Origin of the sequence: Sphingobacterium siyangense (assembly GCF_023277505.1) — a bacterium.
GTDB lineage: Bacteria > Bacteroidota > Bacteroidia > Sphingobacteriales > Sphingobacteriaceae > Sphingobacterium > Sphingobacterium siyangense.
Window position 1 is genome coordinate 5,533,113 of sequence record NZ_CP080574.1, and the last position, 115,343, is coordinate 5,648,455.

Here is a 115,343-nt window from a genome sequence, read left to right on the forward strand (position 1 = left end):
ATAAGCCTTTAATTTACAAAGTAAAACATCACAAAAAAGTATCTTTTCACGATTTAGCATTGTCCTTTAAAAGATACAGTGATTGGCGTATTATTTCAATCTGATGGCGAGCTGCAAGGGGTTCGGTGTTTGATTTTACCGAGGAAAGTGCTTTGTCAAAAACGTCTTGGTTATCCCAAGCTGAAAACCCTCCGATATGTTGCTGCTGACTATCGCTCAAAGGATCACACAGCAAAATACAAGCTTGGTTTTCAGACGGATGCTTAAAAACATAAAAGTTTTATCATAAAGATTTTTTAATTCCAATTATAAGTTTTATTTTTGCAGACCTTCAAAAGGAAAAAAATAGGGTCGGATGGCCGAGTGGCTAGGCTGAGGTCTGCAAAACCTCCTACAGCGGTTCGAATCCGCTTCCGACCTCGTTTTATTTTAAACAATAAAAATATTATCAAAATGGGAGTTACACGTTTAAAAAGAAAAGATAGAAGAAATAAAACTGTTTCACGTGTTGAAGTTCAGTTTTTGAAATTAGGAACTAACGTAGAGTTAGGTTCTAGATCAAAAATGAAAGCTAGCAACCAAATCGTTAAAAACGATGCTATCTTAAATCAATTAGCTTCAGAAGCTAAATAGTAAGAAGAATTTAATAGCCTTTAAAGTACTACTTTAAAGGCTTTTTAATAGGTCCACCATTTGGTGGACTTTTTCTTTTGAGCTCATCCACTGTGCCTCATCCATTCCATTGACCTGACTCTGGTTAAACCTCATCTTCGACACATGCAATTCTTTCGCTGAGCTATGTATTGCAACTGCACCAGTTTGCGCTAAAATATGAACTATATTAGCTGCATCTACACCTGCACCAGGCATAATCACAATACGGCCATTTGCTTGTTGAACTAACTGTTTGAGTAGTGGAGCTCCAGCTAAAGCAGAATTTTGCAGACCAGATGTCAAAATACGATCTATCCCCAGTTCGATGACATCTTCTAATGCCTGAAAAGGATCTTCCACGCGATCAAAAGCACGATGAAAGGTAACATGCATGGGACGCGCAGCTTCCACCAATCGCAAAGTATTCACTTTATCCACCGTACCATCTGCGTTCAGCATACCTATTACAACACCATCTATCCCCAATTCCTTGCACAACTGAATATCTGCTATCATTTCTAAGATCTCGGTCTCTGTATAAAGAAAATCACCTCCACGCGGTCTGATAAGCACATGAATACCAATATTCACCAGTTCCCGCACTAACTGCAACTGACCAAACGAAGGTGTAGTCCCTCCATTTTCCAAATTTTGACAAAACTCTACCCGGGTCGCACCTCCTTGTTCGGCTTCAATTGCTGATGCTACGGAATTTGAACAGATTTCTAATTGGTAATTTCCAATTGCCTTTTCCTTCATTATATTATATCTTAAGCTATTTTTCGTTTACGCGAATAACGTAAAAAAAAAGGAAATAACCTACTCCCCTACTTATGGTCAAACTAGTATAAGCTTTAGAAAAGACTACAGTTAAAAAGATACTTTACCTTCATGGTAAATTTTGCTTCTAGACAAAGATCTACAACTTTAGCTTATAATGATGTACCTCTACTTTTTTCCACTTCCAATCTGGTCCTTTTGAGGTACTCATGCCACCTGACATCTCCCTTGAAGAAGGAGGGTCTAAGAAACGCTCCCGTTTAATATAAGTTGGCAATTGGAAGCCAGGCGATGTATTTAGCGTTTCAAAACATTCCCGCGCGAGTTTCATGATGTCATTCCGATTTTCTGCATTGCTTTCAATTCGACTTCCTATATAAGATGTCGGACCATACAATTGCTCATAAATAGCTGAATCTTCAAAAGGTTTGAATTTCAGACGCATCATTATTTGTACCAATAGAGCATACAGATCATTGTCCGTTGGCGCCAGAACCAACTTATCCAACACCTTTGGTATCAACTCCCACATCATCAATTCAACCGCTAAATCTTTGGTATTCTCACCAATGAAATCGAGTGTAGGCCACATCTGGTCCACATATCGTACAACAGAATCTCTACTTCCATGCAAAGCAACCAACTGTCTATTGCTCCAATATTCCAGCGGTATGTCCCCTCGATAATAGACTCCAAATATGTATTGACCTTTCAAGCGCCCCAAGGAACCACAATTTTGCATCTCAAACTCAGGTGCAAGCATACAGTAACTAAACATATCACGCGTATTTAGCGTTTTAAATGTTTGTACCGAAAGAGGATTCCATAAAGCAGGATAACGTTCCCTATCCAAACTATCTTCTCCTGATACCAATCTATACACGTAATAGTCTTTCAGTAATATTCGCAAGATTGCTTCACGACCACCAAGGGGATAATTTCTAGACTTAATCTTCCCCATTCTTCCGAGATACCTGGGCAACTGATCGTTTATAAATTTTGTAGAATCTTTCAGCTTATATTGGCCATGACACATGGGTAAGCTGCATACCAATAGCAATGCTAAAAAAAGGACATAGTACCTCCTCTTCTTAAAGAAATCAACAAAACTAGATGCTAACATAGTTAATACATTTTCAGTGCATTGGCTGCAATACAGCATATTAAATATACTTAAAATTAAATAGTATTAAATAAATTAGGTTTCAAAAAAAATCTACGATTTGAAAACGGGACCAAAAACCAAAAAAACTCAGTTCCGTTTTAAGCTCAGTCTCTTCTTTTATATACAAAAATCATAACCGAATTTTAGACATGTAAAACATTCGGCTGAACTATTTGTATATACCTTACATGCTTTTATTTAAATAACTAAAAACCAAGCGCATACATTTTTAAGTAAAATATCATGGCAATTATATCAAAAAACATGGAGACCCAAGAAAAGATCATCAGTACTTTTGAAGAGCTCCAAAAAGCTATATATGACCTGAAACATCAAATTGTTGAATTTGAATTGCTTTTTAATCAGGCTTGCAACAGACATATTGACTCCAATTTCCAAAAGGAATGGTTGCTGGACCGAATATCTTCACGTCATGATATGATTACACTTCGACATGATGCCATGCTGCTTATTCGAGACACTGTCTCTGCGTTCCGGGATTTCGACGGTTATTTTCTAGATCTCAAACAGCTACTCCAATCGATCGAGTTACTTATGCTCAACCATGCCGATGAGGAAGAGTATGAAATTGCAGCTATTATCAAAAAATGGTATGAAAAATTTGCCCAAGCGATTGATTTCGTTGGTGACTTAACCTATTAAGTCGCTGTTTTATTATACTTTTGCAGCATTGTAAAATATTGAGAAATGCACAAACCACCAGCTATCGTAGACTTACACACCGATACTTTCCTTGAAGATTGGGAAGATTATTCGCCAGAGGAGCTCTTACAAGAATCCATTGATTTTATGCGATCTAATCTAGATGCAGCTATTTATTGGGAAATGAACGAAATAAAGTTTATTCATGGCAAGGGAAAAGGAATGTTAAAAAAAATGGTTTTTGAAGAGTTGCAAGAGTACAAAGCTCACGGCTCCATTGAACGCTATTACACCTCCTACCAGAATGAAGATATTGTAGTCGTTGTCATAGGGATTTAAAAAGGCTACCTTTTCAGATAGCCTTTGTATCATGTTATGCTATTTAATAGCTGGAGTAATAATCACTTTTCGGAATTCCACGGGACCATGATCCCCTTGGAAATAAATTGGTCCCGGCTCTGCCTCTTTACTATCCAAAGCACCGCCCGTTATACCAGGGATTTCTTGGTTACTGATAACAGTCTTTCCGTTTGCCACAACCGTCACTAGACGTCCTACCAATGTAATATCATAGGTTTGCCATTCTCCGGCTCCTTTATTGACCATTTCATTTGCAGCTAAGAAGCCGTATACCCCTGCGAAAAGCACAGCATTAGGATGTGCATCCTTGGGGCTATCTTCTATCTGAACCTCATAACGGCCCCTTAAGTAGACACCACTATTACTTCCTGCTGGAATTTTAAATTCAACATGTAATTTAAAATCTTCAAATTTTTGCTCAGAGACCAAATTAGAACCAGATTGCGGGCTAGTCAAAATTCCGTTTTTCACCACCCACTGATTCGTTTTACCGGTAGCTTTCCATCCTGACAGATCCTTGCCGTTGAACAGCTGAATGGGCTTACCCCATTTTACTGCAGCTGTTCGCTTCAGCTCCGGAGCACGAACACCTTTAAAGCGATATGTTTTCCCATCAGGCTCTGTTATTGTCCCTTGCAATACACCGTTTACAATCTCTCCTTCAACACTTAGATTCATCTTTCCGCCTTCCCATTGAGGTGGGATGGCAAATCTAAACTTTCCTTTCTCATAAAACACCTGCGAAACTGGCCGAGCACTTCCGGAAGTACTCACATAATGACCGACTAAAGTTCTATAGCCCGACAATTTTACCTCCAACCAGGATGGTGCAGGGGTACCATTAATATCAACTTCGATGTCCCATCGACCAATCAGCTCTTTGCCTTCTACGTCTTGTTGATAATGACTGGATTCTCCGATTGAATGTTTAGCAAAGGTTACTTGCGGTAATGCACAAGAGGCCAAAATTCCTAAAAGAAATGCCGCTTTTCTGTTCATATTATTTATGTTTATATTCTAATTGACAATAAATTTCAAGCAATTTAACTGTTTAACAGCGGGTTTACAAGGATATAATGTTAAAAAATGCGAAGAATGCACCCGGCCGTAAGTTCGCCTTAATGCCCTGAAACAAAAAAAGCCCTAACTTTCGTTAGAGCTTTTCTCGTCGGGGTGGCAGGATTCGAACCTACGACCTCCACATCCCAAATGTGGCGCGATACCGGGCTACGCTACACCCCGAAAAGGTATCACCTTTGTTTTGTGTGGCACAAAAGTAAATTAAAAATATGTTTTTTTCAAAAATATTCTCTACATAACACCTAACAAGCTGACTTATTGTAAAATAATTTACAAAACATTTAAAACACATATCGATTTCGATCCAAAATAATTTTAAAAACCAGCATGACTGCCCTGAATAGCGAAGTTAACGCTTAGCTAGCTGAAATAGTGGGATTGGCAGGCCCTGACTGAGTCTCCTCCGGATCAAACTCAATAATATCCTAAGGCTGTAGGTTCGCCTTCTTGCCCCAAAACGAAAAAAGCCCTAACTTTCGTTAGAGCTTTTCTAGTCGGGGTGGCAGGATTCGAACCTACGACCTCCACATCCCAAATGTGGCGCGATACCGGGCTACGCTACACCCCGAAAAGGTATCACCTTTGTTTTGTGTGGCACAAATATACGCTTCTTACAAATTATTTGCAAATGAAAAACATAAAATAAAACTAACAAGTTGTTATATTGCGACATACTCTTTGCCCTGACGATACATAGCTCCCCTTTATACATCAAATCTAATGCTATTTCGAATATTTGTCACTTCGATCAAGCGCTCACCTGTCAATTAAAATCTTTTTGACCTCCCAACTGTAGCCTGTTCGAATATGAACATGAAGTGTTCGAATCCAAACACTTTAACCACAAAAAGAAAGAATACAATCTATTGACTAAAAACACTTTAGCCCTTTGGCCGCTTTTTTGAAATTGACTCATTGCACATTTTTTCAAAAATAGAAATCAACCTATCCTTCAACGGGATTGATTACCATAAGTTCAGAATGAACACTTATAACAAAAAGTATGATAAAGACCTATTTCCAAATCGCCTGGAGAAACCTTATTAAGAACAAGGTTTTTTCCTTTATCAATATCCTTGGCTTAACAATAGGCATCACCGTCTGCGCAATGATATTCCTGTTTATCGCCAATCAGTTTAGCTTTGACAAGTTTCACAGCCAAGGTGACCGGATCTATCGGGTCATGCGTGGCTTTGACAACACCAAAGACCGCGCTCCTTATTTATCTGCACCCTATGCCACCGCCTTAATAACCGATTATCCGGATGATATCAAAAAAGCTGTACGGGTAATGCCTGCCAATGGGTTATTCTCTTTTGGCAATATCGCATTCAATGAAAAGAAACTCTTTATTGCAGATGACGATTTCTTTGAACTATTTAGTTTTCCGCTCATCAAGGGAAATCCAATGACTGTTTTAAAAAATCCAACAAGTGTTGTATTAACGGAAAAAACTGCGAAAAAATATTTTGGAGATGAGAATCCCATCGGTAAAATACTACAGCTTGATAAAACGAAACAATTAACCGTTACCGGGATTGCAAAAGATCTTCCGGTCAATTCGCATCTGGAATTTGATCTTATCATTCCATTATCCAATTATATCAATACCGAACCGTTCAAAGCTTGGCAAAACAACAATTTATTCACTTACATCCTACTTGACGAACATAAAGATGTTAGGCAACTGGAAAAGCAATTTCCCGATTTCATGAATAGGCATATGAAAGCAGTTTCTACCAATATGGGTATCCATTTTGATCTTGCCCTTACACCGCTAAAAGATGTCTATCTTGAATCCCACAGCGCATTTGACAGCGCAAAACATGGTGACAAGAAAGTTATTTACATTTTTCTCTCCATCGCCATCCTTATATTGATTATCGCCTGCATCAATTTCATGAATCTCTCGACAATACGTGCAGTTGACCGATCAAAAGAAGTTGGTTTAAGAAAGGTACTTGGAGCACAACGTCTTCAATTAATGGGGCAGTTTATCGGAGAATCCATTTTATTAACCACCATATCCTGCATACTCGCCATATGTCTACTGCAACTACTCATGCCTGTATATAATCAACTATTGGGATACACCCTAACGGTCCCATGGAATTCATGGCCAATCTATATTTTTTTGATTGCAATTATTGTCATAGTAGGGCTATTAGCCGGAAGTTACCCTGCCTTATACCTTTCAACCTTCTCCCCTATACAGGCATTAAAAGGTAAATTGCGCTTGGGCAAGGGCGGCACACTGTTCCGACATACGCTGGTTGTGTTCCAATTCAGCATATCCATTTTACTTATCATCGGTACACTGATTATCTCCAAGCAGATGAAATATGTGAAAGAACTAGGACTCGGCTACGACAACCAACAGACTGTGGTTATTCCAATAGACAATGAAGAACTGTACAACAACCTTCGTACATTCAAAAACGAATTATCTGTGAGCAGTGATATTGCATCGGTCTCCTTTATGTCGGGTGAACCAGGAGGCTTCTTCGATAGCCATACGTTTGAAGTGGAGAGTAAAAATGGGGAGAAGTGGAGATCAAGGACGGAATTCACCGATTTCGACTATGTAAGCACGCTAAACCTCAAAATAATTGCAGGCCGAAACTTTTCAGCGCAATACCCCACCGACTCCACTAGCGCTGTATTAGTTAACCGTACTGCAACATCGATGCTCGGATTTACCCCCGAACAGGCCATTGGAAAATGGATAAAAAATACGATCCGCGATCAATCCCCCAGAAAAATCATTGGTGTAATAGATGATTTTAACTTCCTATCTCTAAAAGAAAACATGGATGCATTAGTTATTGCCCCTTCTGATGATCTAAGGGTAGCCCTCATTCGCTTAAACACAAAAGATTTCCCTGTAGCGCTAAAAACTATTAAAACTGCATTTGGGAAAGTAGCTCCTTTATACCCTTTTGAATACAGCTTTTTGGACCAGAAATTCGACACGCTATACAAAACCGATCTTAGGCAACAACGTATACTCAGTCTTTTTTCCGGATTAGCTATATTTATCGCTTGCCTGGGCCTATATGGTTTAGCCTCTTTTACGGCCGCCAAACGAAACAAAGAGATTGGAATCCGAAAAGTGCTGGGCGCTTCGGTATCGGGCGTTACTACTTTATTGTCCAGAGATTTTATAAAACCCGTATTAGTTGCCTTGATAATTGCCTCGCCGATTGCCTGGCTAGTGATGAACAAATGGTTGGAAGACTTTGCCTACCGCATCCAAATCCAATGGTGGATGTTTGTGCTCGCAGGACTGGTAACAATAGGTATCGCATTGATTACGGTAAGCTGGCAGGCCATTCGAGCAGCCGTAGCTAATCCTGTAAACAGCTTGCGGGACGAATAAAAGGAAGGAAACAAAAAAAGCTCTAACGTTCGTTAGAGCTTTTAAGTCGGGGTGGCAGGATTCGAACCTACGACCTCCACATCCCAAATGTGGCGCGATACCGGGCTACGCTACACCCCGAAAAGGTATCACCTTTGTTTTGTGTGGCACAAATATCGAATCATTTTTTGACTTTGTCAATACCCTGAAGAAAATTAATCACTAAATAGCTGATTGATTGCACAATATTTTTACACAAAGCACATATTCTATTGAATTTAGTAATTAAAAACCCTCTCCATATAGCCTACAAAGGAATATTCAAAATATCTTTAGATTATCCATTTCATTTTCATATCTTTGCATCCGATTTGAATATCAGTCAATAGTTTTTTAAAAAAGTATTTTTATATTCAGAAAATAAGTCGTAATATTGCATTCCGATTTTTACAGGATATAAATCGTTAATAATTACTCGAAATCATGGATTTAGTAAAATTTGTAGAAGAACAAGCGGTAGTAAAGAATGAAATTCCCGCTTTCAAAGCTGGAGATACCGTCAGCGTTCATTATAAAATTCGCGAAGGAAATAAAGAGCGTGTACAGGTGTACCAAGGTGTAGTAATTCAATTAAACAGCGAAGGTGCTAACGCTACTTTTACCGTTCGTAAAATCTCAAACGGTGTAGGTGTTGAACGTATTTTCCCTGTAAACTCACCAAACATTGAAAAAATTGAAGTAAACAGCTACGGTAAAGTTCGTCGCGCGAAATTATTCTATTTACGCGGCCTTACTGGTAAAGCTGCTCGTATTAAATCGAAAAGAATCTAATTACGACTATTACAGCATAAAAAAAGGCTCTGAATATATTCAAAGCCTTTTTTTATTGACTATATTGCCCTGGCTTCTCAAACGCAGACAGCACAACCAACTTCCTTCTGTAATAAATTTAGGACAATTAGATAATGTCCTTCAAAATTCCAACCCTCTTTTTGCCGCGCTAAAACATTTTACTTACTTTTAGCACCGTATCTGAAAGGTAGAATCGTAGATGATTACAATAGCAGAAAACAAACTGGTATTGTTTCATCCCAACTTGGCTACCGCTAAAAATCAAACTGTATCTTGATGAGAACTATAGCTTTTATCCTTACTTTTATCATCTATCCGACCTTTATTTTTGCACAACGAAATCTGAATGAATTTCTTCAGCTACAGTCGCGCCCTCAAACGTATTATGTACTTCCAGTAACAGATGCGATCACGATTGACGGAAAGGACAGTGAAGCTTCCTGGTCAAAAGCGATATGGACAGATTCTTTTAAGGATATTGAGGGATCAAATAAACCTGCCCCTACTTTTAAGACACAAGTCAAGATGCTTTGGGACAAAGAAAATCTTTACATTTTTGCTAAGCTTCAAGAACCCCATATCAAAGGATATTTAAGACAAAAAGATACAATCATCTATCATGACAATGATTTTGAGATCTTTCTCAAGCCAAATCTATTATCGCCAGAATATATAGAGATTGAAATAAACGCATTAAATACCGTAATGGATCTTTTGATGACTAAACCTTATCGCTTTGGCGGCAGGGCTAATCTAAATTGGGACACAAAAGATATGGAAAGTGCAGTCTATCATGCTGGGTCCATCAACAATCCTCAAGACAAGGATGAATTTTGGACTGTGGAAATGAAAATACCTGTAAAAAGTCTAAAATACTTTGGCGAAGGAAATCAGATTAAAGCAAATGAAACCTGGAAGATAAACTTCTCACGTGTTCAGTGGCATTATGACAACACCGAAACAACCTACAGCAAGAGAAAAGACAACACGGGTAAGACGCTCGCTGAAGAGAACTGGGTATGGTCTCCAATCGGCCTCGTTAATATGCATTACCCTGAGCGATGGGGACATATAAAATTTGTTAACGACACAGACCATCAACCTATCGATGAGCAATTCCTCGCACTCGAAAAAGTTACCTGGAATATCTTTTACCTGCAACAGATCTATAGAAAGGATAAAAAACGCTATGCAACGTCAATTCAGGAGCTAAGCAAATTATATCCTGAAATTATAAATGAGCACAAAAATTATGAGATTGTATTTTCAAACAGTAATAATTTCTATCGCATTGAAATCAAGTCAAAAGCACAGCCTACATTAAAGACAACAATAGATAGCCAAGGTAATATCTATTTTTAATTTAATTAATCGAGCCATCTTCAATTCTGATTTTGAATAAAAATTGCTATCTTTGTATCCCGTACATAGAGCAACTATTATTGGTCATTTTGACCACATAAAATTGAAAATCCTTTAATTGTTATGACTAAATATATTTTTGTTACGGGCGGCGTTACTTCGTCGTTGGGGAAAGGTATTATTGCTGCCTCCCTTGCTAAACTTCTCCAAGCGCGTGGCTATAAAGTTACCATTCAAAAATTCGACCCTTACATTAACATCGATCCAGGAACATTAAATCCATATGAACATGGAGAATGTTATGTTACAGAAGATGGCGCTGAAACAGACCTTGACTTAGGTCATTACGAGCGCTTCCTGAATGTCCCTACCTCACAAGCAAATAACGTCACGACAGGCCGCATCTATCAACACGTTATCCAACAAGAACGTGAAGGTGCATATTTAGGAAAAACCGTTCAAGTGATTCCCCATATCACCGATGAGATAAAACGCAGAATGCAACTGTTGGGTGAGTCCGGCAAATATGACATTATCATCACTGAATTGGGCGGAACTGTAGGCGATATTGAGTCCTTACCGTTTGTGGAGGCCGTAAGACAGCTTCGCTGGGAATTAGGAGCCAATAATTCACTGGTTATCCATTTGACTTTAGTCCCTTATTTGGCTGCTGCTGGTGAGCTTAAAACAAAACCTACCCAGCATTCCGTAAAAACATTATTGGAATATGGTGTACAACCTGATATTCTAGTATGTCGTACTGAACATAAATTATCGCAAGAAATCCGTAAAAAATTAGCGCAATTCTGTAATGTCAACATCAACGCCGTCGTAGAATCTATCGATGCGTCGACGATTTATGATGTCCCATTATTGATGTTGAAGGAGAATCTTGATAAAACAGCATTAACAAAGCTAAAACTTTCCAACAAAAATGAGCCTGATCTAGAAAACTGGAAAAACTTTTTAGGTAAGCTCAAAAACCCGACAAGTGAAGTTAATATTGCTTTGGTCGGAAAATATGTTGAGCTTCCAGATGCTTACAAGTCTATTATCGAAGGATTTATCCATGCGGGCGCAACAAACGAATGTAAAGTAAAAGTGAGCTATATTGCTGCTGAAAGTGTTACAAAAGAAAATGTTGCTGAAAAGCTGAAAGGTATGGATGGAGTTTTGGTTGCTCCGGGTTTCGGTGAACGCGGCTTGGATGGTAAGCTAAATGCTATTCAGTATGTTCGTGAAAATAATATTCCGTTCTTTGGTATCTGCTTAGGTATGCAATGTTCGGTTATCGAATTCGGAAGAAACGTATTGGGATTAAAAGATGCCAACAGTTTTGAAATGGATGCCAACACCAGCAATCCGGTCATCAATTTGATGGAAGAGCAAAAAAATATCACCAGTATGGGCGGTACAATGCGTTTAGGTGCTTACGACTGTGAAATTAAAAAAGGAACTAAGGCCTTTGCCATCTATGGTAAAACAAAAATTTCTGAAAGACACCGTCACCGTTATGAGTTTAACAATGACTATTTAAAACAATATGAAGCAGCTGGAATGATTGCTTCAGGATTCAATCCGGAGACTGGATTAGTTGAAATTGTCGAATTGAAAAACCATCCATTTTTCGTTGCCGGACAATTTCATCCAGAATTAAAGTCAACTGTTGCAAATCCTCACCCACTTTTTGTTAGCTTTGTAGCCGCTGCTTTGGCCAACAAAAAATCAAAGTAGTAATAGAAGGATACAATTAATTAAGTTTAATTATTAAAAATGGATAGAAATACCCTAATTGGTTTGGTCCTGATGTTTGCTATCATCACTGGTTCATTTTACCTGATGAAGCCTTCAGAATCGGAAATCAAACAAGAACAAGCGAGACAAGAGGCTAAAGCGCGCACAGAAAAAGGACTGCCTGCCGAAAGTGACTCTACCGCTAAAGCCAAAGCAGCACAAACAGCAGTGATTGCTGATTCGGCGGAATTGAAAAAGCCTTTTGGTGCGACAAAATTTGGAACGGAGAAAGTCATTACGATTGAAAACGAGAAAATCATTGCCAAAATCAGTACAAAAGGTGGTAAGGTTAAATCCGTAGAACTAAAAGGCGAAAAGAATTTCAATGGAAAACCTTTGATGCTTTTTGATGGTGAGGACAATAAGTTTGGTTTTCAATTTAACGCAGCTGGTCAAAACGTATCAACAAATGATTTATACTTCAATACAGAATCTTCGGATATCCAAGTTTCTGGTGAAGGTAAACAATCTGTAAAATTCCGACTAAATTACAGTGCCGAACAGTATATTGAATATGTGTACTCGATTGCTGGTAAAGGCTATAATGTTGGACTGGATATTAACACAAAAGGGATACAGAATTTAATTCCGCAGAGTCAAAAAACGTTGACCCTTAACTGGAACACCGCGTTGAGACAAAAAGAGCAAAACATAGAATCTGAAAGACAGAAATCTACACTGTATTATAAAGAAGATAATAAAGTAGATCATCTTTCAGAATCAAAAGATGCGGATGAAGCATTGGAGAAAAAAGTACAATGGATTGCATTCAAGCAGCATTACTTTTCTAATATCCTCAGCACTAAAGATGGCTTTGTCAATGCAAAAGTGGATGTAAAACATGCTTCAGAAACCGACATCGTCAAATTCTATAATACAAACGCAGAATTGGCATTTGATAATCATAAGGACAATAACTATTCCTTAAACTTCTTCTTTGGACCAAATCAATACAATGTATTGAAGGCCGAGGGTAATGACTACCAATCGATCATCAATATGGGTTGGGGCCCTATGCGTTGGATCAACCAATGGATTACAGTACCTGTATTTAACTTCCTGGATGGTTTCCATATGAGCTACGGTATCGTTATCCTTTTATTGACATTGATGTTGAAGCTGATTCTTTCACCAATGACCTACAAGTCTTATGTCTCTATGGCAAAAATGCGTGTATTAAAACCGCAGCTGGATGAGATCAAAGCAAAAGTGGGTGAAGATAATCAAATGTTGATGCAGCAGGAGCAAATGAAATTGTACAAACAGGTTGGTGTAAATCCACTTGGTGGATGTCTTCCGCTTGTCCTACAAATGCCATTTACAATTGCGTTCTTCTACTTCTTTCCAAATTTATTTGAATTGAGAGGACAAAGCTTCTTGTTTATGAAGGATATGTCAACCTATGATACACTGTTTACATTTGCACCTATTTTTGGATCATTCAACCACATCTCTTTGATGTGTATCTTGATGACATTGACAACATTGTTGACGACTTGGTATAACAACGCTACATCTGGTGCTACAGGACAAATGAAATACATGGGCTATATCATGCCTTTGATTTTCTTCTTTGTTTTGAATAGCTTCCCAGCAGGTTTGAACTACTACTATTTCTTAAGTGCATTATTTACGTTCTTGACTCAGTTGGTTATTCGCACCATGGTGAATGATGAGAAAATCTTAGCTAAATTGGAGGAAAATAAAAAGAATCCAAAAGCAGATAAAAAATCGAGCTTCCAAACGAAAATGGAAGAGATGATGCGCGCACAACAACAAGCACAACAAAATAAAAACAAATCGTAAGATTTATCATACTGATAAAGAAGGCTTCCAAATTGGAAGCCTTCTTTGTTTGTGAACTTTTGTAGCATTTCGTCAAACCAAACGTTAAAAAGGGTGTTAATAGGTTAAAATTTAGAATATGAACTTTAAAAACATCGCCATATTGGCCATCTTAATCGTTAGTCTTGGAAGTTGCTCTGTGATCAAGAAGAACGCGAATGAGCAGAACACAGACAGTAGCATGTCGTCAGTAATTGGAAAAAAATGGCAATTGATTGAAATCAATGGACAGCCTGTAGCGGATCAGATCAACGGCAAAATGCCTTACCTCCAGCTGGACGAAAAAAGTTACAGTGCAAGTGGCGGATGTAATGGCATCGGTGGAGAATTGACATTATCAAAAAATGGAAAGATTAAATTTGCTCAGGGCATGTCTACGATGATGGCCTGTCCGGATATGTCTATTGAACAAGCTTTATCCAAAAACCTGACTGCTGCAGATAATTATACGGTTAAGGATGGCATTCTTAGCCTGAACAAAGCTAAGATGGCTCCCCTGGCAAAATTTAAGTTAATTCAGAACAATAAACAAGAACTTAGTGGAACTTGGGAACTTGATTATATATCCGGCCCACGGATCGCTTTCGATGGTCTATATCCCAATCGTAAACCAACAATGACATTTGATGCTGCCAGTGGTAAAGTAAACGGAAATAGTAGCTGCAATAACTACAATACGACTTTTAAAACCAATGGAAATACCATTAATTTTGGCCCGATTATGTCAACTAAAATGGCCTGCGAAGGTAATGGTGAAGCAACTTTCTTTTCGACATTGGAAAAGGTAAACACCTATAGTGTAAGCGAGAATACCTTGACATTTATCATGGGAGATATTGCTATTATGCGATTTAAACGGAAATAGAAAATTGCTTTTTTGCTCCAACTGAAGTAAAAAGGGCATTGTTTAAAAAACAACGCCCTTTTTATGTATTAAGCGATATTTGGCAACAGGAAGTCAAAAACCAGCCGGATCTCGCCTAAACAAAGGCACTAAATCCAGTTATACTTCTACCAACTATGAGTGAATTGATTTCTTTTGTCCCCTCATAGGAATAAATTGCTTCGGCATCGGCCAAAAACCGTGCGACATTATACTCCAACAGAATACCGTTTCCACCCATGACCTCTCGAGCCTTGGAAACAATATCTCTCGTACGTAAAGAACAGAAGACTTTAGCCAGCGAGGCATGTTCATCTTTTAGTTCACCTTTATCCTGTAATTCAGATAATCTGAAGACAAGCGTTTGCATAGCTGTTAAATTGGACAACATTTCAACCAGGTGATTTTGAATAAGTTGAAAAGAAGCGATTGGTTTACCAAATTGCTTCCTTTTACGCGTATAATCCAAGGCATTTTCATAAGCACCCCGCGCACATCCTACGGCCATCCAAGCGACACCTGCTCGCGTCATCTGAAGAACCTTTCCTGTATCTTTAAAGGAATTCGCATTTTGCAGGCGATCACTTTCTGGAACGATACAATTCGCTAAAGTAATAAGGCCATTCTGCACAATGCGCAAAGCCATCTTATCTTTAATTTTTTCAACTGAAAAACCTGGATTATCCTTTCGTACAATAAACCCCTTAACTTCGCCATCATCAAGATCCCTTGCCCATACGATTGTGATATCGGAAAAGGTGGAATTCCCGATCCATTTTTTTTGACCATTTAAGACCCAACCTTCAGCTGTCTTCCTACAGGTCGTTGTCAATCCGCCTGCTGCTCCCGACCCTACTTCGGGCTCTGTTAAACCAAAAGCACCAATCACTTGCATCTGCTGCATTTTGGGCAGCCACTCTTGTTTTTGCTCTTCGGATCCGCAAATATAAATTGATCCCATGGCTAAACCACTCTGTACGCCAAAGAAAGTCGCTACAGAAGCATCTACCCGTGCTATCTCCGCCGCTATGATCCCTTCCATTAATGAACTTCCTCCCATACAACCATACCCATCGTAGGTATAGCCACAAATATTTAAAGCTGCTAGTTTCGGTACTATTTCAAAAGGGAACTCATCTCTTAACCAATATTTATTGACGATTGGCTTAACTTCGGTCTCCATAAACTCCCTTACCTTCAATTGCAATGCACGATCTGAATCGTTTAATTTGCTATCCATAGCATAGAAATCACCATTAATAGGCGGTAATTCCTTTTTTTCTTTTCCTGCACTTAGCATTTTCATTAAACCATGTAGCTGCTTATCATCCATTTTTGATACGGCATCCATGACTGCTCCCAAATCCACTTTCTTCGATATTTCTTCCAATTTGCCAAAGTCTATTGATTTTGCCAAATCCATTATATTCTTTACTTTATCAAACATAACTGCAATTTCTTTTTAAGTGTTTACTTCTTAAAATAAGAAAAATAATCCAAAATTGTTTGGAAATGACATGATACAAATTGACATGATGGAATTATCCGGTAAACAAACGAATGGACAATATCTTACCTTATATCGCCCAATCCCCTATCAATAAAATAGTGGAATCAGGAATGTTTTGAATAAAACATAGAATTATAAATAAATGAAAAACAATGTGTTAAAAATATTTTTAAAAAAACATCATTTTTTGGGTTACCTTTTTTGGTTACGTGTATTAAGAGATGAAAAAGAAAATTATTTCAATTTAAATTAGAAAATTAGAAAATGAAAAACGCATTAAAATTCGGTTTCTTAGGTTTAGCTTTAACTGTAGCTTTCGCATCTTGTAACAATTCAGAGAAAAAAGCTGAAGGTGCTGCAGATTCAGCTTCTGCTTTAGTTGATTCAGCTGCTAACACATTAGATTCAGCTGCTACTAAAGTTGATTCAGCTGCTGCTAAAGTTGATTCAGCTGCTGCTAAAGTTGATTCAGCTGCTACTAAATAATTCAGGACTGAATAAAGCTTTTGGAAGGCCTTTTTTACGAAAGGCCTTTCTTTTTTTAAAAAAAATAAATACAGGGGTTACCTTTTTGGTTTAATGGTATTAACTCCTAAATAACAAGATTTAAAAATATTTTAATTTTAATAAAATGAAAAACGCATTCAAATTCGGTTTCTTAGGTTTAGCTTTAACATTGGCTTTCGCATCATGTGGTGAAACAGCTAAAAAAACTGACGCTGCTACTGATTCAGCTAACGTTGCTTTAGATTCAGCTAACACGCAATTGGATTCAGCAAAAACTGCTGTAGATTCAGCTGCTGCTAAAGTTGATTCAACTAAAGCTGCTCACTAATTCTCTGAAAAAGAATTTACACCGTATAAAAAGCTTCCTTCAACAAGGAGGCTTTTTTTATATCTACACCAATTAAATTGCTAAGCTCCAAGCATTTTTTTACCTTTGCCAAAAATCATTCAATCTATGGCTTTATCATCTTTAACAGCAGTTACGCCTATTGACGGACGCTATTACAATAATACTAATGAACTTTCAGCATTTTTTTCCGAATTTGCTTTAATAAAATATCGTGTACGCGTAGAGGTCGAATATTTTATTGCATTAAGTGAATCCGGTATTGCTCAATTACAACAGTTTGACAAAACACTCAATGAAAAATTGCGGGATATCTACAGGAATTTTTCTGAAGAAGATGCCATTTGGATCAAAAACACAGAAAAAGTTACGAACCATGATGTTAAAGCAGTTGAATATTTTCTAAAAGATCAATTTGAAAAATTAGGATTACAGGACTACCTTGAATTCATCCATTTTGGTTTGACTTCACAAGATATCAATAACACAGCGATTCCACTTTCCTGGAAAGAAGCCATTAAAGAAAGTTATACACCGGCAATAGAAGAGTTGCTTCATGAGTTAAAATCATTAGCAACGTCATGGTCAGACATCCCGATGTTGGCACGTACCCATGGACAACCGGCATCTCCAACTCGTTTGGGTAAAGAGTTTTATGTTTTTATCGAACGCATAGAACGTCAATTGCAACTATTACATCAAGTACCGTATTCCGCTAAATTTGGTGGCGCAACTGGTAATTTTAATGCGCATCACGTTGCATATCCAGCGACAAATTGGATCAATTTTGGGAATAATTTTGTAAACAATATCTTGGGGTTAGACCGTTCACAAACGACCACACAGATTGAGCATTACGATAACTTTGCGGCGAGCTGTGATGCCTTAAAACGGATAAACAATATTGTCATCGATTTATGCCGTGACATTTGGACATATATTTCGATGGAATATTTTAAACAAAAAATCACTGCTGGTCAAATCGGTTCTTCGGCTATGCCACATAAAGTCAACCCGATTGACTTTGAAAATGCAGAAGGAAATTTAGGTATTGCAAATGCCATTTTTGAGCACCTTGCGGCTAAGTTACCAGTTTCCCGCCTTCAACGAGATTTAACAGATTCTACGGTATTACGTAATATTGGTGTTCCGTTTGCACATACCCTAATTGCTATTAAATCGACTTTGAGAGGGTTACGCAAATTGATTTTAAACGAACAGGCGTTGGCCAATGATCTTGAAAATAATTGGGCTGTTGTTGCGGAGGCACTACAAACTATATTGAGAAGGGAAGGCTATCCAAAGCCGTATGAAGCTTTAAAAGACCTAACACGTACCAACACACATGTTACAAAAGAAACGATAGCAACATTTGTTGATAATCTAAATGTATCAGCGGAAGTTAAAGAGGAACTGAAAGCGATCAGTCCTTCTAACTACACAGGTGTCACTTTATAAGCTTTTACTTATAGATGACCTTAACAAAGCTTCATTTGACCTATATTTGCTTGGAATAAAAATAGATACTACATGGCTACGATTAACGTATATACAGAGTCTACACCCAACCCTTCTACAATGAAGTTCTTGGTCAATAAATTGTTGATCAACGGTAGTGTGGATTTTCCAAATAAAGAAGCAGCACAAGATTCACCGTTTGCACTTGAATTATTCAAATTTAACTTTGTAAATGGGGTATTTTTTGCAAGTAACTTCGTGACCATTACCAAAACTGAAGATGCGGAATGGGAAGACATTGAAGCCTTGCTAAAAGACTTTGTAAAAGGTGCTGTAGAGTCTGAACTTGCTGTAAAAACGGTACACCACGATACAGAGGTTAATTTTGAAGGTACTGAAACTGAAGTGAAGATACAACAAGTATTACATGATTATGTAAGACCTGCTGTTGAACAAGATGGTGGAGCAATCCATTATAAATCCTTCAACGAAGGTATTGTGACAGTTGAACTAAAAGGTTCTTGCAGTGGTTGTCCATCTTCGACAATCACATTAAAAGCAGGAATTGAGGGATTGTTGAAACGCATGGTTCCAGAAGTGACTGAAGTTGTCGCTGAGGCCATGTAATCACAGCTATTCGATACAATAAAAAAAGGATTCAGTAATTAATTTTGCTGAATCCTTTTTTTATTCACTAGTCTTAAGAAGAAATAATCGCTATCCACCATCTGCTTGGTATAGCATTTTTTAACCTAATTGACTACTTCAAATGAATCTTTAAGCGGAAGATTAACAGAAGAATTACCGATAAATAGTTCAAATTTGCCGGGTTCAACTGTCCAGTTATTGTGCTGATCCAAAAGTTCCAGGTGGGCAGGTAAGATCGTAAACTGTAAGGTCTTCTTTTCCCCTGGATTAAGTTCAACTTTTTCGAATCCACGCAAATCCATCTCATATGTCGTTACCGAAGACAGCACGTCTTTGATATAAAGCTGAACAACTTCGGCGCCTTTCCTCTTCCCTATGTTTTCAATATCAACCGTAACTGTAAGGGAATCCGTTGGTCTGATCTGTTTCTTAGCGAGTTGTAAATTTGAAAAACTAAAATCTGTGTAGCTTAATCCATATCCAAAAGGGTATAAGAATCCAACAACCCGACTATTGCCCCACCCATTGGGTCCGACCCCAGGTTGCCCCGCCTGTGCAGCGGGCTTGGTCGGAAAATTCATTTCAACCTGTCCGACGGACTTCGGAAATGAAATGGGCAATTTTCCACTAGGGCTATACCCTCCAAACAGCATTTCGGCAAGAACATTTCCCGACTGATTGCTAAGAAACCAACTCTCCACAATTGCAGGTAGATATTTGTTTTCCCAATTGACAGTAAGTGGACGACCATTGACAAGTACCAGCACAATAGGTTTACCTGTTTCCTTCAATTTCATTAAATAGTCGCGTTGCTTGCCTGGCAAATTTAGATCTGATCGCGATCGACTTTCACCGACTTCCCGTTCCGACTCGCCCATTACCGCTATGATTAGGTCAGATTCTTTACCGAGACGAACACCTTCGGCCATCTTTTCCAGCTCCTCGCCGGACAAGTCTGTTGGAATAATCTCACTCTCAGGCCAGTTTTTATCCACGACATCTACCCCTTTTGCATAATCAACCCGAAGTGCCTTTGTTTTTCCATAGTTTATAATCCCATCTTTGATGGTGGTGATCGGATTATTGGAAGGTCCATAGCGACTTGTCGTATAATTTGTTGCTTCTGCCATTGGTCCCGTAACCAAAATTCGTTTGTATTTATTCACGTCTATTGGGAGAAGATTCTGTTCATTTTTCAACAGAACAATAGACTCCTTATTCATTTGAAGTGATACTTCTTCATCTGCGGGGGTATGCACCTTTTTATCGGCTATCGCTATATCTTCTCTCAATGGATGATCAAATAAACCCAGTTTAAATTTCACGGTCAGGACTTCGCGAACCCGCTGATCCAATATTTTGATATCCAGCCCTCCTTCTTCTATTAGTTCCATTAGTGGCGTTAGATATGTACTCGGTGGATCAAAATTTGTCCGCACATTCAAACCCGCCTCTAATGCCTGTTTAATAGCATCTTTATAGTTTGCAGCAACATGGTGTTTGTTGTAAATAAACTCTAGAGCCTCACTGTCGGACACCACATACCCTTCAAAACCATACTCTTTTCGGAGTAAGTCCTGTAAAAAATAGCTGCTGGCAGATACAGGCACGCCATCATAATCATTATAACTACTCATGACTCCCAAGGGTTTGGCTTCCTTTATGACCCTTTTAAATGGATAGAGGTGAAGCGAATGCATCTCACGAAAGCCAACATGAGGATCCGTACGTGCATTGCCATCTCTTCCCCCTTTGGGCACAGAATAGACCGCATAATGTTTCAATGTGGATGCGACTCCATTTTGTTGAATCCCTAAAACAACTTGTTTCCCCATTTCAGCAATATGAAACGGATCTTCGCCATAGGTTTCAACCACTCTTCCCCAGCGCGGATCTCTAGAAACATCAAGAATAGGCGTATAGACATTGGTATAGCCCAGATATTTGGCTTCCCTACCAATTATATCGCCAGCTTTACGTACCAGTGAAGTATTCCATGTACTTCCAATATTGATTGGTGCCGGCAGGGAAGTAGCGCGATCATGGTTGAGTCCATGAATCCCCTCATTGGTAAAATCAACGGGAATACCAAGTCGTGTGTTTTCCACAAACCATTTTTGAACATTATTTAAGGCTTGAGCATGGCGGCTGAAGGGATACGAAAATGAACTTTTTGCCGACTTATTATAAGCCAAGCTATTCAACATTTCGTCGATATTGGCCAAGCCGTGTTTCCAAATCTCTTTGTCCCAAGCGGCAGTGGGCTGCTCATCTTTCAAAACCCGCCCATAACCGTAGAGTGTAACCGTCTGATTGGCCTTTTCTTGAACAGTCATTTGACGCAACAGATCCTCCACGCGACTGGCTATTTTCTGTTTGGGGTCTTCATAAATATCCTTTTTCCCATTTTTGTTAAAATCGATCCAATCCTTATGGTAAATGTTGATGTGCTGGGCAGAAGAATGCAAATAAAGGGCTGAGAGCGCTGAAATAATAAGGCTGCTTTTGAGTTGATTAGGCATTATGCTGAAAATTGTTGGTTTTATAAAGTGAAGCAAGGTACAAAAAAAATAAAAATCCGCAGATCAAACACATCGTCGATCTGGGATAAGTCAATATAAATTCATTTTTTAACAAGCATCTAGCTTAAAAATAGTTAACTTTACGACCAATTGTGAAACCAACAAAAAAAATGAGTGCAGATATTAACAAACTAGAACAAATTGCATCACAGGTAAGACGTGATATCGTACGTATGGTACACGCTTGTCAATCAGGACACCCAGGTGGTTCGTTAGGTTGTACAGATTACTTTGTGGCGCTTTATTTCAATGCAATGAAACGCAATCCTTCCTTTGACATGGATGGAAAAGGAGAAGATTTATTCTTCCTGTCAAATGGACACATCTCTCCTGTATTTTACAGTACATTGGCGCATGCGGGATATTTTGAAGTGAGCGAATTAGCAACGTTCAGAAAAATCAATTCCAGACTTCAAGGTCACCCAACAACACACGAAGGCCTTCCGGGTATTCGTATTGCTTCGGGATCATTGGGCCAAGGATTATCTGTTGCAATTGGAGCCGCACAGGCAAAAAAATTGAATAAAGACAATAATCTAGTTTATGTTTTAATGGGTGATGGCGAATTGCAGGAGGGCCAAGTTTGGGAAGCTGCAATGTACGCACCACACAACAAAATCGACAATTTAATTGCTACTGTTGACTATAACAAAGCACAAATTGACGGATCTACAGATCAAGTATTATCTCTTGGTGATCTTCGTGCAAAATGGGAAGCATTTGGCTGGGATGTGATGGAAATTGCTAAAGGCAATGACATGAATGCTGTTGTTGCAGGTTTAGCAGAAGCTAAATCACGCACAGGAAAAGGTAAACCGGTTATTATTCTGATGCATACTGAAATGGGTAGCGGTGTTGATTTTATGATGGGTTCTCATAAATGGCATGGTGTTGCTCCAAATGACGAACAATTGGCGTCGGCGTTGAATCAGCTTACAGAAACTTTAGGAGATTACTAGCATGAAAAAATATACTTATACAGAGTCAAAAGATACACGCTCAGGATTTGGTGCGGGCTTACTAGAAGCAGGAAAGCAAGATGAGAATGTAGTTGCATTATGTGCTGATTTAATCGGTTCGTTAAAAATGAACGATTTTATCAAAGAATTTCCTGAGCGCTTTTTCCAAATCGGTATTGCGGAAGCAAACATGATGGGTATTGCTGCCGGACTTACGATCGGTGGTAAAATACCATTCACAGGTACATTCGCAAATTTCTCAACAGGCCGTGTTTATGATCAGATTCGCCAATCGATCGCATACTCGGACAAAAATGTAAAAATTGCGGCGTCACATGCTGGTCTAACCTTAGGTGAAGATGGTGCAACTCACCAAATCTTAGAAGATATCGGTTTGATGAAAATGTTGCCTGGAATGACAGTGATCAATCCTTGTGATTTCAATCAAACAAAAGCCGCTACGATTGCTGCAGCCAAATATGATGGACCGGTTTATTTGCGTTTTGGCCGTCCTGTAGTTCCTAACTTCACTCCTGCTGATCAGGAATTTGTGATTGGTAAGGCGGTATTATTAAATGAAGGAACGGATGTTACGATCATTGCTACAGGTCATCTGGTATGGGAAGCTATCCAAGCTGGTGAGCAATTAGCTGAGTTGGGCATCAACGCTGAGATTATCAATATCCATACAATCAAACCTTTGGATGAAGAAGCTATTTTAAAATCTGTTGCTAAAACCAAATGTGTCGTAACGGCGGAAGAGCATAATCGTCTTGGCGGTTTAGGTGATAGCGTTGCTCAGGTATTAACAAGAGAGTTGCCTACTCCACAAGAATACGTTGCTGTAAATGATAGTTTTGGAGAATCAGGTACTCCTGCTCAATTGATGGAAAAATACGGTCTGAATGCAGCGGCTATTGTTGCAGCGGCTCAAAAAGTAATCAAAAGAAAATAACAAAACTACACAAGTCAATATATGGATGACGCTTTAATTATAGCAAAATTCGCCGAAGAGAGTACGCGAGAAGAAGCTTTCCGTTTATTGTTGAAGAAATATCAACAGAAGATTTATTGGCATGTGCGAAGAATGGTCATCGATCATGACGATGCGGACGATGTTGTACAAGATATTTTTGTGAAAGTATGGAAGAACCTTGGGAACTTCCGGGAAGACTCACAGTTATACACGTGGCTTTATCGTATTGCAACAAATGAATGTATTACCTTCTTAAATAAGAAAAAGCAAAAGCAGAACGTGTCGTTGGATGACGACACGACTGCTTATCTGGCAGAAACGCTTGCTGATGGCAATTATTTCAATGGTGATAGAGCTCAAATGAAATTACAACAGGCTTTGTTGACCTTGCCAGAGAAGCAAAAATTGGTCTTCAATATGAAATATTTTGAAGACATGAAATATGAAGAGATTTCAGAAGTTCTCGGAACAAGTGTTGGAGCGCTTAAAGCCTCTTATCATTTGGCCGTCAAAAAAATAGAGGCATTTTTTAACAACAACGATTAAACCTTTTAGCGAAATTAGGTTCTAACAAATACTATGAAGGAAAATGGCACATATCATGATGGGCTGGAGCCTACAAATCTTCCAGCATCGTTGCGTGAAAATCCATTTGGCTTACCTGAAAATTATTTCAGTGATTTAGAATCAAAAATAATTACGCAAGTCAAATTGATTGAATGCAAGGAAGAATCCATCTTTGAGGTTCCAGAAGGATATTTTGATAGCCTATCTGAGGCCATTATGTGTAAAGTAGCAGAAGACAATTTAAAAAATCAAGTTGCTACTGACGGCTTTGAAATTCCTGAAAATTATGCTTCCGAACTATCTTCAACTATCCTCAACCGAATTTTAGAAGACAAATTAAAAGAAACGATTGCATCTGATGGCTTTACAATGCCTTCTGCTTATAATCAAACGCTTGAAGATTCCATCTTCGCCCGTTTAGCTGAACAGGAATTGAAGAAAACAGTTCCTACAGATGGTTTCTCTGTTCCGGTCGGCTATGAAGAAACAGTTGAATCGACTATTTTTGCTCGTATCGCTGAAGAAAAACTCAAAGAAACGGTTGTGACTGCAGGCTTTGATGTACCACAACATTATTTTGAGACTCTTTCCGAAAGTATTATTAATGCTGTGCAGGAGCCTGAAAAAGATCATACACCTATCCATCAAATAGGAAGACCGAAAAAATGGTATGCACGCTATGCTGTTGCAGCATCTTTTGCCGCCATGTTGAGCATAGGAGGATATTGGGGGTATCAGTATCAACAACAAAATGCAGCTCCCGTAGAAACAGTTGCAGAAGAGCAGTTGAGCCAACATTTGTCAGAAATTCCTAAGCAGGAAATTATTAATTACCTTGCGGCTTCAGCTTCTGGTGATGATATGATCTATATGTCCCAGTATACCGATGAAGCGAATCTCCCTACCAAGGGATTTGGGAGTAATATATCTAAACAAGAAATAGAAGATTATCTAAACTATACCTTATAATGATGTTCGATAAAAAATACATATGGATAACATTGTTCTTTAGTATATTTTCTATTGCCTTGGGCTTTGCACAAGACAAAAATCGATTTCAAGCTATAGAAAATGAAAAAATAGCTTACATTACTAAAGAACTAGATTTAACGCCAAGAGAGGCTCAGCAATTCTTTCCGCTCTATAATGAGTATAGCCAAACACTTTGGGATATCAGAAAAGAAAAATTGAATGGTGCTCCCAAAAATAGTTTTAGAGGTGGTTCCAGAGATGTCTTACAGTATGATGTTAAAGAAGTGGAGATCAAAAAAGAATACCGGGTCAAATTTGCCAAAGTTATTGGCAATGCGCGGGCATCGCAATTTTTTGAAGTAGAACAGGAATTCAGAGAACATCTATACAAATCCCTGCAGAATAGAAGAAAATAATCTCGAAAATAAAAAAGAAGTCTTGAAGACTTCTTTTTTATTTTCGGACATTTGTAAGATCATGTTAAGCAACAGAGAATTATTTTTAATGAATACTGCTCAAACATCTAGCTCACCTAGATTGGTTGAAGTAGTTAAGGCTGAAGGTGTCTACCTTTATGGCCCCAATGGAGAAGAATATATGGATTTGGTCTCCGGCTTCAATGTCAGCAATATAGGCCATCGTCATCCGAAGGTTTTAGAGGCTATAAAATCACAATTGGAGCAGTACTTACATGTCACCGTTTATGGTGAATTTGTGCAGGCGCCACAGGTGCAATTTGCTACAGAATTACTAGCAGAACTTCCCGCTAATTTTCAATCAGTCTACCTCACCAACAGTGGAACGGAAGCCGTAGAGGGATCTATGAAAATAGCAAAGAAATATACTGGTCGCAGGCAGATTATCGCTGCAAAAAAAGCGTACCACGGCAGCACACAAGGCGCGCTCAGTCTGATCGGAAACGATGAGTATCGCAAAGCGTATGCCCCCCTCCTTCCCGAAATAGATTTTATCGGGTTTAATGACATGGAAGATCTCACAAAGATTACGGAACAAACTGCTGCTGTCATCCTCGAAGCTATTCAGGGAGAAGCTGGTGTCCGAGTCCCGGATATCGCTTACATGCAAGCTGTTAGAAAACGCTGTAATGAAACAGGTACTTTACTGATCTTTGATGAAATTCAAACAGGTTTCGGTCGAACAGGCCGTCTTTTCGCCTTCGAACATTTTGCTATTGTTCCAGATATCCTGATGCTTGCCAAAGGCATCGGAGGCGGTATGCCCTTGGGTGCATTTGTTGCAGCCAAAGAAGTGATGGACGTTATTAAGGATAATCCCATGCTTGGGCACATCACAACTTTCGGGGGGCATCCTGTGAGTTGTGCCGCAGCGCGGGCTTCACTAGCTGTTATCAAGGAAGAAAAATTAGTCGAACAGGTTGAGCGAAAATCGCTTTTATTTAAAGAAAAACTCAGGCATCCTGCAATTAAAGAAATTCGAGGACTAGGCCTTATGATGTGTCTGCAACTGGCTTCTTTTGATCAAGTTTACAATGTGAGTAAGTATTGTGCTGAAAAAGGGGTTATGATCGATTGGTATCTGCATTGTGAAACGGCACTCCGTGTCGCCCCACCATTGACTATTACAAATCTAGAAATTGAAAAAGCTTGTAACATCATTATAAAAGGTTTGGAAAAGTATGCCTAAAGTATGTAACTTTAAACATAACAAAAACCTAATAATGAACACAAACCGCAGATCATTTATCAAAAAAAGCATTATTGGCACCGGTCTATTGACTGGCGCCGATTTACTGAGAAACGATGTATTCGCACACGAATCAACAGTCGGTTCCTCAAAAATCACTTTAAATAACGACGACATCATTTTATTTCAGGGCGATTCCATTACGGATGTGGGCCGAGATAGAAATAACAAAAATGCCAATGACACCGCAGCGCTGGGGCATGGTTATGCTTTATTGGCTGCCAGCCAACTCTTAAATAAATATCCAGCAAAGAGACTAAAGGTATATAATACAGGTATTAGCGGAAATCGTGTACCCGATCTTCAAAAGCGCTGGCAGGAGGATACTCTGGCAATTAACCCTACTGTATTGAGTATTTTGATTGGTGTGAACGATTTCTGGCGGACAATCGATCGAGGAGCACAGACTACGGTTGAAGAGTATAAATCCCAGTACAAACAGCTATTGCAGGAGACATTACAAAAGCTTCCAAATGTCAAATTGATTATTGGAGAGCCTTTTGCAGTAAAGGGTGTAGGTCACATTACTGAAGCTTGGTATCCAAAATTTTTGGCTTATCAAGAATCCGCTCGTGAGATCGCCAAAGAATTTGGAGCAATTCTTATCCCCTATCAAAAAATATTCGACAATGCTCAAAAGAACGCCCCTGGTGCCTATTGGGCTGCGGACGGCGTACATCCCACGCTTGCTGGGGCACAAATGATGGCCTCAGCCTGGATGGACTGCCTCAAGTAATAAAAGAAAAGAGCGGATACTTTATTGAAATCCGCTCTTTCTTTTTTAACATATGCCTATATGTTAAATCTAAATTTCTTTATAAGGTGTTTTTTGTAGATTGGGAAGAAAATAAGCCACAATACCGATCAATGGCAGATAGGAACATAAGTGATAAATAAACTCGATGGAAGTATGATCTGCCTGCCAGCCAAGTACAGCGGATCCAATCCCCCCCATTCCAAATGCAAAGCCGTAAAATAAACCTGAAACCATACCCAACTTTTTAGGCAATAGTTCTTGTGCATAAACAATAATTGCTGGAAAAGCTGATGATAAAATCAACCCAATAATCACGATTAATATCCCCGTCATCGTAAGTCCAACATAGGGTAATGCCAATGCAAATGGCGCAACGCCCAAGACGGAGAACCAGATGACATATTTGCGACCAAATCGATCGCCGAATGCTCCTCCAAGTAGGGTTCCCACCGCAACGGCTATCAGAAAATAAAATAGATAGACTTGTGCTTCCACTTCATTGATTCCGAATTTCTTGATTGTATAAAACTGGAAGTAGTTTGTGATACTTGCTATATAGAAGTATTTTGAAACAATCAGTAATAGGAGTATAATAACCGTCACGACGATTCTGCTATTGGGTAGATCAGGTACGCGTATTGTTCTCTTCGTTGATTTAGCGGAGCTTTGAAGCCTCTTTTTATACCAACTACCGATATAATAAGATATAAATTGGCCGAGAATGGTAAATAAGCACATCCAAGCGATCGCCTGTTGCCCTCTCGGTAAAACCAAAAAAGCGACAATGATTGGAGCCATTGCGGTCCCTGCATTGCCTCCGATCTGAAAAATAGATTGTGCCATACTTCTTCTTCCTCCCGACGCCATATAAGCTACACGAGAAGATTCAGGGTGAAAGATTGAAGATCCAATCCCGACCAGAAAAACAGAAAATAAGATCCATTCATAACTATGTGCTTTCGAAAACAAAAACATACCGAGAAGTGAAAAAGACATCCCTATAATCTGGGAGTACGGTACAGGATGTTTATCCGTAAATGAGCCTACAACAGGCTGGAATATTGAAGCTGCTATCTGATAAACCATTGTAATCATCCCAACCTGAGAAAAGCTTAGATGATGCTCTTCTTTGAGCAAGGGATAGGTTGCCGGTATCACTCCCTGAATCATATCGTTCAGAAGATGCACCATACTCACGGCAAACAAAATAGAAAAAATAGGTCTACCCGCCTTCTCTTGTATCATGACGTCTTTCAAAAATTAAAAAGGTTGATTTTAACAAACCAACCTAAACTACCTTCATATAATAATTACAATACGCGTACCAACAATCCTTTCAGATATTCACCTTCGGGGAACGAGGCCCGGACAGGATGGTCTTCAGGTTGATGAAATTGTCTGATAAACTGAATTTCCTTACCGGCATCCAGTGCAGCCCAAGCGAGCACTTGTTTGAACGTATCCATATCCATCGCACCTGAACAAGAAAATGTCGCTAATAAACCACCGCTATTTAACAACATCAATCCGCGGCGATTCAGGTCTTTATACGCCCTTGATGCTCTTTCCAATGCAGATCGAGAGGGTGCATATTTCGGTGGATCCAGGACAATCAGATCAAATTTTTCCCCTTCATCAATGAATTTACGCAATTGCTTGTTTACATCAGACAATATTGCTTTATGTCGACTAGGTTCAAAACCATTTTCAACAATATTCTTTTCCAGGGTTTCAATAGCCAGTGCAGAACTATCTACAGATATGACTTCTGCAGCGCCACTTTTCAAACTATTTAACGTAAAACCACCGGAATAGCAGAAACAATCTAGGACTCGTTTATTCAAAACGTAGTTGGCCGTTAGCTGGCGATTTTCACGTTGGTCGCAATAAAATCCCGATTTTTGCCCATCAATAATGTTAACCTTATAATGAATGCCATTTTCGATAACGTCGACAAATTCAGATGGAAGTTCTCCAAACAAAAGTCCATTGGTATCGGGTAATCCTTCATGTTCGCGGGATTTCAGATCACTGCGCTCATAAATTCCTTTGGGTTGCAGCAAAGCATTCAATTCATCTATAATAATGGATTTGACTTTTTCCACCCCAACTGAATGAATCTGAATGGATATAAAATCTGCGTATTTATCTGCAATAAGTCCAGGAAGAAAATCTGCTTCAGCAAAGATTAAACGAACTGTATTGGTAACGCCTTCTTGCAACAGATGCTGTCTTGCTGCAACAGCCTTCTGAACTCGGGCACGCCACCAATCTGCATCAATCTGTGCTTGAGGGTTCCACTCCAATAAACGAATGGCTACACGCGAGCTATTGTGAAATAGACCATAGGCAATAAATTCACGTTCAGCATTGTAAACGCCAACAACTTCGCCATCTTCAATTTTATCGGACAATGATTTAATTGCTCCAGAAAATACCCAAGGATGCAATTGCCAGGCAGCTTTATCCTTACCCTTATTCAAATAAACTGATTTCATTGTTGCAAAATTAACTTATTAATTCGACATCCTGATGAAACTTTCCGGATAAAACAATCTAACATCCTCAATACATTATATATTTCCCAAAAATCCTTTTAATCCAAAAAACTCAACTATTTCTGAATAAAAATAAAAGGGCTCCTAAGGAGCCCTCAACGTTTAGTTATGGTTGATTAAATATTTTTTGAAGGCTTCAAAATCAACTTTCAAAGATTCTGCTAATTTCTCTTTTCCTTGCAATGTTTCTGCGCCGACAGGCAAAACTATTTTTTCGAATACATCTGCGGCTATTGCATCCGGGAATTTGCAGGGATGTGCTGTCGATAAGAAAACTGAAGCATACGGACCGGGGTACTCATTTGCATAAGCACGAGCGCCAAGCCAGGCAATTGCTGTATGCGGACAGGCGATATAATCCGATTCTTCAAGTAATTTCTGCATTCCTTCTTTTGTTTCTTCATCTGTAAATGTATAAGAAGAAAGCATATTTTTTAATTCAGCCACATTTCCGCCAAAGAGATCCTGTATACGTACCCAGTTGCTTGGATTTCCCACATCCATGGCATTGCTTAGGGTTTGAACAGAAGGCAGTGGCTCATATTTACCTGAAGAAAGGAATCTAGGAACGGTATCATTGACGTTTGTTGCTGCTACAAAATGTTTCACTGGAAGTCCCATTTTATAAGCCAATAAACCAGCTCCAATATTACCAAAATTACCACTCGGCACTGTAAATACGACCTCATTGACTCCTTGTGACTTCAATTGTGCATACGCATAAAAATAATAAAATGTCTGTGGGATCAACCGTGCTATATTGATTGAATTAGCGGAAGTCAAACGCAATATAGCATTAAGTTCGGCATCACTAAAGGCTTGTTTTACCAATGCCTGACAATCGTCAAAGGTTCCTTCTACCTCAATAGCACGAATATTTTGTCCATTAGTGGTCAGTTGTAATTCCTGAACCTCCGAGACTTTACCTTTAGGATATAGTATCGTCACACGTGTTCCTTCTACTCCCAAAAAGCCCAAGGCAACAGCTCCACCGGTATCGCCTGATGTCGCAACAAGTACGTCCAGTAATTTATCGTCAGTCTTTGAAAAATAGCCCATGACCCTACTCATAAAGCGAGCCCCAAAATCCTTAAAGGCATAAGATGGCCCATGAAATAGTTCAAGCACAGCGGTGCTGTCGGTCAAGAATTTTACAGGAGCATCAAAATTGATGGCATCGTTCACAATCTGTTTTAAATCGTCTTTGGGAATATCATTTCCCAATAGTGTAGAAGCTACTTCAAAAGCAATCTCCTGCAAGGAATACTGTTGAATATTCTTAATAAACAGCGGATCCAATTGTGGTATCTCTTCAGGCATATACAATCCTTTGTCTGCAGGGAGAGAATTGAAGACCGCATCTTTGAAGGAGACTTCTAATGTTTTATTATTTGTACTATAAAATTTCATATGTAAATAATCTTTTTGTAAAGGCCGATAAAACATCCTGTTATTTTCATTCGTGTTGACTTTAGAATGTGGATATTTCATTTTATTATCTTTTCTGAGGCAATGATCAATTAACCTAAGATTTTATAAACCTCGTTTCTGTCCTTAAATAATTTTTAATCTAATATTCTGGGTCCTTCCACATTGACACGGGAAACATAGCCAAAACTATCAATTTCATTTTCTTTGAGATGAGTTTGTATTTTGTCGGCAATATCCTTTGCTATTTTTTCATCCCGTGTTATTGCAACGACGGAAGGTCCTGAGCCAGAAATACCAAAACTCAAGGCGCCATTTTTCAAGGCAATCTCTTTCATTTCATAAAACTGAGGAATTAAAATTGCACGGGTTGGTTCAATAAGAATATCTTTCATGCTTCGCGCAATAAGATCATAATCTTCCTTGAACAACGCGGCAACCAATCCCGCGATATTACCCCATTGTGTCACGGCGTCTTTTAACAGCACTTTATCTTTTATAAGTTGTCTTGCGTCACGTGTGGGAACATCGACCTGTGGAAAAACGACCGCTGCTACAAGCTCTTTTGGTGAAGGGATGGAAATAACATCCAAAGGTTCATTTCCCCGAATTAATGTTATGCCTCCATAAAGCGCCGGGGCAACATTATCGGCATGGCCCGTACCGCAAGCCAAACGCTCACCTTCAACACAAAATGGCAGTAATTCTTCTTTTGTCAAAGGGTTTCCAAGCATGGTATTGATGGCAAAAAGCCCAGCCACGGTACTTGCTGCACTGGAGCCAAGTCCCGATCCAATTGGCATATGTTTATGCAATTCAATTTCGACACCTACCTTTGAAGAGATATTCAAGGCTTGTAATAGATATTGAACACAGGCAGATACCGTATTCTTACCGGGATCGAGTGGTAGTCTTCCATCGTCGCCAGTTATTTCCCGAATCGTTACTCCAGGTTGTTGCGTGCGCCGCATAACCACCTCATCACCGGGTTCCTCGACAGCAAAACCCAATATATCAAAACCACAGATCATATTTGCGACAGTTGCAGGCGCAAAAACACGAACTTCCGACAGCATACTGTCTAAATTTATCACCTTATCCTTGAGATACTCCACATTTAAATTATTGGCCATCACGTAATTTTTATTTTCCTTGAATAGTTTTTATGCTCCAACATTTACCAAATCTGCAAATACACCGGCAGCTGTCACCTCAGCCCCCGCACCAGGACCTTTTACTACGAGGGGACGTTCTTTATAGCGCTCTGTTGTAAACGATATAATGTTATCGCTGCCTGATAAAGCATAAAAAGGATGGTTTTCATCAACAAACTGAATCGCAATGGATACTTTTCCATTTTCCAATTTCCCGATATAACGGATTACTTTATTTTCATTAGCAGCTTTCTTCTTCATTGCTTCGAAATATTCGTTTTCTTGCTGCAATTCTGTATAAAAAGAATCTACAGTATCTGCTTTCAAACATGCTGGAGGTAATATTGCGCCGAGGTCTACGTCTTCGGCCTCAACAGCATACCCGGCATCTCTTGCCAAGATGAGCATTTTACGCATAAAATCTATACCACCTAAATCATCTCTTGGATCTGGCTCGGTATATCCAAGCTCCTGAGCCTGTTTGACGACATCATAGAAAGAAGCATCTGCTTTAAAATTGTTAAAAATATAGGAGATTGTCCCTGAAAGAATAGCCTCTATCTTCACGATACGGTCACCACTCAACATCAAGTCTTTAAGCACCCTGACGATAGGCAATCCAGCACCTACATTTGTTTCATAAAAGAAATCTACACCGTGTCGATGAGCAGTATCACGGAGTGTTTTATATTGCTCGTATTTACCTGAATTCGCAATTTTATTGCAAGTGACGATCGAAATATTGGATTTAAAGATATCTTCGTAGTAGGTCGCCGGTAATTTGCTTGCAGTATTATCGATAAATACACAGTTCGGTAAATTCAGTGCCTTCATTCGATCAATAAACAATGCCAGGTCTGATTCAGTTCCATTTTTAGCAAGTTCATCGGACCAATTATTTAAATCAACACCTTCGGTATTAAAAAGCATTTTACGGCTATTGGAGATTCCAACAACCTTAATTTCAATATCATTTTTATCCAAAAGGAATTCATGCTGATTTTCCAATTGTTTAAATAAAGTTGCACCAATGTTACCGGTACCGATATTAAATACATGCAAAGTTTTCTTCAGCTCTGCGAAAAACGCGTCATGTACCGCATTAAGTGCCTTTGCTAAATCTTCCTTACCAATAATTACAGATATATTGTATTCAGATGAGCCCTGCGCAATAGCCCGGACGTTAATACCGTTCCGTCCTAGCGCTGCAAATAACCGACCGGACATACCGGGAGTTTTTTTCATATTTTCACCAACGATGGCTAATACAGACAGGTTTTCTTCAATCGCAGGAACGACCAGTTTATTCGCCTGGATTTCAAGCTCAAACTCCACTTCGATCAATTGTATAGCACGTTTGGCATCTGATGGATTGACAGCAAATGTAATGCTATGTTCGGAAGAAGACTGAGTGATTAGCACAACATTGATCTGCTCTCTAGCCAATAGCGTAAAAAGCCGTCCGCTAAAACCCGACTTACCGATCATCCCTGATCCACTCAGATTGATGACAGAAATATCGGAGATCGAAGAAATTCCCTTGATTGGCAGAGCGGTTTTTCCACTATCAAACTGAATCACAGTCCCTGAGAAATCAGGTTCAAAAGTATTTCGAATAACAATCGGTATTTTCTTTAAGAAAGCCGGAATCATCGTAGGAGGATAAATCACCTTAGCACCGAAGTAAGATAATTCCATTGCCTCTGTATATGATAATACAGGCAGGGAAAAAGCTTTCTTCACAATACGTGGGTCGGCGGTTAACATCCCATTCACATCTGTCCAAATTTCAATGGCTGTTGCGTCCAGTATTGAGCCGAAGATCGCTGCAGTATAATCTGATCCACCTCTTCCCAAGGTGGTAATACGCCCATTTTCATTACTTCCGATAAAACCTGTAACAAACAGCAGCTTATCACGATGCGTTATGTACAAGGATTTGACCAATTGCTCGGTTAGCATTTCATTTAAATGAGCATTACCGAAATTTGAATCTGTTTTCACATAATGGGATGCATCTACAAATAGAGATTCAGGAATATATTGTTCCATCACCTTAGATACCATATAATTTGAGCAACGCTCACCGTAACTAAGGATCAAATCTTTACTTTGATTGCTCAGCTCCTTTAGCGCAAAAATTCCTTGGAGGAGATCTTCTATCTCATTAAAAAACAACTTTAGCTTTGTAAATACAGGATTTTGATATTTCACAGCCAGAAGCTCTTTAACAACCGTAAAATGCTTATCTTCCAGGGACTTTAGGCCATCTGAAAAGGACTTTCCTTCTGCAGCGTCCTCAGCCAACTGGGTAAGCAAGTTCGTTACACCAGACATAGCTGATAACACAACCAATGGCTTTTCCTTTGCATCATAAGATTTTTTTACAATACTTAAGACCGCCTTTAGACTTTCTACCGTACCGACCGATGTGCCTCCAAATTTTAAAACTTTCATACTATTTTATACTGTTTGTTTAGATTGATGATTTTTGTGTTAAAAAAAGAAGCGCTTTCCTTTGTCGAGGAAAGCGCTTCTAAATATTGTGTCTACAATTATATACAACGAAACTACTTCCTCCTGAGTTTTATCCCGGTGGTAATAATAATCGATGTAATAATTGTATTTGTGTTCATTGCTATTGCTTATGTTTTGTAAATATAGAACAAATATTATCACTTTACCAAAGAAAATTAATATTTTTTTTAAGATTCACAATGGGAACCCAAATAGAGTGGTATTCTATCAGATAGACATTTTTTTTAAGTGTAGCAAACAATCTACTTTATGTAGCCGACGATTGACAGAACCATTAATTTTCAATAAGTCCAGGTGGGTCCGATAAAGATGTTAAAATTGTTAAAATTTCGTTAAATACCTTAAAATAAATTTGACCTTAAACTGATATTGTATTATATTCGCAACAGTGCTGTCCAAAATAGATGACAGTGTTGAATTTTTAAAAGTTAAATGTTGTACAAAAAAGCGATTTAATGAAAACAAAGAAATTTATAGCGTCAATGCTATTTATCGGCTTATGTCTAGTGTCGCAGGCACAAACCAACAGAAACTCCAAACCAGAATCAGATCCTGATAACCTAGCGAAAGAATACTTTTCACAAATTATGGGAGTTGCAGTCTCAGCAACAACAAATACCAAACTTTATCAATTTGTTTACGAATGGTTGGGTACTCCATACCGTCTAGGAGGAGATTCAAAAAGAGGCATTGATTGTTCTAAATTTTCTTATGAATTATACGACAAAGTATTTAATACTTCGTTAGGATATAATAGCAGAAATCAATATTCTCAAGTCAAAACTGTCGAAAAAAATGAGCTAAAAGCAGGTGATTTGGTATTCTTCAAAATTAGAAGTAAAAGTATCACCCATGTCGGTGTTTATATTGGCGACAATAAATTTGCACATGCCTCATCTAGCAAAGGAGTTATGATCAGCAATTTAGATGAACCATACTGGAGACGTTATTATTACAATGGCGGTCGCTTACCAGAAGATAATAGATCGCTTACTGCAGAAATATTAAAAGCAGAAAAAGATAATAAATTGAATTAATAAGATCGGTTCGATCTAGGAAAGTCCAAAGCGTTTAACTCGTTTTGGACTTTTTTTATACAATATAATATCCTATTTTTACCCTATAATCATTGGAATACTATTATGTCTTCAAAGAAAACGCTCATCTTAAATAAAGAACAAATAAAACAAAAATCTATTCGGATTGCCTATCAAATTTTGGAAGACAATTTTGAAGATGAAACACTTGTATTAGTAGGAATTGCCGACCGGGGTTATGTATTTGCGCAACGCCTTCAAGCAATTTTACAGGAGATTTCAACGAAAGAAATTCTGCTGATTAAAGTTACCATGAAGAAAACGAGTAGATCACTGAGTGCAAGCACAGACATACCTGTTGATATTGCAAAAGACAAGACCATCATCTTGGTTGATGATGTGTTGAATAGTGGTAGAGCCTTAGCTTATGGACTGGGTGTATTTTTGAACGTTCCACTGAAGAAAATGAGAACGGCTGTATTAATTGATAGAAGCCACCATAAGTTCCCTATATTTAGTGACTACTATGGCACGAAGCTTTCAACGATATTAAGAGAACATGTTACCGTTACTCTTGAAGAATTTGATAAAGAAGAAGATGCAGCATGGTTAATTTAAACCATGCTGTTATTTCTTTGAGACTTTCAATTTCATCCCCGGTTTTATCCGGCTTCCGTTTAAATCATTTTCACTTTTAAGTCGACCGACTGATGTACCATTTTTATCTGCGATATCAGATAAAGTATCGCCTTTCTTCACGACATAGTAAGCTGTACGTGTAGCGCTAGCGGCATGCTGTTGATTCTTCTTTGAAGATCTTTCTGTATTACGAGCTAATTTCGCGTTTACGAAATCATCCTCCTTTTTTATCAGTAAGTTTTGTCCAGGGACAATTTGATTGCCGCGCAGGTTATTCCACGATTTTATATCCTGTACTGTTACTTCAAACTTGTCAGCAATGGAAGCGAATGTCTCACCAACTTTCACTTTATATTTGCCATTTTGTAAAGGTTCACTCAAATTTTCCGTCTGACTAAGAGTTGCGGAAGATATTGGTGTGTTGAGAGCTGCATACAATTCTTCTGAGGCAATCTTTTTATCCAAGACAGGTAACACCAATCGCAATGGAGACTCTTCGGTACCATTTAATACATTTCTTTTAAAACTAGGATTCAATGCACGTAATGTCTCTTTTGAGACATGTAAAGCATCCGCTATTTGGTTCAATGAAATCCGTTTATTGATATCTAATGCTTGAGTTCTTAGTGAAAGTTCAGTATCCGCAGCATTGATATCATTTTCGTCCGCGTATTTCATCGCATATGTCATTGCGATGAACTTAGGGATATAGTTTTGGGTCTGTTGTGTTAGATATGGTGCGATATCCCAAAAAGTAGCATTCTCTTTTCCGGAACGTTGGATCGCACGGCTAACCGCTCCTTTACCACCATTATAGGATGCTATCGCTAATAGCCAATCGCCATATTCATCGTAAGCTTCTTTTAAGATTTTTGCGATGGCATAACTAGAAGCAATCGGATCCATACGTTGGTCGGTATAACTGTCCACTGTAAGATGATAAGTTTTGGCTTCATAATACATCAATTGCCATAAGCCTGTTGCTCCGGCACTGGAGATATCGCGTGGATTTAATGATGATTCGACTACACTTAGATATTTGAGTTCCCGTGGCACTCCAACTTCATCCATGATTTTATCAAACAATGGGAAATAGTATTGCCCTAGTCCCATCATCCTACACATATAAGGGTTATAATTATCCGACGTATATTTAGCAACCAGATCTTTCACTCGCGGTGAGTAGTCCAATGGAACCTCACGTTCTATTGCTTTCAGTTTCCGCACGAGCTGTATATCTTCATCTGTAATTTCAGCATCATGCTTCCCGTTATTTCCGGAAGATTTTATACTGTCAAGGTATTGGTAAATCTCTTGTTTTTCTTTTTCGATACTTTTTTGAAAGAAGGTATGGGCGGCTTCTTTCATGCCTTCTACAGCGCTTTCTTGGGCCATGAGTGGTAGTACATAGCATACCCCTCCTAGTATTGAAATTAACGTCTGTTTTCCGATCATAAATTTACTGTTAAATCCGAGTTTGATTCATCTGCTGAAAAATCAACAATAATCTAAACGTTTAGAAATGGATTTTAGTATAAAAATGGTTTTCGCCCTATTTAGCTGTAGGTCGAGTATAAAACAAAATACGATTTTGTTCCTCACAAAATCGTATCCATGCTATATGGGATCAAAACCTCCCTTATTTGTTATCTTCTATTTCAGATTTTTTTTCAGGTGAAGACTCATCTTTTTGGCCTTCTTTAAATTCCTTAACTCCTTTACCCAATCCGCGCATCAATTCAGGAATCTTCTTGCCACCAAATAATAGTAACAATATTACTACAATGACAATTAACTCTTGCCCCCCGATTCCCATGATTAATAATGATGTTGACATAACTATAATTTCTTGTTTTTCAATTCTTTTAAACTAAAACTTTTCTCTCTCTTTACAAATGTAATGATAATTATTAAATATAGTAATTATTTCTTATCTCGCCAACCATGACATCGGATTCAGCGGTGTTGTTCCTTGTAGCACAGAAAATTCTACCATCGGAACTCCCGTATCCGAGTCCACATCAGCCGTTCCTATAGTTTGGCCCGTGCTTACTTTTTGCCCTTTTGAAACACTTACACCAGCCAAATTCATATACACAGTAAAGTATTCACCGTGTTTAATCATGACAATACGCTGCCCCATCATCGATACTATACTCAAAACTTCTCCATTAAATACTGCTTTCACAGCCGAACCGCTTGATGTTTGTATTTTAACAGTTTCGTGATCCCAATTGACATTTCTACCGACACTTTCCGAACCAAACTCTTGCATAATCTTCGCATTAGAAACAGGCCAAGGTAAACTACCGCGATTAGATCTGAAGTCATTTGAAAGTTTGACTGCTTCCGGTGTGCTACGTAAGACTTCAGAATCTGATTTTCGAGTAGTATTACTGCCTTTCGTACTTGTATTGTTCTTACCTTTTGTAGTTGATGTAGACTCATTCGCTTTGCGGTTACGCTCAGCAGCCGCTTCTGCCGCACGACGTGCCGCCTCAGCCCGTCGACGTTCAGCCTCAATTTCTCTTCTAATGATCTCCTTAATGGCCGCATTAATACGACGCTCCTCTTTTTGCTTTTGGGTAATATCTTTCTTGACACCGCGCTCTGTAACAATCAATTCACTCAATTGTCCAGAATAAACAGATCGCTGTTGAGATATTGTTCTTTTCTCATTTTCCTGCTCTTTCATCAAGGCAACCTGTTTGTTTCGGTCCGCCTGCAATTGAGCTATTTTTTGTTCAATCTGTTTCTTGGTATTTTCGATATCAGCAGCTTTCAGCTTTCTAGAATCATTAAACTGTTGTAAGTACTTAACCCGTCGGAACCCCTGATTAAAATCCTTTGATGCAAAAATAAACATCAATTTATTATAGGCATTTCGGTTTCTGAACGCAAACATCACCATCTTTTCATAGTCACGTTTCATCTTCTCCAATTCAGCCTTCAACTTATTTACGGCAGCGGTATTGGCATTGATATGTTTGTTGATTACAGCGACTTCCGAAGTAATGGTATTTATCTTCTGCTCGCGCAAATTAATCTGCTTACTCAATGCTGTCACTTGTTGTTGGGTCAGTGATTTTTCCTTTGCAATCTCTTTGACCGTATTTTGTAATTCAGCAATTTCGCGGTTGAGTTTCTCACGCTGTTTTTCAAGTTCAGCCCTAGTCTGCGCCGATGAAATCCCAATCATGAATAGGAAAGCAGCTATACCAAGTATTGTCTTTTTAAAGTTCATTTACAGTACTATTTTTTTGTGTTTGCCATCTTTCTATCCTATCAATTCACCCTATACTTTAGCAAACTAATTGCGAAAGTAATAAATCTAAAGGAAATAGACAGCTTCTCATCGGATTACTTTATAACGTGACGATACTGAAAAAGGCATTTCGACCGGTTCATTAAAAGTCACTTTGTTAAAATTTATCTCTGTTTTTATCTCTTGACGACCATCAGAAATGATCATTTTTAAAAGCATCGGAAATTCCTGCCCAGAAGCCATGGCATATTCGCCGTAATTGGCTTCCAACAACTGTTTCTTTGAAAGTTGCGCTAATCTAAATTGATAAGGCCTATTGTTATTATTTAATTTATATAAAAAATCTAGTTCATTCAGTTTGCCATCTAACTGGACAGACATCGAATCCTGCTTAAAATTAACCTGATCAATATCGGACAATAGATTCACCGAAAGATTTGCAAGCAACAAATCTTGTAGGTTCCCGAAAGTTAAATCCGGGCTGGCAAAACGATATAGATAGTCAAATGGCTTAACCATATATTCGCTCTGAAATTTATTTAAGATTTGTACACTGTCTGGAGTTATCAATACCCGGGCAACTTCTATACCCAGTGTGGCAGAAATGGAAATCCAAATCCTTTTATCTTTCTCTATTCTAATAGTGGAAGTGACATCATAATTATCCTTCCCAAGATCGAGACGCATTTTTGCTTTTCCAGAAAAAGTAGAATAATTCAAATTAGTCAAAAAAAGATTACGTAAGCTATTTTTCTTTGCTTCCCTTGTATTATCTTTTATCGTCAACTCATTTTCAGCTTTCAGATCAGCACCTTTTAGTAGCTTCTTCTTAGAACTACAAGAAGAAAGCAGCAACACAACAGCACTAACCCAAACAATTTTATTCCACATAGCTTTTAGTCTCAATCTTCTTTTTCAATTTCAGCTTACTCTCCTCCGTATCAGTCCCCTTTTCTAAAGCCAGGTTCCACTGCTTAACGGCATCTGTTGTTTTCCCTAACTTACTAAGAATGTCGCCGTAATGCTCCAGCAATACAGACGTTTGCGGATTTGTATTTTTTAACGCTTTTTGAATCCACACCAGCGCATCATCATATTTTCCGTTTGCGAAAAGTACCCAAGCATAGGTATCTTCAAAAGTTCCATTATTGGGCTGCAATTTCGTCGCCATTGCTGCATACTTTGTAGCATCATCAAGTCGTTCTTTTCTTAACGACAAATAGTATGCTAAATTGTTCATGGCCGTCACATTTGTACTATCCAATCGAATAGCTTCGATATAAGCCGCATCAGAGGCTTTATACATCTTAAGTGAATTATAAATATCACCTAATCCGCCATAAATATTTGCCTGTAGAAAAGGTGATTCATCCTGTGCATTATTAAGTGCGGCTTCCATAAACTTCCGGCTATTCTCCATGTCTTTCTTCATCAAATAGGCCATGCTTGTAAAATAGAGTATGGTTGCATTATTGGCCACATAGTGTAGCGCCTCCCCACCATGTGCAATGGCTTGATCAAATTCGCCTTTGTCCATATCCAAACTCATCAGCATCCGCCAAGCATCAATTTGATAAGGGTTCATACTCACTGCAACTGCTAGCGAACTTTGAGCGGCTGACTTATCATCTCTCAACCATAACACTTGTCCCTTTGCCATATGGCTTTCGGCAATACGTGGATGAACTTCAACCAAGATATTGACCAGTTCCAAAAGTTGGTCTTTTGAATAGGGGCCTTTCGGATTCAACAAGGTCATTATAATCCGATTCTTATCTGCAAAGTCAACTTTCTTAGATTGAAATCCTTGTTTAAGTGCATCGAAAGATAATTTCATCTTTTTATCAAATCGATAGAGATCAGCCAAATCGAAATAAAGAAAATCCTCTTTTGTTGTCTGAATTCCTTTATTAATATAGTCCAATGCAAGCTTCGAGTTTTTGGAAAGATTATAAGCTTGTGCTAATTGACCATATACTTGAGCCAGCGAAGTTCCTTTGTCTGCCCAGGGTTTCAAAAGATCAATGACCGCTTTATAATTACCAGCATCATTTAACAAGACACTACCAACCATGTCCAATGTATCAGAAGCGACTGCAATCTCTTTGGTTTTATAGAAATACTCCAAAGCCACATCCTTGTATCCGCCATTGAAAAGGAGCATGATACGCTCCCGTTTTAGTGAGGCTGTATTATTGTCATCTTGATCTATCAACTTATCGAGATAGATTAAAGCACTATCCGCCTCGTTTTTACTTTTAAACGCATCTACGGCAAAACTTAGATATTCAGGCTTAGACTGAATATTCAACGCTTCTTTTATGGCTTCGATTGCTCCATCTTGATTTCTCATCTGTGCAAGAAGGATTGCCTTTGTAAAATAGATATCATCTGCTTGTGGGTAATCCGCGAGTATGGCGTCCAAAGAATCCATCCCTGGACCAATTTTCCCTTGCTTCAATATTTCCTGTACGTTTTTGAATCGTGCATCGTAAGGTTTAGGTTTTTTATCCGAAGATTGTGCCTTTAATGAACCCAGTGCTATTAGAAATACACCAATAAAACTTAAAAAAAATCGTTTATCTAAAAAATTCAATCTCATCTACTTCCGCTATAATAATTTAAAAATTCTTCCTGCAATATACTAACTAATGTAACAATATTCATTCGAGGAAGTTGTAAAAATATTGAGATTAGTGGGGCTCGTTTGAAATTCAACTCGTTTTCAACAAAATAAGCAAAATAGATTTTAAAATATAGAATAATAGATGTACCTTTGCAGACCCTTGAGATAAGGGAAGGAAAAATATTTTAATAAATTATTTAAACAAAAGCAAGTGAATACGTTAAGTTACAAAACTGTCTCTGCCAACAAGAACACCGTTAACAAAGAGTGGATCGTTGTTGACGCTGAAGGAGAGATTTTGGGGCGCTTGGCGAGCAACATCGCGAAAGTAATTCGTGGTAAGCATAAGCCTACATTCACCCCTCACGTAGACTGCGGAGATAACGTGATCGTTATCAATGCGGACAAAATCAAATTGACAGGAAACAAATTAGGCGACAAAGTTTACGTTCGCTACACTGGATACCCAGGTGGTCAACGCTTTGTTTCTCCAAAAGAGTTAATGGCTAAATTCCCTGAACGCATCATTGAAAAAGCTGTTCGTGGTATGCTTCCTAAAAACCGTTTAGGTCGTCAATTGTTTAAAAACCTTTACGTTTATGCTGGTACTGAGCACAAGCATGAAGCACAAAATCCAAAACCAGTTAAATTTTAAGGAGAATCGTCATGTCAACAACTAACACTTCAGGAAGAAGAAAAACTGCTGTTGCCCGCATTTACTTAACTGCTGGTAGCGGAAACATTATCATAAACGGTAAAGACTACAAAGAGTATTTCCCAACATTACCTTTGCAATACATCGCTACACAGTCATTGAACGTAGCTGGTGAATTAGCAAACTTTGATGTAAAAGTAAACGTTAACGGAGGTGGTGTTAAAGGTCAAGCAGAAGCTGTTCGCTTAGCGATCGCAAAAGCTTTGGTTGAACTTAACCCAGAAGTTAAACCTGCATTACGCGCTAAAGGTTTAGTAACACGTGATGACCGTATGGTTGAACGTAAGAAACCAGGACGTCGTAAAGCTCGTAGAAGATTCCAATTCAGTAAACGTTAATCAAAGGAGGATCAAAAAATGGCAAGAACTACTTATCAAGATTTATTGGATGCAGGTGTGCACTTTGGTCACCTTACACGTAAATGGGATCCGAAAATGGCTAAGTACATTTTCATGGAACGTAACGGTATCCACATCATTGACTTGAACAAAACTCTTACGAAATTAGAAGAAGCTGCTTCAGCTATCAAACAAATCGTAAAATCAGGTCGCAAAGTTTTATTCGTTGCAACGAAAAAACAAGCAAAAGAGATCATCGCACAACAAGCAAAAGAGGTTAATATGCCTTTTGTAACTGAGCGTTGGTTAGGTGGTATGCTTACAAACTTCGCTACAGTTCGTAAGTCTATCAAAAAAATGTCTAACATTGACAAAATGCAAAAAGATGGTACATACGATGTATTGTCTAAAAAAGAGAAGTTGATGATTCAACGTGAGCGTATCAAATTAGAAAACCTTTTAGGAGGTATCGCTGATTTGAACCGTTTACCAGCTGCTTTATTCATCATCGATGTGAAAAAAGAACACATCGCTGTTTCTGAAGCAATGAAATTGAACATCCCTACTTTTGCAATGGTAGATACAAACTCTGATCCTTCAAATATTGATTTCCCAATCCCAGCAAATGATGACGCTAGTAAATCTATTAGCTTAATCGCCGGTATCATTGGTCAAGCAATCCAAGAAGGTTTGGACGAGCGCAAACGCGACAAAGAAGAAGAAGCTGAAAAAGATGCTGCTGCTGCTAAAGCAAAAGCTGATAATGGTGAAGCTTCAGAAGCTAAACGTCCTCGCAAAGCGAAAGACGGAGAATAATATTTTTATTCCAAACCGGATGGCGTAGCGTTAGTTTCTGGAAAAGTTTACTTTTCTTGAACTAGCCTCTCTGTCCGGTTTTTTGGTTTAACAACACTTGTTTATCAAGGAATGTTAAACTTCATATTAGCTTAACATGTTTTAAGTTAATATTGTACAAATTTCAGTCGTAAATAATAATAAAAAGAAATAAACATGTCAGTACAAATTTCTGCATCAGATGTAAACAAATTGCGTCAACAAACTGGCGCTGGTATGATGGATTGTAAAAAAGCTTTGGTTGAGTCTAATGGTGACTTTGAAGCTGCTGTAGATTACTTGCGTAAAAAAGGCGCTAAAGTAGCTGCTAGCCGTCAAGATCGCGACTCTAACGAAGGTGTTATCATCGCTAAAGCGACTGCTGATGGTAAATCAGGTATCGTAGTTGAAGTTAACTGTGAAACTGACTTCGTAGCTAAAAACGCAGACTTCGTAGCTTTCGCTGAAAAAATTGCAGATCTTGCATTAAACAATAAACCTGCTTCTTTGGAAGAATTAAAAGGTTTGGAACTTGATGGCAAAAACATCGCTGATTCTTTAATCGAGCAAACTGGTGTAATTGGTGAGAAAATTGACGTTTCTAAATACGAAACTATCACTGCTGAAAAAGTTATTGCTTATATCCATGGGAACTACCGTCTAGGTGTATTAGTAGGTCTTTCTGCTGATGCAGCTGGCGCTGAAGAAGCTGGTAAAGATGTAGCAATGCAAATTGCTGCAATGAACCCAATTGCAATTGACAAAGATGGTGTTGATCAAAACACAATCGAGCGTGAAATTGCCATTGCTAAAGAACAAATCATCGCTGAAGGAAAACCAGCTGAAATGGCTGAGAAAATTGCGCAAGGTAAATTGAACAAATTCTTCAAAGATACAACTTTGTTAAATCAAGAATTCGTAAAAGATTCTTCTAAAAACATCGCTCAATTCTTAGATTCTGTTTCTAAAGGATTGACTGTAACTGCTTTCAAACGCGTACAATTAGGCGCATAAGCATACTTCCATTCCCATTCAGAATGGAAATTTTAAAGCAGGAGCTATTCGATGAATAGCTCCTGCTTTTGTTTATATCTCTACCTCCATTTATTCCTGAACTATTTTTATCCGCTCCACCGTAGCTTTTATTTTATCCCAAATTTGTGTAACTTAAGGATACATAAAAACTGGACAGCATATGGGCATGTTAAAGGAAAACGCGTTAAAAGGAAAACGAATTTTGATTACGGGTGGTGGTACAGGTCTAGGGAAAGCCATGACAGATTACTTTCTCGAGCTTGGCGCCTCTTGCCTGATCACAAGCCGCAAAGATGATGTTATACAACATACAGCAAACGAATTATCGGAAAAACATCAGGCAAAATGTCTTGCAGTAGCTGGAGACGTGCGAAATTATGAAAATGTCGAACGCGTCGTTTCCTATGGATATGAACATTTTGGGGGGATAGATATCCTCATAAACAATGCTGCTGGAAATTTTATCTCGCCTACCGAACGTTTAAGCCACCGAGCTTTCGAATCTGTTATTGGTATCGTGCTCCAAGGGAGTATAAACTATACCCTAGCGCTGGGCAAACGATGGATTGAGGCAAATGAACAGAATAAAGCTATACTCAGTATCGTAACAACTTATGCTTGGACGGGTTCGGGATATGTTGTTCCTTCTGCAACTGCTAAAGCCGGAGTTCTTGCGCTAACCAGATCTCTAGCTGTAGAATGGGGAAAAAAAGGAATAAGACTCAACGCTATAGCTCCTGGTCCATTCCAAACTTCGGGCGCCATGGAACGGTTACTCCCGGGCGAGTTAGGCGAACTCCTCTCACCTACCAAACGTATCCCCTTAGGCCGCTTGGGCAAACTGGAGGAATTAGCTAACCTCGCGGCCTATCTGGTATCCGATTATGCGAGTTATATCAACGGAGATGTTATCACGATAGATGGTGGCGAATGGCTTAAGGGGGCTGGAGAGTTCAATGGATTAGATATTATTCCTGAAGATCAATGGGATACTATTGAAAAAATGACCAGAAATGCAAAAAGCACTTGATAACCGTTTAAAACAACGAATGATTTATATTTTATTGTGAATACATAACTGTAATCCATGTAGATTTAAGCGAGGAAAAAGTAAAGTCTTTAATTCATTTTTCTTAGGTTTGTAGCGATTATTTTCCAATAGGGTCTGTACATATGATGAATTTATCTTTCGAATCTCAAAAAATCAAACACAAACAAAAATTAGAACTAAACAAAACAGGTTTTGATTTTGCGTTAGTTTATATATCCGAAGGCACACTCGTATCGAAAGGAAATAACTTAAAATTTTCAAAAGAGAATTTACTTTTTTTGAATAAAGATTTCGAAACACTTGAGACAAAAAAGGATACAACCGCATTTGTACTCTATTTCTCAAACTCCTATTTTAAAGACCTGCACTTTATACAACAAAATTTCAGACTTTCACACAATCCTATTGATATCTTCAACTCGAAGACTTTATTAAATAAAAGCCTATCGCTTAAAAAGGAAAATAAAAAACTAATCGAGCGGGTAATATCTCTGATTCAACAATATGAGTGTGAAGATACAGCAGAATCAATTTTTATATTCCACCAGATAATGTCCCTCTTCGCTTTAGTCGAAAATATATTGAAGGATCTGGAGCTACCTATTAACGAGTCATATGAAATGTCTCAAGAAATCGATCAATACATACAGCAAAATATTTATTTCCCGGATAAATTGCAAATCAGGTCAATCGCAGATCAGTTCCAAATTTCAGCAAATTATTTTGGGGCATTTTTTAAAAAAAGATATTCAAAAAGCTACAAAGTATATATAGATGATATTCGTATTAAACTAATTGAAGAGAGATTAGCATCCAACAGATACACAATGAAACAAATTGTAGAAGAATTAGGATTTAATGATGAAAGTCACCTAACCAATTTCTATAAGAAGAAAAGAAACATTACACCCAGCTCTTATAAAAGAACTAAAAATAGTGCTTAATTGTCAAGCTGGATTATACCATTAAGATCATGATTTAAGGAGCGTTGAATGGCCTCATCCAAAATAAGAATCTTTTTTCCTTGAAAGGTATCTGCATCATCACTTTCAAAATTTGAGGTACTGGAATTAAAAGAATCCAATTTCATCGGGAAATAAATTGGGTTCTCGTCTTCAGCTCGACCAATGGTCAATAAAATATTGTAGCCTTGTAGGCGTAAACTCTGTAAAGTCTGATAATTTAAACGCTTGAAGATCATAGTCCCTATTTTAAGATAGAACAAACATATAATTACATTGTTTTAATGCTTTAATCATTTTTTGTATTTTTATCTTTCAGAAGGATATTCGAACCCAGAATCTCTTAATACTTTTGGAATAATAGTTTTGCCGAATAAATTCAAAACTTTTTTTTTTGAGAACTGTTTTACAAATGAATAACATGAGTAGGATTATGTCAAAAAAAGAGCATAAAAATGGGAAAGTCGAAGAAGACTATTCCGATATGGATCAGGACCTTGCTTTCAATGAAGAGCTTGACAGTTATGAAATGGATGTCGATGATAATGACCCAGATTATGACCACCCCGCCGACTATGATACAGTAGCTGAGGGCTCAATTGATGATGATTCAACATACGATGATTCTAATCCATTTGTCGGAGATGAATATGCAACACAAGATGAGCTCGAAGAAGAAGATCTAGATAAAGCTAACATGCGAATTGAGACTTTTAAACATGAACGGCTATCCCCTTTGGACAAGAAATTAGCCGAGAACGAAGAAGATCTGAGAGATGATCTTGATGAAGAGGGATATCCCAAAAACAACAGGTAGTTTTTCCGAAAATAACATAGTTTTGAAGGGACCAAAAGGTCCCTTTTCTATTGATTAAAATAGAGATATTCTTCTCAAGAGTATTAAATATATACTTTTCAATTGGAAACTATAACTCCAATTTTTTATGTAAGTTTACTTTGAAGATTATAATCATATGGAAAGTATATTACCTCTCATCCGTATTGTTGACCTAAAAAAATCATACGGAGTAAAAGAAATATTGAAAGGAATCAACCTTGACATATTCCCAGGTCAAGTTATCGGGTATATTGGCCCAAATGGTGCTGGCAAATCCACTACCGTTAAAATATTAACAGGACTAATCGAAGATTTCACAGGCACTGTAGAAGTTAATGGCATCAATATTCAAGAAGATCCACTTGCAGTAAAAGCACTATTGGGATATGTTCCCGAGAACGCAGAATTATATGACGTCCTGACTCCCATGGAATACTTGGATTTTATAGGTAAACTCTATGGAATGGAAGATAATTTGATTTTAGAACGTTCCTTAAAACTGCTAACAGCCTTCGGTCTTGAATCTAATGCAAATAATAGGATGGATACCTTCTCCAAAGGAATGCGTCAAAAAGTACTTTTAATTTCAGGAATTATTCATAACCCACAAATCATCGTACTGGATGAACCATTGTCTGGACTCGATGCCAATGCTGTTATCTTTGTCAAAGAACTTATCTCATTACTTGCAAAAGAAGGGAAAACAATTTTCTATTGTTCACATATGATGGACGTTGTTGAAAAAGTATCTGATCGGATTTTACTGATAAATCAGGGCAGCATCATTGCGGATGGTACGATTGAGGAACTAAAAACAGATCCTAACGAATCATTGGAGCATATATTTGCTAAATTAACCAATACAGGCAACAGTGCATTAGACGCTTCCAATATCATTACAGCAATTCAATAACATGGAAAAATTTATCTTAAAATTTATCCTTCTTTTTCGTGGGGTTTGGAAAGGCTTGGGCATCAATTATGAACAGTTTAAGATCATCTTAGAAACCAAAGTAATCTTAGAGAACAGAAAGCCGATTAGCTTTAGGAAACGTAGCTCAGGGAAATCCTCTTCTTCGTCATCGATTTTACAATTCTTATTGTATCTCATCTTTGGCCTGATATTCATGGTAATTATTTTTTCTATTCCAGATAGGTACTTAGCCGTTTCGATTATGCTACTCAGTTTCATTAGCATGTTAAGCATTACGTTGGTATCCGATTTTTCTCCCATATTATTAGATACCCGGGATCAGTATATCATTATGCCTAGACCAGTTAATGACAAGACTTTAGCTATTTCCCGAATAACTTTTATTGCAATCAAGCTTTTTAATCAAGTAATTGCGTTGACCTTACCTGTGCTTATTTATGCATTATTCAATTGGGATATCGTCTCCGTCTTTCTTTTATGCCTGCAGCTTATACTAAGCACTTTAATCGCGCTGATATTTGTCAATGGATTTTATCTGATTAGCATCAAATATCTCCCCATCCAAAAGTTTAAAGATGTAATTACTTATATACAGATCGGTCTCTCACTGGTTCTTTTTCTATCCTATTATGTTGGCCCAAATTTGATCCAATCTATTGTGGAATCTCATTTAACGATGGAACAGCTCAGATTTCTTTGGATATTCCCAAGTACCTGGATTGCATCATTCCAACCATTACTTTTTGGTAACCACAATGTACATTTAGTCATCTTATCAACACTGGGAATACTAACTCCCTTTGCTGGTATCTACGCTTGTGCTAAGCTGTTTTCAAGTGGATTTAATACAAAAATAGCTGCACTAGCAAGTGCCGATAACCTCCCTAGTGAAACTTCACAATTAACCCGAGATAATCCCTCCAAATTACCGCTATATAAAAGGATCTCTTCGAGCGTTTGCTCATCCCCTGTTGAAGAGGCTGGATTTGGCATTGTATGGCTGATAAGTTCTAAAACGAGAGAATTTAAGCAACAGCTATACCCTTCGTTGGCTTATCTACCTATTTATTTTGTCTTTTTATTTCTACGTACAGGAGATGATCTCCCAATAGCTGGCAAAATCGCGAAACTTCGGGATTCGGGCTTGTATATCATTATGTTTTATCTTTCGTTATTGACCATATTAACCGTTTTCCAGCTTATCACGCAAAGTAATAAATATAAAGCGGCCTGGGTCTACCATGTGACGCCGATACAAAAACCGGGACAACTGATGACTGGAGTTCTCAAAGCATGTCTTATTAAATATGTTTTACCGTTCAACATACTGTTTCTTTCTATCTGTGTACCGCTATTTGGTCTCAGTTCTATTAATGATCTGCTATTATCTTCCGCGGTCGGCGGTATCGAAAGTATTCTGATTATGCTTTTTATTGTCAAAAACTATCCGTTTTCTAAGGCTAGTCAATCCAATTCAAAAGCAATAAATAATCTACTGATATTAGGCCTATTAGGTATTTTGGGATACTTACATAAAACAATTTTCCACTATGAAACTCTAATTTGGATCTTAGCCGGACTTGCATGGGTCGTATTCTTTTTTATGCTGAAGTACCTACAGAGAGAAGACTGGAAAGGCTTAGCTTACGACGACAATTGATTAAACAGATAAAAAAGCTCCATTAATGGAGCTTTTTTATCTGTTTAATCAAAATCTAAGCACAAAATATCTTCGTGCTTTTCTTTATCCGCTTATCTTTTATTTATCCGTCCTTTAAATCGGCTCATACCATCCATCAGAACTTCAACGATTATTCTTCCTGGAGGTAGGTGGCTCAGATCAAAGCTCAGGACAGCTTGTTGAATGGATTTGTATTCATGTTTTTGCCACAAAACGCCATCAACCATAAAAAGCACTATCATCTCACTCTGTTTATTGGACAATACGCTCAGTTGCGTCTTATCCACAACCGACCTTGGATAAAGTGAGAAGGCATATTGCGTTGAAATTGTGTTCATCTCAAATTCACTTTTGGCATTGAAACTAAACATTTCGCCATTTCCACAATCGCTTTCAAAAGCATGAATAAGGTTTCCTTTCAGATCGAAAATCCGTAAATGACCATCACCATTTTCAGGTTGTGCCCAAAACTGCAGTCCGTTACCTGCAGTATCAACCAAAGAGAGTGAGTGATTTCCCTCATTAAGATGTAAAGTATCTCTATACATTGTTGCCGCAGCCAGTTGAGAGCCTGTCTTACAAAAGACCGTATCCTGCTTTGCATTAATTAGAAATATACGATTATCCGCTGGTTTATTATTGGTCGTAAACTCCAAAATAAAATCAGTGGGAAATTTCTGCAGAGCTGTAAAGACGCTTTCCGCCTTATTGTCTGTGGGCCATGCATCCGGCTTTCCATTAGGCTTAAGAAGTGACACCGTGAATACATTCTCCCGATCTTTTTCCTGTATTTCTCCGGGTAGTATAACTTCTGCAACTTGATTAAAAGAAAGATTACCTTTCCAATGGAAAGTTTTGACAGGAAATCCCTTCGTGCCATAAACAATTTCTAGGGATCGAATCGGGTCAGCACCTAAATTTCTGAAAGAGATCCTTGGGCCAGCACTCGCCGGATTTAATCTAGAGAAACGCTGTTCATCACTTGGAACCATTATTGACTCGACTGCAACATCTACCTTTTGTTTAGGGGCTGAATATTGAAACAAGTAAGCCGATATATTTTCGACAGCCTGTACATTGTCTGTCGCTGTATAGGGTTCCATCTGTAAGGCAACTTGATGAGTGCCAACTCTAGTAAATACATCAATAAAATCAGGCTGCTGTAAATCTCCAGGACACCAATATGCGCGGTCATGTACCCAGGTACCGCCTTGTGGATAAAGTGGATTACCTCCACATTTCTTCCACATATCACGTCTGTCTACAGTCTTTCCATCGAAGGTGAGTTCGCGCCATCGGCTACAGAATTCACTACAGCCACGTGGTTTATCCATACCATGCCCTGTATGCTGAATACGTATTCGGCTCAATGCTGCTCCCGGACTCGAGGTATATGTTATTGGTAGTAGATTTTCTGCTATCTTTTCGTTAACATCCCCATATTTATATGCTTTATTCCACAGCGCTGTTATTCCCAATGGGGTAACGACTGGTGGACCTGATAAAATTTCAAAATCTACAGTAAGTGCCCACCCTACAGTCTTGTCCTCAAAACCAGAATGAGTATAGACAATTTCCACGCTATCCCTTAAGAAAGGAGCAAAATCAGTTACATCGACCTGCCATTTCCAACTCCATCCTTTATTGTAGATACTACCATATGGCGTAAGCATTCTTCCTAATTCATAATTTAGCACAGCTCCATTTTTTCCTCCTTTACGACGCAATACGATGTGATCCAAATAATCCCAATGCGCTGTGCGCAAACTATCTGGGCTCCCAAGGGTAACAAACATAGTAACCTTTCTTACAGGATAGTTTTCTTTCGGAAATACCCCCCAAGCTGGATAGGAATTCTCCCCTTTCTGTGCATCACATAGAATGGTTTTCCGTTGATGTGTAACGACATGGCTTATTGTGCCTTCTTGTGCAAAAACATGATAGCAGATAAAAAAGTAGAATAGGGTTAGTATAGGTCTTATATTCATTATTTAAATATTATCCATAAAACAATACAAAGATAGATGTACTCTTGTGGGCGGCGAAAAAAAGGTAATGCGATAAAAAGGAAATACATACAATCATAAAAAAAGCATCAATCTTAACAGACTGATGCTTTTGGTAGCGGGGAGCAGAATCGAACTGCCGACCTTTGGGTTATGAATCCAACGCTCTAACCATCTGAGCTACCCCGCCGTTTCGGTATGCAAATATACCACTTCGTATGTCAATTCAAAAGATTTTTTTATTTTTTTACCAATTCTGACCTATTTAAAACTCGCATTAAACGCAACAAACTCATTTTTAACTCAATAAATTTATCATTGAAAAATAGAAACAGTAGTTGAAAAAATTGATAGTCCTAAAAACAACATGTTTATCAAAAAACAGGGGCAACTTTTTACAAAAAAACTTGCAATAACAAAATAAATATGTATTATTACAAATAATAAGTTGATGCAGTAAAAAGCAATTTTGGAAGAGATTTGTAGCGGGGAGCAGAATCGAACTGCCGACCTTTGGGTTATGAATCCAACGCTCTAACCATCTGAGCTACCCCGCCATTTTGGGAATGCAAATATAGCTTATTTTTGATTTAAACAAACTAAAATTTAAAAAAACATTTTTATGGCAGATAAAATAAAATTCCAACTAGAATATATCATCAACTCTTCACCTAGAATTTTATTTCCGTATTTGCAAGAACCAAACGAATTGGCACAATGGTTTGCAGATGATGTAAACTATAAAGACACCGTTTATACTTTCATTTGGGATGATGAACCTCACCGAGCAAAAATTGTAGCATCGAGAGAAAATAAATCTGTACGCTTTAAATGGCTCGATGATGATCCCTATTATTTCGATCTGGAGATCGATCAAGACGAACTAACAAATGATGTTGCTCTTAAAATAACAGATTACGCTAAAGAAGAAGACCTTGAAAATAGAAAGTTAATTTGGAAAAATTCAATAGTCTATCTTCAAAGTGTTATAGGTGCATAAAAAAGCCTATCTTTGCAATATATTTCCACTAAGAGCTCCAGCTGGAACTCTTAGTTGGAAGATGCCTTAATGTAAAGGCATCAATTTGCTTTGCGTCACGGATGAAAAAGGTTCATTTACTTATTCTTCAAGCTTTCATAAAACCATTTATTGTCACATTCTTTATTGTGATGTTTGTCTTATTGATGCTTTTCCTATTCAAGTACATTGATGATTTGATTGGAAAAGGATTTGAATGGTATACGATCATGGAGCTAATTGGATATCAATGCGTTGTTCAAATCCAAATGGCAATGCCTTTATCCATGCTCCTTTCCTCCATTATGACTTTCGGAAATCTGGGTGAAAGCTATGAATTAGTTGCGATCAAAGCTGCAGGCGTATCTTTACGTAAAGCGATGACCCCACTATTTATACTCGTTGCAATTTTCGCAACAAGTTCTTTTCTGTTCTCCGACTATATTCTCCCCGTAGTGAATCTAAAAATGGGTACGCTACTTACTGATGTACGTAATAAAAAGGCAGATTTCCTCATCAAACCCGGAATCTTTAACAACACCATCCCAGGTTACTCGATCCGCGCTAGAGGAAAAAATAAAGCGGGAACAATTCTCTATGACTTGATGATTTATGATCATCGTGGCGGTAACACAGCCAATAATGTACTTATGGCGAAAGAAGGGTATATCTATAACTCTCCTGACAACAATTATATGATCCTAAAACTTAAGGATGGTATCCGCTATGAGGAAGCACGGACTAAAAACTCCAAAACCTACGATCCACGTCAGCAATTTACGCGATTTAAGTTCAAGGAAACAGAGCAAAAGTTTGATATGGGAAGTTTTCAACAAGGTAAAACGGATGAAAATCTCTTCAAGAGCCACCACGCCATGTTAAACCTGAAACAGTTAGACATGTACATCGATTCCAACCATATTAAGATAGACAGTATGGGAAAAGCGATCGTCCGTACATTAGACACCCGATATAATATCTATTCGAAATATTTTAGTGCGAATCAACCTGGACAGCCAAAGGTCAAAGAAACTAAGATCAAACCTTTTAAAAATTTGCTTACCGATCTGGTTCCCCAAGAACAACGGGCACAGATCACCATGAATGCATTAAACCAATTGAATTATTTAAAGGAAGATCTGAATGGACGTACACTTGAGTTTAAAGATTACAAATCGAAAGATATACGCTATCGGATTGAATGGCATCGCAAGTTTACCCTAGCTGTCTCCTGTCTTTTACTATTTGCAATCGGAGCTCCACTAGGAGCCATTATCAGAAAAGGTGGACTTGGTCTTCCGGTCGTGATGGCTATCATTTTCTTTCTGATCTATCACATTATCTCTACAGTAGCAGAAAAAACAGCGAAAGATGGTGCTATATCATCAGCCGTAGGCATGTGGATGGCCATTATTGTCTTAACACCATTAGCCGCTTTTCTAACGTACAAGTCGACGACTGATTCTGCCTTATTTGATATTGATCAATATAAATTAAAAGTAGAAGCCGCTTGGAAGTGGATTAAGGAAAAGCTTGCAAAAAAGAACAAATTAAAAGAATCACATTAGATTGTGACAACGCTATTATAAATAAATTTAGATTCTACACTAACTTTGTACCAATTACAATATATCAATAAATGGATTTCAAATTAAACACGATCGAAGAAGCGATCGCTGATATACAAGCAGGAAAAGTAGTAATCGTCGTGGATGACGAAGATCGCGAAAATGAAGGAGACTTTGTCACTGCTGCCCGCAACGCAACTCCCGAAATCATCAACTTTATGGCGACTCACGGTCGTGGACTAGTATGTGCCCCAATTACAAAAGAAAGAGCAGATGCATTACACCTTGACTTAATGGTGGGACAGAATACAGCGGTGTATGAAACGAACTTTACAGTTTCCATTGACTTACAGGGATATGGTTGTACAACCGGTATTTCTGCATCGGACCGTTCGAAAACAATTAAAGCAATGATCGATCCTAATATACATTATGAAGAATTAGGTAGACCAGGACATATTTTCCCACTCATAGCGAAAGATGGTGGTGTATTACGTCGTACAGGACATACTGAAGCTACAGTTGACCTCGCTCGATTAGCAGGATTTGAACCAGCGGGTGTATTGGTTGAGATTCTAAAAGAAGATGGTGAAATGGCCAGACTTCCGGAACTAATGGAAGTTGCTAAAAAATTTGATTTAAAGATCGTTAGTATTGAAGATCTAATTGAATACCGTCTTAAGCACGACTCTTTAATCAATGAAGAAGTCACTGTTAATATGCCAACGCAATATGGTGATTTTAAAATGAAAGCCTTTACACAAAAGGACACTGGCGAACAACATTTAGCGCTTTACAAAGGCGAGTGGAATGAAGATGAACCTATTTTAGTACGGGTGCACAGCTCTTGTGTTACGGGTGATATTTTTGGTTCTTGCCGTTGTGACTGTGGCCCTCAATTGCACAAAGCAATGGAAATGATCCAGCAAGAAGGTAAAGGTGTTATTGTCTATATGAATCAAGAAGGTCGCGGTATTGGACTGATCAATAAGCTACATGCTTACAAATTACAAGAAAATGGTTTGGATACGGTAGACGCCAATGTGCAATTAGGGTTCAAGGCAGATTTAAGAGACTACGGTGTAGGAGCCCAGATTCTTAGAAATCTTGGTGTCACAAAAATGCGTCTTATGTCAAATAATCCGACAAAACGTGCTGGCCTAGTAGGTTATGGTCTTGAAATCATAGAAAATGTACCTATTGAAATAACGGCAAATCCCTTTAATGAAGAGTACTTAAAAACTAAAAGAGATCGTATGGGACATACAATCATGAAAAATCTATAAAAAGGAAGTAAAAAAGGCGGTATTTCTATTGGAAACACCGCCTTTTTTAACATAGAGAATTAAACCCCAATGATGATAAAATCGCTTCCATTTATGATCTTGTTATGGCAGTACTTTCAATAAATAGAAGTAACTTTATAATATGGAACAACAAGGGAGATATATCATCTTTTTCGATGGTGATTGCTTGATCTGTAATCACTTTGTTCAACTATTATTAAGGATCGATCGCAGAAAGAAATTCTTATTTAGTTCCTTGCAGTCTGAATTTGCCCGGACCGCGCTAACAAATATTCCCAAAAATACTGATTCCATCGTCTTCCTATCTCCAGCTGGTACCTATCTCAAAAGTGAAGCTATTTTAAAGATTTGTAAGCAATTGGGCTTCCCTTACATTACATGTTATTTACTAAAGATTTTACCACTTTCGTGGAGAGATGCGCTTTATGATTATTTTGCTAAAAACCGCTATCGATGGTTTGGAAAAAATGAATTTTGTACGATACCTTCAAAATCTGAGCGAGAAAGATTCATTTGAACAAACAGTAATCTTATTGAAGTGAAGTTTAGTTCAGAAATCTTCTAATTATACTTGTGACAATTAAATTTACATCGATGAAAAATACACTTTTAATTGACAGTGCCTATATCAATGGGAAATTTATCAAGTCAAAACACACATTTGATGTGGTAAATCCTGCAACAGGAAAAGTTATTGCTTCGTTGCCAGATTTAAAAGTAGTTGACTGTACTAAAGCCATAATTGATGCTGACAAGGCATGGAAAAGCTGGAAAAACACAACGGTACTGGAACGTTGCAACATCGTCCGCAAATGGTACGATCTTATTCAACACTATAAAGACGATCTTGCGGAAATCATGACCCTAGAAAGCGGCAAACCGCTAAGCGAATCGAGGGTAGAGGTTGACTACGGTAGTTCTTTCGTAGAATGGTTTTCAGAAGAAGGAAAAAGAGCCTATGGTGAAACCATACCTACCCATAAAAAAGGAAGTAGAATGATAACGATTAGGCAAGGTGTAGGTGTCGTAGCCGCAATTACACCCTGGAATTTTCCTTTAGCGATGATCACCCGAAAGGTTGCTCCAGCTTTGGTGGCTGGTTGTACCGTTGTGCTAAAACCGGCCTCCCAAACCCCATTTTCTGCTATAGCATTGGCTAAACTGGCTGAAGATGCAGGGATTCCGAAGGGTGTTTTTAACGTAATTACAGGAAAAGATAGTGTTGGTATCGGCAAAGAACTAGCTACAAACGACCTGATAAGAAAACTATCTTTCACAGGCTCTACCGAAGTCGGAAAAACACTCATAGAACAATCAGCCTCTAACATTAAAAAAGTATCTATGGAGCTCGGTGGTAATGCTCCCTTTTTGGTTTTTAACGATGCGGATATTGCTGCTGCTGTCGAAGGAGCCATTGCCGGAAAATTTAGAAACTCAGGGCAAACTTGCGTTTCCATCAATAGGTTTTTAATCCAAGAAGATGTCTATGATGAATTTTCGATGAAACTTAGCCATGCTGTCAGTAAATTGAAAGTAGGTAATGGACTTGACAAAGGCGTCCAGGTAGGCCCCTTAATCAATGCAAAAGGGCTAGAGAAAGTACAGCATCATGTACAAGATGCATTAAATCATGGTGCCGAATTGGCTACTGGAGGAAAGGTTATCAAAGATCTATTTTTCCAGCCAACTGTGCTGACCAACGTTCCGAAAGAAGCGCTTATATTCCGAGAGGAGACTTTTGGTCCGATTTGCGCCCTTTTCAGTTTCAAAACAGAAGAAGAGGGAATTGCAATGGCCAATACGACTGAATTTGGACTAGCCTCCTATTTTTATAGTACAAATATAAATCGCTGTTTTCGTGTTGCTGAACAGCTAGAGGCTGGCATGGTAGGTGTCAATACAGGCCTTATTTCAAATGCAGCAGCTCCTTTTGGTGGAGTAAAACAATCTGGTGTAGGTCGTGAAGGATCTAAATACGGTTTGGATGAATATATGGAATTAAAATATATCTGCTTTGGCGGTGAATAAAAAAGGAGCAAAATGCTCCTTTTATTTTTTCAAAAAATCCACTAGCTTTTCCCTTGTTGAACTGAACGATAAGGCCTCCCCTACTTTCTCATAATTCTGTTTATCCACACAGGTTGGATAAGCATATTTGGCAAAGGCCAGTTTATTATCATCTCGTATAAAAAGTTCCATTAAATCAACAATTTCACCAACACTTAGGCGCATACTTTTTAATTCCTGAGCAGCTACAGCAAGTCTATCCTGATCGTTTTCCTTCTGATTTAATAGATCGTTCAATCGATTGGAATTCGTCTTATTCATTACTCCGGCATCAGACAGATCATTATCTTCATTTTCAGCATATCCTCCTTGATTCGCTACACCGTTACGATAAACCTTAGCGTCTTCTGACTGCCTATATTGATCATTATTATATCCCCCACGATTATTGTTTGGCAAATCATCACGATCTTCCGATTGTCTGTATCGCTCATTACCTTGTTCATTACTATATCCATCCTGGTTATTATACGGTAAATCCTCACGATAATTACCGTTGTTATACCGATCAACAGGATTCATGGATTCCAGGATAATCCCCCTATTTCCGCCTCTGCTACTGACAGAAAATACCACATTCATATACTGTCCATTTCTATTGACAAGTTGCACACCACTGCCATTCAATGTGCGTTGCTGTCTGTCAGCAAATACAATACGCAAATCATAACGACGACTCGTCAAATTGGATACCCTAATATCCGTGGAAGCCCTATTATTATACAAAACGTTGTTGATATAAAGAAAAAATGGGACATCTGTAGAATAGATGTTTAATGCCCCTCCAAAAGGTCTGTATCGCTGCGCAAACCCAGCCGTTGCGACAATAAGCAACGAGACCATAACCAAAATTTTCCTGTGCATAATCCGATTCAATTTATAATCCTTCGACTACACAGAATAAAAAAGGATTAAGAAACCAAAGAATTTAACATTTTCTTATGCTTTCTTGTTCCGGTACTTCTTATAAAGTTTTACGGCCATCATTAAAGCAATGGATAAAATTAAGAGTCCCAAAACGCCAAATATCCAGTTCAGTGCCGATTTTAAGACAACAGTAAAAACAATAGCGAATAATAAAACTGTTGCGACTTCATTAAACAAACGGAGATTTGTTGAAGTTAATTTGGATTCTTGACGACTCAATTTGAACATAATCTTCTGGCAGGTAAAATGATAGATAATCATACCCAGAACGAATGTCAGTTTTACATGCATCCACCCCATGGATAATAAACCAGGGGAATAGCATAACATAACTAGTGCAGAAAAGACTGTGATGTACATCGCAGGAGTAGTAATAACCCACCACAGTAATTTTTCCATCTTACTGAATTCTTTATGCAAAACATCAAACGCTTCTTGACTCTTGTCCTTAGCTTCTGTATGATATATAAAGAGTCGAGGCATATAAAACAGACCTGACATCCAACAAATCACAAAGATAATATGAACTGCTTTTGCATATAAATAGACCATAGTTACAAAAATAAGAAAAGTTAATAGCATTCAATACGTCCAAACATCAATTGCGCAAATCTTACATCCAATATACAAAAGTGCTATATCAACCGAAATAGATTAAATATAGGGCAAACAAAAACGACCTGCGAAAGGCAAGTCGTTTTTGTTTTTGAAGTAGATAGCAAACTAATAGCTAAATTCCTTTACAACCTCAATGGCATATTTTACATTATCAAAAGGAATATCTGGCATGATACCATGTCCCAAGTTAAAGATAAAACCATTTTCACCTCTCATGCGCTCAAATAATTCGATAATCTTCTTCTTGATAACAGGTTTATCTGCATACAAAACAAATGGATCCAAATTTCCTTGAACAGCAATACCCTGTGGCAGAGATTGTTTAATATTTTTTAAATCTGCATTCCAATCGATAGAAACAACATCAGGTTGCGCTTCGACCATCATTGGTGCAAAAACAGAAGATCCTTTACAAAAGGAAATGACAGGAATATCCTTACGGTTCAACTTAGCGATAATCTGCTTATTATAATAATGCGAAAAATCACGGTAATCATTCCAGGATAAAGCCAGGGCCCAGCTATCAAATAATTGAATTGCATTTACTCCAGCTGCGATCTGCATGTTAAGATATTCAACCGTTACATCTGCGATCTTTTGAAGGATCATATGTGCCAACTCAGGCTGATTATTCAACATCAACTTCGTTAACTTAAAATCTTTTGAAGATCCACCTTCAACCAAATAACTTAAAATTGTAAATGGTGCTCCCGCGAAACCAATCAAAGGGATACGGCTGTCAAGACGTTGTTGAATAACCTTGATTGCATCAGCAACATACTGTAATTTATCCAAACAGTTGGTAGACAAATCTTCAGCATCCTTTACAGAACGAACAGGATTAGAAAAACGAGGCCCTACACCTTGTTCAAAGGACAAATCCCCTCCCATGGCTTCAGCTGTAACTAAAATATCAGAAAATAAAATAGCTGCATCAATGCCTAACAAATCTACCGGAAGCATAGTGACATCCGCAGCAATTTCTGGTGTTTTGCACATCTCCAAAAAGGAATATTTATTCTTGATATCCCAATATTCCTTCATAAAGCGTCCAGCTTGACGCATCATCCACACAGGAGGTCTTTCCGTTTGCTGCGAAAATGCAGCTTTAATCAATAAGTCGTTTTGTAAAGTAGTACTCACTATAAATGTTTTGAAATTTCGTTTTCTATTTTTGTAATAATGCTGTTCTGTCTAGCCGTCAGATGTAACTTATTGGCAACATCTGTATAAGCTCTCGCTCTTTCATAATCCAACTTTCGCAGCGCTATATTTGCCAGATTAATCATCACCATACCCTTTTCATTATCTTTTTTCCAAGGCAGACGTGAAGCTAGCTGAAAATGATATTCGGCCTCATCGACACGTTCCTCTTTAAGCGCAATATTTCCCATCATAAATTCATAGAAATTACGTCTGCCTTTACGAAGTGCGTCCGGATTCTTTATCTCAGCTAGCAAATTTTTTGTCTTTTCATAATCTTGCCTATGAAAAGCCTGCGTTGCCAAAAAAACGGACCCTTCTCTAAAATGACTCCAAATCAAGTAGCCTATTCCGCCTGCTATCAGTACAGCAGTTTGATAATGCCCTTGGTATAAGCCATAGCCCAAAAATAATGCAGCAATAAAAATAACGGCTATTCTAGCCCTGATTGTCATCATCTCTTTCTACCTATGCGTTATTGTCGGTAAACTTATAACCAACACCTCTGATAGAATGGAAATAAATCGGATGCTTTTGATCTGGTTCGAAATATTTCCGGAAGGTTAAGATAAAATTGTCGATGGTACGTGTAGATGGGTAAACATCGTAATTCCATACGGTCTCCAATATTTGTTCCCGGGATACGGCCTCATTCCGTCGTTCAATCAACAGTTTCAACAGCATGGTTTCCTTCTTTGTCAACGAAGTGATCGTGCCATCTGCATGATGTAGCTCATACGAATTAAAATAGATCGTTTTATCACCAATTTGATAAGAATTTAGTTCTTTCAAATCGTCTGGTTTCATGCCACGACGCACCAAATTTCCAACACGAAGAATCAATTCTTCTAAGTTGAAAGGTTTTACCAGATAATCATCCGCCCCTTTCTTAAGACCCGTAATTCGATCCTCACTGCTATTTTTCGCAGTTAAAAACATGATAGGAACCTCAGTGTTTTGCAGTCGAATAGTTTCAGCCACTTGGAATCCATCAATTTCGGGAATCATCACATCCAAAACCACCAAGTTGAAACGTTCCTCCTTGAAGACTTTTAGTGCTTTTTTTCCATCGGTAGCCGTAGTAACACGGTAGCCTTCCATTTCGAGATTCAACTTGATAGCTTCTAACAAGTGTTCTTCATCTTCGACAAGTAATATTCTTTGTTTACTTTGCATTTCTTTCAAATGTTACTTCAAAAATACTCCCTTTAGGAGTGTTATCTTTAACTTTTATGGTCGCGTCGTGCTTCTGCAATACGGTTTTCACGATATATAACCCCAAACCTGTGCCTTTGGTTTTTCGTGTTGCCTCACTTCCCACGCGATAAAACTTATTAAAGATAAGTTTTTTCTCTTCATCACTGATACCGATACCATGGTCAGCAACAGAAAAAATTATTTTATTATTCTCCGTATATAATTTCACATCCACCATAGCACATGCCGGCGAATACTTAATTGCATTTTCTATCAGATTAGTAACCACATTACTAATCGCAAACTTATCTGCATGAATAATGATATCCGCTTCCAAATAAGGTTTCAAAACTTGTGAACTACAGGAATTCTTCTGAAGCCTATCTACAACCTGTTCTACCAAAGCAGTAAAATTAAAATCCTCCTTCGGCATACTGTAATTTCGGCTGTCCAACTTGGTTGTCATCAATACATTTTCCACCAGATCATCCAAACGCTCGATATCCTTCAGCGAGTTTCTCAAGAACGTTTGTTGTTGCTCTTTGTCAAGATCACGCCTCAAAATAGTTTGAATATACAATTTGACGGAAGCCAATGGCGATTTAAGTTCATGCGTAATAGCCAAAAGAAAGTTCTGCTGTTGTTGAAGCAGTTTCTGCTCCCTCTCAACCAGCCGCTTCAACCGCCATGCACCCCACAAGAAAATAATCAAGAAGAATATTCCCTCTCCTATGATCATGTTCTTTTTACTCGGATCAAAACGGATAAACATCACCCCCCACCATATCAGTTGCATAACCGCATAGAACAATAGAAAATAAAAGAGTAACAGCGCTTTCTTCATGTGACAAAAATAGGTATTCACCCATGTATTCGGAAATATCCGAAGGATTATGACACAAAGAAGAAAATTAACCGATTCGCAATAAGACTAAAATCACCAAACAGTATATAAACCATCGGAAACCCGATATCGATAAAAGTGACCTTTAATTTCATTACTAGATAACCTAACTGACTTGGAATTTCAGGTTAATTTGTTTTAATTTTGCATATGTTTAATCACGAGAAAAAAGACATTTTCTTCGACCTAGATCATACCATATGGGATTTTGATAAAAATGCCGAAGAAAGTCTGCACGAGCTATATTTTAAATACAAGTTTGATCACTTGTTTAATCAAGAGTCATCCACTCGTTTTATAGAAACTTATACAGTTAACAATCATCGACTTTGGGGACTCTATCATCACGGAAAGATTTCAAAACCAGAACTCAGGAAAGCTCGCTTTGCAGATACCTTTACCGAGCTCGGTGTGGATCCAGAGTTGTTTCCTGAAGAATTCGAACTGGATTATCTCGCTATCTGTCCAAAAAAAACAAACCTGTTTCCCCATGCACATGAAACCTTGGCTTATTTGGGTGACAGATACAATCTTCACCTGATATCTAATGGTTTTAAAGAGGCCTGTGAGACCAAACTGGAAAAGAGCAACCTAAACAAATACTTCAAACATATTTTTATTTCAGAAGTCATCGGTGTGAATAAACCGGATCCCCGAATATTTGAGTTTGCTATGACGACTGCTCAAGCGCAAGCCCAGCAATCACTGATGATCGGAGATAACCTTGACGCCGACATCCGTGGAGCCGTAAATGTAGGCATGGACGCCATTTTCTTTAACCCAAATGTTATTGAAAAACCAGACGATGTATCACATATGATTATCGACTTGAAAGAATTACAATCGATACTATAGAAAATAGAAAAAGCAGCTTAAAGCTACTTTTTCTATTTTAGAACCTTAACGGTAATATTCTTAAACCATACATCATTTCCATGATCCTGAAGACCGATAAGCCCCGATTTGCTATCGCCACCAACATGGCTCAACAATTCAAAAGCCAAAGGCCATTTTTCCTCACTGAATTTACTTTTTTGCAATAAATCAATCCAGGACTTATCCCATAATGTATATTCAACAACCTTTACACCATTTTGAAAATGCTCTACCTTGCCATTGTTTACTCTGATCTTAACTTTATTCCACTCGCCATACGGTTTACCATTCTGAGGCTTAGCAGGGATCATATCGTACAATGATGTCGATTTACGGTTTCCATCTACACCCATTTTAGCATCAGGATGGTTCTCATTGTCCAAAACCTGACATTCTGGAGACGAGATATAAATCGGTTGTCCTTCCACTTCCTTCGCTAAAAAGAAGATACCTGAATTTGCTCCTTTAGCAACTTTCCATTCCATCTCCAATTCGAAATTCTTGAAATCATGAGCAAAGACCAAGTCACCACCTTCTTCTTTACCAACATTGGCTTGACTATCAAATTTGATCGCTCCCTCATTAATTACCCATCTTTTTGGCACTACTGTCTTATCATATCCTCTCCAGCCTTCCATGGAAGTACCATCAAAAATAACATAGGCCCCAGCTTTATTCTTTTTAAATTTCTTGATATCTACACGGGGTAAATCTAAGATTTTGTAAGCAGGAACCTCTTTTTTTGCTTGCGCTACGGCAGTATTAAGATGTGCTGAAAAAGCAATCACCGATACCGCAAGAACTGTTTTTAATAACTTCATTCTTTTTAGTTTTAGGTTTGTTTTAAAATTAAATTTAAGCATTTGAGTGTATAAAGAGGAATATTTTTTAATATTCCTCTCCGCCACCCATTTCATTTGTATTCGACACTTTTTTCTTTGATTTGTTTAAATCTTGGCTACCAAACCGATAGGAAAGTGATAAGGTTACCATCCTCTTCATCCAACGGTGCTCAAAATCTGATATAAGTTGAGCAGTCTCCGTCACACCATTCATTTTTCGCGAATTAAATACATCTCTCACATTCAACATAATTGAAGCTTTCTTCTTGAACACATCTTTTTTTAAGGCTAGATCCATACCTTTCATGGCATTCATCTGCCCCTGAGCCATTACACGCGAAGAATTATACTCGCCTCTCATTTGAGCAGAAAACGTTGGTGTAAAACGATAATTAGCGGTCAGATTAGCATTATAAGCGAAATCCTTTCGTTCTTTAATATCGTAGTCCGGGTTTGCATTATACTGAATGTGGATCAAATTGAGATTAAATGTAAAGTCAAAATCCTTCGTTGCGTTGACTTTTGAAATAAACTCAAAACCCGAAAGATTACGACTGGTCATATTCTCCCATCTACTGTATGTTCTTCCATCCTCTATCTTGTAAACAAATGGCTGAATAACCTCACTTGCGTGATTGAAATAGGCAGAAGATATGAGGTTTACTTTACCAAAGGTTTTGGCAAAGCTCATTTCCAAACTGTGTACATCTTCCGGTTTCAGATTCGGATTTCCCTGACGATAATTCAAATCATCGGATACGTTTAAAAATGGGTTAACTTGCCAACCACGAGCCCGTTGAACACGGCGCGAGTAGCTAAATTGAACTTTATCCCCATTTTCACCAACATCGTAGGTTAAAAACAGTGTTGGATATAACCTGAAAAATTTCTGTTTAGCATTGGATTCCATTTCCACTGCAGCTGGATCCTTGGAGAAATAGGTGGACTTGAGTTCAAATTGCTCTCCCCGGAGTCCAATTTGATAGCCAATTTTATCTGTTAATTTATTTTGATAATTCGCATAAATCGCATGGACAGTACTCGTAAAATCAAAATCGTTGCTGATTCTATAATCCGGCACATAATTACCTAAAGAATCGAGTGATCTGGAAAATTGTGTATCAAATGACTTTCTGATTTGAGACCTGTAGCCTGCCTCGAATTTGCTTACCTCGGAGAAAGGTAAAACATAATCCAATTGAAGATTGATATTCTTACCATCCTCAGACGTAACATTCTTCCGTGAGGTGGCCTTCCGCCCATCGGTGTAATTTTGAGAAAAATCATTTGTACCATCTTCCTTATCTCTCCCATAACTTGCATTCCCCGTCAACTCCTCTCCTTCTCGCTTAAATTGATGTCTAAAATCGGCGTTTAATTCATAACCAAGATCATCTTCAAATTGTGTTGAATTTCGAACACTCGTTCCTGTCATCTGCGATTGCTTAAAGAACTCGTAATTCAAGTCTTCTATTCGCTTGTTATCACGTATACTTAAATTACCCGAAAAACTCAATGAAGTACGGTCTGACATATTATAATCAAACCCAGCTTTTACCGTATGGCTATTGCCCTTTCTTGACGATTCGGATTCGCTATAATTACGCGTGCTATCCCCAAAAAACCTGTTGTCCGTTTTCCCACTTCCCAACATGTTTCGTTTATTGAAGTTATAGGATCCGAAGTAATTGAATTTCCGATCACGATAATTCAATGTTATACCAGCCATATAATTATCATAAGAACCAGCGGATGTATTTATCGATCCGTTCAGCCCTGTTCGAATATTTTTCTTTAAAACGATATTGATAATCCCAGTTTGGCCCTCTGCATCATATTTAGAGGATGGATTTGTGATGACTTCAACTTTTTCAATTGAATTGGCAGGTAGACTCTGAAGCAAAGAAGTTACATCATTTCCTGCTAAGGCAGACTCCCGTCCGTCGATTAAAATCTTCACACTACTTGATCCACGCAAACTGACCGATCCATCCTGATCAACTTGCAAAGTGGGGACATTCGCAAGCACATCGGTCGCTGTTCCACCCGCGCTGACCAAACTCTCGCCAACATTGAAGGTTTTACGGTCTATACCAATTTGCATGGCAGGAGCTCTTCCTTCAATAACAACTTCGTTCAACATATTACCTGTAGATTTCAAAGCAATTCGACCTAAGTCCTTGCTTTTACTTCCTAAGACCTCTATACTATCAATGGTTTGTGTCTCGTAGCCAACATAAGTAATACGGACATTATATTTACCAGGTTTAATATCAGACAACAAAAGGAATCCTTGGGATACAGACTGTCCCCCCTTAACAAAGACGTTACTATAGGCGTCCAAGAGCGCGACACTAGCCGATGAAATAGGTTTAGAAGTTTCGCTATCGACTAAAATAGCTTTGATTTGACCTGTTTGAGCAAAAAGAACAACAGGTAAAAAGAATACAAATAAGAAAGATTTAAACGATTTAGCGTAAAAAAACATGCTTCAGCTTAGTTTATAAGTTATAGTGCAAAGAAAACTAAAACTTACAGACAAAATTGAAGCGTAACCATATTATTACGGTAACAAAAGAATAGCAAATTACTCCACAGAAACAGTCAATCCCTCGGCTTTCAGAATTTTACGATAGATCTCCATCTCCGTATAAGTACCCTCCAGTACAGCACATTTCCCCTCAGTATGTACTTTCCAGGCAATCTTCTCAGCTTGCTTCTCGGTATATTGTAAATGATAGATGAGACAATGAATCACATGTTCAAACGTATTGGTTTCATCATTCCACAAAATGAGGCGATTAGACTCTTTCACAGAGGCTAATATCTCTTCTAACGTAAAGGTTTCTTCAGCAGTTTGGGTACCCATGCTGCAAAAATAGAATATTTTTTTCTAAATTAACGATAATATAAAAGGGAAGAATACAATCAATTAGAGGAATTTATTATGTTACAGTCAAAAATTGCAGGAATTGGCTATTACGTCCCAAAAAACGTATATACCAATAATGACCTAACACGCTTTATGGATACCAGTGACGAATGGATTCAAGAACGAACTGGCATTAAAGAACGTAGATATGCAGACCGAATAGGCGAAACCACCACCACTATGGGGGTCGAAGCAGCTAAAATTGCCATCGAACGAGCCCATATTACACCTGAAGATGTCGACTTCATCATCTTTGCCACCTTATCGCCAGATTATTATTTCCCAGGCTGCGCCGTTCTACTGCAACGGGAAATGAAGATGAAGGAGATCGGGGCACTGGATATTAGAAACCAATGTTCTGGTTTTATATATGCGCTTTCTATTGCCGATCAATTTGTCAAAACAGGGATGTACAAAAATGTGCTAGTGGTTGGTTCGGAGAAACACTCTTTTGCGCTTGACTTTTCTACGAGAGGACGAGCCGTTTCCGTGATTTTCGGAGATGGTGCCGGAGCAGTAGTTGTGCAGCCTACAACCGAAAATGGCAAAGGAATCCTGAGCACGCACTTACATTCAGATGGAGCCGAAGCCGAAAAGCTAGCGATGTATTACCCCGGAGCTTCCAGTGGAATTTGGTTAGATAAAATGCCCAATTGGCCGGATCAGGAATTGGGCGGATTATTAATGACCAAAGAGATGCTCGAAGATGGAACTGCGTTTCCAAATATGGATGGCCAGGCCGTCTTCAAAAAAGCTGTTGTCAAATTTCCTGAGGTCATTCATGAAGCGCTGGCAAAAAATAATTTAAAAACCAGTGATATCGATTTATTGATTCCACACCAGGCCAATCTTCGCATTTCGCAATTTGTACAGAAAACTCTTGGATTAAGGGAAGATCAGGTATTCAACAATATTCAGAAATATGGGAATACCACTGCGGCTTCTGTACCGATAGCACTATGCGAGGCTTGGGAAGAAGGAAAGATTAAAGACGGTGATCTCGTATGTTTGGCAGCTTTTGGAGCAGGATTTACCTGGGGTTCAGCCTTAATTCGATGGTAGATAATAGCGTATATAGAAAAAGGGCTGATCATGTGTGATTAGCCCTTTTTCTATATATTTCGGAATAAAAAAATTATCCGTTTGATAATGCTGCTGCACCAGATACGATCTCCGTCAATTCTGTTGTAATTGCAGCTTGACGTGCCTGGTTGTAAGATAGCTTAAGTGATTTGATTAAGTCACCAGCATTCTCTGTAGCTTTATCCATTGCCGTCATACGTGCTCCATGTTCAGAGGCATTCGAATCTAAAACAGCTTTGTATAATTGAATCTTGATTGCTTTAGGAATCAACTCCTCGATAATCTTCTCTTTGGAAGGCTCGATGATATAATCCACCTCAGCTTCTATTTTTGCTTTATGCGTATGTTGCTTGTTTTCCTCCGCAGGTAATAATGGTAAAATCTGCTCTGCAGTCAACTCTTGAACTGCTGCATTTTTGAACTGATTATAGACCACTTCAACACGATCAAAATTACCTTCTTTGAATTGTTCCATGATAAATTCAGTCACCACAGATACAGAACCAAAATTTAAATCAGAAAACAAATCAGAGTGATTAGCTACCATATTGAAGTTACGTTTCGAGTAGAAGTCATAACCCTTTTTACCAATACCAATGATACTCAAATTACCCTTTGCATGTTGCTCGGCATATTTGTTAAAGATCAAGTTATTAGTCGCTTTGATAACATTTGCGTTGAATGCTCCAGCCAAACCTCTGTTAGAAGAAACAACAACGATCAACACCTTATTTGGCTCGCGGTCTACTGTAAAAGGAGAGTTACTTCCCTCAACACTCGCAGAAACATCCGCCAAAATATCTCTTAGTTTATTCGCATATGGGCGCAATTGTAAGATAGCGTTAGTAGCGCGCTTCAATTTAGCAGCCGAAACCATTTTCATAGCTTTCGTGATCTGCTGTGTTGATGATACCGAGGTAATCCGGTTTCTTACTTCTTTTAAATTTGCCATATTTGTTTTAAGTATTAAGTACCTAGTATTGAGTATCGAGCCTTGTCGATAGACTCAATACCAAATACTCATTACTATTAATATTTTGATGCTAAATCCTTAGCTACTGTTTCTAATACTGCAGTTAATTCATCGGAGAACTTATTCGCTTTAAAAGCTGACAATACTTCTGGATGACGTTGTTCCAATTGAGTCAAGAATTCTTCTTCAAATTCTCTCACTTTATTTACAGGAACATTACGCAATAAACCTTTAGTTCCGATATAAATGATCGCCACTTGCTTCTCAACAGAAACCGGAGAGTATTGACCTTGTTTCAAGATCTCAACGTTACGAACACCTTTATCCAAGACAGATTTAGTAGCAGCATCTAGATCAGAACCGAATTTCGCAAAAGCTTCCAATTCACGGTACTGAGCTTGATCCAACTTTAATGTACCGGATACCTTTTTCATCGGTTTGATCTGCGCATTACCACCTACACGAGATACAGAGATACCTACGTTGATCGCTGGACGGATACCTGCGTTAAACAAGTTAGACTCCAAGAAGATCTGACCATCTGTAATTGAAATTACGTTGGTTGGGATATACGCTGAAACGTCACCAGCTTGGGTTTCAATGATCGGAAGCGCAGTTAATGAACCACCACCTTTCACCAAGTGTTTGATCGATTCAGGTAGATCATTCATATTGCGTGCGATATCATCTGAAGAGTTGATTTTCGCTGCACGCTCCAACAAACGGCTGTGTAGATAAAATACGTCACCTGGGTATGCTTCGCGGCCCGGTGGACGACGTAACAATAACGAAACCTCACGGTAAGCTACCGCTTGTTTAGACAAATCATCATAAACGATCAATGCTGGACGGCCTGTATCACGGAAAAACTCTCCGATAGCAGCACCTGCCATTGGCGCATAGAACTGAAGTGGAGCAGGATCAGCAGCAGATGCAGCAACAACTACTGTATAAGCCATAGCACCTCTTTCCTCCAATGTACGCACGATATTCGCAACTGTAGAATTCTTTTGACCTACGGCAACATAGATACAAAATACAGGTTCTCCTGCATCATAGAATTCTTTTTGGTTCAAGATTGTATCGATACAAACAGCTGTTTTACCTGTCTGACGGTCACCAATAACCAACTCACGTTGACCACGACCAACTGGAATCATCGCATCGATCGCTTTGATACCTGTTTGTAATGGCTCAGTTACCGGTTGACGGTAGATAACACCTGGAGCTTTACGCTCGATAGGCATTTCATACAAATCACCTTGAATAGGTCCTTTACCATCGATTGGTTGACCTAAAGTATTTACAACACGTCCCAACAAGCCTTCACCAACTTTGATGGATGCAATACGGTTGGTACGTTTAATAGTATCTCCTTCTTTGATCTCATCAGAAGGACCTAAAAGTACAACACCAACGTTGTCTTCTTCTAAGTTTAATACAATACCTTGTAATCCGTTATCAAATTCAACCAACTCACCGGACTGAACTTTAGTTAAGCCGTAAATACGAGCAATACCGTCACCCACAGCAAGTACGGTACCCACTTCCTCTAGTTCGGCTTCTGATTTAAAGCCCGACAATTGCTCTCTTAGAATTGCCGAAACTTCATCTGGTCTTACCTCTATCATTTTAATTATTATAAGGGGTTTTTTGATTTATTTTACTTCAAGTATCAGAACAAATTAATTATTCTGATTCAAATATCTTTCCAATTTATTCAACTTACCAGCAATACTTGCATCAATTTGGCGATCGCCGATATTGACTACAAATCCACCGATCAAACTATGATCAACTTTATTGATCAATATCACTTGAGCGTTGGTTTCTTTCGCAAGTACATCTTTCATCGCTGTCAAATTAGCTTCAGAAAGCGGCGCTGCAGATGTAACTGTAGCTTTCACAATTCCTTTTACCTCGTTGTACTCACGAATAAATTCTTGAGCAGTGGCATAAACAATCTCGCCACGACCTTTATTGATCATGATCTTAAAGAATGCCAAGATATTTGGATTGATCTTATCTTTAAATAGCGCATCCAATATGTTTTTCTTCTTGTCCAAAGGAACAATAGGATTGGCAAAAACCGCTTGCAATTCTGTACTGGATTTCAAAACAGCAATGAATGAATCCATATCCGCCTTGATTGTTTCCAGTGAGCCTTGCTCGCTAGCCAAGTCGATTAATGACTTAGCGTATCTTGATGCTACTTTAAATACTGACATAATTCTATTTCGTAATTTGAGTGACCGGATTAGTTCAATTTAACGTCATTAAGCAAATCTGCTACTAAAGCTTCTTGCTTTCCTTGGTCCTCAAATTCTTTGTTTAACACTTTACGAGCAATATCCAAAGACAAAGAAGAAACCTGAGACTTAACCTCTGCCAAAGCTTTGTTCTTTTGTTCGTTGATCTCGATTTTTGCTTGTGCAATCAATTTTGCACCTTCAGCCTGTGCCTGAGTTTTTGCCTCGGCTACAATCTTATCTTTAAGTTCTTTTGCTTCCTTAAGGATAACATCGCGTTCTGCGCGAGCTTCTTTTAGTAATTGTTCGTTCTCATTTGTTAAACGAGCCATTTCTAATTTAGCTTTTTCAGCAGCCTCCAAAGCACTTGCAATACCTTTTTCACGTTCGTCTAGGGCATCAACAATTGGTTTCCATGCGAATTTACCTAATAAAAAGATAATAACCACAAGGACGATGACCATCCAAAAAAACAAACCGTACGAAAACGAATGTATTAATTTATCCATTGTTATACTATATAATGATAATTCTTATTTTTTAAGATTCAGGAATAATATAACCTGCAACCAACCGTTGCAGGTTATACCATAAAACCGTTGTGACTATTTACCTAATAATAAAGCACCGAATGCTAAACCTTCAAGTAAGGCACCAATGATAATCATTGCAGTTTGGATTTTAGATGCTGCTTCTGGTTGACGAGCGATAGCTTCCATTGCAGAACCACCAATTTTACCTAAACCTAAACCTGCACCGATAACGATTAAACCGGCTCCAATTAAATTGTACATAATGTATGATTTGAATAATTAAAAAATTTACTAATTAATGATCGTGATGTTCTTCAACAGCCATACCGATAAATAAGGATGACAACATCGTAAAAATAAATGCTTGTAAGAATGCTACCAATAATTCGATAACCATCAAGAAGATTGTCAAGAACATGGAAACACCGATACTACCCACTACTGTCAATTGGTGTTGCAATAAATAAACAATTGCAATCAGTCCCATTACGACCGTGTGACCAGCTGTAATATTTGCAAACAAACGTACCATCAAAGAGAATGGTTTTGTAAACAATCCCAATACCTCAATTGGCGCTAAAACAAATTTAAATGGAACCGGAACTCCTGGCATCCAAAAAATATGCTTCCAGTAGTTTGCGTTTGCTTTGATATTCACAATTAAGAATGTAAAAAGAGCCAAACATAAAGTTACTGTAATGTTTCCTGTAACGTTAAACCCTAGTGGTGTCAAACCAACCAAGTTTAAAATCCAGATCAAAAAGAATACAGACAATAAATAAGGCATGAATTCCTTGTAACGATGACCAATGTTTGGAATAGCCATCTCATCACGTACATAGATAACCAAAGGCTCCAATACACGTCCAACACCTTTAGGTAAATTGTTAGCACCTTTTTTATATGTTTTAGCCAAACTAATAAATGCCCAAAACATTAAAAATGCAGCCAAAAACAAACCAACAACACTTTTAGTGATCGAAAAATCTAAAGGCATCGCTACAGATGGATGAAAATCGACAGCATCATGAATTTCATGAGAACCAATCACATAGGAAGTTTCAAATTCCTTTTTCTCTTCTTTTCCATCTTCATTTATAGTCATAACATAGCTACCATCAGCATTTTTACGATACTCATGACCAGTCAAATTACCAGTAGCATCAGTCTTATAAATTTTCCCGTGATACAATGCATAATATTGACCGCCAACCTCAGCAACTTTATTACCGTGATCGAATGCCGAAGCCATAAAAACTTTCAAGCCATTATCGATCAAAATTACCGGCAATGAAAAACCATAATGTTTACCTGTCTCTTCATCCGAAAAGAAGCTAAAATAATAATCATCTTGTAAGTGATGCTCAATATGGCTATTGATTTCCTCAGCCTGCGATTTTTCTCCGTGTGCATCCTCATTCGCCTTTGTTAAAAATGGCGCAACTGCAAACAGAATAACTGCTAAAAATTGAAGTGTTCTTTTAAGACTCACGATACTACTATTATGTTATTTAAAATTTTTTGCGAAAATACTATATATAAAGCACAAAAGCTACTTTAATATTACATTTTTTTGAAAAAACTATCGTTTTCTCCCTTAGGATTTGTTTAAAGCCTTGTAAGCAAATATAACATCGTAAAAAAGGAATAAAACGACAACGATCAAATAGTTATATTTTAAAATATCAGCCTGCGGTTTTGCCAACCCATTATGGATATAAACATAATTTAGGACAAACTTTAAAGTCAATAATCCCAAGAAAACAAAACCAACATATTGCGGAAATTTCTGCGAACAGTAACTTATCCCCACCATGATGATCACGGATAATATCAGTTGAAAAATATAAATTTCATACAATGGAAAATGTAGATCTTCCAGGGAATGTATACCATCAAAAGACTTTAACAAAAAGAAATGAACGGCAAAAATTAATACCGCAACAAAAAATAAAATAAGGGCCTGCTTTATATATACTATCATCTATCGTTTAATCGATTCACTTGTCTAATGACTTGATATAGAGAAATTCCAATCCCTCCAAGGGTACAGATCTTCATCCATAGTTGGTTCTCAGCATGAAACTTACCGTCCAGCCAATCCCCTAATAAATAAAATGCGTAAATGGTAAAAACCATCTGGGTTGAAATAGTCGTCAGCACAAGCCACTTGTTAGGATCTTTCTTGTTTTCCATAAGCAATCTTAAGGTTATCAATGGGCTTTCAACAAACTATATCACACAATTTGTTACAAATATACGCTATAAATTTTTATTGCCTACAATCCCAAAACTTTTTGTCCAATTTTAATATCCGGATAATCAATATCTGCCCCCAAAAGCATTTTAAGTTCCGAAGAAGACTTATCCGGATTTGCACGAATAACACCAAGAATACGATCCAACTTATCCTGCTCGATCAACTCTGTTGCTTCCACTTCCGTACCAACAAAGTTAATTAAATGTCCATATATCGTACCAGCGACCATCCCGCGCTTAACAGCTATATCAGCAATACTCATCCCATCCTTAAACATTTCTAAGGAAATCTCCTTTGTATCCAACTTCTTAGGTCCTTCTTCATCTGCACTTTGTGCAGCCAATTCGTCTTTTTCTTTGGTCTTCACACTGGCAGCAACATCGAGCATCGCTGTTTGAAAATCTTCCCGTTTTGAAAGCGTTTCAGCAATAAGCAGACAATGCTGCAACTGCTCGCGTTTTCGCTTGTAATCAAGCAATAGTGCTTTTAACTCATCAATATATTTCTTCGTACGTTTTCGTATCTGATACTCTTCAATATGTTTGGTTAAGGCCTCAATCAGATCTACATCCATTTTCGGTAAAAACCAATTGACCGCAGCAGTAGAACGTTCACAAATTACATCATAGTCGATCGCGTTTTTATCCCGCAACAAATCATACAATACAACAATAAACTTATGTGCAACTTTCTCCTGGGTCTGAAGGTGCTTGACCAATTGTTGAAAAAATAGTACTGCTTGTTCCTTTCCATCAATATTACGCTCTTCAAGTGATTTCAGCAGCTCCGAAGTCTCGGCCAATAGACCGTCCCAACGGAAACCATGCATTAAAATCTGGCCAAGATAATTCCGCTGGCATTGCTCCAAAATCTCATTTACATCAACCTGTCCCTGAGCACGCTGCGCAAATTCGACAACTTGGTAATCTGTACGGATAGCATAAGAAGGGATGATCGATTTTAATACAAGCCCATCTAAACTCGTTAAACGGCTCAATGCAACGTACACCTGTCCCGCGGCAAAAGAGGTCCCTGCGTCGATGATTGCTTTTTGAAAAGTTAAGCCCTGGCTTTTATGAATGGTGATAGCCCAGGCCAGTCGAAGTGGAAATTGCGAAAATGTACCCAATATCTCCTCCTTAATCTGATCTTGCCCCTTGTCGTAATTATACCGAATATTCTCCCAAGTCTCTCTTTTTACCGTTACAGATTCCGACCCATCAGGAAATGTAACTGTTACTGTGCCCTGTACCGTATCGATGTCCTTTACCGTACCGATCTTTCCATTGTAATATTTACGTTCATCTCCCGAATCGTTTCGAATAAACATCACCTGCGCCCCTATTTTTAAAGACAACGTTTCTTCAGCAGGGTAGGACCCCTGCGCAAAATCATCTTTGACAACAGCCTTAAGATTTAACATTTTACCTGATAATGAGGCCAACTTGGCTCCGTTTATTTCATCAGCATTTCGATTATGGGAGGTCAATGTAATATACTGCTCCTCTTCATTTGGAACAAAGTCCTGCTGATAGTAACCATTTAAGGTCGTGAGCATGTCACTGGTACATTGATTGTTTCGTATGGCATTTAATATGGAAATAAAACCCTCATCTTGCTGACGATAGATTTTATTAAGCTCTAACATCACCAACGGATTATCCCTTAAAATTTTAGCGTTAAAGAAGAAAACAGAAGAATAATGATCCCGTAAAACATTCCATTCGGCGTCTTTCACTACTGGTGGCAACTGATACAAATCTCCGATAAACAATACTTGTAAACCACCAAAAGGCCGCATATCGCGACGAACAGATTGCAGGATCACATTAATCGCATCCAATGTATCTGCCCGGACCATTGAAACCTCATCAATCACCAAAAGCTCAAGTTCCTGCAAGATAGCCCTGCGCTGCTTGGTCAATTTAATCGTACTGAATAAACGTGATTTATTGTAAATATGACTATCCTGCTCGTCCCAACGTAATTCATAATCTTCTATAAAGGTTCCAAATGGAAGCCAAAATAAAGAATGTAAAGTGGTTCCGCCCGCATTCATCGCTGCGACGCCCGTGGGTGCCGTAATAGCCATCTTCTTGTAGCTATGCTCACGAATATACTTCAAGAACGTCGTTTTTCCTGTACCAGCCTTTCCTGTTATAAATATGTTTTGGTTCGTTTGGTTAACAAAAGCAACAGCCTGCATAAATGCAGTATTTTCCCGATCGACTTGAAAGTTTGACATATCCTGAAATTAGATTGATCACAAAATTAGCAATTTCATTTTTAACTTCACGCGACATATTATAGCTAGGGATATCCAAAACAGCTCCATTATAACGTATTTAGATAAAGCTAAAACGGTTAACTTAAAATATTAATGGATTTTTTTTATATTTAGCAACTGAATTAACGAATAACAAATTTTTAGAATTTTTAATATGGCTATAGATAAAATCGCATTGTTTGAAAAAGTACAGGAAATGCTGACATCCAAAGGTTTTCGTATTGATAAATCAGATGCTGCACGCCCTTGGGGAGGATTTTTCGTTATCGACGAATCCCAAGCACAAGAATTTGCCGATGAGTACTTCGGCGGAATGGATGTACAAGAATTAAGAATCTCAGGGAAATTAAGTCCAAAAATTTTAATTGTTGCACCAGAGAAAAGACTTTCATGGCAATATCACCACCGTCGTGCCGAAATCTGGCGTGTTATCCAAGGTAACGTAGGCGTTATGGTTTCTGACACAGATGAAGAATCGGTTGTTTCAACATTGAAAGAAGGCGAAACGATTAGATTGCGTCAAGGGCAACGTCACCGTTTAATTGGATTGGATGGCTTCGGTATTTTAGCCGAGATCTGGCAGCACACAGATGCCAACAATCCTTCTGATGAAGACGATATTGTTCGCGTACAAGATGATTTTGGCAGATAATAGTCCCACAAGACCGTTACCGCCCAAACAAAGATTCCCAATCAACAATTGGGAATCTTTGTTTTTACCCCAAACATAAAGCGCCATAGCAGCCGATTCACTCTCCCTAATTTGCATTTCATCGCTTTTATCCAAGCTCCTCCACCCCATGTCCATTTCAGGTGTTCCATAACGCAATTCATTAGAAGAGAATATTAATTTTTATTATTTTAGTAGAGATATAATCAACTATGACATGATGAGCAACGACGATACTAAAAGAGGATCCAGTATATTAAACAGTCTGAAGAAATTAATTTTTGAGGACGATCAGCCGCAGCAAACTCCGCCGGCACAAGCCCCACCGGCTCCGACCACTAATGCCGCTCCTGAAAGACCGCAGGTACCACCGGCATATTCATCGCCGACGGTCCAGGCTCCAACTGGAAAAACACCGCCCCCAATCCCTATAACAGCCAATGACGGAACAACCGACCTCAAAGAAATGAAATTAAAGGTCTATGCCATTCTTGAAAAACTCAACGAACAGGGTGTAGATTTTTTCGAAGTATGGAATGCTGCTGCCGCAATGGGAAAAGTAGAGGAAAACACATTAAAAGCAGCCTATACTTCACTGAAATTTGTAGACAGGTCGTTAACCAAGGATAAACTGGTAGCAACTGGCACAAATTATGCTAATAAACTGAAAGAAACCATTGCCAAAGAATCGGAACAAAAACAGGCTGAAAAGAAAAAGACTGAACAAGACCGAACCATGGAGATTGCAAATCTGAACACTGAAATCAAAACAATAACGGATAATATCGCCAAATTGCAAGATGACCTACAGAAAAAACAACTCGCTTTGGGTCAAATTAATGAAAAGTACGAACCAAGAATTAAAGATATCGAACAAAAAATAAACATCGGCAACGCGGCCGTTGATGAAGTGGTCACCGAAATCAACACTGCATTGCATATGATTAATCAATCAATAACATAAAAATAAATCAATGGAAAGAAAAGATCAGTATGTTAATATTCCCGCTGAGATAAAAACGCAACTTCCGATATTTCAAGTACTGGGCGATCATCTGCCTGCACAATTAAAATCACCAGAAGCGAAGAAGACAGCTTCGTCGATCTTCTTTTGGGCACTTTTACTTGGTGGAGCCTTTGCTTTTTTCAAGTACTTACCGATTATGCTGGAATATGCCGGAAAAAGTATACTTTTTGTGATATTCAGTATAATCCTGATTACCTTATTATTGCTAGCCCCAAAGATCATTGCACTATTGCACCGATTGGGAACCGTCCTACTTTTTAAAGGTGAAAAATCCATCATTAGAAATAACCCTATCGAAACCTTACAACTGTTATCAAGAGATGCAAAAGACACCCTGAAACGCGTGAAGGAAAAAATCAGCAATGTAGACGGTGTCCGCATCGACATGATTCAAAGCGGTGAAACTGCTCAAAAAACAGCCGAAGAGAAGTACACCTATGCGAAACGTTTCACCGCTGAAGCGGCTAATCTCGACGAGAAATCAAAGGAGGAAACGAGCAAAAATAATGCAGAGAAGGCAAATGCTTATGCAAGAGATGCCAAAGAAACACGTACCAAAGCATTTCTATTGGGAAAAGAAGGTGAATCTGAAGAGCAAAATGCGCGCAGTTATGTCCAATATGCCAATCAATTTGCAAAAGTATTGGAAGTCCTAAAAGATAATGAAAGCGCAGCGCGTATCTATGTCAGCACCTTGGATAGCAGCATTTCCATTATTTCCAAGAAGCTAGAAGCCACTCAAAAGATGAAAAATGCCACCGATGGCCTAGCCGATGTGTTCAATATTAAAGATGGCTGGGCATTTCAAGAGGCCATGAATGCAGCAACAGGTGCCATCAGTCAAAATATTGCCTCTATCCGATCGAATCTTGATTTCTTGGATCAAAACAACAACATCACCGTGGGTGGCACGCCTACTCAAGGTGAACTGGAAGAGTTTATCCGCAAAGTTGACGAACGTAATCTAAATGTATTAAACGTAACGCAAATGGCCGATGCCAGCTATGAACTCAAACCCGAAGAAAAAGTAGATAAAGGATTTACATTACTCGATTAATATTAACTAAAATCAAACTTATTATACGAACATTATGGAAGAAAAATCAACATGGGCAAGATTAAGATGGCCAATCAAAGCAATTATCATCGCCTTACCTATTCTCGCAATCGGTTATTGGGCCATTCAATCGGGCAAATTTGATGCTAATTCGACAGTCCAAACAACAGATTCAACAAGCAATAATGGTCATGCGGCCGCACCTTCATCAGGCTCAGAAACGACTCGTTCATTCAACTATCAACCCGAAAAACCAGTCGACGGCGAATACAAGGGTGTCGTTGAAGTGGGCGCTTCGGGTTTCAATTCCTTTGTCGTCAATATGGACAAAGAAAATCGCTGGGAGATCATTTCCAAAGACTTTGGAAAGTCATTTGCCTACGAAGGATTGGCAAATACGGAAGACATCCGTAAAGGATTAAAAGATTATATAGGCATGATGCTCGACAAAGGCGTCAAATCCAAAAACATACATTTCGTCATTAGCTCCGGAGCTCAAAAAGAACCTAAAACTTCAGTTATCAGTGCTGAACTAAGAAAAATGGGCTTTGTGGTCAACTTGGTTACAGCGGAGCAAGAAGGAAAATTAGCGTTAAAATCTGTCCTACCGAAAGCTTACGAAGATAATTCATTTGTTGTTGACATTGGCTCCGGTAACACCAAAATTTCCTGGATTGACGGTGACACAAAATCGGTAGAAGCACCCGGTGCAAAATATTATGAAAAAGACCTTAAAGATGACGCTGTCTATACAGAAGTAAAAAAATTAGGCGAGAAAATTCCTTCAAATAAAAGAGAGGTTTGTTTTATTATAGGCGGGGTTCCTTTTGAACTAGCATCACAGACACGCCAAGGTGAAGAGCGTTTTACGGTTTTGAACGATCCAGCATCTTACAAAACAGATAAAGTAAAAACAAAGAGCGGTGTCAACATCTATAAAGCAATTAAAGATGCAACCAATTGCGACACCTTCGTATTTGATTGGGATGCCAATTTCACGATCGGATTCCTACTTTCACTAAACAAATAGTCAAGACGATTAGCATAAAAAAAGCGCTGTTCTCTTTTATTGAGAACAGCGCTTTTTTTATAACCTTTTTTGTTATCCCATAAAACTCAAGAGATATAAAACAATAATGATCGCCAATACCAAAAAAGCGATTTTCCAAAAGCTATAAGGTCTTTGTCCATAAACTTTACCGTTAAATGCATTGACCATGATCTGATAACTCTTTCCTTTGTACTGATAAGCTGATAACCATACAGGTAAAAGAATATACTTCAATTTAATGGATTTAAAATCGCTATCAATAGAATCAATATCCTGTGTATCACCACCGATGTCATTCTCAACCTGACGTTCGATTTCCCGATCCATAATAGTCCGGGCAGTTTCCGCCGCTTTTACATGATCCACACTAAAAGTTTCAGCGATAAAGCCACTTAAATATTGCTCATTGAAAGGTTTTAGATAGCCCAAATTCCAAGGTCCGATTTTATCAGAGAACTTTTCGGGAAGAGATGTTGATCCCGAAATGACAATATCCTTAAATTGACTATAGATACTACCTGAAGCTGGATACCAATTTGTTCGTCTTTCTTCGTATTCTTCCGTCTCACCATCCGAATTGCGTCTTGTACGCGTCACATAATAATACTCTCCACGTGACCCGACGTAATCAGAATGTACATCTGCATCATAGGACCAAAATGGTATATACACTCCTTTTAAACGATCATTTCTTGAATTAAAAATTCGCTTAAAGTCATTCGGAGCGAACCATATCTTACCGGCCCATTGTGTCAATAGCCCAAAAGCATTTTTGTAATCAACGGAAAAGGGAACAAGACCATGTGGCTTCACAATACGCTTTTGCTGATGGTCAATTACCAAAGGTGAAGCACAAAAAGCACATAAATCTGCCGTAACATGAGGATTCAAACGCGAGTTTGCGCCACAGTTACTACAATGCACAACTTCAGCCAAATAGCTATAGCGCTCATCAGCGACTCCTTCCATTGCTTGTCCAAAAACTTTATAATCTGTAGATTCAATATGCCCATCTTCCGGTAGCTGATCCGCTATTTCATTCCTAGTTCCACAATAGGAACACTCTAAATAGGAAGTACCAGGCTGATAAGTCAAAATAGCACCACAGCCCTGGCATTTTAACCCCTGCTCTATTTCGGAGGTTTTTTCTTCAAAACTCATAAAACTCGGTCGTCCGTTTTATCCTAAACTCCTGGTATCGGTGGCGGGTTCTGCGAAAACAGATCCTTTAATTCGCCTACCTTTTCAGCCTCAATCCAGTTTTCAAGTCCCTCTTTCCAAACCAAGGTGGCAAGTGTCATCGTCCCCTCTTTTACAAGACCGCGCAGCTGTTCCGGATCAAATGGCCCTTCCTGCTTACCTTTAATGGCCAGGTAATAAGCTACCGTTTTGGGCAATGGAGGCGGTCCAACGGCTCCGGTAGACGAAGCTACAGCAGCTGAGCCCATACCAGTAGGATTATTCCCATCAAAACTGTTTTGCTGAAATACATTACCCATTTGACCAACCATTCCTGCTCCCAGCCCAGCACCAAATCCAGCACCTACGATCCCCCCACTATTGGGATTCTCAGCAGCTTTCTCCATGGAATTAGCCGCTTGAAATTGGGCATATGCCCCTAGATTACCAACGACCCCCATACTGCTTCGCTTATCAAGCGCTTTTTCCACCTCTTCTGGGAATGAAATATTTTCGATTAAGAATTTCGTTAAGCTCAAACCCAACTCCTCAAAATCAACCCCAATTTTTTGTTGTATCAAAGCCGAAACTTCATCATAGTTGGATGCGAGGTCTAAGGCTGGTATCTTCGACTCAGCAATAGCATCCATCCCACGCGATACCGCAATATTTCGAAGCTGCTCTGTGATATCTTCAACAGTAAAAACAGGCGTCGTCGCAACCAGCTGTTTCATAAAAATAGTAACATCCTTCACCTGAAAGGAGAAATTACCGAAAGCCCGAAGTCGAATTGGTCCAAATTCAGGATCCCGCAGCATAATCGGATTTTTGGTTCCCCATTTCTGATTGACAAATTGTCGAAGGTTGACAAAATAGACATCGGCTTTGAATGGGCTATTGAACCCGTATTTCCAACCTCTGATGGTTGTCATGATCGGCATATTCTGTGTTGTCAATTCATAGCGACCAGGCTGAAAAACATCCGCAACCACACCTTCATTCAAAAATACCGCAGCCTGCCCTTCCCGCACAGTCAACTGCGCACCCATTTTTATTTCATTCTGATACCGTGGAAACTTCCACACAATCGTATCTGCGCTATTATCGACCCATTCGATAATATCGACAAACTCATTCCTAATTTTATCAAATAATCCCATAAATTATTCTCGTTACAATTACTTACACTAAATGTAAACATTTCCCCCCAAACCGGCAATTTTCTTCAACAGCACGCAAACGATCGATATCTAAAAAATTTAGCCTTTTAAACTACTTATCGTAGTTTATTTTTTTTACTTTTGTTAGCTAAGTTCTACATTAATTTATGAGTACATATAACGAAGACAGCATTAGGTCCCTGGATTGGAAAGAGCATATTCGCCTTCGTCCGGGAATGTACATTGGAAAATTAGGGGACGGTTCGGCCTATGATGATGGTATCTATGTTTTATTGAAAGAGGTCGTTGACAACTCGATTGATGAGTTTGTTATGGGCGCTGGTAAAATTATTGATATCACGGTAAACGAAAATAAAGTTTCCGTACGCGATTATGGACGTGGTATTCCAATTGGTTCTGTGGTTGATGTTGTTTCTAAAATCAATACAGGTGGTAAATATGATAGTAAGGCTTTCCAAAAGTCCGTTGGTTTAAATGGTGTCGGTACAAAAGCCGTAAATGCTTTGTCCAGTCAGTTTACCGTACAGTCATATCGTCAAAACATAACGCGCATCGCCCAATTCTCCAAAGGGGAATTAGTCAACGATGAACAAAAGGATACAACACAACGAAATGGTACAGCCGTAACATTTTACCCCGACGATTCTATTTTCCGGAATTATAAATATAGGCCTGAATTTGTTGAAAACATGATCTGGAACTATGTTTTTCTAAACTCAGGTCTTACGATCAACTTTAATGGGCAAAAGTTTATTTCTGAGCACGGACTAAAAGATCTATTGGAACGAAATATTGATGCTGAATCCATGCGCTATCCGATTATTCACTTACGGGGGGATGATATTGAAATCGCGATGACTCACGGCCAGCAGTACGGAGAAGAATATTATTCTTTTGTCAACGGTCAGCATACCACGCAAGGTGGAACACACCAGGCTGCCTTCCGTGAGGCACTTGTCAAAACAATCCGCGAGTTCTACAAAAAAGAATTTGACGCATCGGATATTCGTTCATCAATCATCGGCGCCATCGCGATCAAAGTGCAGGAACCTGTTTTCGAATCACAGACGAAAACAAAGCTAGGATCTCAAAGTGTAGGCCCGGAAGGTCCTACTGTAAGAGGATTTATCAATGACTTTGTCAAAAAAGCATTGGATGATTACCTACATAAAAATCCGGCTACGGCAGATGCTCTTCAAAAACGTATTCTACAGTCTGAACGTGAACGTAAGGATATCGCCGGGATCAAAAAACTCGCCAACGAAAGAGCGAAGAAAGCCTCTTTGCACAATCGTAAACTACGTGACTGTAAAGTGCACTTCAGCGATAAAAATGAACGTAACCAAGAAACAACTTTGTTTATCACTGAGGGGGATTCTGCATCTGGTTCCATTACCAAATCGCGGGATGTGCAGACTCAAGCAGTTTTCAGTTTAAAAGGAAAACCGTTAAACTCCTACGGCATGTCCAAAAAGATCGTTTATGAAAACGAAGAATTTAACCTCTTACAACACGCGCTTAATATTGAAGACGGTCTCGATGGATTACGCTACAACAATATCGTTATCGCTACCGATGCCGACGTCGATGGAATGCACATCCGTCTGTTGTTATTGACATTTTTCTTGCAGTTTTTTCCAGACCTTGTCAAAGCTGGTCACGTTTCCATCTTACAGACACCACTTTTCCGTGTCCGCAACAAAAAGGAAACGATCTATTGTTATTCCGATGAAGAACGACAAAAAGCAATCGCAAAATTAGGCGCTAAGCCTGAAATTACCCGATTCAAAGGTTTAGGTGAGATATCACCTTCCGAATTCGGATTATTTATCGGAAAAGATATCCGCCTTGATCCGGTTATCTTGTCCAAAGACAATAAAATTCAACAGTTATTAGAATATTACATGGGCAAAAACACACCAGACCGACAAAAACATATTGTCGAAAATCTACGTGTTGAAGTTGACCTTGAAGAAGAACTAACAAAAAAAGCGGGTTAAAATAACCCGCTTTTTTAGCAACCTACAACCACCTTTCATGCACAACCAAACCTTAATTCTGATCCAATGTCAAGATGCCGTTGGATTGGTCGCCAACATTTCAAATACGCTAGCAAAATATCAGCTCAATATTGTCACCATGCGTGAATATGTGGATGAAGAAGCCAACAAATTTTTCGTGCGTGTCGTGTGTAACGGGCTCATGTCTGAGCAGAAAAAGCTTTCCGATTCCCTTGCCGAAGTACTTCCTCCATCCGCTCAGATACAAATAAACCCCAATAACCGCAAAAAAATCGTCGTCCTCGTGACCAAGGAGCATCACTGCCTTGCCGATATCTTAGTAAGACAACACTTCGAAACATGGGGAGCGGAGGTGCAGGCAGTAATTGGTAACTATGAATCACTACGCTCCTTTACAGAAAAGTTCGATATCCCATTTCATTGTATCTCGCATGAAAACCTAACAAAGGAAACATTCGAAAAACAGCTGATCGCACAAATCCAAAACTATCATTTCGATTATATTATTTTAGCGAAGTTTATGCGGATCTTGTCCCCTCAGTTTGTCAGTACCTTTGAAAATAAACTGGTTAACATACACCATTCATTTCTCCCCGCTTTTATTGGCGCCAACCCGTACAAGCAGGCTCATGCAAGAGGAGTTAAGATCATCGGCGCCACAGCGCATTTCGTTACCGACCAACTCGATGAGGGCCCCATCATCGTACAGGATATACGACATGTCAACCACACCTATACTGTAAAAGATATGGTAACTGCCGGAAAAGAAATAGAAAAGGCTGTTTTGAGCAGAGCAATTCGTCTCCTTAGCGAAGATCGTGTGATGCGCAACGATTACAAGACAATTGTATTTGAATAGTGATTACAATCATTTCCCCATAAAACAATCATTACTTTTTTTCAGCGTTATTCTCCATTATTTCGTAAAAGAAATATTTAAGAATGACGCATACTTTTCATATCCCCGTATTAGGCTTAGCTTTCTCCATCGACTCCGCACTTAAGGTCGCACAATACGGTATCTCATCCGTAATGTCTATTGTTGACGATGAACTAATCGAGCGCATGCGCCGCTATTACTGCGGACAATATCAAATCTCCTATCATCCGATCGCTAAAACAGAAGACGATTACCGAGCAAAAAGAATTACGGCCTATCTCAATCTTGTACAGTTTGTGGTCAATAGGCAAATCGAGGCCTTAAAGCGTCAACCTTTTACCAAAAATTCCGAACTTACCAAATATTTTCAGCTTCTACCCGATTCTCACCCTTCAAAACCAATTTATCATGCGATGGAAATTGAAAGCAATCGCGCGATTAAAACCGAGCTGCAAGATCTATTGATCAATTACCTCAAAGCGGGAGACATCGATGTTAATATTATGTCCAAAGTCGATAAAATGAATTACCAGGATGGTAACCTATTGGATCAACATTATTCTGATGCTTCAGCAGCCTTACGTGGTTTTGCCAACTCCACCCTGCATTCCTCTCTAATTCTTTCTGCAGGGATGAATCCACACCTATACGCTTACCTCGCTGAATTACCGGCTTTCTTCCCAAATAGTGAAGGTCTATTTGACAAAAAAATCGTTTTGAAAGTAAGTGACTTTCGATCGGCGCTCATCCAGGCAAAATATCTCGCTAAGCGTGGTGTATGGGTATCTGAATTCAGAATAGAATCCGGTTTGAACTGCGGTGGTCATGCCTTCGCAACCGATGGTTTTCTTCTGGGGCCAATCCTTCAGGAGTTTAAAGAGAAAAAAGAAAGTCTGAAAACCGAACTTTTCGAGATATACCACGAATATTGGACTTCCCAAGGGCGCTCATTAACAACTCCCCCTATCATCAAGTATACAGTTCAAGGAGGTGTGGGAACTGCTTCAGAACATCAATTCTTGTTAAATTATTATGGATTCGATGCCGTAGGATGGGGATCCCCATTTCTGATGGTTCCCGAAGCAACAACGGTAGATCAAGAAACCTTAAAAGCATTGGAAACTGCCAAGCAAGAAGACTTTTACTGTAGTGGAACATCTCCCTTGGGAATTCCCTTTAACAATTTCAGAAAAAGTGGCGCGGAGTATCTACGATTGGAACGTATAAAAAAAGGGCGCCCCGGTAGCCCTTGTAAAAAAGAATACCTTATTTCAAACACAGAGTTTAGTGATAAACCGATCTGCACCGCATCACGCGTCTATCAACATCAAAAGATCCAGGAACTCCAAAAACAAAACCTGTCCGCTGCAGAATACGATAAAGCCTTCGACGCCATTACAGAGAAAACCTGTCTTTGTGAAGGGCTCGCAGCACCCGCCTATCTCAAGTACAATATCCAGAAGAGCAAAGAACAGACCGCTGTATCCATCTGCCCAGGCCCAAATCTTGTCTGGTTCAAAAAACAATATTCTTTGCGGGAAATGATCGACCACATCTATGGCCGTATTTCGGTTTTTGAAAATGACAACAGACCTTTTATTTTAATTAACGAACTCAATCTTTATATCGATCATATTCAAAAATATGTCGCAGACAATAAAAATATCATGAACGATAAAAAGATAAAATATGTAGCCAAATTCAAAGCACAATTACAAGCTGGAATAACCTATTACAACGAACTTACCCAACACTTATCGCTCATTCCACAAAACATCAGCGCAGCGATCCCAAGACAGCTTGAACTTGCATCACTACGTTTAAAAGACATACATATTTAACTCCCTGATATAGCTTAAAAACAAACACGGGGCGCTTAAATAAGCACCCCGTGTTGTTATCAAAGAATCTTTTGACAAGTCTTACTCCGCTATTTTGCGAAATTTACCAAATACGCCAAGTGGAAGTTTTGGTCCTGCAGTTGCTTGTAAAAACAACTCCCCTATTTCTAAGTTTTCCACTTTTGGAAAAGCCGTCTTAATTAAATTTTCAACAATAACAGAAGAAAAGCCTAATGAATACGTATTTAAAATCAAGAAATGTTCTTTAGGATCCAATAATTGAACGACATCAGTCATCATTTCCATAATGTGATCTTCCAATTTCCATTTCTCTCCCTTCGGCCCATGTCCGTATGCCGGTGGATCCAAAATAATCCCATTATACGTATTACCTCTTTTCAGCTCACGTTTTACAAACTTCAAAGCATCTTCAACCACCCAACGAATGTTATCCAAATTGGAAATTTCCATATTTTCATTAGCCCAGGTAACTACCTGTTTAATAGAATCTACGTGCGTTGTATCCGCACCGGCAGCCTTTGCTATTAAAGATGCTCCACCAGTGTATGCAAAAAGATTTAGAACCTTCGGTTTCTCCGTCTTAAATGAACGAACAGATTCCGAAATATAATCCCAATTTACAGCCTGCTCCGGAAATATCCCGACGTGTTTAAAAGATGTCAAGCCCAATCTAAATTTGATGGCCACGTCGTTATTTTTATATTCGATGTGCCAACGGTCCTGGACCTTCGGATTTTTCTTCAACCATTCTCCAGAAGTAGCCGAACGACCTTTGAATTTGATATGGTAACGCTTGTTCCAATCCGCATCACTCAATGCCTTAGGCCATACAGCCTGAGGTTCTGGTCTGATTAAAATTAAATCACCAAAACGTTCCAGTTTTTCAAAATCACCACAGTCAATGAGTTCATAGTCCTTCCAATGCTGTGGGGTCAATAGTTGTATATTTGTTGCTGCCAAAATCAAAATTTTCCGACAAAACTAAGCTAAATTTCAATAGAAAAGAAATCTGCACGATGCTAACGCAGATCAAACACCTAAAATTAAGCGCTATAAAGCCCTCTTCTTACATGTTATTGCCCCATTGAAGCCTTAGCACTTTTCATTAATGGACTTGCAAAAACAAAGTTGTTCAATTCTTCCACATCCGATCGCATCATATCCTTATTGGAACCTTCCCAGAATTTTTGTCCCTTATAGAGAAACAAAATATACTCACCAATTCCCATCACAGAATTCATATCATGTGTAACAACGACCGTCGTACATTTCAATTCTTGCGTAATTTTTAGCACCAATTCGTCAATAACAATCGAAGTCTCCGGATCTAATCCCGAATTGGGTTCATCACAAAAAAGGTATTTGGGGTTCATACTAATTGCGCGTGCAATTCCAACCCGCTTTTTCATCCCCCCCGATAGTTCCGCAGGGAACAATTTATTTCTTCCCTCTAGATTAACCTGTTCCAGACAATGATTTGCCCGATCTAATTTCTCCGCTTTGGACATCTCCGTAAACATGTCCAGCGAAAACATAATATTCTGTTCGACCGTCATCGAATCAAACAGCGCTGAATTTTGAAAAAGCATGCCTATTTCTTTTCGAATAGGAACGCGCTCTTCAAAATTCATCCGAGTAAAATCCTTGCCATCAAAAATCACCTTTCCTTTTTCCGGTTGATGCAGGCCCACAATACATTTCAATAAAGTACTCTTTCCGGAACCCGACCCCCCGATAATCAAACTCACTTTTCCAGGTTCGAAATTTGCACTGATACCCTTCAGAACGTGATTGTCTCCAAATGACTTGTTAATATCTTCGATTTGAATCATAAAATCTTTTTAAAGCATTAATGCGGTTATCACATAATCTGCAGCAAGAATAGTTATGCAGCCAACTACAACTGCTTCTGTGCTAGCTTGCCCAACTTCCAAAGCTCCCCCCTTTACATTATACCCTTTATAAGCTGATATCGAAGTAATAATAAACCCAAATACAACAGCTTTAACAAGGGCAACTGTCACCGTAAAACCATTGAAACCATCTTGAATTCCTAAAATATAATCCGCCTGTGTCACAGCACCCGAAAGTGACCCGCCCAACAGACCGCCAACTAAAGCGCATACGATGGAAATAATAACCAACATCGGAATCATGGTGATACCTGCCAATATTTTGGGTAATATCAAATAACCAGGGGCATTGATCCCCATAATTTCCAAGGCATCAATTTGCTCTGTCACACGCATGGATCCGATCTGCGAAGATATAGACGACCCAATTTTTCCCATTAGGACTAACCCCGAGATCGTTGGTCCCAATTCCAAAATATTTGAATCCCGGTTGATCGAACCTATAATAGAATTTGGGATCAAATCGGAAACCATCTGAAAGGCAATTTGCATGGTCATAACAGCTCCAATGAAGGTGGAAATAATGACGATAAGCCCCAAAGATCCTATACCAATATCGGTCATTGCCAATACGGTTTCCTTCCAATAAATTCGACCTTTCTCCGGTCTTTTAAAAACTGATTTCAGGAGTATGAGATATGCACCAATGTGATGAAAGATCATATTATCTATTTAATTTCAATGTATTACGCCAATTTTACGACTATACTAAACCAAGCAATCCATTAAAGGTAATTAATTCCAGCAAATATATAAACAAGCAAAAACCCAAAAAGTATACGAAAAACGAAATTACTTACCGATCAATTAGTCACATTTACCGATTTTTTATGTATAATAGCCTAAACATTCATACGGTATCTCCCAAAGCGACTTACTTTTGAGATATATTAACAAACGGAATTAGTTATGAATACACGAAGAATAACAACTGGTATCACCATTCTCTTTATAGGAGTTGTTTTATTATTATCACAGCTCAATACAATCTCATTTAACTGGGTAGGTATTTTTAGATACTGGCCGCTGTTTATTGTCCTTGCTGGAATTCGTATGCTGGTACCCAAAGACCAACAGATTGGACAGTTTGTTGCCATTGGTTCTACCGTAGTGATTTTAGGTTTTTTGACTTACATAGGGCTGTCGACACCAAAAGAGCCGATTTTAACACAATTATTGAAAAGCAAAGGTGTCAACATCAATATCGACGACCCTAACGACAAAACAAATTATACAACAGAAAAACTCAATGTACCGTTGGACGATAAAATCCATAGCGCTACCTTAAACCTCGATTTGGGGGCCACTTCATTAAGAAATGATAGTAGCACTACGACAGAAATCTTCTCGGCATTTAACACATCAAAAGAATATTTACTGGGCGTAACTGTACATGGAGAGTCCGCAGACAAATTAGATATCAACTTAAAGGGAAAATTCAAAAACAAGGATTTTAACAGCAAAAACAACAATACGTTCATCGCTTTAAACCCTAACATCCTATGGAATCTGAATTTTGATGTAGGTGCAATTGATGCCAAGTTGGATCTTTCACCCTACAAGATAGAAACATTGGATATTGATGCTGGAGCGACAAGCCTAAAGCTAAAATTAGGACAGCCCCTAGCAACAACTAAAATTTCGATGGATGCCGGAGCCTCCTCTATTGAGATCTCCATCCCAAAAAATGCTGCCTGCCGCATTACAAGCGACAATGCATTATCCTCAACAGATTATGAGGGCGATTTTCTAAAAAGTGAAGGCGAGGTAAAATCGACGAATTACGATTCGGCCGCTCAAAAATTCGATTTCGACATCAACGGTGGCATCGCGTCAATAAAAATTAGAAGATATTAATTGACAGCCAATTTTTAGCCAAGAAAAGCTAACTTTGTGTTAGATATGGACACAAGTAATATGTTGACATTACCTGGAATCTATTGCAATTCCAAGGTAGATTATTCGAGATGGAAAACGAGGGAAATTCAGATCGGTGATATTCCCATGGGTGGCGATAATCCCATTCGTATTCAAAGTATGACTACAGTAGATACAATGGATACGATGGGCTCGGTTGAGCAGACCATTCGAATGGTTGAAGCGGGCTGCGAATACGTTCGTATTACCGCTCCCAGTATTAAAGAAGCACAAAATTTAGCTAACATAAAAAATGAACTTCGCAGAAGAGGCTATAAGGTCCCTTTAGTTGCTGATATTCATTTTACACCAAATGCTGCCGAGGTTGCCGCTCGTATCGTCGAGAAAGTAAGAGTCAATCCTGGTAACTATGCAGACAAGAAAAAGTTTGATCAGCTATCTTATACCGATGCTGAATACAAGCGCGAGTTAGAGCGCATCTATCAAAAATTCACTCCGCTCGTAAATATCTGCAAAGAAAATGGTACCGCCATGCGTATTGGTACCAACCACGGCTCACTGTCGGACAGGATCATGAGTCATTACGGCGATACCCCAGAAGGGATGGTCGAATCTGCCATGGAATTTATCCGGATGTGTGAAGATCTGAGTTTCTACAATCTCTGTATCTCAATGAAATCATCCAACCCGCAGGTGATGGTCAAAGCCTATCGGTTGCTGGTCGAAAAAATGGTTTCCGAAAACATGAACTACCCCCTACACCTCGGTGTAACGGAGGCTGGAGACGGCGAAGATGGTCGTGTAAAATCTGCCGTTGGTATCGGAACACTTTTGGAAGATGGACTGGGTGATACTGTACGTGTATCGTTAACCGAAGAGCCTGAACGGGAAGCTCCAGTCGCCATAGCACTTGTCAATAGATATAGCAAAAGAAAGGCAAACATCGAGAGTCAGCCCAAACAAGAGATTGTTCAGCTCTCTCCAGAGACACCAAATATTCCTTATGCCAGCCAGGAAGTAAATACCTTTATCGGAGGCTCTTTGGTACCAAGGATTGTGGTCGACATTTCTAAAGAAAATCTGAAAGACGCTCAGATCCTTTCCAAAGTTGGCTATCGCTATGATATCTTATTAGATAAATACCACATGGGTGAGCAGTCTGTAGACTTTGTCTATCTCGCAGACAATTTGCCATCCTTTACGATGCCCGCAAATCTGAAGCAAGTATATAACTATAACACCTGGTCAAAACTTACCGATCAAACTAATATTCATCCCCTCTTTACCTTAGACGAATTCGTAAAGTCGGACAACAAGGATAAAGTCCTGAATATGGTCAAAATCTGTAATTCAGATTTGTTAACCCCACTGTTTGAATCTTTACAGCTTGACAAAACTGTCGTATTTATAGTAGAAACCGATTATTTGCACGGTATGGCAGATCAAAGACAGTTCTTCCGAAACCTGCAGGAAATCGGGATCAACAATCCAGTCATTATCAAACGTTCTTATCTGGAAGACGACTTCTCAGGACCTATTGGTGATTTTATGAATCCCGAAGAACCTATTTCAAAAATACAGCTTTATGCCTCTACGGATTTAGGTGCATTATTGATCGATGGATTGGGGTCAGGAATATGGATAGACTCTCCGGCAACGGCATTAGAAAACATCGCCTCACTTTCTTTCGGAATTTTACAGGCAACAAGATCCAGAATATCCAAGACAGAATATATTTCCTGCCCAAGTTGTGGCAGAACTTTATTTGATCTCCAAGAAACTACACAGATGATCCGAAGCCGTACCAATCACCTAAAAGGGCTAAAAATTGGCATCATGGGCTGTATCGTTAATGGCCCTGGAGAAATGGCGGATGCTGACTATGGTTATGTTGGAGCGGGACCTGATAAAGTGACGCTATATAGAGGTCAGCAGATCGTTAAGAAAAATGTAAGTTCCGCACATGCCTTAGACGAATTGATCAAGATCATTCAAGATGATGGACTGTGGATCGAAGAAATACAACAAGACTAGAATTAACAAATGAAGCTTTACATAAAACAGCAAAGGGAATCAAATGATTCCCTTTGCTGTTTTATGTATACGAATGAACTTACATTACATCTTATCTTCTTATCGAACAGAAAATCTTTTCACCACAGTTTCTGAACCAGCGACTACCCGTACAAAGTAAAACCCTGTCGTTAATTTTCCGCCATGCTCAAAGGAAAGATTTTGAATTCCTGAATCTAGGTTGCCATTCATTAATTGAAGAATCTCATTGCCCAATGCATCCATTACTTTAATAGAGACACTTGACGATTTTGCCAATTTAAAAGAAAGATTTATTTGCTCCGCAATCGGATTATAGAAAACCTTCACATTATTGATAAGTTTCTCTGTGTCCTTGATGTTGTTGTCTTCCCCGAATGCCTCAGTACCGTCCCAAATATGTTGCGAAATAGTATGGTCATAAGGAGACTTTGCATACACCCGAGTCATCCCGCTGCACAATGTCAGTGCGGATAAAAGTATTAAACAAGCTGCTTTAAGTAGATTTCTCCCCATAGTGTTAAATTAGACTTCAAATACTGGTTACGGTTTAATCAAATATAACGCTAACTATTTGAATTATCAACAACAAAGTTAGTATTTTGTTTAAAAGTTTTTCAGCAAATAGATTCATTCTAAGTTTCTTTTAACAAATTTTAACAGCTCTTGCGCATGTCAAAGTAAATGCTAAAATTTGGCGCAGGAAATGTACCTACTTAAAGTACAGGCAAAAAGTATATTTTTGCAGTATATTTTGAAATAAAATAATTGATAAATGGCAGACAACAGTCATCACAACAGTATCAATAAGGTGAGTTTCGCCGGATTATTGATCAGTTTAGGAATCGTTTTTGGAGATATCGGAACTTCTCCATTGTATGTTTTCAAAGCAATCATGGGACAAGGAGCCATTCAAAAAGACTTAGTCTTGGGCGGGCTATCCTGTGTTTTTTGGACACTGACCCTCCAGACAACAGTAAAGTATGTTTGGATCACACTCCGGGCGGACAATAAAGGTGAAGGTGGTATCCTATCCCTTTATTCATTGGTACGCAAGCGTGCCCCTTGGTTAATTTTTCCGGCGATGATCGGTGCGGCGACCTTATTAGCGGACGGAATGATTACCCCTGCCATCACAATATCCTCGGCTATTGAAGGTTTGGATCTCAAATTCCCAGGATTACCCACAGTACCTATTGTAGTTACGATTATCTCCTTATTGTTTATCATTCAACGATTTGGAACATCTGTAGTAGGAAAAGTTTTTGGTCCATTGATGACCATTTGGTTTACAATCATTGGTGTAATTGGTTTATCTCATCTTCACCTCGCACCAGAAGTGATGAAAGCAATCAACCCTTATTATGCCTTCCATATTTTAATTACTTATCCCCATTCACTATTATTGATCGGTGCAGTATTTTTATGTACTACAGGCGCCGAAGCATTGTATTCGGATATGGGACACTGTGGTAAAAACAATATCCGTATCAGCTGGATCTACGTAAAAATCACACTTATACTAAATTATTTCGGACAAGGAGCCTGGTTATTAACACAGGAAGGACGTGTCCTAGGGGGTGAAAATCCGTTCTATTCAATCATGCCCGATTGGTTTATCGGTTACGGTATCGCTATCGCAACGATCGCAGCGGTCATCGCCAGTCAAGCCATGATATCTGGCTCTTATACCCTAATTTCGGAAGCAGTACGTTTGAATATATGGCCTAAAGTCGCTATCCGCTACCCCAGCGAACATAAAGGACAATTGTATGTACCATCCATCAATTTAATTTTATGGGTCGGCTGTATGATCGTCATCTGGGTTTTTGAAGAATCAAGCCGAATGGATGCAGCCTATGGGCTTGCGATCAATTTAACGGTATTGATGACCACGATCTTAATGGGATATTTCCTCGCCATGAAAAAGGTCAATCGCGTGCTAATTGCTATATTTTTAGTTGCTTATTTTGTAATTGAATTAACTTTCTTAGTAGGAAATGGTGTCAAAATAGCCCATGGAGGTTGGTTAACCCTTTTGCTTGCAACGGCGTTATTTGGAACAATGTATTGCTGGTATACGGCGCGAAAAATTAAAAATCGTTTTGTTAACTTCATTAACATCAACAAATACTACCCCATTATCTCCGAATTGAGTGAGGACAAATCCGTTCCCCCATATGCATCACATTTGGTATATCTGACAAGTGCAAATTTCAAATCCGAGATAGAGGCTAAAATTATTTATTCAATTATTAATAAAAAACCAAAGCGTGCGGATGTATATTGGCTGGTCCACGTTGATGTGATGGATCATCCACATACAAAAGAGTATTCGATCGATCAGCTTATCCCGGGTAAGTTAATACGGGTTGATTTTAAACTTGGCTTTAGAGAAGAACAGCGCATCAGTCTGCTGTTCAGAAAAGTAGTTGAGGAAATGGTAAAAAAAGGTGAAATTGACATTACCAGTCAATACGACACCTTACGTAAATACAATATTCCAGGTGACTTTAAGTTTGTTGTTTTGGAAAAAGTACTCTCCAAAACCAACCAGATGACATGGATAGAGAAGGTAATTATGGACATCTATGGTTACCTCAAAAAAATGAGTTTGTCCGAAGAAAAAGGTTTCGGTTTAGATTCCAGCTTTGTTACAATTGAGCGGGTTCCACTCAATTTTCCACAGACTTCAGAGGTCCATCTCATACGGAAAGATTAAGACTCCTCAAGGTGATGCGCAAGCATCACCTTTTTTATTCAATAGAATTGCATTACTTTTGTTGCAAATAATACATCATGGCAGACGCTAATCCAAAAAAGAAATTACACCCTAGAAATAGACATCTCGATAACTATAATTTTGAAGAACTGAGCAAAGTCGAACCTTCGCTCAAAGATTTTGTTATAGAAAATGCTTATAACGTAAAATCCATCGATTTTAACAATCCCGATGCTGTTAAAACGTTAAACAAGGCACTTCTAAAAAAATATTACCACATTCAACACTGGGATATTCCCAAAGAGAATCTTTGCCCCCCTATTCCGGGCCGAGCAGATTATATTCATTATATCGCAGACGTGCTTGCAAGGGATAATAATGGTGAGATTCCAAAAGGTGGAAATATCCATATACTCGATATCGGTGTTGGTGCAAATTGTATCTACCCAATCATCGGGCATCAGGAGTATGGATGGAGCTTTGTAGGATCTGAAATTATCAAGAGCGCATACAAAAATGCAATCGAGATAACACGGACAAATATGAGCTTAAAGAAGAGTATACAAATCCGTTTACAAAATAACCCGAAAGCCATATTCAAAGATATTATCCTTCCAGGTGAGAAATATGATGTGGTAATCTGTAATCCCCCATTTTTTAGCTCTCAAACCGAGGCTTTACAGCAGTCCATCCGTAAGACTACAGGCATTAAAGAAGCTAAAATAGACGAAAAACCTGTAACACAAGCATTTTCTGGACAAGGAAGCGAGTTGTGGTGTGATGGTGGTGAAAAAGCTTTCTTGTCACGCATGATCTTTGAAAGTCAATTTCACAAAGATCAAGTAAAATGGTTCACAACATTAGTTGCTCACCGCGAAGACATTCGCTTTCTACAACACAAACTAAAGAAAATAAATGTAAAAGAGACCGAGGTGATCCGCATGGAACAAGGCAATAAGGTAAGCCGAATCCTTTTGTGGAGATTCTAATACATCCATAATGGATCAAAGAAAAGGAGCTATCTTTTTATCAGATAGCTCCTTTTCTTTGATCCATTATGTACGACGCTTCTCGTAAACTATACTTGCGCCTGTTTATTTAACTTTGAATGTTTATAGCCATACATAAAATATACAGCCAATCCAATTACGAGCCAGATCACAAATATTATCCAGTTACTTGCCCCCAATTCCGTCATCAAATACAGATTGATCAGGATACCAACGACAGGCAATAATGAAAAATTCATTTTAAAGCTATAAATACTCAGTCCAAGCCAGGTTAACCAAAATATAATGACCAACATTTTATGTTCTATAATTTCAAGGAAGGAAAGCGATTTCCACTCTTTTATCGTCTCTTGCCCATAGCTAAAAATGAGCACTATAGCGATCAGTAGCCCTGCACCAACTAAATATTTGCCATTGATGTAAGGAACTTTAAATTTGGATTTTGCAGATAAGCCCGAATAATCCATATACAATACACCTGCACAAACAAGGATAAAGGCAAAAAAAGTACCCACGCTCGTTAGATCCACAAAGAAGTCCATTTTAAAAAATAACGAAGGAATAGCAACCACTAAACCCGTTACAATAGTCGCAAAAGAAGGTGTCTTATATTTTGGGTGGATCGTCGCGAATTTCTTCCACAACAAACCGTCCCGACTCATAGTCATCCAAATTCTTGGTTGAGCCAATTGATACACCAGCAAAGCACTGGTAATGGCAATCACAGAGGTCACCGATATAATTCCGGCCATATGGTCAAAGCCGACATATTTAAACACGAAAGCAAGTGGATCCTTCACATTTAATTCGGTATAGTTAACCATCCCCGTCAAGACCAGGGTAATGGCAACATACAATACAGTACAAATCAATAGACAATAGATCATTGCCTTAGGCAGATCGCGCTGTGGGTTTTTACACTCTTCGGCAGTTGTGGAGATCGAATCGAATCCGATAAAGGCAAAGAAAACTGCGGCTACACTTCCGAGTACACCTTTCAGGCCATTCGGTGCAAAAGGTGTCCAATTTTCAGGTTTAATGAAAAATATACCCCCAAAAATGACAGCCAAGATGATTGCTACCTTAATCATCACCATCACCATACTGGCTTTCTGCGATTCCTTAATTCCGATGTAAACCAACCAAGTGACCAAAAACGTGATAACACCTGCCGGTAAATCAAAAATAATAGGGACACCGCCAATCCGTGGCGCACTATTAAAAGCATCCAGACCATGCTGGTCGATTGCGGTCAAAGCAGCAGCGCCGTGTTGATTCATTTTGTCTACAGCATCATAAGCATAGCCCGGTGCCATGGATAACCAAGCTGGTATATGTAAACCAAAGCCTTCCAGCATGGAAACAAAATACTGCGACCAAGAAATGGCAATAACGGTATTGGAAACAGCATACTCTAAGACCAACGCCCAACCTATGATCCATGCAAACAATTCACCAAAGGCCACATAAGCATACGTGTATGCCGAGCCCGAAACAGGAACGGTACTGGCAAATTGCGCATAGGCCAATGCTGTAAAAACACAGGCAAAAGCCGTAAAAACGAAGAGAAGTGAGACTGCTGGTCCACCTTCATAACTCGCCAATCCAATTGTGCTAAAGATTCCGGCCCCTACAATAGCGGCGATACCCAACGAAACCAGATCTGTTACCCCCAATACCTTTGCAAGGCCTGTCCCCCCCTCTTTTTGGGTGTCATGCAGAATCTGATCAACACTTTTCTTCCGAAAAAGTCTATGTGACATGTAAATTTAGTTTTTGATACTTAAAATTATGCGAAAATAAATATTTTCAAGGTCTTATACTATTGGTATTTTCTGATGGACTAATTAAAGTCCACCAGCGCATATTGAATATACTGGTAAATTTCCTGATAATCGGTCATCTGCGTATGTAAATAGGAAATCAGCTGTTCCGTCAGAAGCTGTCTTTGCTCCACTGAAACTTCAAATCGCCACAATCGTTTACAAATATTGAAAAGTGCACCTGCAATTTTTTCCACCTCTGCATAGTCATAAATATACTTCCACTCAATAAACTGATGATAGAATTTTTCAAACTTAGGGATATCATTCAGTTGATTAATTTTCAAAAACTTCCGAACAGCGTCTTCATTGACATGCATTAGTGCAGCGTAGAATTTATCGATGGAGACCGCTTTATTTTGTGTTAGGATATGATCCAGCAATAGCTCCAACGCGATATGAGCCATAAAGGACGGCCGGATAGGCAGCCCCGCTAAACTAGACTGGATTTTTAATTTCAGTTGATGTGTATGATGAAAAAAATAAGGTGAATTGTGAAACAGGCGATCGACCTCGATATGACGGTTCCAACCGATATACATCTGCTCGAGTAAAGGATTGTCCAAAAGCTCATCTTCATATTGCCGCGGTTTTAGCATAAAAGATTTATCGGCATTTTTTAACAGATCTGGTAACAGTCCACCCACAATACGCTCGGGGTTGGTCGCAAACCGCTCAAAATAGAAATGTGATAAAAAATTCATACCAGCTTATTAGCGTGTGCTTTTATATGGAATTATTCGCTCAATATACGCTTAATCTCCTATCTTTGCATCTTGTAAATTAAAAAATTAAATCCATTTAACAATGAGCTTTGTAGAAGAATTACGTTGGAGAGGCATGTTGCAAGATATTATGCCCGGCACTGAAGACTTACTGAATAAAGAAAAAGTCGCTGGTTATATCGGCTTTGATCCCACAGGCGACTCTCTACACGTAGGACACTTGACGCAGATCATGACGTTGATCCACTTCCAAAATGCGGGCCACAAACCAGTTGCCCTAGTTGGAGGGGCAACAGGAATGATTGGAGACCCTTCTTTCAAATCTGCAGAGCGTAACTTGTTGGACGAAGCTACCCTACAGCATAATGTAGCTTGTCTAAAAAAACAGTTAGGCAAATTTCTTGAATTTGGAGAAGGTGAAAATGACGCCCAAATGGTTAATAATTACGACTGGTTCAAAGATTTTAAATTTTTGGATTTTATCCGTGATATCGGTAAAATGATTACCGTTAACTATATGATGGCAAAAGATTCTGTAAAAAAACGTTTGGAAGGTGACAATGGTCTTTCATTTACAGAGTTTACCTATCAATTGATTCAAGGATATGACTTCTACTACCTTTGGAAGCACCACAACTGTAAAGTTCAAATGGGTGGGTCCGACCAATGGGGCAACATTGTAACAGGAAGTGAAATGATTCGTCGCCAAGATCAGGGAACTGCCTATGCAATCACCACGCAATTAATCAAAAAAGCCGATGGTCAGAAATTTGGAAAAACCGAATCTGGTGCCGTATGGTTAGATCCAAAGAAAACCTCGCCGTATAAATATTACCAATTTTGGTTGAATACCTCGGATGATGATGCTAAAAACTGGATCAAAATTTTCACACTCAAACCCCAGGACGAAATAGCGTCTATTATTGCAGAACATGATGCAGCGCCACATTTACGTCTAGTTCAAAAAGCACTGGCAAAAGATATCACCATTCGTACCCACTCCGAAGAAGCATACGAAACTGCGATCAAAACTTCTGAATTTCTTTTTGGTAATGGTTCTTTAGAGTTTTTGAACAACTTAGATCACGAGGCTGTTTTAGAGGTATTTGAAGGCATTCCTCAGTTTCAGGTCGCTAAAGCAGATCTTGCAGCAGGCATCAATATTCTTGATTTACTAGCTGTTCAAACACAAGTATTCCCTTCCAAAGGTGAAGCCCGCAAAATGCTTCAGGGCGGCGGAGTTTCTATCAACCGAGAAAAAGCAACTGATATTGAAGAGTCAGTTACGGAAAATCACCTTGTAAACAATAAGTATATTGTTGCACAACGCGGTAAAAAGAATTATTACCTGATTATCGCAAATTAGTAATCAGCAGTATATTACTTTAATAATCCATAAGTAATCAGCAGTATTCCATTTTAATAATCCATAAGTATAAAAAAGTCCCTTTTGAACAACTCAAAAGGGACTTTTTTATACAATCCAAAGTTCTTCCTCCTCCGCTGAAAAAATCGGTCAAGTTATTTTAATAGTTTTTCAAATGCCTTACGTGCAGCCCCTCTAAAATGTACCTCCCCACAATATTGATATCCCAGCTTTTCGAATACATGCAACATTCCTCCATTGTCAAAATTAGTATCCACCTTAATACTATAAACCCCATGATCAACCGCGATCTTCTCCACCCCAGACATAATAGCCGTCCCCACACCTTTCATATGCGGATCCTGCGCCGAAGCCAATCGGTGTATACCAACATAAGGACCATCACTTAACCATTTTCCGTCAATATCATTATAAGCAGGTTCGACATCAAAAATAATAGCAACATAACCTACAATCCTATCCTCCACTTCAACGACATGCCCATAGCCCTTATCAATATCAGACTGCACCACATCTTCATTCGGATAACCATCTTGCCATTGTCGGCTACCTTGTTCTTTCCTGAGGGCAATTGCTTGTTGTATAATTTCCCAAATCCGTCCTTTATCAGCTAATGTCGCTTTTCGTATTTCAAACTTGTTCATCCTATCTGTTATTTTTATTCGTAAAACTACATATTTTACAGCAACTCCAAAGAATACACCAAAACAGTGGCAATCTGTATTGATATCCACATTCTTTGGTCAAACCCATTTGCAGGGCATAGTATTTGCTAGTCATTATAACTATCAAGCTTTTTAGCTACATCTAAATTTATTCATGCATAAAAAACGACAAACTTAAAATAATTAGGCTATCGGCATCTATAAAATACTATCAAAATAACTAAGTTTGTAAGCAGTATAATTGTGAGCTTTTCAATGTCAAACAAAGGAAATACATTTAGGCAGACAGGGAATTCAGTTTCCGGCAAACGTGCCCCTCAAAAGGAATCAACAACATTTAAAAAAGAAAAAAGTCAAAAAAATAGTGTACCAAGAGATTATTCTGATGCACAGCAAAAGGCTGTCAAGATATTAGGAATTTTATTGATCTTGCTTTCATTGGCATTTGCGACCGCTTTCGTATCCTACCTATTTACTTGGGAAGACGATCAAAGTTATATCGCAAAAACCAATGGCGGATGGTCAACATTATTTAGATCTACGGAAGAAATTCATGATGAAGCTGTTGATCTACCCGTTGTCGATAATAAACTAGGGAAATTTGGCGCATTGCTTGCCAACCAATTCATGTACGAATGGTTTGGCGTCGCATCTTTTCTCTTTATCCCGGTATTATTCATTTTAGGATATCGCCTGTTGTTCAAGAAATCATTACTTCCATTGTACCGTACTGTGGTCTATTCTTTTGTTGCAATCGTTTTTATCTCGGTAACATTAGGCTTCCTACATGGATTTATGGCCGATACACCGCATATGCTCGAGGGGAAATTTGGTTTTTGGACCAATAAATTACTGGAAGCACAAGTTGGTATTGTCGGCGTTGGCTGTATATTGGCTTTTGCCTACCTGACGACATTAATCTTACTTTACAACCTCGATTTTAAATTTGTCCTATTCAGTAACAGGAAATCCAAGTCATTCTCCGAAGATATGGACGAAGTGGATGAAGATGAATACGCCCCGCACAATCTAAGAAACAAAATTCATATTGAAGATGATTCCATCCAATCTGTACGGGAATCTTTTCAACGCCCAACATCAATCAATGAGCGATTTCAATCTGCTCGTGAAAAAGATGTGCAGGAAGAACTTCAGCGTCCTGCTTTTACCCATCACCCCGTACCTGAAGTACAAATTGATCCGAAAGACAAAGTGGTGCTCTCGTTCGACGACAGTCCGCTTGAACGAACAGAGAATACACCTTCAATCAGTTTCACCATTGATCAGCCGAATGAAGAATTTGAAGCGGAAGACTTACCGCTAATCCGAGAATATCAAACACCTAAAATTGAAGCAGAACCTCAACAAGAGCCAGAAGCTGCCATCGAACCTGATGCAATACCAGGTCTGGTGGTTGAGGATATCAAAGAGGAAAAAGAGATTACTGCCAGTGACCTTGTAGCCCAATTCGGACAATATGATCCAAAATTGGATCTTTCTGGCTACCAACATCCGGCATTGGATTTATTGAAGGACTATGGTGGTGGTAAAATTACCATCAATCAACAGGAACTCGAAGCGAACAAAAACAGGATTGTTGATACCCTGAGAAACTACAGTATCGAGATCGAAAGTATCAAAGCAACTATAGGTCCAACGGTAACTTTGTATGAAATTATACCAAAACCAGGTGTGCGGATTTCAAAAATCAAAAATCTGGAAGATGACATTGCCTTAAGTCTTGCGGCATTGGGTATACGGATTATTGCACCTATGCCTGGAAAGGGAACAATCGGTATTGAGGTACCAAATTCCAGTCCGGAAATGGTATCCATGCGATCAGTACTTGCTACGGAGAAGTTTCAGAAAACAGACATGGATCTCCCGATTGCTTTAGGTAAAACAATTTCCAATGAAGTCTATATTGCCGATTTAGCTAAAATGCCTCACCTTCTAGTTGCGGGAGCGACCGGACAAGGTAAATCAGTAGGTATCAACGCCATTCTGACCTCTTTACTGTATAAAAAGCATCCGGCTGAACTAAAATTTGTTCTTGTTGACCCTAAGAAAGTGGAACTTTCACTATTCAAAAAAGTAGAGCGCCACTTCCTAGCAAAATTGCCTGACGACGGAGATGCAATTATTACCGATACGAAGAAGGTCATCAACACCTTAAATTCTCTGTGTATAGAAATGGATCAACGTTATGATTTGTTAAAAAATGCGCAGGTACGGAATTTAAAGGAATATAATGCAAAATTTATCAATCGCAGATTAAACCCTGAGGAGGGTCATCGATTCTTACCATATATCGTTCTTATTGTTGATGAGTTTGCCGACTTGATGATGACAGCAGGAAAAGAGGTCGAAACACCGATTGCACGATTGGCACAATTGGCCCGTGCGGTAGGGATTCACTTGGTTATTGCAACCCAACGTCCTTCTGTCAATATCATTACCGGTACAATCAAGGCCAACTTCCCTGCACGTCTCGCATTCCGTGTGTTATCGAAAGTCGATTCACGGACCATTCTAGATACAGGCGGTGCAGATCAGTTGATCGGTCGAGGTGACATGCTTCTAGCGACTGGAAGTGATTTGATACGTATTCAGTGTGCTTTTGTTGATACGCCAGAGGTTGAACAAATTTCCGACTACATCGGTGCACAACGAGGCTACCCTTCGGCATTTATGCTTCCGGAATACGTAGACGAAAACGGAGATGGTTCTGGTAGCGTGGATTTTGATCCCAAAGACCGCGATCAGTTGTTCGAAGAAGCTGCCCGATTGATTGTCATGCATCAGCAAGGCTCTACGTCATTAATCCAACGTAAATTAAAATTGGGTTATAACAGAGCTGGACGAATCATCGATCAATTGGAAGCTGCTGGAATTGTAGGTCCATTTGAAGGAAGTAAGGCCCGCGAGGTACTTTATCCAGATGAGTATTCATTAGAACAATTTTTGGAGACGTTAAGAAAGGACAACTAAGATGAAAAAACAATTGTGGTTTATGGTAGGTTTGCTAATTATTGCATACAGCCAAAACAGTTATGCACAAAATGATGCCACTGCTAAAGCATTACTGACGAAAGTAAGCCAAAAGTACAATGCATACAAAACAATACAGGCCAACTTCTCATTAGCTATTAAACAAGCTAATGGTGGTTCACATACTGACGCTGGAACAATATACCTGGACAAGAGTAACAACAAGTACCAGGTCAATACCAAAAATCAAGTATTGATATCGGATTCCAAGACACAGTGGAATATCATGAAAGCCGAAAAGGAAGTGGAAATCTCAGAAGCAAGCAATTCGACCAACGAGATCAATCCAACAAACATATTCAGCTTCTACACCAGCGGTTTTATATATACCTTGACCAATACTGAAAAGGTAAAGGGACTTACGCTAAGTGTCGTTGAATTAAGTCCGCTCGATAGCAAAAAAAACTATTCAAAGATAAAGCTGCGTATCAATAAGGCAAGCAACCTGATCTATGATACGACCGTTTTTGATAAAAGTGGTAATCGCTATACCTATACATTAACTTCGCAAGAAGGCAATAAAGCGCTTTCAGGTAGTCTATTTGTATTCAACAAAAATGATTACAAAGGTTTTGAAATCGTCGATTTAAGATAAAAATCTATCGACGCCATAACACTGATTAAACGCAGTACCATAAAAAAGGCTTTCCAATATGGAAAGCCTTTTTTATGGTACTTTAATCGTTATTGTACTTGACGCAATTTTAGAGCATATTGGGTTCCTTATCCAAGGTCTCGCTTTCTTTGTTTGCATAACGCGAATAACCATGCTTTTGCGGATGTTCGATAATTTCCTTCATTGAAACAAGTTTGTACACATACGAACCCGTTTCATTATTCAATTTCAATGCAAAATAGTCGTCCTTTTTTTGTCTCCTTATAGAACCTCTTAAACTACCATCACCGACATTATATGCTGCAGCTACCAAGGTCCAGTTTCCAAATTGGGCATACAGGTATTTCAAGTATCTGGCAGCAGCATGTGTAGATTTAACAAGGTCTTTCCGGTCATCTACTGTACCATTGACTTTCAATCCATACAATCGCGCTGTTGCTGGCATAAACTGCCAATAACCACCAGCTCCCTTAGATGAAACAACAGCTTTACTAAGCCCGCTTTCCACTAAGGGGATATACTTAAAATCCTCCGGAATACCATGTGATTTAAGGATCTTTGCGATCATAGGCAAATAGGTCTCTGCCTTTTTGTGCATATCGTATGATCCTGTTTTTTTAAACGAGAATCGATTGAAAAATTTGCGCAATTTACTTTCCACAAGCGGACGATCCATCGGTAATGAATCTTCGGCAAATGTCAATGAATTCATATAAGATTCAAACGAATTGCTTTTTTCTTTTTTTTCTTCTTCGTCCCCATGATGAGCGGGAACTACTACGAGCTTCGGTTCAACGATCTTATCGCCGTTTGAAGCGTTGTTGTGTGGGGTTGAGTATAATTTTGACAGCAATAAAGCAAACAAAATCAAACTACTACATAAAACTTTCTTTCTTATCATTCACTCCCTTAATGCTATCCTATCCACGACTCCAATCGATCAAAAAATAGCTTGGTTCAAATTCAAGGGTACAAAGGTAAACACTATTTATTTAAAAAACAAATAGTTACATTACAGACAACTTAAAGTGGCTTTTTTGGCGTAAAAACGCAACAAATTCAAGAAAAGACAAAAAGATAAGGATTTTTTCGCAAAACCCAAAATTATACCTAACTTTGTGGTTCACATTTTAGCAAAACACAATGCCATTCAGCAATAAAAGGAACAGTCGTGATGACAACTCCAGAAAGTCACGAGGCAACTCAGATAGCTTCAAATCTAGAGGCGATAAGAACAATAGTTTCGGAAAAAAATCATATGGGTCGAATGACCAATCTGAAAGAGGTTCTTTCAGAAAAGATGATAATCGTGAGAACAGATCATTCGGATCTAAAAAATTCTCAGACAAACCTCCCTTCCGAGGAGAGAACAATTCCTTCCGTTCAAAAGATAATTCAGAAAAATCCTTTGGTAGAGGAGGCCGCTCATTTGATAAAAATGATTCTTCAAGATCTTTTGACAAAAAAGATTCCTTCAATAAATTTGATAGATCAGAACGTTCTTTTGACAAAAAAGATAACTTCAAACGTTCCGATAGAAATGACTCTTCAAGATCTTTTGACCGCTCAGAGCGTTCTTTTGATAAAAGAGATAATTTCAAACGTACAGACAGAAATGATTCCTCAAGATCTTTTGACCGTTCAGAGCGTTCTTTCGATAAAAAGGATAACTTCAAACGTACAGACAGAAATGATTCCTCAAGATCTTTTGACCGTTCAGAACGTTCTTTCGATAAAAAAGATAACTTCAAACGTACAGACAGAATTGATTCCACAAGATCTTTTGACCGTTCAGAGCGTTCTTTCGATAAAAAAGATAACTTCAGACGTTCAGATAGAAATGACACTCCAAGATCTTTTGATAGATCGGAGCGTTCTTTTGATAAAAGAGACAGTTTCAAACGTTCAGACAGAAATGACTCTTCAAGACCTTCTAACAGAAAGTTTGATGGCGAAAGAAGTAGAAATTTTGATGACAACAAAAACTTTGGTGATAAACAATATATTAAACGTCCAAAGAAAAAAGCAGAGGATGCAGAGGATGATGGCTTAGTTCGTTTAAACCGTTACATCGCCAATGCTGGTATTTGTTCAAGACGTAAAGCTGATGAGCTTATCACTGCTGGTGTCATTTGGGTAAATGGAGAACCTGTTACAGAATTGGGTACTAAGGTAGATCCTGCAACAGATGAAATCCGTTACAACAACGAACGATTAAAACGTGAAAAAAATGTTTACGTTTTGTTGAACAAACCAAAAGATTATATCACGACTACAGATGATCCTCAGGAGCGTCATACCGTAATGGAACTAGTTTCTAAAGCGACAAAAGAAAGAATCTATCCTGTTGGTCGTCTTGACAGAAACACGACGGGACTTCTTTTAATGACAAATGATGGTAGTCTTGCTGAAAAACTTTCACACCCGCGCAACAGCATCAGCAAAATCTATAATGTCGAGTTAAACAAAAGCCTTACACAAGGTGATTTTAACAAAATCAGCTTTGGCATCGAATTAGAAGATGGTGCAATCAAACCCGATGACTTGAGCTATGTTCAAGGTGGATCAAAACGTGAGGTTGGCATCCAAATCCACTCAGGAAAAAATCGTATCGTACGTCGTATTTTTGAGTCATTAGGATATGAAGTCGTTAAATTGGACCGTGTGGTTTATGCAAACTTAACGAAAAAAGATCTTCCACGTGGCCGCTGGAGATATTTAGAGGAACGTGAAATCGTGCAATTAAAGCACCTGATTTAATCGCTTAAGAAGATAAATAAAAATAAAGGACGGTCATTCAGTTAACCGTCCTTTATTTTTTATATTTGCTCTTTCAAATAAAACAACAAAGAATATGACTGATCCGAAAACACTTTCATCCGTTGCGGAATTCCATAAAACATTCCAACATCCAATCCTAGACACCCCTACGATTCCATCTGAACAAAGATGTGCCTTACGGGTATCGTTGATCGCTGAGGAATTAAAAGAATTAGAAGAAGCCATCCAGGATAAGGATTTGGTAGAGATTGCAGACGCACTATGTGACATTCAATATGTACTTGCTGGAGCGGTATTAGAATTTGGTTTAAAAGATAAATTCTCAGCTCTTTTTGATGAAGTTCAACGTTCCAATATGAGCAAGGCATGTAAAGACGAAGCAGAAGCCATCGCTACACAGGAGCACTATAAATTAAAAGGCGTAGAATCCTATTATAAAGAAGTTGATGGCAAATTCCTGGTATTCAGAACAGCCGACAATAAAACGTTAAAATCTATCAATTACTCTCCAGCCGATCTAAAAACGATTGTTGAGGGCTAAATAAAAGATGGTGATCGTACCCTATTTTTTGTAGGTAAACAGCAAAGGCTTCTTTAGAGAAGCCTTTGCTGTTTTTTATAGCGCGGAATATATTTATTAAACGCGATAGCATCCAATTATCTATCAAAAGAGTAGAAATTATTGGAGGCGACTAAAAAAGACTTCCTTGCACGACCTGACGTGCTTCCAATCCCTTATCGATGTATGTTTGAATACCTGATTTCGGTAAGCCCCAATTCGGGGCAATTAACAAGTCTTTATCTGCAATCCCGAAAATACGTTGAATGATCAGATCAGGACGCAATCGAGGAATAAACTTCGCTAAGAACTCGGTGTAACCTTCCATCGAAAAAAGTTCAAAGGGCTCACGTTTGAACTTAACCCCCATAATAGATCCCTCTACAATATGTAGGTGATGTAGCTTCACAAATTTAATCTGTGGAAAGCGGTTGATTTCATCTGCATATTTCAACATCATTTCTTCAGATTCCCATGGGAAGCCAAAGATTGTATGTACACAAAGTTCCAAAGGGGTATCTTTCAGCATATCCATGACCTGAACAAATTCGTCGTGAGAACAGCCTCTATTGATCTGCTCCAATGTATCGTTGTAGATCGATTCCATACCCATTTCCAAATCCACATCGTAACGATCTGTATAAGACTCCAACAATGCAATCTTTTCAAAATCCAAACAATCAGGACGTGTGCCAACAGAAAGCCCCAAAGTATTTTCAGGATCAATACTTAAGGCCTCATCATACATCATTTTCAGTAGATGCGTCGGCGCATATGTATTTGTATTTGGTTGGAAATAAATAATAAACTTCTCGGCGCCATAGCTATTGCGTGCTCTTTCAATACCCGATTCTACCTGCTCCCGTATCGAAGGAATTTTCCGGGCAGTATCCGGTGTAAAAGAATCTACATTACAGTAAGTACAACCACCATAGCCCTTACTACCATCACGATTGGGACAAGTAAAATTACCATCCACAATCACTTTAAACACTTTCTGTCCGTTATACTTTTGCTTTAAATAAGCCCCGTAATGATTATACGGTTTAATTCCGTTGTCCAATAATGTACCCATTGCGCTGCAAAGTTACTCAATAAAAATCATATGTGACCATTACTTTCTCAGGATCAAATGTTAAATCAACAATACCTATCTTGGGGGTTGGAAGATAGTTTTGGTAGGAAACAAAAATGTAATCCTGTCTGTCTTGGCAAATACCTAATCTCAGATTAAACAAGAGAAGGCAGACGATGATCAAACAATTTCTCATATGGCCAGTAAGTAATATGTACAGCAATATACAAAAAACCTAGATACGGGAGTTCTAGAACAGGCGAGATGCTTCACAAGGAAAGTACTTAAACGAAAGAAGCCCTGACTGTTTCCAGCAAGGGCTTCCGTGTAAAAAAAGGCACCGACCTACTCTCCCACCTGTTACGGCAATACCATCGGCTCTGGCGGGCTTGACTGCTCTGTTCGGAATGGGAAGAGGTAGACACCGCCGATATAGGCACCTAAAAATCTTTATTGACATTATCATGATTGATATCATGTGATTCATGCCAACTGACATAGCTATTGAAAGAGGTTCGTTTCTGTTTGTTTCAAAAATTAAAGAGGAAGACAACAGTGTCTGTCTGCTTGAGAAAGCTTCGGGCTATTAGTACCACTTGGCTTTGGTCTCTCAACCTTTACACCTATGGCCTATCAACGTAGTCATCTTCTACGACCCTATAAGGAAGTCTCATCTCGTGGCTAGTTTCGCACTTAGATGCTTTCAGCGCTTATCTATTCCAGACGTAGCTACCCTGCCGTACACCTGGCGGCATAACAGGTTCACCAGAGGTCTGTCCAACCCGGTCCTCTCGTACTAAGGTCAGATCCACTCAAACTTCCAACGCCCACAACAGATAGGGACCGAACTGTCTCGCGACGTTCTGAACCCAGCTCGCGTGCCACTTTAATGGGCGAACAGCCCAACCCTTGGGACCTTCTCCAGCCCCAGGATGTGACGAGCCGACATCGAGGTGCCAAACCTCCCCGTCGATATGAGCTCTTGGGGGAGATCAGCCTGTTATCCCCAGCGTACCTTTTATCCTTTGAGCGATGGCCCTTCCATACAGAACCACCGGATCACTATGTCCGTCTTTCGACCCTGTTCGACTTGTCGGTCTCACAGTCAAGCAAGCTTATGCCATTGCACTCCACGTACGGTTACCAAGCGTACTGAGCTTACCTTTGAAAGCCTCCGTTACCTTTTTGGAGGCGACCACCCCAGTCAAACTACCCACCAAACAATGTCCTCCCCATAAGGGAGTTAGAAACCGAATACAGAAAGGGCGGTATTTCAAGGTTGATTCCATGACTCCTGGCGAAGCCACTTCAACATCTCCCGCCTATCCTACACATCCTGTACCCAATCTCAATGTTAAGCTATAGTGAAGGTGCATGGGGTCTTTCCGTCCCGTTGCGGGTAATCGGCGTCTTCACCGATACCACAATTTCACCGAGCTCATGGCTGAGACAGCGCCCAGATCGTTACACCATTCGTGCAGGTCGGAACTTACCCGACAAGGAATTTCGCTACCTTAGGACCGTTATAGTTACGGCCGCCGTTTACTGGGGCTTCGATTCAATGCTTCTCTTGCGATGACATCCCCTCTTAACCTTCCAGCACCGGGCAGGTGTCAGGCCTTATACTTCATCTTGCGATTTTGCAAAGCCATATGTTTTTGTTAAACAGTCGCCTGGGCCTTTTCACTGCGGCTGCTCTTACGAGACAGCGCCCCTTCTCCCGAAGTTACAGGGCCATTTTGCCGAGTTCCTTAGCCATGACTCACTCGAGCACCTTAGGATTCTCTCCTCGACCACCTGTGTCGGTTTGCGGTACGGGTCTTCATAACCTGAAGCTTAGCGGGTTTTCTTGGAAGTCTGTTTACCTGCTCTATCAGCGCCACCGGAGCTTTGCTGTACTATTGGGTTTCAGCAGGGTCGGCGGATTTGCCTACCGTCCCTATACCTACGCCTTTCAACGAACTATTCCGTCAGTTCGCGGCAGTGTCACTACTCCGTCACCACATCGCAGTTATGAAGAGTACTGGAATATTAACCAGTTGTCCATCGGCTTGCCCCCTTCGGGTGCGCCTTAGGTCCCGACTGACCCTGATCCGATTAACGTTGATCAGGAAACCTTGGTCTTTCGGTGGGCGGGTTTCTCACCCGCCTTATCGTTACTTATGCCTACATTTGCTTTTCCATAACCTCCACAGTTCATTGCCAAACTGCTTCCCCGGCGATGGAATGCTCCCCTACCAGATGCATATCTTTCAATGCAAATCCATAGCTTCGGTACCGTTCTTGATGCCCGTTTATTATCCACGCCCGGCCGCTCGACTAGTGAGCTGTTACGCACTCTTTAAATGAATGGCTGCTTCCAAGCCAACATCCTAGCTGTCTGGGCAACCGGACCTCGTTAGTTCAACTTAGAACGAATTTGGGGACCTTAGCTGATGGTCTGGGTTCTTTCCCTCTCGGCCTTGGACCTTAGCACCCAAAGCCTCACTGCCGGCTATATTTGATAGCATTCGGAGTTCGTCTGGATTTGGTAGGATTTGACTCCCCCGCACCCAATCGGTAGCTCTACCTCTATCAAACTCTACGCCGACGCTGTTCCTAAAAACATTTCGGGGAGTACGAGCTATTTCCCAGTTTGATTGGCCTTTCACCCCTACCCTCAGGTCATCCGGAAACTTTTCAACGTTTATCGGTTCGGTCCTCCATTACATGTTACTGCAACTTCAACCTGCCCAAGGGTAGATCACAAGGTTTCGCGTCTACCTCATCTGACTATGCGCCCTATTAAGACTCGCTTTCGCTTCGGCTGCGTCCCTGAAGGACTTAACCTTGCCAGACAAGAGTAACTCGTAGGCTCATTATGCAAAAGGCACGCTGTCACAGGACCTGCCTGCTCCAACCGCTTGTAAGCACACGGTTTCAGGTTCTTTTCACTCCCCTGTTCGGGGTTCTTTTCACCTTTCCCTCACGGTACTGGTTCACTATCGGTCTCTCAGGAGTATTTAGCCTTACCAGATGGTGCTGGTGGATTCCCACAGGATTTCTCCGGTCCCGCGGTACTCAGGATACCACTATGTCAACATTCTTTACCTGTACGGGGCTCTCACCCTTGTCGCGCAGTTTCCCACCTGCTTCCAGTTCATAGCGCTGTACAATCTCGTGGTCCTACAACCCCGACCATGCCGTAACATGATCGGTTTGGGCTCTTTCCCGTTCGCTCGCCACTACTTGGGAAATCATTGTTATTTTCTTCTCCTACGCCTACTTAGATGTTTCAGTTCAGCGCGTTCGCGTTTTATACGACTATTCTTCAAATAGTCAGGTTGCCCCATTCGGAAATCTCTGGATCAAGTCGCATTTGCCAATCCCCAAAGCTTATCGCAGCTTATCACGTCCTTCTTCGCCTCTGAGAGCCTAGGCATCCCCCGTGTGCCCTTATTTACTTTCTTCACCGGCATAGCCTTTTGCTACTATGCGGCTGCTTTTGATATATATACCCGTATGCTAGGTTCGGGATCGTTCGGCATTCACCGAGGGCCTCTCCCTTACTTCAAACACATACACGTATTGTCTCTATACTGTTGTCTTCTCTTGTAATTTTTTTTCTCTTTCAATATGTCAAAGAACTCTTTTTCCGGTATCCTGAAGTATATCTTTATATACTTCACCGGTGATGTGGAGAATAACGGATTCGAACCGTTGACCCCCTGCGTGCAAGGCAGGTGCTCTAGCCAGCTGAGCTAATTCCCCTCTTTTTTTCGTAGTCCCGAGCAGATTTGAACTGCTGACCCCTACATTATCAGTGTAGTGCTCTAACCAACTGAGCTACGGGACTAGCTTATCTTGTTCATCTCTTTCTCTCGGTCCTGCTC

The 115,343-nt window shown here is 39.0% G+C and carries 100 protein-coding genes, 8 tRNA genes and 2 rRNA genes; 55 read left to right on the forward strand and 55 right to left on the reverse strand.

Annotated features, from left to right (window positions below):
• Positions 1–349 precede the first annotated feature (349 nt).
• Both K2F45_RS23345 and K2F45_RS23350 read left to right on the forward strand, forming a co-directional pair.
• Positions 350–420 (forward strand) — tRNA-Cys (locus K2F45_RS23345).
• A gap of 33 nt (positions 421–453) precedes the next feature.
• Positions 454–633 (forward strand): hypothetical protein, encoded by a 180-nt coding sequence (locus K2F45_RS23350; protein ID WP_046671880.1) that lies wholly within the window; start codon positions 454–456, stop codon positions 631–633.
• 33 nt (positions 634–666) lie between these two features.
• Here K2F45_RS23350 and K2F45_RS23355 read toward each other — a convergent pair whose 3' ends face one another.
• Positions 667–1,413: a copper homeostasis protein CutC gene (locus tag K2F45_RS23355; RefSeq protein ID WP_088162897.1), complete on the reverse strand. Its 747-nt coding sequence runs from the start codon at positions 1,411–1,413 to the stop codon at positions 667–669.
• 160 nt (positions 1,414–1,573) lie between these two features.
• Positions 1,574–2,557, reverse strand: a complete 984-nt coding sequence (locus K2F45_RS23360; RefSeq protein WP_157698577.1) for a hypothetical protein — start codon at positions 2,555–2,557, stop codon at positions 1,574–1,576.
• Between the two features lie 285 nt (positions 2,558–2,842).
• On the opposite strand from K2F45_RS23360, the gene K2F45_RS23365 reads away from it, so the two are divergent.
• On the forward strand, positions 2,843–3,262 hold the full coding sequence (locus K2F45_RS23365) for a hypothetical protein (RefSeq protein ID WP_075994119.1): 420 nt from the start codon (positions 2,843–2,845) through the stop codon (positions 3,260–3,262).
• Positions 3,263–3,307: 45 nt separating this feature from the next.
• Complete coding sequence (locus tag K2F45_RS23370; RefSeq protein ID WP_088162899.1) at positions 3,308–3,601, forward strand: Smr/MutS family protein; 294 nt, start codon at positions 3,308–3,310, stop codon at positions 3,599–3,601.
• 39 nt (positions 3,602–3,640) lie between these two features.
• Here the strand turns inward: K2F45_RS23370 and K2F45_RS23375 are convergent, their stop codons facing one another.
• The 3 genes from K2F45_RS23375 to K2F45_RS23385 form a co-directional block, all read right to left on the reverse strand.
• Positions 3,641–4,621 (reverse strand): 3-keto-disaccharide hydrolase, encoded by a 981-nt coding sequence (locus tag K2F45_RS23375; RefSeq protein ID WP_088162900.1) that lies wholly within the window; start codon positions 4,619–4,621, stop codon positions 3,641–3,643.
• A 169-nt stretch (positions 4,622–4,790) separates the two neighbouring features.
• A tRNA-Pro gene (locus K2F45_RS23380) sits at positions 4,791–4,864 on the reverse strand.
• A 332-nt stretch (positions 4,865–5,196) separates the two neighbouring features.
• Positions 5,197–5,270, reverse strand: a tRNA-Pro gene (locus tag K2F45_RS23385).
• Between the two features lie 435 nt (positions 5,271–5,705).
• On the opposite strand from K2F45_RS23385, the gene K2F45_RS23390 reads away from it, so the two are divergent.
• Positions 5,706–8,081 (forward strand): ABC transporter permease, encoded by a 2,376-nt coding sequence (locus K2F45_RS23390; RefSeq protein WP_145327967.1) that lies wholly within the window; start codon positions 5,706–5,708, stop codon positions 8,079–8,081.
• 46 nt (positions 8,082–8,127) lie between these two features.
• Here K2F45_RS23390 and K2F45_RS23395 read toward each other — a convergent pair.
• A tRNA-Pro gene (locus tag K2F45_RS23395) sits at positions 8,128–8,201 on the reverse strand.
• 342 nt (positions 8,202–8,543) lie between these two features.
• On the opposite strand from K2F45_RS23395, the gene rplS reads away from it, so the two are divergent.
• From rplS to K2F45_RS23420, 5 genes are all read left to right on the forward strand, one after another.
• Entirely contained in the window at positions 8,544–8,891 is a 348-nt protein-coding gene (gene rplS, locus K2F45_RS23400; RefSeq protein ID WP_075994123.1) for a 50S ribosomal protein L19, read from the forward strand.
• 297 nt (positions 8,892–9,188) lie between these two features.
• A complete protein-coding gene (locus K2F45_RS23405) occupies positions 9,189–10,274 on the forward strand; it encodes a carbohydrate-binding family 9-like protein (RefSeq protein WP_248932530.1) in 1,086 nt (361 codons plus the stop codon).
• 123 nt (positions 10,275–10,397) lie between these two features.
• The gene (locus K2F45_RS23410) at positions 10,398–12,008 is read left to right on the forward strand and encodes a CTP synthase (RefSeq protein WP_248932531.1); all 1,611 of its coding nucleotides are present in this window, start codon (positions 10,398–10,400) and stop codon (positions 12,006–12,008) included.
• Between the two features lie 39 nt (positions 12,009–12,047).
• Positions 12,048–13,874, forward strand: coding sequence for a membrane protein insertase YidC (yidC, locus tag K2F45_RS23415; RefSeq protein WP_120333254.1), 1,827 nt, complete (start codon positions 12,048–12,050; stop codon positions 13,872–13,874).
• A gap of 118 nt (positions 13,875–13,992) precedes the next feature.
• Positions 13,993–14,778 (forward strand): META domain-containing protein, encoded by a 786-nt coding sequence (locus K2F45_RS23420; RefSeq protein ID WP_088162905.1) that lies wholly within the window; start codon positions 13,993–13,995, stop codon positions 14,776–14,778.
• Between the two features lie 115 nt (positions 14,779–14,893).
• Here the strand turns inward: K2F45_RS23420 and K2F45_RS23425 are convergent, their stop codons facing one another.
• Positions 14,894–16,243 carry an acyl-CoA dehydrogenase family protein gene (locus tag K2F45_RS23425; protein WP_198385988.1) on the reverse strand — a complete coding sequence of 450 codons (1,350 nt, stop codon included), beginning with the start codon at positions 16,241–16,243 and terminating at the stop codon, positions 14,894–14,896.
• 327 nt (positions 16,244–16,570) lie between these two features.
• On the opposite strand from K2F45_RS23425, the gene K2F45_RS23430 reads away from it, so the two are divergent.
• The 4 genes from K2F45_RS23430 to K2F45_RS23445 all read left to right on the forward strand — a co-directional run bounded on the left by K2F45_RS23430 (position 16,571) and on the right by K2F45_RS23445 (position 19,244).
• A complete protein-coding gene (locus K2F45_RS23430; RefSeq protein ID WP_075994129.1) occupies positions 16,571–16,792 on the forward strand; it encodes a PG1828 family lipoprotein in 222 nt (73 codons plus the stop codon).
• A gap of 145 nt (positions 16,793–16,937) precedes the next feature.
• Positions 16,938–17,141 carry a PG1828 family lipoprotein gene (locus K2F45_RS23435; RefSeq protein WP_088162907.1) on the forward strand — a complete coding sequence of 68 codons (204 nt, stop codon included), beginning with the start codon at positions 16,938–16,940 and terminating at the stop codon, positions 17,139–17,141.
• A 126-nt stretch (positions 17,142–17,267) separates the two neighbouring features.
• Positions 17,268–18,617, forward strand: a complete 1,350-nt coding sequence (gene purB / locus K2F45_RS23440) for an adenylosuccinate lyase (RefSeq protein ID WP_088162908.1) — start codon at positions 17,268–17,270, stop codon at positions 18,615–18,617.
• Positions 18,618–18,689: 72 nt separating this feature from the next.
• Positions 18,690–19,244 carry a NifU family protein gene (locus K2F45_RS23445; protein ID WP_088162909.1) on the forward strand — a complete coding sequence of 185 codons (555 nt, stop codon included), beginning with the start codon at positions 18,690–18,692 and terminating at the stop codon, positions 19,242–19,244.
• 125 nt (positions 19,245–19,369) lie between these two features.
• Here K2F45_RS23445 and K2F45_RS23450 read toward each other — a convergent pair whose 3' ends face one another.
• Positions 19,370–21,787 carry a glycoside hydrolase family 3 N-terminal domain-containing protein gene (locus K2F45_RS23450; protein WP_088162910.1) on the reverse strand — a complete coding sequence of 806 codons (2,418 nt, stop codon included), beginning with the start codon at positions 21,785–21,787 and terminating at the stop codon, positions 19,370–19,372.
• Positions 21,788–21,957: 170 nt separating this feature from the next.
• Here K2F45_RS23450 and K2F45_RS23455 point away from each other — a divergent pair, with 170 nt between their 5' ends.
• The 7 genes from K2F45_RS23455 (at position 21,958) to K2F45_RS23485 (ending at position 27,782) form a co-directional block, all read left to right on the forward strand.
• A complete protein-coding gene (locus K2F45_RS23455; RefSeq protein WP_075994134.1) occupies positions 21,958–22,806 on the forward strand; it encodes a transketolase in 849 nt (282 codons plus the stop codon).
• A gap of 1 nt (position 22,807) precedes the next feature.
• Positions 22,808–23,761: a transketolase family protein gene (locus K2F45_RS23460; protein WP_075994135.1), complete on the forward strand. Its 954-nt coding sequence runs from the start codon at positions 22,808–22,810 to the stop codon at positions 23,759–23,761.
• A 21-nt stretch (positions 23,762–23,782) separates the two neighbouring features.
• On the forward strand, positions 23,783–24,328 hold the full coding sequence (locus tag K2F45_RS23465) for an RNA polymerase sigma factor (protein WP_075994136.1): 546 nt from the start codon (positions 23,783–23,785) through the stop codon (positions 24,326–24,328).
• A 33-nt stretch (positions 24,329–24,361) separates the two neighbouring features.
• Positions 24,362–25,318 carry a hypothetical protein gene (locus K2F45_RS23470; protein WP_088162911.1) on the forward strand — a complete coding sequence of 319 codons (957 nt, stop codon included), beginning with the start codon at positions 24,362–24,364 and terminating at the stop codon, positions 25,316–25,318.
• Complete coding sequence (locus tag K2F45_RS23475; RefSeq protein ID WP_232475616.1) at positions 25,318–25,737, forward strand: hypothetical protein; 420 nt, start codon at positions 25,318–25,320, stop codon at positions 25,735–25,737. Before K2F45_RS23470 ends, K2F45_RS23475 begins: the two co-directional genes overlap by 1 nt.
• A gap of 61 nt (positions 25,738–25,798) precedes the next feature.
• The gene (locus K2F45_RS23480; protein ID WP_088162912.1) at positions 25,799–26,986 is read left to right on the forward strand and encodes an aspartate aminotransferase family protein; all 1,188 of its coding nucleotides are present in this window, start codon (positions 25,799–25,801) and stop codon (positions 26,984–26,986) included.
• Between the two features lie 34 nt (positions 26,987–27,020).
• Positions 27,021–27,782: an SGNH/GDSL hydrolase family protein gene (locus tag K2F45_RS23485; RefSeq protein WP_088162913.1), complete on the forward strand. Its 762-nt coding sequence runs from the start codon at positions 27,021–27,023 to the stop codon at positions 27,780–27,782.
• A 69-nt stretch (positions 27,783–27,851) separates the two neighbouring features.
• On the opposite strand, the gene K2F45_RS23490 is transcribed toward K2F45_RS23485, so the two are convergent.
• The 5 genes from K2F45_RS23490 to thrA form a co-directional block, all read right to left on the reverse strand.
• Positions 27,852–29,048 (reverse strand): MFS transporter, encoded by a 1,197-nt coding sequence (locus K2F45_RS23490; RefSeq protein WP_088162914.1) that lies wholly within the window; start codon positions 29,046–29,048, stop codon positions 27,852–27,854.
• A 65-nt stretch (positions 29,049–29,113) separates the two neighbouring features.
• Positions 29,114–30,301: a class I SAM-dependent rRNA methyltransferase gene (locus K2F45_RS23495; RefSeq protein WP_075994142.1), complete on the reverse strand. Its 1,188-nt coding sequence runs from the start codon at positions 30,299–30,301 to the stop codon at positions 29,114–29,116.
• A gap of 162 nt (positions 30,302–30,463) precedes the next feature.
• Positions 30,464–31,771, reverse strand: coding sequence for a threonine synthase (gene thrC / locus K2F45_RS23500; RefSeq protein ID WP_088163763.1), 1,308 nt, complete (start codon positions 31,769–31,771; stop codon positions 30,464–30,466).
• 155 nt (positions 31,772–31,926) lie between these two features.
• Entirely contained in the window at positions 31,927–32,865 is a 939-nt protein-coding gene (locus K2F45_RS23505) for a homoserine kinase (RefSeq protein WP_088163765.1), read from the reverse strand.
• A gap of 87 nt (positions 32,866–32,952) precedes the next feature.
• Positions 32,953–35,400 carry a bifunctional aspartate kinase/homoserine dehydrogenase I gene (gene thrA / locus K2F45_RS23510; RefSeq protein ID WP_088162915.1) on the reverse strand — a complete coding sequence of 816 codons (2,448 nt, stop codon included), beginning with the start codon at positions 35,398–35,400 and terminating at the stop codon, positions 32,953–32,955.
• Positions 35,401–35,936: 536 nt separating this feature from the next.
• Here thrA and K2F45_RS23515 point away from each other — a divergent pair.
• Together K2F45_RS23515 and K2F45_RS23520 are read left to right on the forward strand one after the other, a co-directional pair.
• Entirely contained in the window at positions 35,937–36,518 is a 582-nt protein-coding gene (locus K2F45_RS23515) for a C40 family peptidase (protein WP_046671999.1), read from the forward strand.
• A gap of 105 nt (positions 36,519–36,623) precedes the next feature.
• Entirely contained in the window at positions 36,624–37,136 is a 513-nt protein-coding gene (locus K2F45_RS23520) for a phosphoribosyltransferase family protein (RefSeq protein ID WP_070563077.1), read from the forward strand.
• 9 nt (positions 37,137–37,145) lie between these two features.
• Here the strand turns inward: K2F45_RS23520 and K2F45_RS23525 are convergent, their stop codons facing one another.
• From K2F45_RS23525 to K2F45_RS23545, 5 genes are all read right to left on the reverse strand, one after another.
• Positions 37,146–38,612: a LysM peptidoglycan-binding domain-containing protein gene (locus tag K2F45_RS23525; RefSeq protein WP_088162916.1), complete on the reverse strand. Its 1,467-nt coding sequence runs from the start codon at positions 38,610–38,612 to the stop codon at positions 37,146–37,148.
• A 184-nt stretch (positions 38,613–38,796) separates the two neighbouring features.
• Complete coding sequence (gene tatA / locus K2F45_RS23530) at positions 38,797–38,994, reverse strand: twin-arginine translocase TatA/TatE family subunit (RefSeq protein WP_088162917.1); 198 nt, start codon at positions 38,992–38,994, stop codon at positions 38,797–38,799.
• 93 nt (positions 38,995–39,087) lie between these two features.
• Entirely contained in the window at positions 39,088–40,401 is a 1,314-nt protein-coding gene (locus K2F45_RS23535; protein ID WP_248932532.1) for a murein hydrolase activator EnvC family protein, read from the reverse strand.
• Positions 40,402–40,509: 108 nt separating this feature from the next.
• On the reverse strand, positions 40,510–41,313 hold the full coding sequence (lolB1, locus tag K2F45_RS23540) for a lipoprotein insertase outer membrane protein LolB1 (RefSeq protein ID WP_088162919.1): 804 nt from the start codon (positions 41,311–41,313) through the stop codon (positions 40,510–40,512).
• Entirely contained in the window at positions 41,303–43,024 is a 1,722-nt protein-coding gene (locus K2F45_RS23545; RefSeq protein ID WP_088162920.1) for a tetratricopeptide repeat protein, read from the reverse strand. The genes lolB1 and K2F45_RS23545 overlap by 11 nt, the downstream gene beginning before the upstream one ends.
• A 235-nt stretch (positions 43,025–43,259) precedes the next feature.
• On the opposite strand from K2F45_RS23545, the gene rplM reads away from it, so the two are divergent.
• The 6 genes from rplM to K2F45_RS23575 all read left to right on the forward strand — a co-directional run bounded on the left by rplM (position 43,260) and on the right by K2F45_RS23575 (position 47,965).
• On the forward strand, positions 43,260–43,703 hold the full coding sequence (rplM, locus tag K2F45_RS23550; RefSeq protein ID WP_046671993.1) for a 50S ribosomal protein L13: 444 nt from the start codon (positions 43,260–43,262) through the stop codon (positions 43,701–43,703).
• Between the two features lie 11 nt (positions 43,704–43,714).
• Positions 43,715–44,101: a 30S ribosomal protein S9 gene (gene rpsI / locus K2F45_RS23555; protein WP_070563091.1), complete on the forward strand. Its 387-nt coding sequence runs from the start codon at positions 43,715–43,717 to the stop codon at positions 44,099–44,101.
• 18 nt (positions 44,102–44,119) lie between these two features.
• The gene (rpsB, locus tag K2F45_RS23560; protein WP_075994149.1) at positions 44,120–44,917 is read left to right on the forward strand and encodes a 30S ribosomal protein S2; all 798 of its coding nucleotides are present in this window, start codon (positions 44,120–44,122) and stop codon (positions 44,915–44,917) included.
• 195 nt (positions 44,918–45,112) lie between these two features.
• Positions 45,113–45,949 (forward strand): translation elongation factor Ts, encoded by an 837-nt coding sequence (gene tsf / locus K2F45_RS23565; RefSeq protein ID WP_075994150.1) that lies wholly within the window; start codon positions 45,113–45,115, stop codon positions 45,947–45,949.
• A gap of 187 nt (positions 45,950–46,136) precedes the next feature.
• Positions 46,137–47,000, forward strand: coding sequence for an SDR family oxidoreductase (locus K2F45_RS23570; RefSeq protein ID WP_145328036.1), 864 nt, complete (start codon positions 46,137–46,139; stop codon positions 46,998–47,000).
• A 143-nt stretch (positions 47,001–47,143) separates the two neighbouring features.
• Positions 47,144–47,965, forward strand: a complete 822-nt coding sequence (locus tag K2F45_RS23575) for a helix-turn-helix domain-containing protein (protein ID WP_088162921.1) — start codon at positions 47,144–47,146, stop codon at positions 47,963–47,965.
• Here K2F45_RS23575 and K2F45_RS23580 read toward each other — a convergent pair.
• Positions 47,962–48,222: a hypothetical protein gene (locus tag K2F45_RS23580; RefSeq protein ID WP_088162922.1), complete on the reverse strand. Its 261-nt coding sequence runs from the start codon at positions 48,220–48,222 to the stop codon at positions 47,962–47,964. The genes K2F45_RS23575 and K2F45_RS23580 overlap by 4 nt on opposite strands.
• Positions 48,223–48,404: 182 nt before the next feature.
• Between K2F45_RS23580 and K2F45_RS23585 the strand changes: the two genes are divergently transcribed.
• The 3 genes from K2F45_RS23585 (at position 48,405) to K2F45_RS23595 (ending at position 51,415) form a co-directional block, all read left to right on the forward strand.
• The gene (locus K2F45_RS23585) at positions 48,405–48,800 is read left to right on the forward strand and encodes a hypothetical protein (RefSeq protein ID WP_232475617.1); all 396 of its coding nucleotides are present in this window, start codon (positions 48,405–48,407) and stop codon (positions 48,798–48,800) included.
• Between the two features lie 157 nt (positions 48,801–48,957).
• On the forward strand, positions 48,958–49,734 hold the full coding sequence (locus K2F45_RS23590) for an ABC transporter ATP-binding protein (RefSeq protein ID WP_088162924.1): 777 nt from the start codon (positions 48,958–48,960) through the stop codon (positions 49,732–49,734).
• A gap of 1 nt (position 49,735) precedes the next feature.
• Entirely contained in the window at positions 49,736–51,415 is a 1,680-nt protein-coding gene (locus K2F45_RS23595; RefSeq protein WP_088162925.1) for a hypothetical protein, read from the forward strand.
• A 92-nt stretch (positions 51,416–51,507) separates the two neighbouring features.
• On the opposite strand, the gene K2F45_RS23600 is transcribed toward K2F45_RS23595, so the two are convergent.
• From K2F45_RS23600 to K2F45_RS23610, 3 genes are all read right to left on the reverse strand, one after another.
• On the reverse strand, positions 51,508–53,424 hold the full coding sequence (locus K2F45_RS23600; protein ID WP_088162926.1) for a peptide-N-glycosidase F-related protein: 1,917 nt from the start codon (positions 53,422–53,424) through the stop codon (positions 51,508–51,510).
• Between the two features lie 131 nt (positions 53,425–53,555).
• Positions 53,556–53,632 (reverse strand) — tRNA-Met (locus tag K2F45_RS23605).
• 293 nt (positions 53,633–53,925) lie between these two features.
• Positions 53,926–53,999: transfer RNA gene (locus K2F45_RS23610), tRNA-Met, on the reverse strand.
• 65 nt (positions 54,000–54,064) lie between these two features.
• Here K2F45_RS23610 and K2F45_RS23615 point away from each other — a divergent pair.
• From K2F45_RS23615 to K2F45_RS23630, 5 genes are all read left to right on the forward strand, one after another.
• Positions 54,065–54,442, forward strand: coding sequence for an START-like domain-containing protein (locus K2F45_RS23615; protein WP_046671984.1), 378 nt, complete (start codon positions 54,065–54,067; stop codon positions 54,440–54,442).
• A 101-nt stretch (positions 54,443–54,543) separates the two neighbouring features.
• Complete coding sequence (locus K2F45_RS23620) at positions 54,544–56,028, forward strand: LptF/LptG family permease (RefSeq protein ID WP_088162927.1); 1,485 nt, start codon at positions 54,544–54,546, stop codon at positions 56,026–56,028.
• A 71-nt stretch (positions 56,029–56,099) separates the two neighbouring features.
• Positions 56,100–57,314 (forward strand): bifunctional 3,4-dihydroxy-2-butanone-4-phosphate synthase/GTP cyclohydrolase II, encoded by a 1,215-nt coding sequence (locus K2F45_RS23625; protein ID WP_075994158.1) that lies wholly within the window; start codon positions 56,100–56,102, stop codon positions 57,312–57,314.
• 142 nt (positions 57,315–57,456) lie between these two features.
• Positions 57,457–57,852, forward strand: a complete 396-nt coding sequence (locus K2F45_RS27550; RefSeq protein WP_075994159.1) for a thiol-disulfide oxidoreductase DCC family protein — start codon at positions 57,457–57,459, stop codon at positions 57,850–57,852.
• Between the two features lie 77 nt (positions 57,853–57,929).
• Positions 57,930–59,363 carry an NAD-dependent succinate-semialdehyde dehydrogenase gene (locus tag K2F45_RS23630; RefSeq protein ID WP_075994160.1) on the forward strand — a complete coding sequence of 478 codons (1,434 nt, stop codon included), beginning with the start codon at positions 57,930–57,932 and terminating at the stop codon, positions 59,361–59,363.
• Positions 59,364–59,384: 21 nt separating this feature from the next.
• On the opposite strand, the gene K2F45_RS23635 is transcribed toward K2F45_RS23630, so the two are convergent.
• The 6 genes from K2F45_RS23635 to K2F45_RS23660 form a co-directional block, all read right to left on the reverse strand.
• Positions 59,385–60,266: a proline and serine-rich protein 1 family protein gene (locus K2F45_RS23635; protein ID WP_248932533.1), complete on the reverse strand. Its 882-nt coding sequence runs from the start codon at positions 60,264–60,266 to the stop codon at positions 59,385–59,387.
• 75 nt (positions 60,267–60,341) lie between these two features.
• Entirely contained in the window at positions 60,342–60,911 is a 570-nt protein-coding gene (locus K2F45_RS23640; protein WP_312352403.1) for a CopD family protein, read from the reverse strand.
• Positions 60,912–61,052: 141 nt separating this feature from the next.
• Complete coding sequence (gene hemE, locus K2F45_RS23645; RefSeq protein WP_088162929.1) at positions 61,053–62,090, reverse strand: uroporphyrinogen decarboxylase; 1,038 nt, start codon at positions 62,088–62,090, stop codon at positions 61,053–61,055.
• Positions 62,090–62,608: a hypothetical protein gene (locus K2F45_RS23650; protein ID WP_231585185.1), complete on the reverse strand. Its 519-nt coding sequence runs from the start codon at positions 62,606–62,608 to the stop codon at positions 62,090–62,092. Before K2F45_RS23650 ends, hemE begins: the two co-directional genes overlap by 1 nt.
• Positions 62,609–62,618: 10 nt before the next feature.
• Positions 62,619–63,326 carry a response regulator transcription factor gene (locus K2F45_RS23655; RefSeq protein WP_070563139.1) on the reverse strand — a complete coding sequence of 236 codons (708 nt, stop codon included), beginning with the start codon at positions 63,324–63,326 and terminating at the stop codon, positions 62,619–62,621.
• Positions 63,316–64,191 carry a sensor histidine kinase gene (locus tag K2F45_RS23660; RefSeq protein ID WP_088162930.1) on the reverse strand — a complete coding sequence of 292 codons (876 nt, stop codon included), beginning with the start codon at positions 64,189–64,191 and terminating at the stop codon, positions 63,316–63,318. Before K2F45_RS23660 ends, K2F45_RS23655 begins: the two co-directional genes overlap by 11 nt.
• Before the next feature lie 210 nt (positions 64,192–64,401).
• On the opposite strand from K2F45_RS23660, the gene K2F45_RS23665 reads away from it, so the two are divergent.
• Entirely contained in the window at positions 64,402–65,106 is a 705-nt protein-coding gene (locus tag K2F45_RS23665; protein WP_088162931.1) for a YjjG family noncanonical pyrimidine nucleotidase, read from the forward strand.
• A gap of 32 nt (positions 65,107–65,138) precedes the next feature.
• Here K2F45_RS23665 and K2F45_RS23670 read toward each other — a convergent pair whose 3' ends face one another.
• The 3 genes from K2F45_RS23670 to K2F45_RS23680 all read right to left on the reverse strand — a co-directional run bounded on the left by K2F45_RS23670 (position 65,139) and on the right by K2F45_RS23680 (position 68,838).
• A complete protein-coding gene (locus tag K2F45_RS23670; protein ID WP_083663849.1) occupies positions 65,139–65,948 on the reverse strand; it encodes a 3-keto-disaccharide hydrolase in 810 nt (269 codons plus the stop codon).
• Between the two features lie 67 nt (positions 65,949–66,015).
• Positions 66,016–68,457, reverse strand: a complete 2,442-nt coding sequence (locus K2F45_RS23675) for a TonB-dependent receptor (protein WP_248932534.1) — start codon at positions 68,455–68,457, stop codon at positions 66,016–66,018.
• Between the two features lie 99 nt (positions 68,458–68,556).
• Positions 68,557–68,838 (reverse strand): ATP-dependent Clp protease adaptor ClpS, encoded by a 282-nt coding sequence (locus K2F45_RS23680; protein ID WP_046671971.1) that lies wholly within the window; start codon positions 68,836–68,838, stop codon positions 68,557–68,559.
• 78 nt (positions 68,839–68,916) lie between these two features.
• Between K2F45_RS23680 and K2F45_RS23685 the strand changes: the two genes are divergently transcribed.
• Entirely contained in the window at positions 68,917–69,963 is a 1,047-nt protein-coding gene (locus tag K2F45_RS23685) for a 3-oxoacyl-ACP synthase III family protein (protein WP_088162933.1), read from the forward strand.
• A gap of 73 nt (positions 69,964–70,036) precedes the next feature.
• On the opposite strand, the gene atpG is transcribed toward K2F45_RS23685, so the two are convergent.
• The 9 genes from atpG to K2F45_RS23725 all read right to left on the reverse strand — a co-directional run bounded on the left by atpG (position 70,037) and on the right by K2F45_RS23725 (position 78,244).
• Positions 70,037–70,936 (reverse strand): ATP synthase F1 subunit gamma, encoded by a 900-nt coding sequence (gene atpG / locus K2F45_RS23690; protein ID WP_120333225.1) that lies wholly within the window; start codon positions 70,934–70,936, stop codon positions 70,037–70,039.
• A gap of 77 nt (positions 70,937–71,013) precedes the next feature.
• The gene (gene atpA / locus K2F45_RS23695; RefSeq protein WP_075994168.1) at positions 71,014–72,588 is read right to left on the reverse strand and encodes a F0F1 ATP synthase subunit alpha; all 1,575 of its coding nucleotides are present in this window, start codon (positions 72,586–72,588) and stop codon (positions 71,014–71,016) included.
• 54 nt (positions 72,589–72,642) lie between these two features.
• Positions 72,643–73,185 carry an ATP synthase F1 subunit delta gene (atpH, locus tag K2F45_RS23700; protein WP_248932535.1) on the reverse strand — a complete coding sequence of 181 codons (543 nt, stop codon included), beginning with the start codon at positions 73,183–73,185 and terminating at the stop codon, positions 72,643–72,645.
• 29 nt (positions 73,186–73,214) lie between these two features.
• Entirely contained in the window at positions 73,215–73,715 is a 501-nt protein-coding gene (locus K2F45_RS23705) for a F0F1 ATP synthase subunit B (protein WP_046671966.1), read from the reverse strand.
• A gap of 96 nt (positions 73,716–73,811) precedes the next feature.
• The gene (atpE, locus tag K2F45_RS23710) at positions 73,812–74,000 is read right to left on the reverse strand and encodes an ATP synthase F0 subunit C (protein ID WP_021188666.1); all 189 of its coding nucleotides are present in this window, start codon (positions 73,998–74,000) and stop codon (positions 73,812–73,814) included.
• A 34-nt stretch (positions 74,001–74,034) separates the two neighbouring features.
• Entirely contained in the window at positions 74,035–75,231 is a 1,197-nt protein-coding gene (gene atpB / locus K2F45_RS23715) for a F0F1 ATP synthase subunit A (protein WP_248932536.1), read from the reverse strand.
• Between the two features lie 105 nt (positions 75,232–75,336).
• Positions 75,337–75,723: a hypothetical protein gene (locus K2F45_RS23720; RefSeq protein WP_075994171.1), complete on the reverse strand. Its 387-nt coding sequence runs from the start codon at positions 75,721–75,723 to the stop codon at positions 75,337–75,339.
• Positions 75,720–75,935, reverse strand: a complete 216-nt coding sequence (locus tag K2F45_RS27555; RefSeq protein ID WP_075994172.1) for an AtpZ/AtpI family protein — start codon at positions 75,933–75,935, stop codon at positions 75,720–75,722. The genes K2F45_RS23720 and K2F45_RS27555 overlap by 4 nt, the downstream gene beginning before the upstream one ends.
• A gap of 83 nt (positions 75,936–76,018) precedes the next feature.
• Entirely contained in the window at positions 76,019–78,244 is a 2,226-nt protein-coding gene (locus K2F45_RS23725; RefSeq protein ID WP_145327951.1) for a helix-turn-helix domain-containing protein, read from the reverse strand.
• A 196-nt stretch (positions 78,245–78,440) separates the two neighbouring features.
• Between K2F45_RS23725 and K2F45_RS23730 the strand changes: the two genes are divergently transcribed.
• From K2F45_RS23730 to K2F45_RS23745, 4 genes are all read left to right on the forward strand, one after another.
• Positions 78,441–78,938 (forward strand): cupin domain-containing protein, encoded by a 498-nt coding sequence (locus K2F45_RS23730; protein ID WP_046671961.1) that lies wholly within the window; start codon positions 78,441–78,443, stop codon positions 78,936–78,938.
• A 235-nt stretch (positions 78,939–79,173) separates the two neighbouring features.
• Complete coding sequence (locus K2F45_RS23735) at positions 79,174–79,920, forward strand: hypothetical protein (protein ID WP_145327950.1); 747 nt, start codon at positions 79,174–79,176, stop codon at positions 79,918–79,920.
• A gap of 10 nt (positions 79,921–79,930) precedes the next feature.
• Positions 79,931–81,040: a hypothetical protein gene (locus K2F45_RS23740; RefSeq protein ID WP_088162938.1), complete on the forward strand. Its 1,110-nt coding sequence runs from the start codon at positions 79,931–79,933 to the stop codon at positions 81,038–81,040.
• Positions 81,041–81,074: 34 nt separating this feature from the next.
• Positions 81,075–82,070 carry a hypothetical protein gene (locus K2F45_RS23745; protein ID WP_145327949.1) on the forward strand — a complete coding sequence of 332 codons (996 nt, stop codon included), beginning with the start codon at positions 81,075–81,077 and terminating at the stop codon, positions 82,068–82,070.
• 72 nt (positions 82,071–82,142) lie between these two features.
• On the opposite strand, the gene K2F45_RS23750 is transcribed toward K2F45_RS23745, so the two are convergent.
• Both K2F45_RS23750 and K2F45_RS23755 read right to left on the reverse strand, forming a co-directional pair.
• Positions 82,143–83,252 carry a TFIIB-type zinc ribbon-containing protein gene (locus K2F45_RS23750; RefSeq protein WP_075994177.1) on the reverse strand — a complete coding sequence of 370 codons (1,110 nt, stop codon included), beginning with the start codon at positions 83,250–83,252 and terminating at the stop codon, positions 82,143–82,145.
• Between the two features lie 23 nt (positions 83,253–83,275).
• On the reverse strand, positions 83,276–84,430 hold the full coding sequence (locus tag K2F45_RS23755; protein WP_075994178.1) for an SPFH domain-containing protein: 1,155 nt from the start codon (positions 84,428–84,430) through the stop codon (positions 83,276–83,278).
• 167 nt (positions 84,431–84,597) lie between these two features.
• On the opposite strand from K2F45_RS23755, the gene K2F45_RS23760 reads away from it, so the two are divergent.
• From K2F45_RS23760 to K2F45_RS23770, 3 genes are all read left to right on the forward strand, one after another.
• Entirely contained in the window at positions 84,598–86,451 is a 1,854-nt protein-coding gene (locus K2F45_RS23760) for a DNA topoisomerase IV subunit B (RefSeq protein WP_075994179.1), read from the forward strand.
• Positions 86,452–86,488: 37 nt separating this feature from the next.
• On the forward strand, positions 86,489–87,331 hold the full coding sequence (gene purU, locus K2F45_RS23765) for a formyltetrahydrofolate deformylase (RefSeq protein WP_075994180.1): 843 nt from the start codon (positions 86,489–86,491) through the stop codon (positions 87,329–87,331).
• An 83-nt stretch (positions 87,332–87,414) separates the two neighbouring features.
• On the forward strand, positions 87,415–89,193 hold the full coding sequence (locus K2F45_RS23770) for a hypothetical protein (protein WP_248932537.1): 1,779 nt from the start codon (positions 87,415–87,417) through the stop codon (positions 89,191–89,193).
• A gap of 81 nt (positions 89,194–89,274) precedes the next feature.
• Here the strand turns inward: K2F45_RS23770 and K2F45_RS23775 are convergent, their stop codons facing one another.
• The 3 genes from K2F45_RS23775 to K2F45_RS23785 all read right to left on the reverse strand — a co-directional run bounded on the left by K2F45_RS23775 (position 89,275) and on the right by K2F45_RS23785 (position 91,790).
• Positions 89,275–90,180, reverse strand: a complete 906-nt coding sequence (locus K2F45_RS23775; RefSeq protein WP_075994182.1) for a class I SAM-dependent methyltransferase — start codon at positions 90,178–90,180, stop codon at positions 89,275–89,277.
• A gap of 107 nt (positions 90,181–90,287) precedes the next feature.
• The gene (locus tag K2F45_RS23780) at positions 90,288–91,046 is read right to left on the reverse strand and encodes an ABC transporter ATP-binding protein (protein WP_075994183.1); all 759 of its coding nucleotides are present in this window, start codon (positions 91,044–91,046) and stop codon (positions 90,288–90,290) included.
• Positions 91,047–91,055: 9 nt separating this feature from the next.
• On the reverse strand, positions 91,056–91,790 hold the full coding sequence (locus K2F45_RS23785; RefSeq protein ID WP_046671950.1) for an MlaE family ABC transporter permease: 735 nt from the start codon (positions 91,788–91,790) through the stop codon (positions 91,056–91,058).
• Between the two features lie 246 nt (positions 91,791–92,036).
• Between K2F45_RS23785 and K2F45_RS23790 the strand changes: the two genes are divergently transcribed.
• On the forward strand, positions 92,037–92,984 hold the full coding sequence (locus K2F45_RS23790; protein ID WP_075994184.1) for a LiaI-LiaF-like domain-containing protein: 948 nt from the start codon (positions 92,037–92,039) through the stop codon (positions 92,982–92,984).
• 45 nt (positions 92,985–93,029) lie between these two features.
• Positions 93,030–95,039: a (E)-4-hydroxy-3-methylbut-2-enyl-diphosphate synthase gene (gene ispG, locus K2F45_RS23795; protein WP_248932538.1), complete on the forward strand. Its 2,010-nt coding sequence runs from the start codon at positions 93,030–93,032 to the stop codon at positions 95,037–95,039.
• Positions 95,040–95,138: 99 nt separating this feature from the next.
• Here ispG and K2F45_RS23800 read toward each other — a convergent pair whose 3' ends face one another.
• Positions 95,139–95,573 carry a T9SS type A sorting domain-containing protein gene (locus tag K2F45_RS23800; RefSeq protein WP_248932539.1) on the reverse strand — a complete coding sequence of 145 codons (435 nt, stop codon included), beginning with the start codon at positions 95,571–95,573 and terminating at the stop codon, positions 95,139–95,141.
• A gap of 259 nt (positions 95,574–95,832) precedes the next feature.
• Between K2F45_RS23800 and K2F45_RS23805 the strand changes: the two genes are divergently transcribed.
• On the forward strand, positions 95,833–97,779 hold the full coding sequence (locus K2F45_RS23805; protein ID WP_075994187.1) for a KUP/HAK/KT family potassium transporter: 1,947 nt from the start codon (positions 95,833–95,835) through the stop codon (positions 97,777–97,779).
• A gap of 77 nt (positions 97,780–97,856) precedes the next feature.
• Positions 97,857–98,768 carry a 23S rRNA (adenine(1618)-N(6))-methyltransferase RlmF gene (gene rlmF, locus K2F45_RS23810; protein WP_075994188.1) on the forward strand — a complete coding sequence of 304 codons (912 nt, stop codon included), beginning with the start codon at positions 97,857–97,859 and terminating at the stop codon, positions 98,766–98,768.
• An 89-nt stretch (positions 98,769–98,857) separates the two neighbouring features.
• On the opposite strand, the gene K2F45_RS23815 is transcribed toward rlmF, so the two are convergent.
• Together K2F45_RS23815 and K2F45_RS23820 are read right to left on the reverse strand one after the other, a co-directional pair.
• Positions 98,858–100,552, reverse strand: coding sequence for an amino acid permease (locus tag K2F45_RS23815; RefSeq protein ID WP_248932540.1), 1,695 nt, complete (start codon positions 100,550–100,552; stop codon positions 98,858–98,860).
• 80 nt (positions 100,553–100,632) lie between these two features.
• Positions 100,633–101,316, reverse strand: coding sequence for an ACP phosphodiesterase (locus K2F45_RS23820; RefSeq protein ID WP_075994190.1), 684 nt, complete (start codon positions 101,314–101,316; stop codon positions 100,633–100,635).
• 103 nt (positions 101,317–101,419) lie between these two features.
• Here K2F45_RS23820 and tyrS point away from each other — a divergent pair, with 103 nt between their 5' ends.
• Positions 101,420–102,703, forward strand: a complete 1,284-nt coding sequence (tyrS, locus tag K2F45_RS23825) for a tyrosine--tRNA ligase (RefSeq protein WP_075994191.1) — start codon at positions 101,420–101,422, stop codon at positions 102,701–102,703.
• Between the two features lie 155 nt (positions 102,704–102,858).
• On the opposite strand, the gene K2F45_RS23830 is transcribed toward tyrS, so the two are convergent.
• On the reverse strand, positions 102,859–103,368 hold the full coding sequence (locus K2F45_RS23830; RefSeq protein ID WP_075994192.1) for a GNAT family N-acetyltransferase: 510 nt from the start codon (positions 103,366–103,368) through the stop codon (positions 102,859–102,861).
• 276 nt (positions 103,369–103,644) lie between these two features.
• Here K2F45_RS23830 and K2F45_RS23835 point away from each other — a divergent pair, with 276 nt between their 5' ends.
• Entirely contained in the window at positions 103,645–106,380 is a 2,736-nt protein-coding gene (locus K2F45_RS23835; protein WP_075994193.1) for an FtsK/SpoIIIE family DNA translocase, read from the forward strand.
• Position 106,381: 1 nt separating this feature from the next.
• A complete protein-coding gene (lolA1, locus tag K2F45_RS23840) occupies positions 106,382–107,035 on the forward strand; it encodes an outer membrane lipoprotein periplasmic chaperone LolA1 (RefSeq protein WP_248932541.1) in 654 nt (217 codons plus the stop codon).
• A gap of 109 nt (positions 107,036–107,144) precedes the next feature.
• Here the strand turns inward: lolA1 and K2F45_RS23845 are convergent, their stop codons facing one another.
• Positions 107,145–107,957: a lytic transglycosylase domain-containing protein gene (locus K2F45_RS23845; RefSeq protein WP_075994195.1), complete on the reverse strand. Its 813-nt coding sequence runs from the start codon at positions 107,955–107,957 to the stop codon at positions 107,145–107,147.
• A 242-nt stretch (positions 107,958–108,199) separates the two neighbouring features.
• Between K2F45_RS23845 and K2F45_RS23850 the strand changes: the two genes are divergently transcribed.
• Together K2F45_RS23850 and K2F45_RS23855 are read left to right on the forward strand one after the other, a co-directional pair.
• Positions 108,200–109,816 carry a pseudouridine synthase gene (locus K2F45_RS23850; RefSeq protein ID WP_248932542.1) on the forward strand — a complete coding sequence of 539 codons (1,617 nt, stop codon included), beginning with the start codon at positions 108,200–108,202 and terminating at the stop codon, positions 109,814–109,816.
• A 94-nt stretch (positions 109,817–109,910) separates the two neighbouring features.
• Complete coding sequence (locus K2F45_RS23855) at positions 109,911–110,378, forward strand: pyrophosphohydrolase domain-containing protein (protein WP_046671593.1); 468 nt, start codon at positions 109,911–109,913, stop codon at positions 110,376–110,378.
• A gap of 151 nt (positions 110,379–110,529) precedes the next feature.
• Here the strand turns inward: K2F45_RS23855 and mnmL are convergent, their stop codons facing one another.
• The 5 genes from mnmL to K2F45_RS23880 form a co-directional block, all read right to left on the reverse strand.
• Complete coding sequence (gene mnmL, locus K2F45_RS23860) at positions 110,530–111,471, reverse strand: tRNA modification radical SAM protein MnmL/YtqA (protein WP_248932543.1); 942 nt, start codon at positions 111,469–111,471, stop codon at positions 110,530–110,532.
• A gap of 332 nt (positions 111,472–111,803) precedes the next feature.
• Positions 111,804–111,915: ribosomal RNA gene (gene rrf / locus K2F45_RS23865) — 5S ribosomal RNA — on the reverse strand.
• A gap of 123 nt (positions 111,916–112,038) precedes the next feature.
• Positions 112,039–114,920 (reverse strand): 23S ribosomal RNA (locus K2F45_RS23870).
• 227 nt (positions 114,921–115,147) lie between these two features.
• A tRNA-Ala gene (locus K2F45_RS23875) sits at positions 115,148–115,221 on the reverse strand.
• An 11-nt stretch (positions 115,222–115,232) separates the two neighbouring features.
• Positions 115,233–115,306: transfer RNA gene (locus K2F45_RS23880), tRNA-Ile, on the reverse strand.
• Between the last annotated feature and the right edge of the window lie 37 nt (positions 115,307–115,343).

Bases quoted from the DNA above. Each gene is read 5' to 3' on its own strand.
- K2F45_RS23350 (WP_046671880.1), top strand. From the start codon at position 454: ATGGGAGTTACACGTTTAAAAAGAAAAGATAGAAGAAATAAAACTGTT.
- K2F45_RS23355 (WP_088162897.1), bottom strand. From the start codon at position 1,413: ATGAAGGAAAAGGCAATTGGAAATTACCAATTAGAAATCTGTTCAAAT.
- K2F45_RS23360 (WP_157698577.1), bottom strand. From the start codon at position 2,557: ATGTTAGCATCTAGTTTTGTTGATTTCTTTAAGAAGAGGAGGTACTAT.
- K2F45_RS23365 (WP_075994119.1), top strand. From the start codon at position 2,843: ATGGCAATTATATCAAAAAACATGGAGACCCAAGAAAAGATCATCAGT.
- K2F45_RS23370 (WP_088162899.1), top strand. From the start codon at position 3,308: ATGCACAAACCACCAGCTATCGTAGACTTACACACCGATACTTTCCTT.
- K2F45_RS23375 (WP_088162900.1), bottom strand. From the start codon at position 4,621: ATGAACAGAAAAGCGGCATTTCTTTTAGGAATTTTGGCCTCTTGTGCA.
- K2F45_RS23390 (WP_145327967.1), top strand. From the start codon at position 5,706: ATGATAAAGACCTATTTCCAAATCGCCTGGAGAAACCTTATTAAGAAC.
- rplS (WP_075994123.1), top strand. From the start codon at position 8,544: ATGGATTTAGTAAAATTTGTAGAAGAACAAGCGGTAGTAAAGAATGAA.
- K2F45_RS23405 (WP_248932530.1), top strand. From the start codon at position 9,189: ATGAGAACTATAGCTTTTATCCTTACTTTTATCATCTATCCGACCTTT.
- K2F45_RS23410 (WP_248932531.1), top strand. From the start codon at position 10,398: ATGACTAAATATATTTTTGTTACGGGCGGCGTTACTTCGTCGTTGGGG.
- yidC (WP_120333254.1), top strand. From the start codon at position 12,048: ATGGATAGAAATACCCTAATTGGTTTGGTCCTGATGTTTGCTATCATC.
- K2F45_RS23420 (WP_088162905.1), top strand. From the start codon at position 13,993: ATGAACTTTAAAAACATCGCCATATTGGCCATCTTAATCGTTAGTCTT.
- K2F45_RS23425 (WP_198385988.1), bottom strand. From the start codon at position 16,243: ATGTTTGATAAAGTAAAGAATATAATGGATTTGGCAAAATCAATAGAC.
- K2F45_RS23430 (WP_075994129.1), top strand. From the start codon at position 16,571: ATGAAAAACGCATTAAAATTCGGTTTCTTAGGTTTAGCTTTAACTGTA.
- K2F45_RS23435 (WP_088162907.1), top strand. From the start codon at position 16,938: ATGAAAAACGCATTCAAATTCGGTTTCTTAGGTTTAGCTTTAACATTG.
- purB (WP_088162908.1), top strand. From the start codon at position 17,268: ATGGCTTTATCATCTTTAACAGCAGTTACGCCTATTGACGGACGCTAT.
- K2F45_RS23445 (WP_088162909.1), top strand. From the start codon at position 18,690: ATGGCTACGATTAACGTATATACAGAGTCTACACCCAACCCTTCTACA.
- K2F45_RS23450 (WP_088162910.1), bottom strand. From the start codon at position 21,787: ATGCCTAATCAACTCAAAAGCAGCCTTATTATTTCAGCGCTCTCAGCC.
- K2F45_RS23455 (WP_075994134.1), top strand. From the start codon at position 21,958: ATGAGTGCAGATATTAACAAACTAGAACAAATTGCATCACAGGTAAGA.
- K2F45_RS23460 (WP_075994135.1), top strand. From the start codon at position 22,808: ATGAAAAAATATACTTATACAGAGTCAAAAGATACACGCTCAGGATTT.
- K2F45_RS23465 (WP_075994136.1), top strand. From the start codon at position 23,783: ATGGATGACGCTTTAATTATAGCAAAATTCGCCGAAGAGAGTACGCGA.
- K2F45_RS23470 (WP_088162911.1), top strand. From the start codon at position 24,362: ATGAAGGAAAATGGCACATATCATGATGGGCTGGAGCCTACAAATCTT.
- K2F45_RS23475 (WP_232475616.1), top strand. From the start codon at position 25,318: ATGATGTTCGATAAAAAATACATATGGATAACATTGTTCTTTAGTATA.
- K2F45_RS23480 (WP_088162912.1), top strand. From the start codon at position 25,799: ATGTTAAGCAACAGAGAATTATTTTTAATGAATACTGCTCAAACATCT.
- K2F45_RS23485 (WP_088162913.1), top strand. From the start codon at position 27,021: ATGAACACAAACCGCAGATCATTTATCAAAAAAAGCATTATTGGCACC.
- K2F45_RS23490 (WP_088162914.1), bottom strand. From the start codon at position 29,048: ATGATACAAGAGAAGGCGGGTAGACCTATTTTTTCTATTTTGTTTGCC.
- K2F45_RS23495 (WP_075994142.1), bottom strand. From the start codon at position 30,301: ATGAAATCAGTTTATTTGAATAAGGGTAAGGATAAAGCTGCCTGGCAA.
- thrC (WP_088163763.1), bottom strand. From the start codon at position 31,771: ATGAAATTTTATAGTACAAATAATAAAACATTAGAAGTCTCCTTCAAA.
- K2F45_RS23505 (WP_088163765.1), bottom strand. From the start codon at position 32,865: ATGCTGTCGGAAGTTCGTGTTTTTGCGCCTGCAACTGTCGCAAATATG.
- thrA (WP_088162915.1), bottom strand. From the start codon at position 35,400: ATGAAAGTTTTAAAATTTGGAGGCACATCGGTCGGTACGGTAGAAAGT.
- K2F45_RS23515 (WP_046671999.1), top strand. From the start codon at position 35,937: ATGAAAACAAAGAAATTTATAGCGTCAATGCTATTTATCGGCTTATGT.
- K2F45_RS23520 (WP_070563077.1), top strand. From the start codon at position 36,624: ATGTCTTCAAAGAAAACGCTCATCTTAAATAAAGAACAAATAAAACAA.
- K2F45_RS23525 (WP_088162916.1), bottom strand. From the start codon at position 38,612: ATGATCGGAAAACAGACGTTAATTTCAATACTAGGAGGGGTATGCTAT.
- tatA (WP_088162917.1), bottom strand. From the start codon at position 38,994: ATGTCAACATCATTATTAATCATGGGAATCGGGGGGCAAGAGTTAATT.
- K2F45_RS23535 (WP_248932532.1), bottom strand. From the start codon at position 40,401: ATGAACTTTAAAAAGACAATACTTGGTATAGCTGCTTTCCTATTCATG.
- lolB1 (WP_088162919.1), bottom strand. From the start codon at position 41,313: ATGTGGAATAAAATTGTTTGGGTTAGTGCTGTTGTGTTGCTGCTTTCT.
- K2F45_RS23545 (WP_088162920.1), bottom strand. From the start codon at position 43,024: ATGAGATTGAATTTTTTAGATAAACGATTTTTTTTAAGTTTTATTGGT.
- rpsI (WP_070563091.1), top strand. From the start codon at position 43,715: ATGTCAACAACTAACACTTCAGGAAGAAGAAAAACTGCTGTTGCCCGC.
- rpsB (WP_075994149.1), top strand. From the start codon at position 44,120: ATGGCAAGAACTACTTATCAAGATTTATTGGATGCAGGTGTGCACTTT.
- tsf (WP_075994150.1), top strand. From the start codon at position 45,113: ATGTCAGTACAAATTTCTGCATCAGATGTAAACAAATTGCGTCAACAA.
- K2F45_RS23570 (WP_145328036.1), top strand. From the start codon at position 46,137: ATGTTAAAGGAAAACGCGTTAAAAGGAAAACGAATTTTGATTACGGGT.
- K2F45_RS23575 (WP_088162921.1), top strand. From the start codon at position 47,144: ATGATGAATTTATCTTTCGAATCTCAAAAAATCAAACACAAACAAAAA.
- K2F45_RS23580 (WP_088162922.1), bottom strand. From the start codon at position 48,222: ATGATCTTCAAGCGTTTAAATTATCAGACTTTACAGAGTTTACGCCTA.
- K2F45_RS23585 (WP_232475617.1), top strand. From the start codon at position 48,405: ATGAGTAGGATTATGTCAAAAAAAGAGCATAAAAATGGGAAAGTCGAA.
- K2F45_RS23590 (WP_088162924.1), top strand. From the start codon at position 48,958: ATGGAAAGTATATTACCTCTCATCCGTATTGTTGACCTAAAAAAATCA.
- K2F45_RS23595 (WP_088162925.1), top strand. From the start codon at position 49,736: ATGGAAAAATTTATCTTAAAATTTATCCTTCTTTTTCGTGGGGTTTGG.
- K2F45_RS23600 (WP_088162926.1), bottom strand. From the start codon at position 53,424: ATGAATATAAGACCTATACTAACCCTATTCTACTTTTTTATCTGCTAT.
- K2F45_RS23615 (WP_046671984.1), top strand. From the start codon at position 54,065: ATGGCAGATAAAATAAAATTCCAACTAGAATATATCATCAACTCTTCA.
- K2F45_RS23620 (WP_088162927.1), top strand. From the start codon at position 54,544: ATGAAAAAGGTTCATTTACTTATTCTTCAAGCTTTCATAAAACCATTT.
- K2F45_RS23625 (WP_075994158.1), top strand. From the start codon at position 56,100: ATGGATTTCAAATTAAACACGATCGAAGAAGCGATCGCTGATATACAA.
- K2F45_RS27550 (WP_075994159.1), top strand. From the start codon at position 57,457: ATGGAACAACAAGGGAGATATATCATCTTTTTCGATGGTGATTGCTTG.
- K2F45_RS23630 (WP_075994160.1), top strand. From the start codon at position 57,930: ATGAAAAATACACTTTTAATTGACAGTGCCTATATCAATGGGAAATTT.
- K2F45_RS23635 (WP_248932533.1), bottom strand. From the start codon at position 60,266: ATGCACAGGAAAATTTTGGTTATGGTCTCGTTGCTTATTGTCGCAACG.
- K2F45_RS23640 (WP_312352403.1), bottom strand. From the start codon at position 60,911: ATGCTATTAACTTTTCTTATTTTTGTAACTATGGTCTATTTATATGCA.
- K2F45_RS23650 (WP_231585185.1), bottom strand. From the start codon at position 62,608: ATGATGACAATCAGGGCTAGAATAGCCGTTATTTTTATTGCTGCATTA.
- K2F45_RS23655 (WP_070563139.1), bottom strand. From the start codon at position 63,326: ATGCAAAGTAAACAAAGAATATTACTTGTCGAAGATGAAGAACACTTG.
- K2F45_RS23660 (WP_088162930.1), bottom strand. From the start codon at position 64,191: ATGAAGAAAGCGCTGTTACTCTTTTATTTTCTATTGTTCTATGCGGTT.
- K2F45_RS23665 (WP_088162931.1), top strand. From the start codon at position 64,402: ATGTTTAATCACGAGAAAAAAGACATTTTCTTCGACCTAGATCATACC.
- K2F45_RS23670 (WP_083663849.1), bottom strand. From the start codon at position 65,948: ATGAAGTTATTAAAAACAGTTCTTGCGGTATCGGTGATTGCTTTTTCA.
- K2F45_RS23675 (WP_248932534.1), bottom strand. From the start codon at position 68,457: ATGTTTTTTTACGCTAAATCGTTTAAATCTTTCTTATTTGTATTCTTT.
- K2F45_RS23680 (WP_046671971.1), bottom strand. From the start codon at position 68,838: ATGGGTACCCAAACTGCTGAAGAAACCTTTACGTTAGAAGAGATATTA.
- K2F45_RS23685 (WP_088162933.1), top strand. From the start codon at position 68,917: ATGTTACAGTCAAAAATTGCAGGAATTGGCTATTACGTCCCAAAAAAC.
- atpG (WP_120333225.1), bottom strand. From the start codon at position 70,936: ATGGCAAATTTAAAAGAAGTAAGAAACCGGATTACCTCGGTATCATCA.
- atpA (WP_075994168.1), bottom strand. From the start codon at position 72,588: ATGATAGAGGTAAGACCAGATGAAGTTTCGGCAATTCTAAGAGAGCAA.
- atpH (WP_248932535.1), bottom strand. From the start codon at position 73,185: ATGTCAGTATTTAAAGTAGCATCAAGATACGCTAAGTCATTAATCGAC.
- K2F45_RS23705 (WP_046671966.1), bottom strand. From the start codon at position 73,715: ATGGATAAATTAATACATTCGTTTTCGTACGGTTTGTTTTTTTGGATG.
- atpE (WP_021188666.1), bottom strand. From the start codon at position 74,000: ATGTACAATTTAATTGGAGCCGGTTTAATCGTTATCGGTGCAGGTTTA.
- K2F45_RS23720 (WP_075994171.1), bottom strand. From the start codon at position 75,723: ATGATAGTATATATAAAGCAGGCCCTTATTTTATTTTTTGTTGCGGTA.
- K2F45_RS27555 (WP_075994172.1), bottom strand. From the start codon at position 75,935: ATGGAAAACAAGAAAGATCCTAACAAGTGGCTTGTGCTGACGACTATT.
- K2F45_RS23725 (WP_145327951.1), bottom strand. From the start codon at position 78,244: ATGTCAAACTTTCAAGTCGATCGGGAAAATACTGCATTTATGCAGGCT.
- K2F45_RS23730 (WP_046671961.1), top strand. From the start codon at position 78,441: ATGGCTATAGATAAAATCGCATTGTTTGAAAAAGTACAGGAAATGCTG.
- K2F45_RS23735 (WP_145327950.1), top strand. From the start codon at position 79,174: ATGATGAGCAACGACGATACTAAAAGAGGATCCAGTATATTAAACAGT.
- K2F45_RS23740 (WP_088162938.1), top strand. From the start codon at position 79,931: ATGGAAAGAAAAGATCAGTATGTTAATATTCCCGCTGAGATAAAAACG.
- K2F45_RS23745 (WP_145327949.1), top strand. From the start codon at position 81,075: ATGGAAGAAAAATCAACATGGGCAAGATTAAGATGGCCAATCAAAGCA.
- K2F45_RS23750 (WP_075994177.1), bottom strand. From the start codon at position 83,252: ATGAGTTTTGAAGAAAAAACCTCCGAAATAGAGCAGGGGTTAAAATGC.
- K2F45_RS23755 (WP_075994178.1), bottom strand. From the start codon at position 84,430: ATGGGATTATTTGATAAAATTAGGAATGAGTTTGTCGATATTATCGAA.
- K2F45_RS23760 (WP_075994179.1), top strand. From the start codon at position 84,598: ATGAGTACATATAACGAAGACAGCATTAGGTCCCTGGATTGGAAAGAG.
- purU (WP_075994180.1), top strand. From the start codon at position 86,489: ATGCACAACCAAACCTTAATTCTGATCCAATGTCAAGATGCCGTTGGA.
- K2F45_RS23770 (WP_248932537.1), top strand. From the start codon at position 87,415: ATGACGCATACTTTTCATATCCCCGTATTAGGCTTAGCTTTCTCCATC.
- K2F45_RS23780 (WP_075994183.1), bottom strand. From the start codon at position 91,046: ATGATTCAAATCGAAGATATTAACAAGTCATTTGGAGACAATCACGTT.
- K2F45_RS23785 (WP_046671950.1), bottom strand. From the start codon at position 91,790: ATGATCTTTCATCACATTGGTGCATATCTCATACTCCTGAAATCAGTT.
- K2F45_RS23790 (WP_075994184.1), top strand. From the start codon at position 92,037: ATGAATACACGAAGAATAACAACTGGTATCACCATTCTCTTTATAGGA.
- ispG (WP_248932538.1), top strand. From the start codon at position 93,030: ATGGACACAAGTAATATGTTGACATTACCTGGAATCTATTGCAATTCC.
- K2F45_RS23800 (WP_248932539.1), bottom strand. From the start codon at position 95,573: ATGGGGAGAAATCTACTTAAAGCAGCTTGTTTAATACTTTTATCCGCA.
- K2F45_RS23805 (WP_075994187.1), top strand. From the start codon at position 95,833: ATGGCAGACAACAGTCATCACAACAGTATCAATAAGGTGAGTTTCGCC.
- rlmF (WP_075994188.1), top strand. From the start codon at position 97,857: ATGGCAGACGCTAATCCAAAAAAGAAATTACACCCTAGAAATAGACAT.
- K2F45_RS23815 (WP_248932540.1), bottom strand. From the start codon at position 100,552: ATGTCACATAGACTTTTTCGGAAGAAAAGTGTTGATCAGATTCTGCAT.
- K2F45_RS23820 (WP_075994190.1), bottom strand. From the start codon at position 101,316: ATGAATTTTTTATCACATTTCTATTTTGAGCGGTTTGCGACCAACCCC.
- tyrS (WP_075994191.1), top strand. From the start codon at position 101,420: ATGAGCTTTGTAGAAGAATTACGTTGGAGAGGCATGTTGCAAGATATT.
- K2F45_RS23830 (WP_075994192.1), bottom strand. From the start codon at position 103,368: ATGAACAAGTTTGAAATACGAAAAGCGACATTAGCTGATAAAGGACGG.
- K2F45_RS23835 (WP_075994193.1), top strand. From the start codon at position 103,645: ATGTCAAACAAAGGAAATACATTTAGGCAGACAGGGAATTCAGTTTCC.
- lolA1 (WP_248932541.1), top strand. From the start codon at position 106,382: ATGAAAAAACAATTGTGGTTTATGGTAGGTTTGCTAATTATTGCATAC.
- K2F45_RS23845 (WP_075994195.1), bottom strand. From the start codon at position 107,957: ATGATAAGAAAGAAAGTTTTATGTAGTAGTTTGATTTTGTTTGCTTTA.
- K2F45_RS23850 (WP_248932542.1), top strand. From the start codon at position 108,200: ATGCCATTCAGCAATAAAAGGAACAGTCGTGATGACAACTCCAGAAAG.
- K2F45_RS23855 (WP_046671593.1), top strand. From the start codon at position 109,911: ATGACTGATCCGAAAACACTTTCATCCGTTGCGGAATTCCATAAAACA.
- mnmL (WP_248932543.1), bottom strand. From the start codon at position 111,471: ATGGGTACATTATTGGACAACGGAATTAAACCGTATAATCATTACGGG.